The 115,343-nt window shown below is 42.4% G+C and carries 110 protein-coding genes, 1 pseudogene and 2 riboswitches (2 of these 113 cut by a window edge); of the genes and pseudogenes, 82 read left to right on the top strand and 29 right to left on the bottom strand.

The features are described from left to right. Together ACP7A0_RS14360 and ACP7A0_RS14355 are read left to right on the top strand one after the other, a co-directional pair. On the top strand, positions 1-884 hold the 3' portion of the coding sequence (locus ACP7A0_RS14360) for a glycoside hydrolase family 1 protein (protein ID WP_106030713.1). The gene continues 583 nt to the left of window position 1, outside the view; 884 of the gene's 1,467 nt are visible here — the last part of the coding sequence; its start codon lies off the left edge, out of view; it ends in the stop codon at positions 882-884. A gap of 30 nt (positions 885-914) precedes the next feature. Next, a complete protein-coding gene (locus ACP7A0_RS14355) occupies positions 915-1,763 on the top strand; it encodes a PRD domain-containing protein (protein WP_034660546.1) in 849 nt (282 codons plus the stop codon). A gap of 100 nt (positions 1,764-1,863) precedes the next feature. Here ACP7A0_RS14355 and ACP7A0_RS14350 read toward each other — a convergent pair whose 3' ends face one another. From ACP7A0_RS14350 to ACP7A0_RS14330, 5 genes are all read right to left on the bottom strand, one after another. Next, positions 1,864-3,042, bottom strand: coding sequence for a Rap family tetratricopeptide repeat protein (locus tag ACP7A0_RS14350; protein ID WP_095285588.1), 1,179 nt, complete (start codon positions 3,040-3,042; stop codon positions 1,864-1,866). Positions 3,043-3,701: 659 nt separating this feature from the next. Further along, positions 3,702-4,463, bottom strand: a complete 762-nt coding sequence (locus ACP7A0_RS14345) for an ABC transporter ATP-binding protein (protein ID WP_034660541.1) — start codon at positions 4,461-4,463, stop codon at positions 3,702-3,704. A gap of 13 nt (positions 4,464-4,476) precedes the next feature. Then, the gene (locus tag ACP7A0_RS14340; protein ID WP_426005564.1) at positions 4,477-6,804 is read right to left on the bottom strand and encodes an FtsX-like permease family protein; all 2,328 of its coding nucleotides are present in this window, start codon (positions 6,802-6,804) and stop codon (positions 4,477-4,479) included. Continuing rightward, positions 6,801-8,054, bottom strand: coding sequence for an MFS transporter (locus ACP7A0_RS14335; protein ID WP_426005562.1), 1,254 nt, complete (start codon positions 8,052-8,054; stop codon positions 6,801-6,803). Before ACP7A0_RS14335 ends, ACP7A0_RS14340 begins: the two co-directional genes overlap by 4 nt. 69 nt (positions 8,055-8,123) lie before the next feature. Beyond that, the gene (locus ACP7A0_RS14330; RefSeq protein ID WP_375567739.1) at positions 8,124-8,774 is read right to left on the bottom strand and encodes a TetR/AcrR family transcriptional regulator; all 651 of its coding nucleotides are present in this window, start codon (positions 8,772-8,774) and stop codon (positions 8,124-8,126) included. Positions 8,775-8,935: 161 nt separating this feature from the next. On the opposite strand from ACP7A0_RS14330, the gene ACP7A0_RS14325 reads away from it, so the two are divergent. From ACP7A0_RS14325 to ACP7A0_RS14295, 7 genes are all read left to right on the top strand, one after another. After that, positions 8,936-10,048 (top strand): CdaR family transcriptional regulator, encoded by a 1,113-nt coding sequence (locus ACP7A0_RS14325; RefSeq protein WP_375566637.1) that lies wholly within the window; start codon positions 8,936-8,938, stop codon positions 10,046-10,048. Positions 10,049-10,166: 118 nt separating this feature from the next. Next, positions 10,167-11,438, top strand: a complete 1,272-nt coding sequence (locus ACP7A0_RS14320) for a GntP family permease (RefSeq protein WP_034660535.1) — start codon at positions 10,167-10,169, stop codon at positions 11,436-11,438. Between the two features lie 31 nt (positions 11,439-11,469). Then, positions 11,470-12,609 carry a glycerate kinase gene (locus ACP7A0_RS14315; protein WP_106038890.1) on the top strand — a complete coding sequence of 380 codons (1,140 nt, stop codon included), beginning with the start codon at positions 11,470-11,472 and terminating at the stop codon, positions 12,607-12,609. A 93-nt stretch (positions 12,610-12,702) separates the two neighbouring features. Continuing rightward, entirely contained in the window at positions 12,703-13,041 is a 339-nt protein-coding gene (locus ACP7A0_RS14310) for a zinc ribbon domain-containing protein YjdM (protein ID WP_375566636.1), read from the top strand. 327 nt (positions 13,042-13,368) lie between these two features. Next, positions 13,369-14,298, top strand: coding sequence for an ABC transporter ATP-binding protein (locus ACP7A0_RS14305; protein WP_106038892.1), 930 nt, complete (start codon positions 13,369-13,371; stop codon positions 14,296-14,298). Beyond that, complete coding sequence (locus tag ACP7A0_RS14300) at positions 14,295-15,248, top strand: ABC transporter permease (protein ID WP_034660531.1); 954 nt, start codon at positions 14,295-14,297, stop codon at positions 15,246-15,248. The genes ACP7A0_RS14305 and ACP7A0_RS14300 overlap by 4 nt, the downstream gene beginning before the upstream one ends. A gap of 24 nt (positions 15,249-15,272) precedes the next feature. After that, complete coding sequence (locus tag ACP7A0_RS14295) at positions 15,273-15,701, top strand: DUF4064 domain-containing protein (protein WP_034660529.1); 429 nt, start codon at positions 15,273-15,275, stop codon at positions 15,699-15,701. A 45-nt stretch (positions 15,702-15,746) separates the two neighbouring features. Here ACP7A0_RS14295 and ACP7A0_RS14290 read toward each other — a convergent pair whose 3' ends face one another. From ACP7A0_RS14290 to ACP7A0_RS14260, 7 genes are all read right to left on the bottom strand, one after another. Then, the gene (locus tag ACP7A0_RS14290; protein ID WP_034660528.1) at positions 15,747-17,075 is read right to left on the bottom strand and encodes a CitMHS family transporter; all 1,329 of its coding nucleotides are present in this window, start codon (positions 17,073-17,075) and stop codon (positions 15,747-15,749) included. Between the two features lie 293 nt (positions 17,076-17,368). Further along, a complete protein-coding gene (locus ACP7A0_RS14285; RefSeq protein ID WP_426005557.1) occupies positions 17,369-19,435 on the bottom strand; it encodes a beta-galactosidase in 2,067 nt (688 codons plus the stop codon). A 23-nt stretch (positions 19,436-19,458) separates the two neighbouring features. Further along, positions 19,459-20,667 (bottom strand): glycoside hydrolase family 53 protein, encoded by a 1,209-nt coding sequence (locus ACP7A0_RS14280; protein WP_106071989.1) that lies wholly within the window; start codon positions 20,665-20,667, stop codon positions 19,459-19,461. 11 nt (positions 20,668-20,678) lie between these two features. Continuing rightward, complete coding sequence (locus tag ACP7A0_RS14275) at positions 20,679-21,521, bottom strand: sugar ABC transporter permease (RefSeq protein ID WP_012011808.1); 843 nt, start codon at positions 21,519-21,521, stop codon at positions 20,679-20,681. 1 nt (position 21,522) lies between these two features. After that, the gene (locus ACP7A0_RS14270) at positions 21,523-22,761 is read right to left on the bottom strand and encodes a carbohydrate ABC transporter permease (protein ID WP_003214698.1); all 1,239 of its coding nucleotides are present in this window, start codon (positions 22,759-22,761) and stop codon (positions 21,523-21,525) included. A 138-nt stretch (positions 22,762-22,899) separates the two neighbouring features. Continuing rightward, the gene (locus ACP7A0_RS14265; RefSeq protein ID WP_187704252.1) at positions 22,900-24,165 is read right to left on the bottom strand and encodes an extracellular solute-binding protein; all 1,266 of its coding nucleotides are present in this window, start codon (positions 24,163-24,165) and stop codon (positions 22,900-22,902) included. Positions 24,166-24,337: 172 nt separating this feature from the next. Next, positions 24,338-25,333 carry a LacI family DNA-binding transcriptional regulator gene (locus ACP7A0_RS14260; RefSeq protein WP_187704251.1) on the bottom strand — a complete coding sequence of 332 codons (996 nt, stop codon included), beginning with the start codon at positions 25,331-25,333 and terminating at the stop codon, positions 24,338-24,340. A 172-nt stretch (positions 25,334-25,505) separates the two neighbouring features. On the opposite strand from ACP7A0_RS14260, the gene ACP7A0_RS14255 reads away from it, so the two are divergent. Continuing rightward, a complete protein-coding gene (locus ACP7A0_RS14255) occupies positions 25,506-26,405 on the top strand; it encodes a LysR family transcriptional regulator (RefSeq protein ID WP_426005553.1) in 900 nt (299 codons plus the stop codon). 15 nt (positions 26,406-26,420) lie between these two features. On the opposite strand, the gene ACP7A0_RS14250 is transcribed toward ACP7A0_RS14255, so the two are convergent. Beyond that, a complete protein-coding gene (locus ACP7A0_RS14250) occupies positions 26,421-28,097 on the bottom strand; it encodes a hypothetical protein (protein ID WP_034660519.1) in 1,677 nt (558 codons plus the stop codon). 546 nt (positions 28,098-28,643) lie between these two features. Between ACP7A0_RS14250 and ACP7A0_RS14245 the strand changes: the two genes are divergently transcribed. From ACP7A0_RS14245 to ACP7A0_RS14225, 5 genes are all read left to right on the top strand, one after another. Then, positions 28,644-28,982, top strand: coding sequence for a DUF3969 family protein (locus ACP7A0_RS14245; RefSeq protein ID WP_045210169.1), 339 nt, complete (start codon positions 28,644-28,646; stop codon positions 28,980-28,982). A gap of 164 nt (positions 28,983-29,146) precedes the next feature. Next, the gene (locus tag ACP7A0_RS14240; RefSeq protein ID WP_060597627.1) at positions 29,147-30,004 is read left to right on the top strand and encodes a MurR/RpiR family transcriptional regulator; all 858 of its coding nucleotides are present in this window, start codon (positions 29,147-29,149) and stop codon (positions 30,002-30,004) included. Between the two features lie 185 nt (positions 30,005-30,189). Then, positions 30,190-31,734 (top strand): gluconokinase, encoded by a 1,545-nt coding sequence (gntK, locus tag ACP7A0_RS14235; RefSeq protein ID WP_060597626.1) that lies wholly within the window; start codon positions 30,190-30,192, stop codon positions 31,732-31,734. 24 nt (positions 31,735-31,758) lie between these two features. Then, entirely contained in the window at positions 31,759-33,087 is a 1,329-nt protein-coding gene (locus ACP7A0_RS14230; RefSeq protein WP_106030698.1) for a GntP family permease, read from the top strand. An 89-nt stretch (positions 33,088-33,176) separates the two neighbouring features. Beyond that, positions 33,177-34,283 (top strand): DNA alkylation repair protein, encoded by a 1,107-nt coding sequence (locus tag ACP7A0_RS14225; RefSeq protein ID WP_426005549.1) that lies wholly within the window; start codon positions 33,177-33,179, stop codon positions 34,281-34,283. 31 nt (positions 34,284-34,314) lie between these two features. Here ACP7A0_RS14225 and ACP7A0_RS14220 read toward each other — a convergent pair whose 3' ends face one another. Then, positions 34,315-35,652: an amino acid permease gene (locus tag ACP7A0_RS14220; RefSeq protein WP_034660513.1), complete on the bottom strand. Its 1,338-nt coding sequence runs from the start codon at positions 35,650-35,652 to the stop codon at positions 34,315-34,317. 319 nt (positions 35,653-35,971) lie between these two features. On the opposite strand from ACP7A0_RS14220, the gene ACP7A0_RS14215 reads away from it, so the two are divergent. Next, the gene (locus ACP7A0_RS14215) at positions 35,972-37,486 is read left to right on the top strand and encodes a methyl-accepting chemotaxis protein (RefSeq protein ID WP_095285597.1); all 1,515 of its coding nucleotides are present in this window, start codon (positions 35,972-35,974) and stop codon (positions 37,484-37,486) included. 42 nt (positions 37,487-37,528) lie between these two features. Here ACP7A0_RS14215 and ACP7A0_RS14210 read toward each other — a convergent pair whose 3' ends face one another. Both ACP7A0_RS14210 and ACP7A0_RS14205 read right to left on the bottom strand, forming a co-directional pair. Further along, positions 37,529-38,512, bottom strand: a complete 984-nt coding sequence (locus ACP7A0_RS14210) for a Gfo/Idh/MocA family protein (RefSeq protein ID WP_095285598.1) — start codon at positions 38,510-38,512, stop codon at positions 37,529-37,531. A gap of 144 nt (positions 38,513-38,656) precedes the next feature. Further along, entirely contained in the window at positions 38,657-39,016 is a 360-nt protein-coding gene (locus ACP7A0_RS14205) for a MerR family transcriptional regulator (protein ID WP_034660511.1), read from the bottom strand. A gap of 310 nt (positions 39,017-39,326) precedes the next feature. Between ACP7A0_RS14205 and yidA the strand changes: the two genes are divergently transcribed. Then, positions 39,327-40,139: a sugar-phosphatase gene (gene yidA, locus ACP7A0_RS14200; RefSeq protein WP_309415995.1), complete on the top strand. Its 813-nt coding sequence runs from the start codon at positions 39,327-39,329 to the stop codon at positions 40,137-40,139. Between the two features lie 36 nt (positions 40,140-40,175). Here yidA and ACP7A0_RS14195 read toward each other — a convergent pair whose 3' ends face one another. After that, a complete protein-coding gene (locus ACP7A0_RS14195) occupies positions 40,176-41,183 on the bottom strand; it encodes a helix-turn-helix transcriptional regulator (protein WP_034660509.1) in 1,008 nt (335 codons plus the stop codon). 129 nt (positions 41,184-41,312) lie between these two features. On the opposite strand from ACP7A0_RS14195, the gene ACP7A0_RS14190 reads away from it, so the two are divergent. Continuing rightward, complete coding sequence (locus ACP7A0_RS14190; protein ID WP_095285599.1) at positions 41,313-42,020, top strand: class I SAM-dependent methyltransferase; 708 nt, start codon at positions 41,313-41,315, stop codon at positions 42,018-42,020. Beyond that, positions 42,017-43,114, top strand: coding sequence for a saccharopine dehydrogenase family protein (locus ACP7A0_RS14185; RefSeq protein ID WP_426005544.1), 1,098 nt, complete (start codon positions 42,017-42,019; stop codon positions 43,112-43,114). Before ACP7A0_RS14190 ends, ACP7A0_RS14185 begins: the two co-directional genes overlap by 4 nt. Before the next feature lie 229 nt (positions 43,115-43,343). On the opposite strand, the gene ACP7A0_RS14180 is transcribed toward ACP7A0_RS14185, so the two are convergent. After that, positions 43,344-45,167 (bottom strand): acyltransferase family protein, encoded by a 1,824-nt coding sequence (locus ACP7A0_RS14180; RefSeq protein ID WP_375566620.1) that lies wholly within the window; start codon positions 45,165-45,167, stop codon positions 43,344-43,346. Positions 45,168-45,407: 240 nt separating this feature from the next. Between ACP7A0_RS14180 and ACP7A0_RS14175 the strand changes: the two genes are divergently transcribed. From ACP7A0_RS14175 to ACP7A0_RS14125, 11 genes are all read left to right on the top strand, one after another. Continuing rightward, positions 45,408-46,283 (top strand): aldose 1-epimerase family protein, encoded by an 876-nt coding sequence (locus ACP7A0_RS14175; protein WP_426005542.1) that lies wholly within the window; start codon positions 45,408-45,410, stop codon positions 46,281-46,283. Positions 46,284-46,343: 60 nt separating this feature from the next. Next, positions 46,344-47,288: a sugar-binding transcriptional regulator gene (locus tag ACP7A0_RS14170; RefSeq protein ID WP_212040790.1), complete on the top strand. Its 945-nt coding sequence runs from the start codon at positions 46,344-46,346 to the stop codon at positions 47,286-47,288. An 83-nt stretch (positions 47,289-47,371) separates the two neighbouring features. Next, positions 47,372-48,043, top strand: a complete 672-nt coding sequence (gene deoC / locus ACP7A0_RS14165) for a deoxyribose-phosphate aldolase (RefSeq protein ID WP_060597615.1) — start codon at positions 47,372-47,374, stop codon at positions 48,041-48,043. Positions 48,044-48,209: 166 nt separating this feature from the next. Beyond that, positions 48,210-49,391, top strand: coding sequence for a NupC/NupG family nucleoside CNT transporter (locus ACP7A0_RS14160; RefSeq protein ID WP_375566617.1), 1,182 nt, complete (start codon positions 48,210-48,212; stop codon positions 49,389-49,391). A 25-nt stretch (positions 49,392-49,416) separates the two neighbouring features. Beyond that, complete coding sequence (locus ACP7A0_RS14155; RefSeq protein WP_375566615.1) at positions 49,417-50,718, top strand: pyrimidine-nucleoside phosphorylase; 1,302 nt, start codon at positions 49,417-49,419, stop codon at positions 50,716-50,718. A gap of 181 nt (positions 50,719-50,899) precedes the next feature. Further along, on the top strand, positions 50,900-51,343 hold the full coding sequence (locus ACP7A0_RS14150; protein WP_008345718.1) for a MarR family transcriptional regulator: 444 nt from the start codon (positions 50,900-50,902) through the stop codon (positions 51,341-51,343). Positions 51,344-51,357: 14 nt separating this feature from the next. After that, entirely contained in the window at positions 51,358-51,996 is a 639-nt protein-coding gene (locus tag ACP7A0_RS14145) for a nitroreductase family protein (RefSeq protein WP_012011776.1), read from the top strand. A 25-nt stretch (positions 51,997-52,021) separates the two neighbouring features. Further along, the gene (locus tag ACP7A0_RS14140) at positions 52,022-52,315 is read left to right on the top strand and encodes a putative quinol monooxygenase (protein WP_106048024.1); all 294 of its coding nucleotides are present in this window, start codon (positions 52,022-52,024) and stop codon (positions 52,313-52,315) included. Between the two features lie 189 nt (positions 52,316-52,504). Continuing rightward, positions 52,505-54,886 carry an immune inhibitor A domain-containing protein gene (locus tag ACP7A0_RS14135; protein ID WP_106030689.1) on the top strand — a complete coding sequence of 794 codons (2,382 nt, stop codon included), beginning with the start codon at positions 52,505-52,507 and terminating at the stop codon, positions 54,884-54,886. A gap of 208 nt (positions 54,887-55,094) precedes the next feature. Then, the gene (locus ACP7A0_RS14130) at positions 55,095-55,349 is read left to right on the top strand and encodes an ORF6C domain-containing protein (protein WP_012011773.1); all 255 of its coding nucleotides are present in this window, start codon (positions 55,095-55,097) and stop codon (positions 55,347-55,349) included. Positions 55,350-55,354: 5 nt separating this feature from the next. Then, a complete protein-coding gene (locus ACP7A0_RS14125) occupies positions 55,355-55,726 on the top strand; it encodes a DUF1304 domain-containing protein (RefSeq protein WP_034660494.1) in 372 nt (123 codons plus the stop codon). A 33-nt stretch (positions 55,727-55,759) separates the two neighbouring features. Here ACP7A0_RS14125 and ACP7A0_RS14120 read toward each other — a convergent pair whose 3' ends face one another. Continuing rightward, positions 55,760-55,924: a hypothetical protein gene (locus tag ACP7A0_RS14120; protein ID WP_003214630.1), complete on the bottom strand. Its 165-nt coding sequence runs from the start codon at positions 55,922-55,924 to the stop codon at positions 55,760-55,762. Positions 55,925-56,178: 254 nt separating this feature from the next. On the opposite strand from ACP7A0_RS14120, the gene ACP7A0_RS14115 reads away from it, so the two are divergent. The 11 genes from ACP7A0_RS14115 to ACP7A0_RS14065 all read left to right on the top strand — a co-directional run bounded on the left by ACP7A0_RS14115 (position 56,179) and on the right by ACP7A0_RS14065 (position 68,602). Further along, complete coding sequence (locus ACP7A0_RS14115) at positions 56,179-56,835, top strand: type 1 glutamine amidotransferase domain-containing protein (protein ID WP_060597611.1); 657 nt, start codon at positions 56,179-56,181, stop codon at positions 56,833-56,835. Between the two features lie 142 nt (positions 56,836-56,977). Further along, on the top strand, positions 56,978-58,105 hold the full coding sequence (locus ACP7A0_RS14110; protein ID WP_066031531.1) for a hypothetical protein: 1,128 nt from the start codon (positions 56,978-56,980) through the stop codon (positions 58,103-58,105). 56 nt (positions 58,106-58,161) lie between these two features. Beyond that, positions 58,162-58,265: riboswitch (TPP riboswitch) on the top strand. 87 nt (positions 58,266-58,352) lie between these two features. Beyond that, positions 58,353-59,039: a thiaminase II gene (tenA, locus tag ACP7A0_RS14105; RefSeq protein WP_106061346.1), complete on the top strand. Its 687-nt coding sequence runs from the start codon at positions 58,353-58,355 to the stop codon at positions 59,037-59,039. Continuing rightward, positions 59,036-59,635: an ECF transporter S component gene (locus tag ACP7A0_RS14100; RefSeq protein ID WP_034660488.1), complete on the top strand. Its 600-nt coding sequence runs from the start codon at positions 59,036-59,038 to the stop codon at positions 59,633-59,635. Before tenA ends, ACP7A0_RS14100 begins: the two co-directional genes overlap by 4 nt. After that, positions 59,610-61,208, top strand: coding sequence for an ABC transporter ATP-binding protein (locus tag ACP7A0_RS14095; RefSeq protein WP_106061348.1), 1,599 nt, complete (start codon positions 59,610-59,612; stop codon positions 61,206-61,208). Before ACP7A0_RS14100 ends, ACP7A0_RS14095 begins: the two co-directional genes overlap by 26 nt. Continuing rightward, positions 61,198-61,932, top strand: coding sequence for an energy-coupling factor transporter transmembrane component T family protein (locus ACP7A0_RS14090; RefSeq protein ID WP_060597607.1), 735 nt, complete (start codon positions 61,198-61,200; stop codon positions 61,930-61,932). The genes ACP7A0_RS14095 and ACP7A0_RS14090 overlap by 11 nt, the downstream gene beginning before the upstream one ends. A 149-nt stretch (positions 61,933-62,081) precedes the next feature. Next, positions 62,082-62,921 carry a methyl-accepting chemotaxis protein gene (locus ACP7A0_RS14085; RefSeq protein WP_034660484.1) on the top strand — a complete coding sequence of 280 codons (840 nt, stop codon included), beginning with the start codon at positions 62,082-62,084 and terminating at the stop codon, positions 62,919-62,921. Between the two features lie 171 nt (positions 62,922-63,092). Further along, positions 63,093-63,908: a YwqG family protein gene (locus tag ACP7A0_RS14080; RefSeq protein ID WP_106061351.1), complete on the top strand. Its 816-nt coding sequence runs from the start codon at positions 63,093-63,095 to the stop codon at positions 63,906-63,908. Between the two features lie 235 nt (positions 63,909-64,143). Further along, on the top strand, positions 64,144-64,977 hold the full coding sequence (gene licT / locus ACP7A0_RS14075) for a BglG family transcription antiterminator LicT (RefSeq protein ID WP_034660482.1): 834 nt from the start codon (positions 64,144-64,146) through the stop codon (positions 64,975-64,977). Positions 64,978-65,304: 327 nt separating this feature from the next. Continuing rightward, positions 65,305-67,212 (top strand): beta-glucoside-specific PTS transporter subunit IIABC, encoded by a 1,908-nt coding sequence (locus ACP7A0_RS14070; protein WP_095285609.1) that lies wholly within the window; start codon positions 65,305-65,307, stop codon positions 67,210-67,212. Next, positions 67,184-68,602 (top strand): glycoside hydrolase family 1 protein, encoded by a 1,419-nt coding sequence (locus ACP7A0_RS14065; protein WP_282059719.1) that lies wholly within the window; start codon positions 67,184-67,186, stop codon positions 68,600-68,602. The genes ACP7A0_RS14070 and ACP7A0_RS14065 overlap by 29 nt, the downstream gene beginning before the upstream one ends. Positions 68,603-68,655: 53 nt before the next feature. Here the strand turns inward: ACP7A0_RS14065 and ACP7A0_RS14060 are convergent, their stop codons facing one another. Further along, complete coding sequence (locus tag ACP7A0_RS14060) at positions 68,656-69,780, bottom strand: 5-methyltetrahydropteroyltriglutamate--homocysteine S-methyltransferase (protein ID WP_060597603.1); 1,125 nt, start codon at positions 69,778-69,780, stop codon at positions 68,656-68,658. Between the two features lie 87 nt (positions 69,781-69,867). Further along, positions 69,868-69,980: riboswitch (SAM riboswitch) on the bottom strand. Between the two features lie 211 nt (positions 69,981-70,191). Here ACP7A0_RS14060 and ACP7A0_RS14055 point away from each other — a divergent pair. Further along, positions 70,192-70,869, top strand: coding sequence for a DUF3298 and DUF4163 domain-containing protein (locus ACP7A0_RS14055; RefSeq protein WP_426005532.1), 678 nt, complete (start codon positions 70,192-70,194; stop codon positions 70,867-70,869). 83 nt (positions 70,870-70,952) lie between these two features. Here the strand turns inward: ACP7A0_RS14055 and ACP7A0_RS14050 are convergent, their stop codons facing one another. After that, the gene (locus ACP7A0_RS14050) at positions 70,953-71,132 is read right to left on the bottom strand and encodes a hypothetical protein (protein WP_003215411.1); all 180 of its coding nucleotides are present in this window, start codon (positions 71,130-71,132) and stop codon (positions 70,953-70,955) included. A 287-nt stretch (positions 71,133-71,419) separates the two neighbouring features. Beyond that, the gene (gene pepT / locus ACP7A0_RS14045) at positions 71,420-72,652 is read right to left on the bottom strand and encodes a peptidase T (protein WP_034660475.1); all 1,233 of its coding nucleotides are present in this window, start codon (positions 72,650-72,652) and stop codon (positions 71,420-71,422) included. Between the two features lie 226 nt (positions 72,653-72,878). Here pepT and ACP7A0_RS14040 point away from each other — a divergent pair, with 226 nt between their 5' ends. The 5 genes from ACP7A0_RS14040 (at position 72,879) to ACP7A0_RS14020 (ending at position 76,289) form a co-directional block, all read left to right on the top strand. Further along, positions 72,879-73,202 carry a WXG100 family type VII secretion target gene (locus ACP7A0_RS14040; protein WP_034660474.1) on the top strand — a complete coding sequence of 108 codons (324 nt, stop codon included), beginning with the start codon at positions 72,879-72,881 and terminating at the stop codon, positions 73,200-73,202. A gap of 4 nt (positions 73,203-73,206) precedes the next feature. After that, positions 73,207-74,403 (top strand): DUF6861 domain-containing protein, encoded by a 1,197-nt coding sequence (locus ACP7A0_RS14035; protein WP_034660741.1) that lies wholly within the window; start codon positions 73,207-73,209, stop codon positions 74,401-74,403. Positions 74,404-74,415: 12 nt separating this feature from the next. Beyond that, positions 74,416-75,174 (top strand): hypothetical protein, encoded by a 759-nt coding sequence (locus ACP7A0_RS14030; RefSeq protein WP_095285611.1) that lies wholly within the window; start codon positions 74,416-74,418, stop codon positions 75,172-75,174. A gap of 21 nt (positions 75,175-75,195) precedes the next feature. Next, a complete protein-coding gene (locus ACP7A0_RS14025) occupies positions 75,196-75,723 on the top strand; it encodes a YfjD family protein (protein ID WP_034660472.1) in 528 nt (175 codons plus the stop codon). A 98-nt stretch (positions 75,724-75,821) separates the two neighbouring features. After that, entirely contained in the window at positions 75,822-76,289 is a 468-nt protein-coding gene (locus ACP7A0_RS14020; RefSeq protein ID WP_034660471.1) for a helix-turn-helix domain-containing protein, read from the top strand. A gap of 61 nt (positions 76,290-76,350) precedes the next feature. Here the strand turns inward: ACP7A0_RS14020 and ACP7A0_RS14015 are convergent, their stop codons facing one another. Beyond that, complete coding sequence (locus ACP7A0_RS14015) at positions 76,351-76,698, bottom strand: helix-turn-helix domain-containing protein (protein ID WP_003214932.1); 348 nt, start codon at positions 76,696-76,698, stop codon at positions 76,351-76,353. Between the two features lie 207 nt (positions 76,699-76,905). Between ACP7A0_RS14015 and ACP7A0_RS14010 the strand changes: the two genes are divergently transcribed. From ACP7A0_RS14010 to ACP7A0_RS13985, 6 genes are all read left to right on the top strand, one after another. Then, positions 76,906-77,895: an asparaginase gene (locus tag ACP7A0_RS14010; protein ID WP_003215391.1), complete on the top strand. Its 990-nt coding sequence runs from the start codon at positions 76,906-76,908 to the stop codon at positions 77,893-77,895. A 28-nt stretch (positions 77,896-77,923) separates the two neighbouring features. Further along, entirely contained in the window at positions 77,924-79,345 is a 1,422-nt protein-coding gene (gene aspA, locus ACP7A0_RS14005) for an aspartate ammonia-lyase (protein WP_034660470.1), read from the top strand. Positions 79,346-79,488: 143 nt separating this feature from the next. Further along, positions 79,489-80,895, top strand: coding sequence for a Na+/H+ antiporter NhaC (gene nhaC, locus ACP7A0_RS14000; RefSeq protein ID WP_375566596.1), 1,407 nt, complete (start codon positions 79,489-79,491; stop codon positions 80,893-80,895). 294 nt (positions 80,896-81,189) lie between these two features. Next, a complete protein-coding gene (locus tag ACP7A0_RS13995; RefSeq protein ID WP_060597597.1) occupies positions 81,190-81,615 on the top strand; it encodes a YwqH-like family protein in 426 nt (141 codons plus the stop codon). A gap of 38 nt (positions 81,616-81,653) precedes the next feature. Next, positions 81,654-81,917: a YwqI/YxiC family protein gene (locus tag ACP7A0_RS13990; RefSeq protein WP_426005527.1), complete on the top strand. Its 264-nt coding sequence runs from the start codon at positions 81,654-81,656 to the stop codon at positions 81,915-81,917. Between the two features lie 287 nt (positions 81,918-82,204). Next, entirely contained in the window at positions 82,205-82,630 is a 426-nt protein-coding gene (locus tag ACP7A0_RS13985; RefSeq protein WP_060597595.1) for a YwqH-like family protein, read from the top strand. Between the two features lie 48 nt (positions 82,631-82,678). On the opposite strand, the gene ACP7A0_RS13980 is transcribed toward ACP7A0_RS13985, so the two are convergent. After that, the gene (locus ACP7A0_RS13980; RefSeq protein WP_223250412.1) at positions 82,679-82,891 is read right to left on the bottom strand and encodes a hypothetical protein; all 213 of its coding nucleotides are present in this window, start codon (positions 82,889-82,891) and stop codon (positions 82,679-82,681) included. A 136-nt stretch (positions 82,892-83,027) separates the two neighbouring features. Here ACP7A0_RS13980 and ACP7A0_RS13975 point away from each other — a divergent pair, with 136 nt between their 5' ends. The 8 genes from ACP7A0_RS13975 to ACP7A0_RS13940 all read left to right on the top strand — a co-directional run bounded on the left by ACP7A0_RS13975 (position 83,028) and on the right by ACP7A0_RS13940 (position 89,797). Continuing rightward, complete coding sequence (locus tag ACP7A0_RS13975; RefSeq protein ID WP_426005525.1) at positions 83,028-84,986, top strand: BglG family transcription antiterminator; 1,959 nt, start codon at positions 83,028-83,030, stop codon at positions 84,984-84,986. A gap of 89 nt (positions 84,987-85,075) precedes the next feature. Next, on the top strand, positions 85,076-86,386 hold the full coding sequence (locus tag ACP7A0_RS13970) for a PTS sugar transporter subunit IIC (RefSeq protein ID WP_034660464.1): 1,311 nt from the start codon (positions 85,076-85,078) through the stop codon (positions 86,384-86,386). Positions 86,387-86,400: 14 nt separating this feature from the next. Next, positions 86,401-86,580: a hypothetical protein gene (locus ACP7A0_RS13965; protein ID WP_282067692.1), complete on the top strand. Its 180-nt coding sequence runs from the start codon at positions 86,401-86,403 to the stop codon at positions 86,578-86,580. After that, on the top strand, positions 86,502-86,759 hold the full coding sequence (locus ACP7A0_RS13960; RefSeq protein WP_223250427.1) for a mannonate dehydratase: 258 nt from the start codon (positions 86,502-86,504) through the stop codon (positions 86,757-86,759). The genes ACP7A0_RS13965 and ACP7A0_RS13960 overlap by 79 nt, the downstream gene beginning before the upstream one ends. Next, positions 86,756-88,189: a glycoside hydrolase family 1 protein gene (locus ACP7A0_RS13955; protein WP_426005522.1), complete on the top strand. Its 1,434-nt coding sequence runs from the start codon at positions 86,756-86,758 to the stop codon at positions 88,187-88,189. Before ACP7A0_RS13960 ends, ACP7A0_RS13955 begins: the two co-directional genes overlap by 4 nt. Positions 88,190-88,201: 12 nt before the next feature. Next, positions 88,202-88,525: a PTS sugar transporter subunit IIB gene (locus ACP7A0_RS13950; protein WP_060597591.1), complete on the top strand. Its 324-nt coding sequence runs from the start codon at positions 88,202-88,204 to the stop codon at positions 88,523-88,525. Between the two features lie 19 nt (positions 88,526-88,544). After that, positions 88,545-88,874: a PTS lactose/cellobiose transporter subunit IIA gene (locus ACP7A0_RS13945; protein ID WP_060597590.1), complete on the top strand. Its 330-nt coding sequence runs from the start codon at positions 88,545-88,547 to the stop codon at positions 88,872-88,874. A 65-nt stretch (positions 88,875-88,939) separates the two neighbouring features. Continuing rightward, positions 88,940-89,797 carry a polysaccharide deacetylase family protein gene (locus ACP7A0_RS13940; protein WP_426005519.1) on the top strand — a complete coding sequence of 286 codons (858 nt, stop codon included), beginning with the start codon at positions 88,940-88,942 and terminating at the stop codon, positions 89,795-89,797. Positions 89,798-89,926: 129 nt separating this feature from the next. On the opposite strand, the gene fosM is transcribed toward ACP7A0_RS13940, so the two are convergent. From fosM to ACP7A0_RS13920, 4 genes are read right to left on the bottom strand one after another with little or no spacing between them, the layout of a single operon-like run. After that, positions 89,927-90,352 carry a FosM family fosfomycin resistance protein gene (gene fosM, locus ACP7A0_RS13935; RefSeq protein WP_060597588.1) on the bottom strand — a complete coding sequence of 142 codons (426 nt, stop codon included), beginning with the start codon at positions 90,350-90,352 and terminating at the stop codon, positions 89,927-89,929. Between the two features lie 58 nt (positions 90,353-90,410). After that, positions 90,411-91,502, bottom strand: a complete 1,092-nt coding sequence (gene ribD / locus ACP7A0_RS13930; protein WP_106030675.1) for a bifunctional diaminohydroxyphosphoribosylaminopyrimidine deaminase/5-amino-6-(5-phosphoribosylamino)uracil reductase RibD — start codon at positions 91,500-91,502, stop codon at positions 90,411-90,413. Continuing rightward, a complete protein-coding gene (locus tag ACP7A0_RS13925) occupies positions 91,489-92,250 on the bottom strand; it encodes a GTP cyclohydrolase II (protein ID WP_060597586.1) in 762 nt (253 codons plus the stop codon). Before ACP7A0_RS13925 ends, ribD begins: the two co-directional genes overlap by 14 nt. After that, positions 92,228-93,121 carry a VOC family protein gene (locus ACP7A0_RS13920; protein WP_060597585.1) on the bottom strand — a complete coding sequence of 298 codons (894 nt, stop codon included), beginning with the start codon at positions 93,119-93,121 and terminating at the stop codon, positions 92,228-92,230. Before ACP7A0_RS13920 ends, ACP7A0_RS13925 begins: the two co-directional genes overlap by 23 nt. A gap of 176 nt (positions 93,122-93,297) precedes the next feature. Between ACP7A0_RS13920 and ACP7A0_RS13915 the strand changes: the two genes are divergently transcribed. The 15 genes from ACP7A0_RS13915 to cydC all read left to right on the top strand — a co-directional run bounded on the left by ACP7A0_RS13915 (position 93,298) and on the right by cydC (position 109,767). Then, entirely contained in the window at positions 93,298-93,630 is a 333-nt protein-coding gene (locus ACP7A0_RS13915) for a winged helix-turn-helix transcriptional regulator (RefSeq protein WP_106036390.1), read from the top strand. A gap of 370 nt (positions 93,631-94,000) precedes the next feature. Next, entirely contained in the window at positions 94,001-94,459 is a 459-nt protein-coding gene (locus ACP7A0_RS13910) for an NEAT domain-containing protein (RefSeq protein ID WP_375566589.1), read from the top strand. A 20-nt stretch (positions 94,460-94,479) separates the two neighbouring features. Beyond that, on the top strand, positions 94,480-95,133 hold the full coding sequence (gene isdC / locus ACP7A0_RS13905) for a heme uptake protein IsdC (RefSeq protein WP_060597745.1): 654 nt from the start codon (positions 94,480-94,482) through the stop codon (positions 95,131-95,133). A gap of 18 nt (positions 95,134-95,151) precedes the next feature. Next, positions 95,152-96,960, top strand: a complete 1,809-nt coding sequence (locus ACP7A0_RS13900; RefSeq protein ID WP_426005514.1) for an NEAT domain-containing protein — start codon at positions 95,152-95,154, stop codon at positions 96,958-96,960. A gap of 75 nt (positions 96,961-97,035) precedes the next feature. After that, positions 97,036-97,923, top strand: a complete 888-nt coding sequence (gene isdE / locus ACP7A0_RS13895) for a heme ABC transporter substrate-binding protein IsdE (protein ID WP_034660451.1) — start codon at positions 97,036-97,038, stop codon at positions 97,921-97,923. 33 nt (positions 97,924-97,956) lie between these two features. After that, the gene (locus ACP7A0_RS13890; protein WP_060597581.1) at positions 97,957-98,943 is read left to right on the top strand and encodes a FecCD family ABC transporter permease; all 987 of its coding nucleotides are present in this window, start codon (positions 97,957-97,959) and stop codon (positions 98,941-98,943) included. Beyond that, positions 98,930-99,700 (top strand): ABC transporter ATP-binding protein, encoded by a 771-nt coding sequence (locus tag ACP7A0_RS13885; RefSeq protein ID WP_034660447.1) that lies wholly within the window; start codon positions 98,930-98,932, stop codon positions 99,698-99,700. Before ACP7A0_RS13890 ends, ACP7A0_RS13885 begins: the two co-directional genes overlap by 14 nt. 16 nt (positions 99,701-99,716) lie before the next feature. Further along, positions 99,717-100,469 carry a class B sortase gene (srtB, locus tag ACP7A0_RS13880; protein ID WP_066031545.1) on the top strand — a complete coding sequence of 251 codons (753 nt, stop codon included), beginning with the start codon at positions 99,717-99,719 and terminating at the stop codon, positions 100,467-100,469. Positions 100,470-100,487: 18 nt separating this feature from the next. Further along, on the top strand, positions 100,488-101,426 hold the full coding sequence (locus tag ACP7A0_RS13875) for an ABC transporter substrate-binding protein (protein WP_375566584.1): 939 nt from the start codon (positions 100,488-100,490) through the stop codon (positions 101,424-101,426). Further along, on the top strand, positions 101,423-102,436 hold the full coding sequence (locus tag ACP7A0_RS13870) for a FecCD family ABC transporter permease (protein WP_375566582.1): 1,014 nt from the start codon (positions 101,423-101,425) through the stop codon (positions 102,434-102,436). The genes ACP7A0_RS13875 and ACP7A0_RS13870 overlap by 4 nt, the downstream gene beginning before the upstream one ends. Before the next feature lies 1 nt (position 102,437). Further along, the gene (gene isdG / locus ACP7A0_RS13865; protein WP_375566581.1) at positions 102,438-103,559 is read left to right on the top strand and encodes a heme oxygenase; all 1,122 of its coding nucleotides are present in this window, start codon (positions 102,438-102,440) and stop codon (positions 103,557-103,559) included. Positions 103,560-103,889: 330 nt separating this feature from the next. Beyond that, positions 103,890-105,305 carry a cytochrome ubiquinol oxidase subunit I gene (locus ACP7A0_RS13860; protein WP_375566579.1) on the top strand — a complete coding sequence of 472 codons (1,416 nt, stop codon included), beginning with the start codon at positions 103,890-103,892 and terminating at the stop codon, positions 105,303-105,305. Then, positions 105,292-106,308 carry a cytochrome d ubiquinol oxidase subunit II gene (cydB, locus tag ACP7A0_RS13855; RefSeq protein WP_012011719.1) on the top strand — a complete coding sequence of 339 codons (1,017 nt, stop codon included), beginning with the start codon at positions 105,292-105,294 and terminating at the stop codon, positions 106,306-106,308. Before ACP7A0_RS13860 ends, cydB begins: the two co-directional genes overlap by 14 nt. Beyond that, positions 106,308-108,044 carry a thiol reductant ABC exporter subunit CydD gene (gene cydD, locus ACP7A0_RS13850; RefSeq protein WP_375566578.1) on the top strand — a complete coding sequence of 579 codons (1,737 nt, stop codon included), beginning with the start codon at positions 106,308-106,310 and terminating at the stop codon, positions 108,042-108,044. The genes cydB and cydD overlap by 1 nt, the downstream gene beginning before the upstream one ends. Beyond that, a complete protein-coding gene (gene cydC, locus ACP7A0_RS13845; protein ID WP_060597573.1) occupies positions 108,034-109,767 on the top strand; it encodes a thiol reductant ABC exporter subunit CydC in 1,734 nt (577 codons plus the stop codon). The genes cydD and cydC overlap by 11 nt, the downstream gene beginning before the upstream one ends. Before the next feature lie 57 nt (positions 109,768-109,824). On the opposite strand, the gene ACP7A0_RS13840 is transcribed toward cydC, so the two are convergent. After that, positions 109,825-110,862 (bottom strand): pectate lyase family protein, encoded by a 1,038-nt coding sequence (locus ACP7A0_RS13840; protein ID WP_060597744.1) that lies wholly within the window; start codon positions 110,860-110,862, stop codon positions 109,825-109,827. 483 nt (positions 110,863-111,345) lie between these two features. On the opposite strand from ACP7A0_RS13840, the gene sigY reads away from it, so the two are divergent. The 6 genes and pseudogenes from sigY to ACP7A0_RS13810 form a co-directional block, all read left to right on the top strand. Beyond that, on the top strand, positions 111,346-111,879 hold the full coding sequence (gene sigY / locus ACP7A0_RS13835) for an RNA polymerase sigma factor SigY (protein WP_106036395.1): 534 nt from the start codon (positions 111,346-111,348) through the stop codon (positions 111,877-111,879). Next, positions 111,876-112,187: a YxlC family protein gene (locus ACP7A0_RS13830; RefSeq protein ID WP_375566577.1), complete on the top strand. Its 312-nt coding sequence runs from the start codon at positions 111,876-111,878 to the stop codon at positions 112,185-112,187. The genes sigY and ACP7A0_RS13830 overlap by 4 nt, the downstream gene beginning before the upstream one ends. Further along, positions 112,184-112,396: a hypothetical protein gene (locus ACP7A0_RS13825; RefSeq protein WP_060597571.1), complete on the top strand. Its 213-nt coding sequence runs from the start codon at positions 112,184-112,186 to the stop codon at positions 112,394-112,396. Before ACP7A0_RS13830 ends, ACP7A0_RS13825 begins: the two co-directional genes overlap by 4 nt. 314 nt (positions 112,397-112,710) lie before the next feature. Further along, positions 112,711-114,081, top strand: a complete 1,371-nt coding sequence (gene gdhA / locus ACP7A0_RS13820; protein ID WP_106071308.1) for an NADP-specific glutamate dehydrogenase — start codon at positions 112,711-112,713, stop codon at positions 114,079-114,081. Between the two features lie 83 nt (positions 114,082-114,164). Further along, positions 114,165-114,278: a hypothetical protein gene (locus ACP7A0_RS13815; protein ID WP_223250414.1), complete on the top strand. Its 114-nt coding sequence runs from the start codon at positions 114,165-114,167 to the stop codon at positions 114,276-114,278. Between the two features lie 124 nt (positions 114,279-114,402). Next, positions 114,403-115,343, top strand: a pseudogene (locus tag ACP7A0_RS13810) (copper amine oxidase); it runs 444 nt beyond the window's last position.

Raw genomic sequence — 115,343 nt, 5'->3', positions numbered from 1 at the left:
GTATACACCGCCACTCATTCATTACTGCAGGAATTATTCCTGATCGTTGCCCAGAAGGAAAAGTAGAAGAGACGGTGTATCAAGCGCTTCATCATCAATTTGTCGCATCTGCTCTTGTAACAGCAGATTGCCATCGTATTATCCCAGGCAGCGAGGTTGGGTGTATGCTGACAAAATTGACAACGTATCCGCATACATGTCATCCGAATGATGTGGAACAAGCCTTGAAACAAAACTTAGAAAACTACTTCTATGCAGATGTTCAGGTGTTTGGCGAATATCCGCCACTGATTACACGTATGCTTGAGAGAAAAAATATTCATATTCATATGGAAGCAGATGATCTAACCATTCTAAAAGAAAACACAGTAGATTTTATCTCATTTAGCTACTATATGTCTTTAACTGAATCAGCCCAAGAAGGATTAGAACAGACAGAAGGGAATACGATTCGTGGAGTCAAAAACCCTTATCTTCCTTCAACTGACTGGGGCTGGCAAATTGATCCGGTTGGTCTGAAAATTTCTTTAATCGAATTGTATGATCGCTATCAAAAACCTCTTATCATTGTCGAGAACGGAATGGGTGCAAAGGATGTAGTTGAAAGTGATGGCTCTATCCATGACGACTATCGTATTAACTATTTTAAAGAGCATTTCCGTCAGATGAGAGAAGCGATTGAAGAAGGCGTCGATCTCTTTGGATATACGAGCTGGGGCTCAATTGATATTATTAGTGCAGGTACATCACAAATGTCAAAACGCTATGGCTTCATTCACGTAGATCAAGATGATGATGGCAACGGAACCTTAAAACGATCTCGAAAAGACTCATTTTATTGGTACCAAAAAGTCATTGAGACAAATGGTGAATCGCTTGATTGAACACCACAATCATGAAAACAGGTGATGACGATGTTTAAAATCAAAAAAGTTTTAAACTCGAGTGTGGTCCTGGCTGAAGATCAGAACCAACAGGAGATGGTTTTGTTTGGCCGAGGGATTGGCTATGGACAGAAACCGGGTCAAATGATAGAAGAGAAAAAAGCGGACCAAGTCTTTATGTCAGTCGATAACATGAGAGCAAAAGAATTTCTTCAACTGTTAGATTCAATGCCTCAAGAGTTTATCGATTTAACTCAGCACATCGTCCAATATGCAGAAAAACGGTTAAATTCAAATCTAAATTCAGGTGTTTATTTTACCTTAATGGATCATTTGAATTTTGCTGTCGAACGACATAAAAAGAATATTAATATTACGAATCGCGTGTACTGGGAAATCAAAAATTACTATACTGAAGAATTTGAAGTAGGGAAGTACGCACTTGAGTTAGTCAATGATACATTGGGCATACAATTACCAAAAGAAGAAGCCGCCAATATCGCCTTTCACTTAATTAATGCATTAGGTGAAGAATCTGATTCGAAAGATGGCATGAAATATGCCAAAATGATCGGGAGTATTGTCAATCTTGTGCGCTATACATTGAATATGAAGATGGACCAAGAGAATATTCATTACAGTCGGTTCATTACACATGTGAAGTTCTTTGTAGAAAGATTTTATGCAAATAAATTACTCTCAGATCAAGAAAATGAGTTGTTTGAACAAATTGCACACTTGTATCCTCAAGCGATGGATGTTGCTTTTAAAATCAAAGATTATATTAAACAGGTGCATAGTATCGTCATTCCTAATGATGAGCTTACTTATCTTGCGGTACATATACACCGCCTCATATCTTATCAGCAATTAAAATAATGGTGGGACCACTTGCCTTGTGATCAGGCAAGTGGTTCTTTGCTATGACCAATTTTTATATTAAGTTCCGATAGGTCGTTCTGTTGTACCAGCATTCGTCTCATTTAACGAATTGAAAGACGCTGTTTGTCCGAAAACAACGATGGTTAAAGCGATGATCAATAAACTCATTTTTTTCATTAGAATTCCTCCAGTCAAGTATAGGATGGTTCCCGTGATAGGCTTCCTTTAAAAAGAGATAGGCTTGATGAATGTCACCCAATTCCTCAAAGTGTTTTGCAGCTAGAGCACTTAATTCACAGGCACCTTCAGCATCCTTTAATTCTTTTAGAATGCTGATTTCATCGAAACAGGCTTGAGCTTTTTGAGCCATATCTTCAGTAAAATATAGATGGTAAAGCAAATTCATTTTTGCTGTATAGATGGGGCATTTCTCTGATTCATGTTTTTGGTTGACCAATTCGAAGTAATAGAGAGCTTGTGTTCTTTCATCAATAGAGAGCAGCTCTTTGATTAACATAAACATGGAGTGATGGAAATAGCACGATGAGAGGTAGTTTTCATCACTTAGAGCCTTTTCTAGGGCATCGATACATTTTTTCGATTCTCCAGCTTCGGCATACAGAATACTGATATTATGAAAAAGCTGTGAAGTTAGAAAATGATCATTTAGACTGTCAGCGATGTGTATTGCTTTTTTGTAGTAGTTTTCTGCTCTTATGAAGTCGCCAATGTCCATATAATTAGCAGCGGCGATGACAAAGGCTGTCGCTAGTCTTCTTTCATATCCTTCATGACTTTTGAAAATATCTATAGCATTCTGAATATAGTGAAGAGAAATTAGGCTTTGACGAAGTAGCATATATAAGTTTGCGATTTTCGTATGAAATTCTGCTACTTCTATTTCATCCGGAATGTTTTGCAGTTTTTTCTCGGCAATTTTAAACAGTCCAATGGCTGATGCATAGTCCCTGTTATATGAAGCGTAAAGGGCTTTGTATAGGTAAAAATAGTATTCAATTAAATCGTTTGTTTTAGAGGGGCAATCTAGCTCTGTCTGTTCATTCAGTTTTTTACCTCTCCGTTCATATAACATGAGTTTATACTTGCCTTCTAGCAATGAATAATAAGTCAAGACCTCCTGATTCTCTTCCATTTCTTGAAGTAATTGCTTTAATTCTGTGTACATTGCGTTAGCACTGTGTACATCATGCTTGCGAATCGCAATTCGCCAATCATTTAAACGGTTCCCCACCTGTTCAGCAGAAATGATAGCCATGAAATTTCACCTCTTTAAGATCCTTTCACCTGTTTCACTAAAAAACGATATCACAATTTTTGGAAGAATATAATCATTTCTGCGAGGTGATTGCCAAGAGGTAATAAAAAGGACCTAAGGTCATGTGATGTACGAAATTGTAATGGTGATTGAATGTTTTTACAAATGATTAAAATCTTTTTTTAGTCGTCTAAAAAAGGGATATATACATTGGGTTTTATGATTATGTTCGAAAATATCACTGGTATATTACAAATAAAGTGATTTTAGGTAAACGACGGGTCGGTTGGAAGGTCGATCTATTAAAGAAAATCAGTTATGATGATGCTAGATCAAATTTGGAATAGAAACTGATAGAAGCAGACAAAAATAAATGCCAATCACAAACACTAGTCTATTAGAAAGGACGTTGATATGAAAAAAAGATTTCAAATCTTAAACTGGCAAATCACAGTGATCATGACGACGCTGTTACTCGTTTTAGTGACTCTGTATATGTCAAAGAGATACTTTTATAGCAAAGAAATAGAGTTGCTGACAGAATCTTGTCAACAAGTAGGCGGCAAAATCATATTAGAAACAACTCGTTTTTCGATGGATTATTCGTTTGAGTGCCAGAAAAAATAGAACAGGCAGCTTTCTGCCTGTTTTTACTCCAATTAAAAACCTAAATTTTGCAGCCATTGATTTAATCTAAATTCTCGATTCTCGGCAGTTGAGCCATCATATCTCCCTAAATGTAAGCTGGCTGTTATTTCTCCGTCATTCATAAACATGATTCTTTCAGAACGAAGAGCAACCTTTGGGTCATGTGTGACAAGCAGTAGTGTTGCTCCTTCAGAATGGATTTCCGAAAATATATTCATCACTTCCTTCGTTGCATTAGAGTTAAGAGCACCTGTTGGTTCATCAGCGAAAAGAATGTCTGGTTCATTCATAAGCGCTCGACAGATAGAGGCTCTCTGAAGCTGACCTCCTGATACTTCTGACAAATATCGATCTGCTAAATGATCAATATCAAGTTTTTCCATTAAATATTTAGCTCGTTCATTCATTTCTTTTCTCGGCTTTTTCTTTGTTAAGTAAGCGGCAGCAATGATGTTGTCAAATAGATTAAGATTTTTTAGTAAGTGGCTGTGTTGAAAGACAAATCCCATATCTGTTAAGCGCAGAGCAGTTAACTGTTTGTCTGTCATTTCTGATAGTAAACGGCCTTTATATTTGATCTCTCCTGTTGAGGCTGTCTCTATCCCGCTAAGCTGATAAAGCAAGGAAGTTTTCCCGCATCCGGAAGGCCCCATAATGGTCACAAATTCCCCAGGCTTTATCGATAAATGGATATCTTTAAGAATGATTTGTTTCTGTCCTTTTAAAGAATCGATTTGCAAAGACAATCGCGTTGTTTCAATCAAGTGTTCCATGTGAAACATCTCCTTATGAAAGTGTATGACGTGTAGTTTGATTAGTAAAAAACGTCTTCAATAACGAAGCGGTTAAAGCTAAGCTGACAATCAACAGTGTGATTGGGTACACAACTGACACCCATTGTGGTGCCAGCCACTGCAGGCTTGATGCCCCTAAGGATGCTCCACCTACACTCATCAAAGCTGGTCCAATCGTATGGGCAGCGATCGTACCAATAAAGGTGCCCAAAGAGATAACGACGATAAAACTTGTGATATATTGTGCTGTTACATCTTTTTTAGAAAATCCAATCATTCTTAACATGTGGTTTCGACTTGAATCTTTCGTTTTTAACATGTGCAGAAACATGAATAGCATCAAACTGGCGGTTCCAAAAGCAGCTAATGTAGACAAAAATGCAACGATTTTTACTAAAGAGGCTGTGCTGCCGATTGTTTGATGAACGTATTCTTTCATATCTGTCACTTTTGCAGGAGATATCCCTTTTTCAAATACTGTCTTTTTCTCCGCAATTTCTACTCCTTGTTTTAGTTGGATTTGAATGGTTTTCCAAAGGGCTGATTGAGAAAATGGCTGTGATATTGCTTTTGCTGTTTTGCCGCCGTTGGTGACATCCTGATAAATGCCAGTCACTGTTTTTTGAATTTCATGCCCGTTTGTTACGAGAGTGATTTTTTCTCCTACCTTTTTCTGGAGTGAATCTGAACTTAGCACTGATAAGGCAATTTCTTTATTCTTTAAAGGCTGTCGCCCTTGTAAATAGGTGAGAGGAAATGCTGAGAGATCACCTGTTTCTAAATAGAGTGTTTCTAATGTATTATCCTTTGATTTTGCCTGAAGAGAAGTTGTTTCATATATAGCTGATGTATGAATGTCCGGATCTTCACGAATCATTGATTCTATTTCATTTGTATTTTCCTCTAGATGATTTCCTTGTCGTATATCAATTCGAAGGTCACTTTGACCAGAGCCAAGATATGTGATGAAATCCGGCGATTGTAAGGTGTGCCATAGCTGAATAGGCAGCAGCATCAAAAATGTACAAAGCGCGATAATACAAGTAATCGTTGTGTACAACTTCTTTCGTGATAACAGATCTTTTAAACCAAGCCAAATATTGACCGGTATGAACCTGTTTTTCTTGAGATGTAGGGGTATTTGTTTTTTATCATTCGTTGAAATGGCGCCGCCTTGAAGTGCTTGAGCGGCTGATACTCGGCCAAACTTTCTTAGGACAGCATTGGTGCAAGAAATGACGATCATTGCTATCACTATAGAAACACAAAGCGGGATGAACCAAGAAGTAAAAGAAGGCTGATTCCCCATGTATCGCTGAATATTGGCCGTAAACATATCACCAAATATAAGCGTTAACCCATATCCTGCTATACACCCTACACAAGCAAGCACGGCATACTTTCCAATGTATAATTGCTTGATTCTTGTTAAAGGAATCCCAAGCACCTTCAGTATTCCAATTTCACGTTCGTCCTCTTCTATAGAAGCCGTCATAGCAAGATGGAGAGAGAGAAGGGCTATACCGATGAGCAGCATGCAAACAAGCAGGAGAATGGCAATCACCATTCCATCTGTCAATGCATTCAGCATACGCAGCAAAGGTAATGTGACAGCTGGACCTTGTTGTGGAAGCTGTGATGACTGGTAGTTTGCTTGAAAGGCATCTGCCTTCACGGCATCATGCAGTAAAAATTCAATTAAATATTCCTTTTTATGAAACACTTGATTCATTGCGTCCCAATCCTTGTGATGAAGAAGGAATCTTTTCGAACTAACAAGACTGGGGTTCATTTGTGCATCTCGCAAGAACGCTTTGATGCGGAAAGAGAATTGATTAGACCCTTTCCCAATCAGTAACGTTTGTCCTATCTTGAGATGATACTTTTGTTGAAAATAGATAGGGATAGCCACTTCACCTTTATTGACAGTGAGCTTTTCATTTTGTTCATTTAAAAGAAAATCAAAATGACGATTTTGTTTTACAAATAAATGATCCATCACACCTGCTTTGGCGGGTTTGTTTCCGAACTTGATGTTTGCATGTTCAATTGGAATCATTGGAACGATTTGATGTGCTTTTACCATGGACTGCTTGTTTGAAAATGCTTCAATGTCTTTTTCATTTAGGCTGCCGTCATGCATTTGGACAAAATCTGGTGCCTTGGCTGAATGGAGCAGATTAGAAATGGAACCATTCAGCTGTACTGTCATTTGAGCGGCGTTTGTTGCGAGAAATGATGTCAACATAATACAAATGGTTAAACCGATGGAAATGAGACGGTGGCGGGTTAAGTCTTTCTTTATAAACGTCAGTCTCATGAGGCTGATTCTCCTTCATGTTGAAGCATATTTTTTGTTAAGTAGGCAAGGGCAAACATGAAAGTGCTGACTATTAGCACCGTCACATACATGTTGGCTGAAAACGTATTGAACAAGAATCCATACATCATTTGACCAAGCGGGGCAGCACATTGAGAAACCATTGTCAGGTTTGCCATCACTTTTCCTAATTGACTATTTGGCGTTTTCTTTTGAACATGTGAAATTACAACGATTGAGATCATTGTAAGCAGCATAGCAATTGGAAGACATCCTGCTAGAAAGAGAAAATAAGCTGGATAAGTGCCAAATTGAAGAGCTGTGTTGGATGTTGAGAATGCGACAGGTAGCAAGATGATCGCGATGAAGATCAGCCAGCGATATAAAGTAGGTATCTGCCAATGCTTTGCTACAAGTCCAACTAGCAGAGCCCCTGCGATCACAGCGAACTCAATCAAGCCCATGCCTATTCCATACATGATGTCACTGCTTTTCATTGTGACCCTTAAAATGATTGGACCACCCACGATAAAAAATGGCGTGAGGATGAAATTTAACATTGCAGCAAGCAGCATGGCTCTTTTTAAAAATGGCTGACTGCCAATATAGGAAAATCCCTGTTTCATATCTATTATGAGCACTTTGCCCATAGTTTCCGTTAGCGGGCTAGGTGAGAAGGATATGTTTAACCGTAAAAGCATGCATGCTGATAGAAAAAACACGATAGCACTGGCACCTATGATGGATTGACTTCCAATCAGTCCGTACAGAACCCCGCCGATAATAGGAGCGAGAACACCTGAAAGTGCCTGCACGCCATTGACGATTCCGTTTGCTTGTTCTAATTGTTCCTGTTTTACTAACTGTGGAATGCTGGACATCACAGCAGGAGCATAGAACGTACTCATCACACCAAGAAGCACCATGACCGCTCCGCTCATATAGAGTGAATCATTTCCTGAGAATAACCAAAAATAAAAAGCCAGAATCATGATGCCGGTGAGAACATCAAATAAAATCATCAAGTTCCTTCTGTTAAACCGGTCAGCGATTGCGCCTGCTAAGGGAGAAAGAAGGAGTGGGACATTGGATAAAGCGAATAGTAAGGCATATAAGTCAACACGCTGGGTCATATCCAGCACGTGTAAAGATAGAACAAACCGAATTAAGGAAGAACCAAAAACGGAAATAATTTGTCCGAGAACGAGGTACATAAAGTGGGATGAACCTCTTTTGGATAACAAAGACATGAGTATCACTCTCCTTTTAGACCGACCGTCAGTCTATAACGTATGCAGGATTGGTATTGAAGTGACCAATCACTGATTCTTTTCATCCAGCTCTCCAGTTAATCGCTTTAGAAGAAAGCAGAAGCTTCCCTTTTCTGCATGTAATGAGGATTCGAGGATATCGATAAAAGCTAAAGCGCGTCGTATACTTTCTTCGGCTGTCCATTGAAAAAGGCCCTCATCAAATATGACCTGTGCAGAAGCAAGAAGGAATTCAACCGTTTCTTGCGGGAACTTTGTTTTGAATGTTCCTTCTTCCACCCCTTGCTGAATGACGTCTGCCAATACGGGTGATAGTTCTTTAATCGCTTTGATTAAGCTTTTTTGGTGCATCTCTGCATTAGAAGGCTGATGGAATTGTTCAATCATCCCCTGTTTATTGCTTCCTTGCTGAGGCGATTGTGCCATGATGATACGAAATAGTTTGTCGACGACTGGAAGGTCTGGCTCAGCCGCAATACGCTTTGCCACGATGATATCTGCTTTGATGATCCTGTCAATAATGGCATCCATCACTTCTTCTTTGGATGAAAAGTAATAATAAAAAGTGCCTTTTGCAATGCCAACAGCTTTCAGAATGTCGATAATCGTTGTTTGCTGATAGCCTTTGGTAGAAAAAAGCTCTTCGGCTGCGTTTAAGATGTCATTTTTACGTTCTTCAGGATGTTTAACGGTTCTCATAAAGCCATCCTTTCTTTTGACTAGACTGTCGGTCGATCCTTTGATTTGATTAAACACTTTTCAATGTCCCTTTGTCAATGCCTCATTTTTGAACACTTTGCATTTATTGTGCAATGACACTATGATACATTGAATGAAAACAGCCTCAGGAGAGATGCCTCATGCAATTTTTAACTGCTGAATTGGCGCAAGAAATGGTTGAACGTACGATGCGTATTTTAGATAAAAACATCAATGTGATGAATGCGGATGGTGTCATAATTGGTTCTGGTGAACGAAACAGGATTGGTCAGAAACATGATGGTGCACGACTTGTGCTGACAAGCGGAAACAGTATGGAAATTGACCATGAGGCGTCCTTACGCTTAGAAGGAGTGAGACCTGGAATCAATTTGCCTATTTGCTTTCGTGAACAAGTAGTTGGTGTGATTGGAATTACTGGTGAGCCAGAGGACATTCGGCATCATGCCGAGCTGGTGAAAATGGCAGCTGAGCTTGTGTTAGAGCAGTCTTTTCTGCTTGAACGAATTCAGTGGCGGCAAAGAATAGAGAGTGAAATTGTCAATCAGTTAATTTCTGATTCGGACGTTGGTGATCATCAGCTAAAGAACCGAGCTGCATGGCTGGGAATGGATTTAGATAAGCGCCGAATGGTCATCGTTTTTCAGCCAGTTCCATCCTCGGAAGACGCTGTGCATAAAATGATGCATGCGATTCAATACGATAAGAATGCGGATGATTTGCTTGGCATGACCTTTCGTCATGAATTGGTTCTTTTAAGGCAGCCAATCCCTGATCATCGTTTAAAGCATGTGGCAGGGCAGCTGCAAAGAACAATGGAAAAAGCAGTAGGAGGTCAGGTGCTAGTGGGGATAGGGACTGTCGCCGACGACATAAGCCGACTGCCATTGTCTTTTGAGCACGCAAGAGATGCCTTGAGGTTGGGGAAAACTCTTGATCCCGAGGAGAGTATTTATTTTTTTAAATCTTATCAGTTGGAAAGGCTATTCCTCACTGCAGGAGCTGTTGAAGAGGAGATTAGATGGACTGACTTTTACAAGCCATTAACACAGGAAGCGGAGCTCGCCCAAACTTTAAGGATTTACATTGAAGAGGGCGGTGATTTACAAAGAATTGTTGATCGTTTATTTATTCACCGGAATACTTTGCGATATCGTTTAGATAAAATTCAAGCATTGACCGGAAAAAATCCCCGTCATGTGAAACAGTTGATGGAGCTTTATATGGCGCAGTTGATGAGTCAACTATCTTGATTGTGCATATGCACAATGGAATGAAGGGATAAATTAAAAAAATTCATCTAGATTCACAACCCGATCCCCACTAGTAAACGCTTACAATTGGAGAAAGACATTTTGGGGGAGATCGAGGATGAGTGGAGATGTGACAGTAAGTACACTGGGAGCCGTGACGGCGCTTGTGATAGCGATTGTTCTTATTCTAAAAAAAGTATCACCTGCATATGGCATGCTGGCAGGTGCCTTCATAGGCGGCTTGGTAGGCGGTGTAGATATTGTTCAGACCGTCAACGTCATGATGGAAGGCGCTAAGGATATGATTCCGGCTGTCCTCAGAATTATGGCGGCAGGTGTACTAGCTGGCGTTTTGATTGAGTCGGGTGCAGCTTTAACTATCGCCGAGGCTATCGTGAAAAAGCTTGGAGAGGCGAGGGCGTTATTAGCACTCGCACTGGCAACCATGATTTTAACAACAGTGGGCGTTTTTGTAGATGTAGCTGTTATCACGGTAGCGCCCATTGCACTTGCCATTGCCAAACGGGCAAAGCTGTCGAAAACGGGGATTCTACTTGCCATGATTGGAGGCGGGAAGGCAGGGAATATCATGTCACCGAATCCGAATGCCATTGCCGCTTCTGATGCTTTTGGTGTACCGCTTACTTCAATGATGGCTGCGGGTGTCATCCCGGCTGTGTTTGGATTGGCTGTTACATATGTGTTAGCCAAAAAGCTTGCAAAAAAAGGGACACCTGTTCTTGAAGAGGAAACTGCGCAAAGCAAAGTTCAAGTGCCAGCTTTTTTTCAAGCACTTGCGGGTCCGCTTGTCACCATTTTATTGTTGGCTTTAAGACCGCTTTTTCAAATCAATATAGACCCAATGATCGCCTTACCGATCGGAGGCATTGTAGGCGCTCTTTTCATGAAAAAAGGGAAGTTTCTCAATGATTATGCGATGTCGGGGCTTCATAAAATGTCGGGTGTAGCAATTATGTTATTAGGGACAGGCACACTAGCAGGAATTGTATCGAATTCTTCCTTAAAAGATGTGTTTATTCAAGCACTCGATGCATCGGGATTACCTCCGTATTTACTTGCACCAGCTTCGGGGATATTTATGTCAGCCGCCACCGCTTCGACAACAGCAGGAACGGCGGTAGCGAGTGGCGTATTTAGCGGTACATTAATTGGCCTTGGCGTATCTGCTCTTTCAGGAGCAGCCATGATTCATGCTGGGGCAACAGTGCTAGATCATATGCCGCACGGGAGCTTTTTCCATGCCACAGCAGGAAGTGTTCAAATGGACATCAAAGAGCGGTTGAAACTCATGCCTTTTGAATCGTTAATTGGTTTGACATTAACCGTCGTATCGACCATTATATTCGGCGTTTTCCAGTTGTTTGGCTGATGACATTTGATAAGAAACGAGGGGCTTTAGGATGAAAATTGTGATTGCACCAGATTCATTTAAAGAAAGTTTATCTGCATATGAGACAGCATGTGCCATTGAACGAGGATTTCATGCGATTTTGCCAAACGCTGAATATATCAAACTTCCAATGGCAGATGGAGGAGAGGGAACTGTTCAATCGCTAGTTGATGCGACGGGCGGGCACATTGTCAATCAAGTGGTCACAGGCCCGCTTGGGGAGCCTGTTGATGCCTTTTTTGGCATGTTAGGGGACGGTCAGACTGCCGTCATAGAGATGGCCGCAGCCTCTGGGTTACACCTTGTTCCGCAAGAAAAACGCAATCCCTTATTCACGACATCGAGAGGAACAGGGGAATTAATGCTTGCGGCACTGGATCAAGGAGCGAAGCATGTCATCATTGGGCTTGGCGGAAGTGCAACAAATGATGGCGGCGTTGGGATGATGCAAGGATTAGGTGCGGCTTTTCTTGATAATGCAGGACAGGATCTGTCGCCAGGCGGTGGAGCCCTTCATCAATTAGCTTCTATTGATCTATCTGGACTTGACCCAAGACTGCAATCCGTTCGGCTGGAGGCAGCTTGTGATGTGGACAATCCTTTAACGGGTGAAAGAGGAGCATCTGCTGTATTTGGTCCTCAAAAGGGTGCTGATAAAGAAACGGTTCAAGTGTTAGATAAAAACTTAGCTCATTTTGCACAAGTAGCAGAAAAACAGTTCAATGTATTTTTTGAAGGTGTAGCAGGGGCAGGAGCGGCAGGAGGACTTGGTGCGAGTTTATTAGGCTTTTTACACGCCGATTTGCAAAGAGGAATTGATATTGTGCTGAAGGCAGTTCATTTTGATGATGTCATCAAGGAGGCAGACCTTGTCATTACTGGGGAAGGCCGGATTGACCAGCAGACCATTTATGGAAAAACGCCAATTGGTGTAGCCAAAGCAGCAAAGCAGTATCACCTGCCTGTGATTGGTATTGCGGGCTCCCTCTCAAAAGACAGTGCAGTTGTACATGAGCATGGAATTGATGCACTTTTTAGTATCGTTCCAGGTGTAACTTCTCTTTCTGAGGCGATGAGAGATGGGGCTCTTCATGTAGAGAGAACCGCTCGGAATATTGCGGCTGCTATATCAATTGGAAGAAATAAGTAAACGTTGAAAAATGTTTCCTTTTCTATCACATTCCTTTCTATAGAAATGTGGTAAAATTGTATGAAATAAAATAGAAAGTTGGAGGAAACACAAATGTCTAATCTACCGAATTGTCCTTCATGCAGTTCACCTTATACTTACGAGGATGGCAGTCTGCTGGTTTGTCCTGAATGTGCGCATGAATGGTCACTTGAACAAGAACAAGCGACAGAGGACCAGCTTGTTGTCAAAGATGCGAATGGAAATCTGTTAAGAGACGGGGATACGGTCTCTGTCATCAAAGATTTAAAAGTAAAAGGTTCTTCTTCCGTTTTAAAAATAGGGACGAAGGTCAAAGGCATTCGTTTAGTTGAAGGCGATCATAACATTGATTGTAAAATTCCTAGCTTTGGCGCAATGAAGTTAAAATCAGAGTTTGTGAAAAAGGTATAATAACGAAAGGAGGCTGTCAGTAAGAGGCCTCTTTTTATTTCTTTATTTATAGGTGAAAGGAATAATCTTAAACAGAATTCCATACATATATACCTGTTGAAAAAGGTTCATTTTTTAAAAAAATCAAGCCTCTTTTCACATAAAAAATTGCTGTTTTCTTAACCCTACCTTAAAAAAGGCAGATGATTCGCTAAATTTTGCCTAATCCCCTTCACAACTTTTGGGCATTGCTGTACCATATGGAAGTGTTCTTCTATTTTTAACGGATCATGGTGTTTATCAGGAAATAGATGATAGATAATACTTAGACAAAGAAGGAGAGGTAACGTGACGAACGTTTTAGAACTGCATAATGTATCTAGGCATATTCACGGGAAAAAGATCGTTCAAGACTTGAGCTTTTCTGTCCAAGCAGGCGAAGTCTTTGGCTTCTTAGGACCAAACGGTGCAGGGAAAACAACAACCATTCGTATGATGGTCGGTCTTTCTCCTATTACATCTGGCGACATTCTGATTAATGGTCATAGTATTCAATCCTCATATCAGCATGCCATCCAAGATGTTGGTGCCATTATTGAAAACCCAGAAATGTATAATCACTTAACAGCCAGACAAAATCTTGTTCACTTTGCCAGAATGAATGGGAAAGTGGATGAAGGGCGAATTGATGAGCTGCTAGAGCTGGTCAGCTTACAGCACGTGAAACATAAGCGTGTCCGTACGTTTTCATTAGGAATGAAGCAGCGTTTAGGCATTGCGCAAGCACTCATACATAGACCGAAACTGCTTATATTAGATGAGCCGACCAATGGACTTGATCCAGAGGGAATTCGCATGATACGAGATTACTTGAGAAGGCTTGCAAAGGAAGAAGGGCTAGCTGTCATTGTTTCAAGTCACCTCATGTCAGAAATGGAATTGATGTGTGATCGTTTTGCGATTATCCAAAAAGGAAAGCTGATTGCGATTGAGGATCAGCGTACAGAGACGAATCAAGACGAATTGGTCAATTATCGAATGAAGGTCGCATCCGGTGAGCTGGAAGAAGCGCAGAAGCTCATTGGTGTATTTGAGGAAGGTACGACTGTAAAAGAAGAGGAGCAGTATTTATTCTTCTCCTTGCCAGAAGAGAAAATGCCGGAATTGATTCGTCATTTGAGTGACGCGTCCATTCATTTGTACGAAATCAAAATAGAAAAACAAACCTTAGAAGATAAGTTCTTAAGCTTAACAGGTAAAAAGGAGGCAGACGTATGATTCGCCTCATTCAAAACGAGTGGATGAAGATCAGTTATCGTGTTGGAACTTGGATTATGGTTGGACTTCTTGTTTTAGGTATGATTGCCACACTGATCTTTGCACTTAAAACAAATGACGAAGATCAATCATCCGGAGCTTGGAAAGACCAACTAGAAATGATGAATACTGAGAACAAGAAGGAACTCAAAGAAACAGAAAATGGTTTCTTTAAAAGAAGCCTTGAAAAAGAGATCGCTATTAATGATTATCGAATCAAGCATAACTTACCGCCAGCTAATCAGTTTAGTGACAGTGTATGGGATTATGTGAAAACAAACGCCAATTTACTTCAGCTTGTAGGTGTGTTTGTGATCATTATTGCTTCCACCATTGTCTCGGCTGAATACAAGCATGGTACAATTAAATTATTATTGATTCGCCCACCATCAAGGCTAAAGATCTTAATATCTAAATATATTACGGTGCAGCTATATGCTCTTTTACTTGTTGTGGTACTGTTTATCTTGTCATTTATATTGGGTGCCATTTTCTTCGGCCTCAACACTGATTATGTGAATTTGGTCTATCAAAATGGTGAAGTGATTGAACGTTCGCAGTTTGCAAATATGGTCTTTTATTATCTTGCTCATTGTGCAATGTTTGTCGTACTGGGAACACTTTCGTTCGCCATTTCTACAGTATTTAGAAGTGAAGCTATCTCCATCGCTATTAGTGTGTTAGCTTATATTGTGGGTGGATCAATTACAGGTATTTTAATGCTCTTCTTTGATTGGGCAAAATATTTGTTATTTGCAAATGATCCATCTCAATATTTTATGGAAGAGGTTACTCTTATCGAAGGTATGTCTCTAGGATTCTCATTAACAGTCCTAGTGATCTATTGGGCTATTTTCTTGGCGATTGCCTTAATTGTCTTCCAAAAGCGAGAAGTGAAAACAGGTAGTTAATTTAACTTTTTAGGAGGTTTACACATGATTAGACGGAAAGGTGAAAAAATTATGGGGATTATTAGTATTGTCCTCAATGCCATTGGTGTTGGATTTGGAGCATTAATTCTCTCCTTAGGTCCATCATTTTATGATCAAATCAATGAAGTGTTACAAGAGGAAGGAGAAACATTGCCGATTGAAACGCTTCAGGCTTCGGTTAATGCATTTGGTACTCAGTTCATGGTCGTTTCCGCAATTGCGGCTGTGCTATCGATTGTCGGTGTGATTTTCTTGAAAACAGACCGCCGTGCCGTGCTTTCAGGTATTCTTTTCTTGGTGTCTGCTGTGACTCTTTTGATTGGAACAGTCGGCCTTGCATTTGCTCCAATGGTTCTATTGTTTATCATTGGATTGATGTCTCTTATTAGAAAGCCGAAAACAGACATTCACACGAGTGAATATCCTTCATAAATACAAAGAAAAAGACATGCGTCGTTGTACGCATGTCTTTCTTTTTTAAATGATACCGATCAGCATCGCCACGAACAGAAGGATAATACTGAATCCCCACATCCAAAAGAAGGAGTAGCGGATATGTTTCCCCATATCGACTCCCGCAAGACCTATCGCAAGCCAAACGGCTGGAGCGAGTGGACTGACAAAGGTTCCGATGATGTTTCCAATCATCATGGCATACGCAGCGGAAGTGCCCGACACGCCAACCTCAGATGTAATCGATTCGACAATTGGAAGTAGAGCATAATAATAGGCGTCTGTGCTTGTCAGCATATCCAGCGGTACCCCAAACATCCCAACAATGATATGTAAAAATGGAAGCAGGAAAGCAGGTAGAATCTGAATGCTGTCCACAGCAATAGCTTTTAGCATGCCCGTTCCTTCGAGAATTCCTAAAAATGAACCTGCGGAGAAAATAACGGCAGCCATCATGAGTGCACTAGGTGCATGCGCCTTGATTCTCTCCATTTGTACATCCACTTTCGGATAGTTAATTAATAGTGCGAGAGAAAGACCAATCATAAACATATAACTAGCCGGAATCACGTTGAGCACAAGAAGGACAACAACGGCTACAAACAGAATGAAATTCACCCAAATCAAGTGATAACGTTTTAAAGCGGCATCACCTGTCTCGCTAATGGATTGAATAGCTCGGTCCCAATCTGCGCCTTCTAATTGAACAGCAGCGATTTCATTTGCGGCGATTTTGACCCGAATGCGTTTTTCTTCTCTTTTTCCTAAAATAAATGCCATTCCTAATACGAGAACGACCCCAATGAGCTGAATGGGAATGAGCGGCACCCAAAGTTCAGATGGGTCCATATTAAGGACACTCGCTGCCCGTCCTGTGGGGCCAGCCCACGGCACCATATTCGTTAAGCCGGCACTTGTCCCGATCAATAACAGCAATAAGTACGGACTCATATGTAATTTTTTATAAAGTGGAAGCAGTGCAGGTACAGTTAATAAAAATGTAGTCGCTCCTGCTCCGTCTAAATGAGCGATGACTCCTATTAGAGCTGTTCCCATCGCAACCGTGACAACATTTCCCTTTGTCAGTTTAATCAGTGTTTTTATTACAGGTTCAAAGAACCCTGTATCTTGTAAAATACCAAAAAATAAAATGGCGAAGATGAACATGGTCGCCACTGGCAGTACTTTGATAATCCCCTCTTCAAAGAAAGATTGAATGTCATTGATTCCAAATCCTGCGATGAATGCCCCGATTAAAGGCACCATGACCATGGCAACAATTGGACTTGCTTTCCCCCAAATCAGCAATACAACAATCGTTAAAATAATCAATAATCCAACAAACGTTAACATAAGTCCCTCCCCCTACAATAAACCGTTTACATTTTCTTGCTCTTTTTATGACAATGCAGTCCCATATCTGCATTGAAAAAAAGGGTATCAAAAATATGAGTATTAGGCAACCGCTTTCATACCTATACAATGGTAAAAAAGGATGGTGAATCCATTCACGGCGCGGTATCAAACATGTCAAAAAATTTAGATAAAATATAACGATTCAAGGGCATTTCTGCAAATATATTTATATAGGTATTTGGAATCGTTAAAATAAAAGAAGCGTCCAATGAATGAACGCTTCTTTCAAATTATTTTTTCAAGATGACGTACTCGTAAGGGTCAAGCTGAAGCTGGTCTGGCACCTGCTCTTCAGACAGCATATTTTCATAGCTTTCCGCTGAATCTAGTGATATGTTCTGCTGCTCTTCTGTAAAATTCATCATAAATACATAGTCTTGCGTGCCATCTGTTCGTTTTTGTACACTAACTCCCTCTGGAATCACAGATGATAGGACGGGCTGTATACCCATTCCTGCGATGAGATCCTCGTAGAACACATCATAAAAAATCTGCTCATTTTCGGAAGCCATATAGTATGCTTTTCCATCTCCAAAAGGATGGACAGTAAGGGCTGGCTGTCCTTCGTAGCAGCCATTCTCAAAATGCCCTAACACAGAGGCCGTTTCAGGATGAATGGATTCGCAATATTGCCCGACATGGTAGGTGCGTCCATTCCCTGTGGTTATTAACACATGTTCATCTGGCATCAATGTGTTGATTTCCTCAGCCCATATGCCAAGTACATGACGGAGAGGGCCGGGGAAACCACCGAGGAAACATAGGTCATTTTCGTCGACCATGCCGCTCCAATATGTCGCGATAAAAATACCGCCCTTTTTGACAAAGGCTTCGATTTTTTCTGCGACGCCTGGTTTGATCATGTAGAGCATTGGAGCAACCAGCACACGATAGGATGAGAAATCCTTTTCCATGCCGACAATGTCAACAGGGATGCCTTTTTTCCAAAAGCTTCGATAGTGAGTTTGACAAGCCTCTACATAGCGTTTGTTTGTATTATTTAAGCCTTGTGCATCATCAATGGCCCAGTGGTTTTCCCAATCGTATATGATGGCGACTTCTGGTTGTACGGACGTGCCCGCAATGGGCTGCAGCTGCTCCAATTGTTTCCCTAGATCAGCGACTTCTTGAAACACCCGCGTATGTTCATGTCCGGAATGATCGACTACGGCGCCATGGAATTTCTCGGAGGCACCTCGGCCTTGGCGCCACTGGAAGTAAAGCACGGAGTCTGATCCGTGGGCAATCGCCTGTATGGCAGAAAGGTGTGCCATTCCTTTGTGTTTGACCTTATTCACTTCATGCCAGTTCACAAGGCTCGGTGTACTCTCCATAACGAGAAATGGCTGACCGTCCTTTAATGAACGATATAAATCGTGAACGAAGGCGACGTTTGACGCTAATTCGGAGGTTGTTTCCCTGCCGCTATGCCATGCTGGATAGCTATCCCATGAAATCACGTCGACCTCTTTTGCAAATTGATGATAATCCAGCCCAAGGAATGGGCGCATATGCGGGTAGTCGCCCATAAAGTTGGTGGTCACTGGGATATGAGGCGTCAATTCCCGCAGCGGTTCAATTTCATTTTGATAAAAATTGATCGTTTGCGCTGTGACAAAGCGCTTCCAGTCTAGGTTCATCCCGTGAATCATGTGCTCCCCGTGCGGTGCAGGTGATTCGATTTGTGACCAGTCACTATACGTGTGGCTCCAAAAACCCGTCCACCATGCTTGATTCAAAGCTTCAAGGTCATGATTGTATTTGTCTTTCAAATAGTCCCGAAATGCTTCCTGGCAAAGATCACAATGACATTCGCCGCCGTACTCATTCGAAATGTGCCACATAATCAGTGCCGGATGATCCTTGTAGCGTTCAGCCAGCAGCCGGTTGAGTGTATTCGTTTTTTCTCGATAAACCGGTGAGGTGAAGCAATGATTATGGCGCAGTCCATGTAAATTACGCTGACGGTTCGCTTCGACGCGCAATACCTCTGGATATGCTTGTGACAGCCAAGCAGGTCTTGCCCCGCTTGGCGTTGCGAGAATGGCGTGAGCCCCCTGAGCTGCCAAGCGGTCCATGATGTCATCCAGCCATGCAAAATCATACTGCCCTTCTTTTGGCTCTAGCTTACTCCATGCGAAAATGTTGATGGAGAATGTTTGACAGTGTGCAAGCTTCATTAATCGAAAATCTTCGTCAATGATCTCCGGCATATGGAGCCATTGATCTGGATTATAATCGCCACCATGCAAAAAGCCTTTCACATTTGGGTGAACGAGTGGGTAACGCTTTCCCATTTTGTCACGTCCTATCCTTTTAATTACGGTGTCATTTGTTTAAATACATCAAGAGAAGGCAGTGCTTTTCCGTTGAAATCAAACATCGCTTGATTTTCCCAAGCATTTCCGACTGTACCGGTTGTTTGGATATAAGCCAGCCCGTATTGACTAGACCACGGAGCGCCTTTCGCTGGAATCCAAAGCGGCTCCCAATAAAAGAACCCTTTTCCGCGATTGTTTTTCACTTGTGAAATGTTCTCTGATAGATCTCGTATAAAAGATGCCTGGCCTTGAGGTGAAGCCGGGTAGCCGGCTGTTTTGACAGAGTCTTGATTAAATGAATTCTCTAGGTTGTCGCCATTTGCTGTCGTAAACCCATAGGCGGTTTCCACAACAATCACGTCTTTGTGATAGCGGGCACTAATATCATTCATATTAGACGTCAGACCATTAAATCCACCGTCCCAATACGGGTAATAAGATAGACCGATCGTATCGAATGAGACGCCTCGTTTTGTGATTTCATCAAACCACCAGCGGGACGCACCATTGTCCCCTCCGTGTGCAAGGTGAAGCATGATTTTGATGTTAGAATCGACAGAGCGGACAGCATTTGTGCCAGCCTTTAGCAAAGCGGCGAGCCGGTCAAATTCCCCGCCGCCTTCACCCCAGCTCTTTCCATTTGGCCACAGCATGCCTGAGTTCAGTTCATTCCCAACCTGAACCATGTTCGGAAGGGCATTTTGTGCTCTCATCGCTTTGAGTACATCCCCTGTGTAAGTGCCGACCGCTTTTTCTAAATCGCTTTGTGAAAGAGATGCCCAAGCTTTCGGTTTGAATTGTTTACCAGGATCAGTCCAGAAATCACTGTAGTGAAAATCAAGCAGCACTTTCATATTTTGTGCTTTTGCACGTTTCGATAGAGCGATGGCTGTGTTTAAATCATTTGTCCCACCGTTATAGGCACGGCCTTGGTTGTCGTATGGATGGTTCCACAGTCTAATGCGCACATAGTTGACGCCTTTTTCCTTTAATAGCTTGAGCGGGTCCACCTGTTTTCCGTTCTGGTCGAAGTATCTGCCCCCGCTTCTCTCTACTTCTGCAAGCATAGAGATATCGGCTCCTTTGACGAAATCACCCTGCAGTCCATTGATCGGCTGAACAAAAATCGTATCGGCTTTTGCTTCAGGCAAAATACCTAACCCCATAAAAAAGAAAACGACAACCGTGACGAGCATCCATTTTTTCATCAAATCTCCCCTTATCCTTTTGTCCCGCCTTGTGTGAGGCCGGATACAAATTGTTTTTGTAAAACAAGAAACAATAAAGCGACTGGAATCGCAATGAGTAAAGCCCCGGCTGCAAAGGTCGTGTAGCTGGCCCCCATTTTGTCTGACACAAGATTGTACAGACCGATCGGGAGCGTATACATTTCGGGTGAGCGGACAATGACACTGGAGATGATGAAATCACCCAGTGGTCCTGTAAAAGAGTTGATGGCAACAACCGCCAAAATCGGCTTAGCAAGCGGCATAATAATTTGGATGAAAATCCGGAAATGCCCTGCGCCGTCCATTCTGGCTGATTCATCGAGATCCTTCGGAATCGCATCAAGATAGCCTTTCATTAAATACGTATTCATCGGAATTTGCCCGCCTGCATAAATCAAAATTAGTGCAAGGTGGCTGTTAATCAGTCCAAGCATTTGAGCCAAAACAAAAATCGCAATCAGCGCTGAAAATTGCGGAATCATTTGCAACAGCAAAAAGAGCATCAGCCCATTTTTCCGTCCTTTGAAACGGAATCTGGAAAAGGCATAGCCTGTAAAACTGACAAGAATTAACGTTAAGAGCATAGTCGCAATACTGATCTTCATTGAATTCCAATACCATTTTGCATAAAGTGCTCCCTGACCGAAAAAGAGCTCGGTAAAGTGGCTGAACGTTGGATTCTTCGGAAACATACTTGTACTCATGAGGCTGTTTCCAGGATTAAAGGAAGCACCGATTGTCCAAAGCAGTGGATATAGAATACAAATGGAGGCAATGAAAAGGATAAAATAAGTAATGCTCAGGCGAATGAGCTTGTTTTGTTTTGATCCCATATCACATCATGTCCTCCTCTTTGAATGAATTCGTTCTCTTAAACTGCCAGAGTGCAATGGCGATGACAAAGATTGAAAGTAAAATCGTGACAGCCGCAGCGAGTGCATATTGAGAGGACTGCATCGTAAGTTTATAAATCCAAGAAACCAAGATGTCCGTTCCTCCAGCGGTTGACCCCGCAACAGGCGGTCCCCCGCCATTAAATAAGTAGATAATATTAAAGTTGTTAAAGTTAAACGTATATTGTGTGATAAGGATGGGTGCAATGGAATAGAGAACAAGCGGTAACGTGATGGACCGGAATTTCTGAAAAAAATTGGCTCCATCGATGGTCGCAGCCTCATATAAATCCTCGGGAATCGCCTGCAAAACGCCTGTTGTCATAATGAAAACAAAAGGAAATCCAAGCCAAGTCTGCATCGCAATAAGGGCAATTTTGCTCCAAAATGGATCTGTCAGCCATGGTTTTGGATCAATCCCTATCGATGCAAAAAGTGTATTGTTAATGGCACCAAAGGTATCATTGAACAGTCCAGCAAACACCAAAATGGTCACAAAGCCCGGAACAGCCCAAGGGAGAATCAAAATGGTTCTAAAAAACCGTTTTCCCTTTAAATCCTTCTGATTGAGCAGAACCGCTAAAAAGATGCCGAGGGCACATTGAAGGGTCGACGCAGCCAAAGTCCATACGACGGTCCAGCCAAGTACATCAATGAAGGTGTCTCTCCAAATATCAATGGAAAAGATATTTTGAAAGTTCTTGATTCCTACCCAGTCGATCAGATTGGCAGGAGGCGAGTGGTATAAATCATAGTTCGTAAAGGCAAGCGCAAAGCTGAACATAATAGGAAAGACAACAGAAAATAGAAGTAAAAAGAAAGCAGGAGTGCTCATTAAGTAAGGGAAGCCTTGATCGATGAGCTGATGATATTGAGCACGGATGGAATGAAGTGGTACCCCTTGATCCCGTTTCTTTCCATTCATAAAAGCATCACGCATCATGAGTACATAAAAGCCGATACCAAAACCAGCTGTTAACAGCGCAATAATCCCCTTTGCTAAAAGAAAAACAGAGTTGTCACGAGGCAGCATCGTCCCCAGTGTGAACAGTCCCCAAAAGCCAATATTGAATAAATCATAAAATACAATCAAAAAAGAGACGCCAAACAGGAAAAAGAGTGCCCCTTTGCCGTATTGTTTGTTGTATATCTGCCCCATCCCGGGTATAAAGGAGAACATTAGCGCCCGTCTCCGGTGTGTCTTTGATTCCACTGTGTGTGTGCGGTCTAGTTCAAGGTTACCCGTCAAGTCTAACACCTACTTCATATGAAATTAGATCAACTACGGGCAGCTTGATAGACTACCCGCATTTGATGGTTATTTGGAGTGATTTGCTTTAATTTGAGAGTCGATTTGATTGACCGCATCATCAAATGCCTTTTTCACATCTGTACGCCCAGTTGCAATCAGCCCTAATGCGCTGTCAATCGGCTTCCATACCTCTGCCATTTCAGGATTGTTCGGTGTCAGCGTGGCATATTTCGTTTGTTTTGAAACAGCATCCGCATTAGCGTTTTCCGTAATGATTGGATCTTTCATCAGTTTTTTCACTGGTGGAATTTCCTCTGTCAATTCAAAGCGCTTCTTCGAATTTTTTTCGTTCGTGATAAACTCAACAAATTTCTCAGCAAGTTCTTTATTTTTAGAATAAGAGGAGACGTTGTAGCTCTTTACACCTAAGAATGAGCTCATATGTTTTCCGTTAGGGAGTGTTGGCAGCTCGGCCACGCCATAGTCAATACCCGCCTCTTTATATGGACCAAATGACCATGGACCAGAAATGACAGCTGCCGCCTTTTTCTCTGTGAATAAGGAGTTGAGGACATTGATTCCTTGTTCACCAATGATGCCTTTCGGGAAAAGCCCTTCGCTAAAGAATTTTTGAATGTATTCTCCGCCTTGGATGGCGCCATCGTTGTTCAGACCAATATCATTGACATCATAAGAGCCGTCGCTTTTCTGCTTGAAAATATAGCCCCCTGATCCGCCTAACACACTTTGTGCATAGTAAATTTCATCCCATTTCGCAACAAAACCGTATTTCCCGTCTTTTGTCAGCTTTTTCGAAAGATCATACCAGCCATCAAGTGTCGTTGGTGCCTTTTTGACAAGATCTTTGTTATAGAAAAGCACCGTCGTTTCAACGGATTTAGGAAGGCCATACAGCTTGCCGTTTACCGTTTGTGATTGAATCGATTCGTCTGTGAAGGAGTCAATCACTTTTTGATCTGGCTTGATTTCCTGTAATAGCCCCTCAGTGACAGCTGATCCAATTTGATCGTGAGGCATCGTGATGACGTCTGGACCTGTCCCGGCTGCACCATCTAGACGGAGAGCTTCAACTTGGTCGGCATAAGCTTTTTCGACCACTTTGATTTTCACATCATTTTGTTTTTCGAATTCTTTTACAGCGTCTTGAAGCCCATCAGACTTTTTGACATCCTCCCACACTAGCAAGGTCTTTGTACCTGTAGATGCCGGCTGTGTACCGCTTGAATTGTCATCTCCCGGTCCGCAAGCTGAAAGCAGAAGCACAGCAGTACCAACGACTGCTAATAATGTCGCCCATTTTCCCTTTTTCATTGGTAATCCCCTCTCGTTCTATTTTCACAGATAATAAGAAAACGCTTTCTTAATGTGAGAATATCAACTTAAGTAAAAAAAGTAAACATATTTCATTAAATTTATTAAGTAAAATTTTTTACTCATATAGAGAGAAAAGAAGCCCTCCACATTGGACGGGGCTTCTAGTTGTTTATATCGTACTTTTTCGAAAGACAGGTTCTGAAGCAATCAGAACAGTTTTAGGTAATGTTCTGCCGTCCACAAGTCTTTCTAACAGTAAATCGACAGCTGTTTCACAAAGTAAAGACGTGTGGATATGATACGTGGTGAGCGGTGGTGACACATATTGAGACACATGAATATCGTTGATACTAAAGACGCTCACGCGGTTCGGCAGAGAAAATCCGCGCTCGTTTAATGCTTGTAAGCAGCCGATGGCAAGAGGATCACTAGCGACACAAAAAGCGGTGGGCAGGTCATCACCAAGCTCATCAATCGCCTTCATCATCAGCGAATAGCCTTCATCTACTGAGAAATGGTGACCGACATAGACCAATCGCTCATCAAGGACATTGTGAGCCATCAGATATTCACGGAAAGTCGTTTCGCGAATATCTGGAATATGTACATTCGTATTCAGATCAAGGTCTGTGCCGCCAATGAATCCAATAGATGTGTGCTCTTTTTCAATAAAAGAATCGATGATCTTTTCAACAATTCGTTTCAGGTTTGGCTTTACAGAATCAAAACGGTCTTCATCCGGTGACGTATCAATAAAAACGATATGCTGGGTGATTGCATATAATTGATCAAGCTCTGACGTTTTAAATCGGCCGATGGCGATGATCCCTTCTGTAGAAGGATCAATGGAATGAAGCCCATCAGATGGATTGTAAGCGGTGACATTTAAACTCCGAGTATTGGTCAGTTCCTCAATGCCCAGTCGAATGGATTTAAAATAAATATCTTCAAGCTCTTCCTTTTCGGTCATCCAATAGAGAAAGGCGATTTTTTTTAATGAATGTTTGAATGTTTTCTTTTGATAGGACAAAGCTTCTGCGGCGGCGTATACTTTTTCGCGTGTTTGATCCGTGACAGATAGGTTGGGATCTTGGTTTAGTACACGAGATACAGTCGCAATGGATAATCCAGCTTTTTCAGCAATGTCCTTTATTTTAGCTGCCAAATCAGCACCTCCTATAGAAAATATCTCCTCCTAGTATAGAGTCTTTAAAAAAATTAGTAAATATTTTTATTAAATTGTTTTCAGTTAAGCGCTTCTTTACGCACTGGGAAGGAATTAGTAAGATATATATATGAAAGGTTTTGGATTAAGATTTCTGATAGGAGAGGGACCGATGTATTACGATGCACTGAAGACATTTGTGACAGTTGTGGAAGAGAAAAACTTTACAAAAGCAGCCCAAAAGCTGCGGATTTCTCAGCCGAGTGTCAGTCTTCATATTAAGAACTTGGAGCAGGAATTCCAGACCGTTCTGCTGAATCGTTCGCCAAAGCAATTAACGGTTACACCAACTGGGGATATGCTGTACCATCGATCAAAACAAATCATTCGTTTATATGAACAGGCGAAGCAGGATATTTATGAGCATCATCATCTGGCAAGAGGGAAGCTGACAATCGGGGCGAGTTTCACCATTGGAGAGTACGTGCTGCCGCAAATATTGGCAGAGTTTCATCAGCTCTATCCGCATGTTGATATTGAGGTGGTCATTGATAACACAGAGGCGATCGCCAGACATGTCCGCTTATTCCATGTCGACATCGGTTTGATCGAAGGACAGACCAATGACAAAGAACTAACTGTCGAAACTTTTCTAGAAGACGAGCTCTATATCGTGGCGCCATTAGATCACCCCTTTGCTAAGAAAAAGGATGTCACGATTGATCAATTGCAAAACGAAACATGGATCACAAGAGAAGAGGGATCAGGTACCGGAGAATACTTACAGCACGTCCTGAAATCAAATGGACTGAAAGCACGGACATTTGTGACATTTAGCAGCAATCAAGCGATTAAAGAAGCTGTGATCCACGGAATGGGGCTTTCCGTTTTATCTAAATATGTCCTCCAGCGAGGCAGCATTGGCGGTGAATTGGCTGTCATTTCTGTGAGAGGAATGGATTTCAAACGAAAATTCTCCTATGTCGAGTCACCAATGACAGGGGGAAATAAAAATAAAGAATTGCTCGTTGAATTGTTAAGGAAAGAGAGAAAAGACGTTTCTCCTCAGTAGGAGAAACGTCTTTTTTTATAATCCTTTGATTTTGATTTCATCAACTGGAAGGAAGATTTCACCTGTATCTGTGTATTTCATGGTGACCTGATCGCCTTCTTTTAAATAAATGACAAGAGGTTCTTTTTCAGATGACATGGTGTAGCTTTTCCCATCGTCTAGCAGGAAGGTGACGGTTGTATAATCACCGGTCTTTTCTTTATAGACTCGTTTGACTTTTCCTGTAGCTTCTTTCTTTTCCTGCTTAGATGAACTGTTGACGGTGCCGCCGCCTTTTTGAAGAGCTGTCTTATAGGCTCTCAATGCTTCGTTTGGTGTTGAAGCGTACGCAGCGATTTCAGGATTGGCTGCAGAAACGATAAAGTAGTTTTGCAGGAATCCATTTGAATCGAGAACCGGTGTGAGCCAGCTGGCTTCTCCATAGAAATTATAGAGAATGGGCATGCGCCCTTTCCATTTCTTCTCGATGAATCGTTTTTCAATAATTTGCAGAGCACCTTGAGAATCCATGTAGGACTCTTCAAGATTACCGGTATAGTAAGTCGCTTTTCCTGTCCGGGCATTTGTCAGGGCATACCCAAGCATCGAATCAACGCCCTCTTTCGGACTTGTGAAATCTGTGAAGTAATACATATCTCCTTTTGAATCAAACACTGGACTTACATTGGCTTCTGTTCCTTCATCTGAAGGCAGCTTCACATCTGATTTTCCAAACATACTGTTCCAGAACCCGTGAATATAGTTTCCGAAATAACTGTTTTGCAGACTGACCGATTCTGGTGAAACAGCACCATCAATAAAAGCAGGTACTTGATCTAGAGCATATTTCTTCGTTGCGCCTGTTTTGGCATCAACAACGACTACGCCTGAAGCTTTAAAGCCGTTTCGGGCAGAGATAAAATCGCCATACGTGCGAATGTAATAAGGCTTACCATCATCATTGATTTCCAGCTGGGTGTTGCCGTAGAAAATCAAATCAGGGTACTGAAGCCGGATATGCCGCTCAATTTCTTTGTTGAAATAAGAGGAAGGCGTATAAACCATCTCTGTTTTTACAAACTTTGGATTAGCAGATGAGTCGGTCGCACTTAATGTAAAGTAACCCGGCGTACTGCCCGAACGAATCCATTTAAAGAAGTCCGAGAATTCCACTGGGGCGATGTACACATACTCACCGTTGACCTTCTGGATTTGCAGGCTGCCAAGCTCATAGTAGCTTGTGTTCGGAACCTGTCCAAACGATTTCTTCATTTTGTTCCGAGCGAATTGAGGCGGTACACTTGCAGGTGTTTCCGTCTCATCAAACGCTTTGATTTCCACTTTTTGTTCCATTTTGGAGACATCAAATTTCTCATTCGCATTGAATAGAAAAGCTGTCGCCATATAAACACCGAGCAGTAATAGAATAAGAAACAGCACGCCTTTGATCTTACGCTCCAATCCAACTGACAAAAAGGCACCTGCTGCTGTCACAACAAGTCCAATCAACCATAGGGATGAAGGGTTGCGATCTAAATTGGAGATGTAATAGAAAACAAAAATACCGACCATGAACAGCAAAGCAAGGCCTGCAATCCACATAAGCGGAACCTGCTGTTCTGTTCCTTTCTTTCTAACGATCAATCTGAGCGGTGTGAGCAAAAGGGTCAAGACAAGACCGATCACAACCGAAAATAACAAAATATATCCCACAAACAGATCTCCTTTCAAATCAATCACTCTTTTAGTATATACGAGTGAGACGGGGAAAAGATTCAGAAGAATCATACCAATTCGATTTTATGAAAAAATGAGTTGAAAAGGGCCTTTTAATATTTCGGTAGGTTAAATGATATTGTCCTTGCGCTAGATGATTAAATTATAGTGAATATTTTGTTATGTCATTCAAATATATCATTTTCCTTTTCTAATTATTTTTACTTTAATTGTATCGTTATTCTCACCGTCTGTAACATTCCATATTAATCGAGAGGCTTCTTCAAAAGACAAAAGTGTACAAATTGGTTATAAAGGAGCCGATGCTGTATGGGGTCTTGTCATCCGTACTATTTTTGTAGACTAAAAAAGTTACAGTAAATAATAAAAAATTGTTATCGGAGTTAAAACAGATTGAAGGAGGGACTTGGAAAAAAGTATATAAAGATGGATATAAAGACGGAAAAAAGGTTTCTGTGCATTATTTTCAAAGTAAATCTGGTTTGGTGTATGATGTGAAAAGGTTGGAGTGTGAAATGATTTATGAATAAAATAGAACTAAGATATTCTTCACATGAAGATTTAGATAGGATTATTGTTATAAATATCATTGGTATAATCATATCGCTAAAAGAAGGTTTAATCACTATAGAAGAAGCGGAAAAGCTCATGTTCAGTCCACGAACAATCGATGTTTTAAAAAAGAAAGGGATAAATGAAGAACTGATAAATATACTTCATTTGGGAACAGAACTTGAAGATGTAGAAAGTTTAATACCACATGAATTAAGTGATAGTTTAGAAGAAATAAGGGTAAAATGCTTAAGATTTTTGGAAAGAAATATAGAAAATGAAGTTGAAAATAATGTGGTAGATTGTTGAGCTAAAAGTGTATATTATAAAATTTTGAGTAAATCTTTTTTGATTTATTGATTAAAACGATGAATTCATAAAAAGAGAAGTCTGTGCAAACAGGCTTCTTTTTTATAAGATGGGAAGATGAGGAAATGTATGCGCTCACATAAATAAGGGAGGAGTGAAGTAAATTGGCTTCTGTCAGTTTAAGTAGTATTGAAAAAATACGCGCAGCAAGCAGGGGATTGCCGCCAAAGCTGAAAGGAATTGCAGAACATATTACGAGTGAGCCCCGCGACATCATCCATTTGTCTATTGTAGAACTTGCGAAAAAGACAGCGAGCTCAGAGGCAACGATTTTTCGTCTTTGTAAAAGGCTTGGCTTTGAGGGCTTTCAAGATTTGAAGATTGCTATTGCCCAGGAAATAGACCAAACAAAGCCTAATTATGTAGATGAAGAAATGAGTCTTGATGATGATACAGCGATTTTTATGCAAAAGGTTTTTCAGGCGAATATATCCGCTTTAAAGGATAGCTTTCAATTGTTGAATCCAGAGGATGTAGAAAAGGCCATACAAATCATACATGAAGCGAAACGCTTAGAGTTTTATGGGAGTGGTGGGTCTGGACTCATTGCAACAGACGCTTTTCATAAATTTATGAGGACAGGTATCAACTGTATTGTTCACACAGATTCTCACTTTCAAGCGATGTCTGCTGGTCTCCTTGACCAGCACAGTACAGTGATCGGTATATCTCATTCTGGACGTAATAAAGATTTACTCGATGCGATGAAAACAGCAAAGGGAAAAGGAGCCAAAACCATCGGCATTACAAGCTATCAGCGCTCTCCATTGAGTCAGCTTGCAGATGTCACGTTGTATACAGCGACGCAAGAAACGGCTTTTCGAACAGAAGCGATGTCTGCAAGACTTGCTCAGCTGACTGTCATTGACGTTCTATATTTTGCACTTGCTCACTTAAGGCAGCAGGAAACAATAACAAATTTAAAGCAAATGCGAGAAACCATATCACAAAAAAGGGTGTAATGATTCCAAAAATAAATTTTTCTGATGATGAAAAATGCTGCTATGGTAACGATTGTGAGCTTTTGGATGAAAATAATTTTCTTTTCGGTCGTTGAATGTCGAAAAAATTATTTTTATAATGGGATTTAACAGGTATATCAAAAACTTCATATCTGATTTCAAATCAATGATTGGGCGTGATACAGATGAAGGGAAACCAGGCGGTAATTGGTTTGGATATTGGAACAACAAGTACAAAGGCGGTTCTGTTTGGACCACAGGGGAAAGTAATAACGAAGCATTCAGTACCTTATGATCTCATTCAGCCCCAGCCAGCATGGGTTGAGCAGGACCCTGAAAAGATATTAGAAGCCGTCATTGCGAGTGTAAGAGGTGCATTGACGACAGCAGCATTTGATGTAGCAAATCTCATCGGCATCGGGATTAGTACTGCGATGCATTCCTTAATTGTGATGGATGAGGATGGCAAGGCGTTAACGAACAGTATCATTTGGGCAGATAACAGAAGTGCAGAACAAGCGAAACGAATCTTATCAGATATGGATGGCTTCCACATTTATAAAAGGACAGGTACACCGATCCATCCAATGTCACCGCTTTCAAAAATACGTTGGATCAAGGAAATGGCACCTGATCTCTTCAAGAAGGCAGCGAAATTTATTTCTATCAAAGAATATATTCTATATCATTTCTTCGGTCAGTATGTCGTCGATTATTCAATCGCTTCAGCAACAGGTCTGTTCCATTTGGAAACGCTTCAATGGGATGAACAGGCGCTTCGTATTGCTGGAATTGAAGCCAGTCAACTGTCTGAACTTGTCCCAACGACGTATCAGCTGAGAGGACTTCAGCCTGAGATTGCACTGCGCATGGGCATTAAAGAAGATACACCATTTGTGATTGGTGCGAATGATGGCGTTCTAGCGAATTTAGGTGTTGGCGCGATTGGAAAAGGAGAGGTGGCTGTTACGATTGGGACAAGCGGTGCGGTCCGTACGGTTGTAGACAAACCAATCACAGATGAGCAATCAAGAACGTTCTGCTATGCGCTGACAGATAAACATTGGGTTGTGGGAGGACCGACCAATAATGGCGGGATCATGCTGAGATGGCTGAAGGATGAATTTGGATCTTCAGAGGTGGAGGTAGCAAAGCGCCTTGGTGTGGACCCTTACGATTTAATGATGGATATTGCGGAAAAGATTCCAGCAGGCTCAGAGGGACTGCTGTTTCTGCCATTTTTATCGGGTGAGCGTGCACCTTATTGGAATCCAAATGCGAGAGGCACCTTCTTTGGGATCGGTCTTCAGCATAAGCGGGAGCATTTTATTAGAGCTGTGTTAGAAGGCGTCATTATGAGTGTTTTCTCGATTGGTGTTGCCTTAAGAGATTTAACCGGTTCTGCAAAGGATGTCAGAGCTTCGGGCGGATTTGCACGATCTCCGTTGTGGCGGCAAATTTTAGCGGATACGATGGGCAGAGAAGTACTTGTTCCAGAAAGTTATGAAGCGTCAGCACTTGGGGCGGCTGTCCTCGCACTTCATAGTTTAGGTCATATGGAAGAGATAGAAGAGGTTCAAGAGTGGATTCGAATCTCTGCCCGTCATGAACCTAATATGAAGAACAATGAAACTTACATAGAGCTATTTTATTTATATGAGCGTCTCTACGATAAACTGAAGGATGAATTTGATGTCATTAGTGCGCTGCAATTAAAACAAAATCGTTAAACATCAGGGAAAAGGTGGGAGAACATGCTTTTATTCATCGTGATTGCGGCGATTGTCCTTTTACTCATTCTCATTACAATCGCTAAGTTGAATCCATTTGTGAGTTTAATTATTACTTCGATGCTAGTGGGCTTTGCTACTGGAATGGATTTGCAGGAAATCATTCAATCGATTAAAACGGGATTAGGCAATACGTTATCATTGCTGGCAATTGTTCTAGCGCTTGGTACAATGCTTGGGAAAATGATGGCTGAATCAGGGGGAGCAGAGCGGATAGCTCAAACTTTAATCGGCCGGTTTGGGACGAAAAATGTGCATTGGGCAATGATGTTTGTTGCCTTTATCGTGGGGATACCTGTCTTTTTCCAGGTCGGTTTCGTTCTTCTCATTCCTTTACTTTTTACAATTGCTATTGAAACAGGCATCTCGCTCGTGACAATTGGGCTCTCATTAATTGCTGGCTTGTCTGTCGTGCATGGACTAGTGCCGCCTCATCCAGCGGCAATGGCAGCCGTTGGCATCTATCATGCCAACGTGGGGAAAACCATTTTCTTTTCTATAATTGTCGGATTGCCGACAGCGATTATTGCTGGACCGCTGTATGGTAAGTGGATTGGAAAACGGATACATAAACCAGTTCCGGAGATGCTGAGAAAGCAATTCACTGAACGAAATGAAGATCGAAGGCTCCCCGGCTTTGCGAATACGATGTTTACCATATTGGTGCCGGTGATTCTGATGCTTCTTGCCACATTGGCGGACATTATCTTACCAGAGGACAATATGTGGTTTCAGGTATTCAAGTACATCGGGGATCCAATTACAGCACTGCTGATTGCAACGGTGTATTCTTTCTTCAGTCTTGGCTTTATGCAAGGAATGAGCCGTGACCGAGTGCTTTCATTTAGCAACGAGTGCTTAGGACCAATCGCTTCCATTTTGCTTGTCATTGGAGCAGGCGGGGCTTTTAATAATGTGCTCATTGATTCGGGCGTTGGTGATTATATTGCGGATTTAGCCAAACACTCGCCGATTTCACCGATTTTGCTAAGCTGGCTAATTGCTGCGGTGATTCGTGTAGCAACAGGATCTGCGACGGTCTCTATGATGACGGCAGCAGGTATTGTAGCCCCAATTGCTGCAACTATGCCGGATGTGAGCAGAGAGCTGCTTGTGTTAGCAACAGGAGCGGGTTCGTTAATTTTATCTCACGTCAATGACTCTGGTTTCTGGCTGATCAAAGAGTATTTTGGTATGACCATTAAAGAGACGTTTTTGACATGGACGGCTATGGAGACGATCATTTCCGTTAGTGCTATTGCATTTATTATGATCATTAATATGTTTATATAGCGAACAACAGCCTGGTTCTTTGGAATTGGGCTGTTTTTGCTTGTTGTGATACCACTTTCTTCAGATTGGGGTAAAATAATGATATTGAGATGTGGGAGGCGGACACGATCGAACCATTAAAACATGTGTACCATGAATTATTTATTCAAGAATTAGCGGAGAAACTTGTACAGGCTTCGACTGTATTTGATGCTGAGCAATTCCAGCGGCTCGTGCTTCAAGAGGATTGGCAGCAGCTTGAGTTAAAAGGACGGATGAGAAGAGTCACTGAATCGATGCATGCCTGTCTGCCTGAGGATTATAAGCAGGCAATTGAGGTACTGCGTCAGGCAGCGCCGCATTTTTCAGGGCTTAGTGCGCTCGTATTTCCAGACTATGTCGAGACATATGGCCTTGCACATTGGGATCTCTCGATCAAGGCGCTCGAATTCTTCACGCCTTTTTCCACTTCTGAATTTGCCGTTCGGCCATTTCTGATTCAAGATCAAGACAAAATGCTGGCGCAAATGCTCGTATGGTCTCAGGATCAAAATGAGCATATACGGAGGCTTGCTAGTGAAGGCTGCAGACCGCGTCTGCCATGGGGCTTATCTGTTCCTTCGCTTAAAAAAAATCCTTCGGTCACACTGCCGATTTTGGAAAATTTGAAGTCTGACTCGGCGCGGTATGTGCAAAAAAGTGTAGCGAACCATCTAAATGATATCTCAGCAATTCAGCCTGATCTGATGAAGCAGACAGTTCAAAACTGGTATGGAACCAACAAACATACGAACTGGATTGTCAAACATGCATCCCGTACTTTACTCAAAAAAGGAGACCCAGATATCATGGCTTTGTTTGGCTATGAAGACGATCCATCCGTTCAGGTAACGGATTTGAAGATAGTACAAGACCCTATTCGGATCGGTGAGAAAATGACTTTTCATTTTACACTTCAGGCCGATAAGCCGCTAAAGCTGCGTGTAGAGTATGCCATAGACTACGTCAAAGCTCGGGGGACCCGCAATCAGAAGGTATTTAAAATTACAGAGTTTGAAACAGGCTCAGCATTACATAGAGAATTCGTCAGGTCACAGTCTTTTCAAAATATGACGACGAGAAAACATTATGAGGGAACCCATACTTTATCGATTATCATCAACGGTATCCCAAAAGCGTCGGTTGATTTTGAAGTAACAGAAGCCAGCAGCTCATGAAAAAAACCCGCCATTAGGCGGGTTTTGGCGTTTAAGCCTTCTTTTTCATTAAGAATGAAGCAATGATGGCTGCGACTAAGAAACCGATGCTGATAATCGAGCTAGGCAAGTTTTCTGGTCTGAATAGAAACATCACAAAACTCACACTTAGTACAAGACCTGCAAATAAAGTCAAATACGGAAACAGCCACACCTTAAAATACGGCTCCTGTGGATATTTCGGGCGAAGTTTCAGATGTGCCATGCAAATGCTAATCCAAATGAGTGAAACAGCAAAACCAGGAATAGCCAGCATATAGCTGAAAATTTGCTCTGGATATAAGTAAGCAAAGAATGTTCCGATGAGAAGAAACAGAACGGTCACCCATAAACTCAAAATGGGTACGCCTCTTTTATTGACCTGTGCCAGCTTTTTCGGACCGCCATCTGATTTAGAGAGAGAATGCATCATTCTCGTCGTTCCATAAATGCCAGAATTGGCCGCAGATAAAACGGCTGTAATTAATACAAAATTAATGAAGTGAGAGGCGCCTTGCATACCGGCTGCTGAAAAGACTTGAACAAATGGGCTGTTATTTGGATCAATTTGATTCCAAGGAATGAGTCCGCAGATGATCAAAATCGGCAAAGTGTAAAATAAGATAATACGCCACATCATACTTTTAACAACACCAGGCAAGACCTTCTCGGCATCCTTTGTTTCTGTAATGGTCAGCCCGATCAATTCAGAGCCCCCGTAAGAGAAGATAACGACTAATAAAGATGCAAAGATCGCACCCCATCCGTTCGGGACGAAGTTTTGATAGTTGGTGAGTGCAGGTGTGCTTTGTTCGTTCGGAATGATCCCAAATAATAGGGCTGCACCAAGAATAATAAACACAATAATAACGAAAATCTTCATTCCAGCGAACCAAAACTCAATTTCACCAAAGTATTTTACATTATTTAAGTTAATTCCGATGACTAAGAGTGAGCAGAGTAAACATAGTGACCATAGCGGCACGTTCGGCATCCAGTATTGAAGCAAACTGCCTGCCGCGATAATCTCAATGACACACACAGTGAGCCACATGAAACAGTAAACCCAGCCGACGACAAATGAAAAACGTTGACCAAGCGCAATCTGTATCAGGTCGCGAAGGTTATTTCCCGGATAGACAATCGCCATTTCAGCTAAGGCTGCCATCACGATGAGCAATAATAATCCGGCAAATACATAGGAAAAGATGACCCCTGGACCTGCTAAACCGATTGTATCGGCACTTCCTTTAAAAATTCCTGTACCAATGACCCCGCCCAATGCAATCATGCGAATGTGACGCGGTGATAAAAGCTTTTTTAATTCTTGTTGTTCCTGATTCGCGCTCATGACGTTCTCCTTTTTTAAAAATGCTTATGTTCCATTTTCTTTTTTCGGGACGTCAGTGTCAATATAAAAAAAGAGATTTTTCAGACAAAAAAGGCGGTTGTTTCTTTCAAATGAGCCGTTTTTTTCCATAAATCCTTTCCATCATCCATCACCAAAATCTGAAACTTCGTGAAAAAATGAACATTTGCCTTAATTATGACATAAACAATTTTCAGTTTTTGTCGATATATCTTTTGTAATACTAAAGTCCTAATAAAGAATTGTTTATAACTGTAAAATATTTCAAAAATGTATGAAGAAGTGAAAGGAGTTATGAAAGATGTTTATGAGAAAAGCGAATGATTCATCGTCGGGAACCCTTTTAAATGAAAGCAGTCAATTAGTAGAACGAATTGAGAAGGGAGACCTTTCAGCAAGAATAGATACTGCTGCATTCTCTTCAAGTCAAACGATTGAAGCAGTAGCCCAAATAAATGAAGCTTTGCAAAAGATGCAGGAAGTAAATGAAGATATTCAAATGCGGATGAATTTAGTGACAAAAGCAATTCAAGTTGGTTTATGGGATATGATCGTTGTCGCTGGAGATCCGGTCAATCCAAAAAATGAGTTCACATGGACGGATGATTTCCGCAAAATGATCGGCTTTCAAAATGAGCACGATTTTCCAAATGTTTTAGACAGCTGGGCATCTCGAATCCATCCGGATGAACAAGAATATACCTTAAATGCATTCTCTTCGCATTTATTGGATCATTCGGGACGTACACCATATGATATCGAATATCGCTTGAAGTTGAAAAACGGAGATTATCGCTGGTTCAAAGCAACTGGCACGACCATTCGTGATCGAAATGGTGTCCCTCTTCGTGTAGCGGGAGCTCTTTTTGATATTCATGATCAGAAATTGAAAGAAGAAGAGCTGCAAGCATTCGTGACGAGATATGACTTGATCAACCGTGCGCTTGTGGAAGCTCCTTGGGACATGGTCGTAGAGGCCGGCGATCCAGTCAATCCGAATAACGAGTTCTGGTGGTCCCCGCAGTTCAGAAAAACGCTTGGTTTTACGGATGAAAAGGATTTCCCGAACGTGTTAAGCAGCTGGAGCGATCGCCTGCATCCTGAGGATCAAGAAAAGGCTCTCCAAGCTTTTGCAGATCATTTAAATGATCACTCTGGACGCACACCATTTGACATTGATTACAGATTGCAGAGCAAAAATGGCGAGTATCGCTGGTATCATGCAGGTGGTGAAACCATTCGTGATGAAAAAGGTGTTCCTCTTCGTGTGGCTGGAACCATTCGTGACATCACGTTAGAGAAAAACAAAGAGAAAACAGCGAATGAAATGGCTTCACAAGTAGAACAGCTTTCAAGTTCGATCAGCGAGATGGTATCAGGCATCAGCTCTGTGACAAACCAAGCGCAAGAGCTTGCTGTCGCACAAGAGCAGTCAACATCTGCTGCCAATCTAGCAAAAAATAGTGCAGATGAGACGAAAAATATTTCTGACTTGATCAAAGAAGTAGCGAACCAAACGAACCTGCTTGGTTTAAATGCTGCGATCGAGGCAGCGAGAGCTGGTGAGCAAGGAAGAGGATTCTCAGTCGTTGCAGATGAAGTGCGTAAGCTGGCGCTTCATAGTGCCAATGCAACGGAGAATATCGAATCTAGTTTAACGGAAATGAAAACGCAAATTGATGAAATTCTTGAAAATATTTCGAACATGACAGCTCTTACGCAAACACAGGCTGCTTTAACAGAGCAAGTAAATGCTTCAGTCGATGAAGTGAACCACATGTCTCAGCGCCTTGTGGCCTATTCAAAGAGTATTTAATCATCAAAAACCGCCCTCTCGCATAGAAGGCGGTTTTTTTGATTAAAATTGATCTGCTGGGAAAACAATACCTGCATCTTTTCTTGCAGCTTCAAGGACTTTCATTACGGAGAGACTTTCATCAAGCCATGCATAGCACTGTTCATAATTTTTTGTTTCAATGATGTGCTGAAAAGCTTCTGTTTCATAAAACAGGCGGTTTGAATTTGTTTGTGCATTGAGTGAGGTCACCTGATCATTCACATGAAGTAACACTTCCTCGCAGCCATTCGCCCCATTTTTCACATGAATGAAGCCTTTTTCTCCTTGAATCAATGCAAAATTCATGCTGCTTGTATCCTTACTGCCGACACTTGTCGCAATGAAATCATTGTAGGTGAAAGTCAAAACACCAGATGTATCGATGCCATTTGGGTGACGGTTTGCCTGGTAGCGGACCTGTTCTGGTGATCCGAAGAGGTTCATGATGAAATGGACATTATAGATATTAATATCCATCAACGCTCCTCCGGAGAATTCAGGGTTAAAGACATTTGGCGTTTCGCCGGCTAGCAGCTGATTATATTTGCTTGAATATTGACTATAGTTGCATTGAACCAGTTTGATTTTACCTAATTGATGAAGGTGCTTTTTAATCAAATGATAGTTTGGCATATGAACGGTCGTAATGGCTTCAAATAAGAGAAGCTGCTTTTCCTTTGCGAGTGCGATTAAGGCTTCCAGCTCTTTGACATTAGAGGTGAAAGGCTTTTCGCAAATCACATGTTTTCCGTGTTCCAATGCAGCTGCGGCATGCTCGCTATGTAAACGATTCGGTGATGCAATATAAACGGCTTCAATGTTCGGATCTTCTAGCATAGCCGTTAAGTCCGTATAAGTTGTTTTCACACCAAATTGGTCTGCGAGCTTCTTTGCCGTTGCTTCCTTTCTTGAATAGACGGCATGACAAGAAGCGCCTTCAAGCTGTTCAATCGCTTGCAAGAAGCTTTCCACAATCACACCTGTTCCAATGGTTGCAATGTTCATTCTACTCAAAACCCCTTCCACTCGTTTGATATCAAGTAAAGCTGTCTCTAGTATAACTGATGTTTGAATTACACGTGCACTTGAGGCCTGGGCGGAGAGGGGTGCCAGTGGCAAACACCGGCACATTTTTGGCAGCCCTTACAATTAGCTGATGTCCGCTAATGTTTGTTTTGTTAACAATTGAATGGCAGCCTTCCTCTTCTTTAACTCTTGAATGGAGTGTTGAATATCCTCAACTTTTTGTTCGAGCAGCTGTTCAGCTTCTGTTTTTGATTGTTTTTCAAATAGTGATTTGATAATTTCGCGAATTTCTTTGAGTGAGAAATCTAGCTTTCTTGCTTCTGTGATAAAGGAAAGCATGAGTACATATTTTTTATCATATAAACGATAGCCGTTATGTGCTCTCTTTGGTTCGGGGAGCACACCCTCATTTTCGTAAAAACGAATGGTTTCAATATGCACACCAGACAGTTTTGACAATTTACCTCTAGTAAACGTAATCATTCCCTGCACCTCCTTTCTTTGCTATCCATCATACAATTAGATTTGCTAGTTTCAAAATGTTCAGTCGTGAACATTTGTTTTCATTTTCCCATTGGAAAAGGGCACAAACTCTGTTTAAAGCAGGATGAATAGAATACGATATAATAGAGTAGGCAGATGACAATTTTGTTACAGGTGAGAACAAGTAGACAGCGTGATGAAAAAACGATAGGCTAAAATAGGTAAATAGTAATGATATAGCCTGTCATCATATAGATGATGGCTCAAAATAGTGACAGCACGTTTTTTGCTGAGAAAAGGGGACCAGTGAATGTATAAATTAGTTGCAATTGATATGGATGGTACGTTATTAAATGATCAACATATGGTGACAGCTGAGGTGTTTGAGGCCATTCAACAGGCGAAGGCAGAGGGAGTTAAGATTGTATTATGTACAGGACGACCTATTGGTGGAGTGAATCGCTATCTAGATGATCTTCAGCTCAATCAAGAAGGAGACTATGTGATTGCCTACAATGGGGCGCTTGTCCAAAACAGCCATACAAATGAAGTGGTGTCAGAACTGACATTATCCTATGATGATTTGACTTCTTTATATGAGCTGAGCCGTGAGCTCGATACACCGATGCATTATTTCGATTCCGCTCATTTGTACACACCGAATCGTGATATTAGTGAATACACAGTACTTGAATCTTATTTAACAAAGCTGCCGCTTAAATATTTACCTGTTGAAGAGGCAGATCCTTCAATGAGACTTCCGAAGATGATGTATATTGATCAGCCAGAACGGTTGGAAAAGACGATACAAGCCATTCCATCTGAAGTAAAAGACAAGTACATGATGGTGAAAAGCACAGATTTCTTCCTTGAAATACTGCATCCTGAAGTCAGCAAAGGAAACGCCGTGAAGCTTCTAGCGAAAGAGCTGGGAATTGCTCGTGAAGAGGTCATGGCCATTGGTGACAATGGGAACGACGTATCGATGCTGGAATTTGCGGGCTGCGGCGTTGCCATGGGAAATGCCATTGATGATGTCAAAGCAGTAGCGGATGTTGTGACAAAATCCAATAATGAAGCCGGAGTAGCACATGTCCTGCATGAGTTAGTTATAGGAAAATAAACAAAAAAGCGGTCTACCAGTGAGGTAGCCGCTTTTTTATATGTGAGAGAAAAAGTAAACAAGCATCCGTCTGCTGCTCAAATTTGTCTTTTGCAGCATCGCCTTCACATGATCATGGACGGTATGGGTTGAAATAAATAAAGTACTGGCGATTTCCTTTGTAGACTGTCCCTTTAATAAGCAGTCGAGGACGTTCATCTCTCTTTCTGTCAGCCGGTACGTTTTTGCCGCATAAGGAAGAATATCATTTGTTTGGGCTCTCTTGATGTGAATCATGACAGCCTCTTCCTGCCCGGCTGCCTGCGCTAATCGAAATGCTTGAAGAGAGAGAAACAGCCCCGTAGGCATTCTCGTCATGCTTGCCGCTGTTTGGTCGATACCTCCGTATAAAAGTTTAGCCCCTAATGCTCTGAACGGGCGCGGCATGGTCGCCTTGTCATGGATTTGTTCAAAGGCTTGAAATGTATGAAGCCAATGAAGCCCTGTCTCATTTCCATAAAGAAGATTGTAATCGTGTGAGAGAATGAGGAAACCTTGTTGCTCCGCTGCGTCATCCTCTTCAGTATCTCTTTTCTTGAAAAGTTCATCTCTTAGCTTGGCTGCGAGTCTGGGCGTTTGTTCGAAGACCGCTCGGATATCTTGTTCTTGAAAAGGTTCCTTGTCCTTTAGACGATATAGGCTGGCAATACCCCAGCATTCTCCTTGAATCACAAGGGCTGCCCGCAATTCATCAGACCATCCTTTAGGCAACAAAATGTCTCTGTAGCGATCACTGTTGAGATATTCCCCGCTTTGGACTAAGCTCGCAGCATGAATAGGGCCTTTGGCTAGAGACTCATGTTGATGCACGTCCTTTTTTAAGAACTCATTTTGAAACAGCTGATCATGAATTTCTTCAATCGGTTCATCTGTGAAGGAACCTGTCGAGAGGAGAGTGGCTGGATCAATGGTCGTGATACAGGCGGCATCAAAATCAAGGACGGCAGCAAGCTCGTCCCGAATGTGTTGTCTCAGCTGCTGAAAATGAGTGGCTGGATTGGTCACATGATCTCCTCCTCAAAAATCCCCACTTTTAGGGATCGTGTTTTTTGATGTCTCTTTTTACAATAAAGATGTCATACCGTTAGTGTACAGGAAACGATGTAAAGCGGAAAGGAACTGGAGGAGAAGGACATGAAAGGAAACCAGCATTGGCACGATCCCGTAGCTGAATCATACGCAGCCACGATTGCTCATAAAGTACCCGGCTATCAGCTATTGCATGAGTTGACAATAGACGTATTAGAAACTGAAGTAAAGGGAGCGGCTTCTCGCATTTTGACTGTTGGAGCGGGCGGGGGCGAAGAGATCATCAACATGCTTCAAAGAAAAGAAGACTGGCTTATCACAGGAATCGATCCGTCACCTTCTATGCTGGATATGGCGAAACAGCGAGTTGGACAGCTTCAGATGGAGGCGCGTGTTACATGGCATGAGACCGTATTAGATAAGGTTTCTGCTGAACCTGTTTACGATGCAGCGATGAGTTTGCTTGTGATTCATTTTATAGAAAAGCGCCAGCCCTTTTTAAAGGAGATTGCCCGCAGGCTTCAACCAGATGCACCGCTTGTGTTGGCATTTATACAGGGAGAGATGAAGTCCCATACATTTCAACAGGAGCTTTTCATGCTTTCTCTTTTCATGCAGCGGCAGGGTCTAGAAAAAGAAGTGTTTACATCCTTTAAAAACAGGCTGGGACACGCGACACACCCTGTTCCTGAGGAAGAGATAAGAGAGCATTTAATCAAAGCGGGATTTGAAGACATCAGACCTTATTTTCAGGCAGGAATGATCAAAGGGCTTGTTTGCAAGCGAGGTCGAAGAGAGGCGGATGAGAAATGAGATCACAGGTGATGGTGATTGGCGGCTATGGACATGTTGGACAGCAAATATGTCTACAGTTAAGCGAAGTGTATCCCGGGCAAATTGTTGCGGCAGGCAGAAGCTATGAGAAGGCAGAGAAATTTTCACGCCACACAAAAGGGAAGGTTCGTCCTTATCAACTAGATGTCAGTGAGCCGTTATTTTCGGACTGGATGGATAAAACAAAGCTGGTGATCATGTGCCTTGATCAAGAAGAACCGTCATTTGCTGAAGCAGTTCTGCGGTCAGGCATTGATTATATAGATATCTCCGCAAAGGGAACGTACATGGAACAGGTGGCAAAGCTGGATCAGCGGCACATCGGTGCAACGGCTTTGCTCAGTGTCGGGCTTGCGCCTGGCCTTACGAATTTATTGGCAGCGAAAGCAGCATCTATGCTCTCATCAGTGAATCAAATAGATATAGGGATTATGCTTGGGTTGGGTGATCAGCATGGAAAAGCCGCTATTGAATGGACGCTTGATCATGTCCATACTGACTATGTGCTTACTAAGCATCATCAGCGTAAAAGAGTCAAAAGCTTTACTGGAGGTAAACGGATAGACTTTGGTGGAAGTCTTGGAAAGCGGCATGCCTATCAGTTCCCCTTCTCTGATCAGCAGACATTGCCTTCGACGCTCCGCGTGCCTTCTGTGACGACAAGGCTCTGTTTTGATTCCCGCGCGGCAACGCGTGCATTTGCCTTCACAAGGAGTCTCGGAATGACGTCCCTTCTCACTGTGCCGAAAATCAAGAAACGAGCCATTTCCATGATTCAATCTGCTCAAATGGGAACAGATCAATATGCAGTGAAAGTGGAGGCTACAGGAATGGATGGGAACAAGATTCATCAAGCAGCGCTTGGAATAAAAGGACGCGATGAGTCTCAAGCAACAGCTCAAGTCGCCATTGCAGCGGCTCTGCATTTATTGAACAGGCGGTTTCAGACAGGTGTTTTTCATATCAAAGAAGTATTTTCTCTAGCGTATGAGAACGGTGATTTTGCTTTGGTGGATCAAACAACGAAGGAAAAGCGGGTGTTAGCGGTTAGAGCCATCCTTTTGACGGAATAAAAGAAGACTAGCAGAATGCTAGTCTTCTCAGCGTGTAGACAAACCCTCGCATTCGGTGTCAGTCCTGCGTGCCGGTGCTCACGAATGTTAAATTCGCTCCGCTCCGGTACTCGTCCTTCCTAGACTGCAAAGGTTTTCTATCACGCTGAAAAGAAGACAAAAGGCTAAAATGAAGATCATTTTAGCCCTTTGTCAACAATCTGAGAAGACTAGCAGGATGCTAGTCTTTTTATGATGAAGATGACACATCTCCTTTTTTCTTGATGCTCGCTGTAATGAGCTGTGTCAATGTGTCAGAGCCTTTTGTTGAAAGGTGAACACCATCCGGCTGAAAATAAGAGGGCTGTCCAGTAGCGGCTGAATGCCAATCGACAAGGGTCACATTGGAATATTGATCGGCCACTCGCTGAATGACTGCATTCACATCATTTTCCCAAGACCTTGGGACTCTTGTGTTCACAAGGAAAATGTGCGCCTTTGAAAATTGTTGAATGAATGCTGTCAATGTGCCCTCAGTAAAATAGCCATTCGTGCCAAGCTCAATAATAACAGCGGCATCAGATTGATTAAATGAAGCATATTGAGGAGCGATGCTGACGGCTTCGTTCATTTGTCTGCCAACCTTTGCATCGATGGTGATTTGTGCATATGCTTTTTCAAGATTCGGCGCAATGTCCAGCATGACGGAATCACCAATAGCAAGAATTTGGTGAAACTGTTTCTGATCTGCTGCTTTCTTCTCGTGTTTTTCTTTCTTTTTCTTAGCTTTTGGTTCCGCAGAGTCTCCTGCTTTTTTCGGTGCCGTCTTAATTTGTGTCACTTCCTTGGCATGTGGGGACGTATGGGACGAACTGGACATGCCAATGGTAAATAAGATCAAAAGAGCTGCTGCGATTCCAAGGAACACTTTATGAGACGTAGACCATTGTTTGAATCCCTTTTTCCAAATAGACCAAGAGGCAAAATATTGTCTGAAGCCATTCCGGCGAATCGGTTGTTCGATGAAGCGGTAAGAGGCCTCTGCAATGAGTAAAATGGCCATGATCTGCAATGCGACACGCCCCATAGAAGGCTGTCCAATTTCAATGACAGGGGTGGTCAGCACGATGATGGGATAATGCCACAGATAAATACTATAAGAACGCTTTCCGAGCCAGACGAGCGGCTGATAGGAGAGCCATTTTCCCAAAAGACTTGCAGGGTGGCAGATGCACGCAATTAAAATCGCTGCATTAAGACAGAATAAAAGCATGCCTCCCTGATAGAGGAAGCCGTCAAATTCGTCCACTGCATAAACACATAGAAGAAAAACCGCAAACGAACCAAAACCAGCGATATGTAAAATACGTCTGCCAACAGGAAGTAACTTTTTGCTGGACAGTCTTTGCATGGGCCATACAAAAGCCAGGCTGCACCCGATCAGAAGCGCAAATGCACGAGTATCTGTTCCGTAATAAACTCTGCTTGGATCGGTATCTGGTGAATAAAGAATCGCCATCCATAAGGCGGAGACAAGTGCAAGGCCAAAGGTGATCATTGGCAGATGGGATCTATTTTTCACCCATTTTAGCCCTGCAATCAATAGAATCGGCCAAATGATATAAAATTGCTCTTCTATCGCCAAAGACCACAAATTTTTCAGTGGAGATACAGCGTTGAAGCTATCAAAATAAGACAGCTGATGGAAGATGTACCACCAGTTACTGACATAAAAAAAGGACGATAAGGCATCGCCACGAATGGACAATAGTGCATTCGAACCCGCAATCGCACACCAGCTGACGGTTAAAAAAATCATCACGTAAGCAGCTGGAAGAAGCCTTCTGATCCGGCCCATCCAAAATGGTAAAAGCTCTTGATAGCCCAGATCCTGCTTATGTAACAAGATCGTCGTAATCAAGTATCCAGAAATCACAAAAAACAAATCAACGCCAAGAAACCCGCCGCTTGCAGGTCCGATATGTAAGTGATAAGCAATGACTGCCAATACAGCAACAGCCCTCAGCCCATCTAATCCTAATATATAACGTAAACGATTTTCCTTGCTGTTCATGAAAATGAATCCCCCATTTATGTCAAAACGCTTCTTTTTTGTTGTCATTCCAAAAGAACAACGATTCTTTTATTTTATATAAGATTAGACGGATCAGCATCACATTTTGTTGGCGAATTTCTGTCTTTTTTTAAAATTTTTATATAAAGAAAGAATTGATGGCCTGGAAGGCTGCCTTATTTTTATACTCAAAACCAAAATCCCTGTCATAATAAAAGAGAAGGAAAGGGGATGTGTGGAATGAGAACGATTGAAAATGATCAGTTATTGATTCAGGTCAATGAGAGAGGTGCCGAGGTCACAGAGGTGCTTCACAAGGAAAGCGGACGTCACTATATGTGGTCTGGCGATCCTGCTTATTGGGGCAGGGTGTCGCCAGTCTTATTTCCAATTGTCGGACGATTAAAGAATGACCAATACAAGATAGGTGATCAAACCTATGAGCTTGCGCAGCATGGATTCTTGCGGGATGTTGATTTTGATTTATATGAAGAAACGAAACATACGGTGACCTTTCAATATGAATCAAAAGGCCGCCACATCGAGCAGTATCCTTATGAATTTACAGCCCGTATTCGATACGAGCTGTCGGAAAATGGTCTGACGATTTCCTGGGAAATTGATCATGACGGAGATGACACGATGTATTTCTCCATTGGAGGGCACCCCGCATTTCATGTCCCGCTTGTTGAAGGTGAGCGCACAGCAGATTACTACCTGACATTGACCCCTTCCACTGAGTATCTTCCTGTCCAATATGAACTAAAAAATTCACTTGTCAGGGAGAAAGAAAAAGGCATTCAACTTGAACCGATTCAGCTTCGACCAGAGCTTTTTCAGCATGATGCGATGATCTATAGTCATATCAATCGAGTGTCATTGATTTCTCAGGCAGGTCACGGGGTTGAGGTTGATCTCACTGGTTTTCCGTTTGTTGGTATTTGGTCACCTTATAATAAAGAAAAAGGCACAATGGCTCCATTTGTATGTATTGAGCCTTGGTACGGTATTGCCGATGTTGAAGGGGCGAATGGGCAGTACAAGGAAAAGTTCGGTATTCAAACTTTAGAGAAGAATGAAACCTTCCAAGCCGCCTATACGATTTTCTTCAAATGAACATTTGTGCATGATAAGATGAACATTTTGTTATGATAGAAGAAAAAAGGAGGCGTACGAATGGATCGGGAGAAACAACAACTGAGTATTGAAGCGGCAAGGCTTTATTATTTATCGGATTACAGCCAGCAGGAAATTGCCAAACAACTCGACCTGTCGAGACCAACTGTGTCTCGGCTGCTTCAATATGCGAAGGAGAAGGGGTACGTCCAGATAACGGTAATGGACCCATTTGAAGACTTAAATGAGCTATCTTCATTGCTTAAGGAAAAATATGACCTGCTCGAAGCTCATGTGGTGTTTTCGCCCAAAGATGATTATCCAACTATTACCGAATACTTGAGCCAATTTGGTGCCGAGTACTTGCAAGACACAGTGAAAGACGGTGATATCGTTGGTGTGAGCTGGGGAACCACCATGTATCAAATTGCCCAAAAGATGCAACCTAAACAGGTCAAAGGTGTGGAGGTTGTCCAGCTGAAGGGTGGGATCAGCCACTCCCATGTGAATACATATTCTGCGGAAACCATCCAGCTGTTTGCTGAGGCCTTTCAAACAGCACCGCGCTATTTGCCGCTTCCTGTCGTATTTGACAGTGCTGCCGTCAAGGAGATGGTTGAGCAGGACAGACATATTCAGCGCATCATTGAAATGGGGAAACAGGCGAATATTGCTGTGTTTACTGTTGGAACGGTAAGAGATGAAGCACTTTTGTTTAGACTTGGTTATTTCCGTGAAGAAGAAAAAGCGCTGCTCAAAGCATCCAGCGTCGGAGACATCTGTTCGCGCTTTTATGATCAGGGAGGGCGCATTTGCAGTGAAGCGATTAACAACCGCACTATTGGTGTGGAGCTTGATGATTTAAGGACAAAAGAACGCTCCATTCTTGTCGCTGGTGGACATCGCAAGGTTGCTTCTATCCACGGGGCACTAAGAGGAAAATATGCGAACGTATTGATTATTGATCAGCATACAGCAAAGGCTCTTTTAAATGTCACAAAATAGATGAACAAAATTTCATAACTATGTTTACAAATGTTCATCGGTCATATATGATGAAAGTATCATAATTAAAAGGAAGTGTAAGCATGACGATAGCAAAGCTCATTGATCATACAGCACTAAAACCAGATACATCTAGAGCTGCCATTATGCAGTTACTTGAAGAAGCAAAAACTCATCAATTTGCATCCGTTTGTGTGAATCCAACTTGGGTATCTCTTGCAGCGAAGGAACTAGCAGGAACAGGCGTTGATGTATGTACAGTCATCGGTTTCCCGTTAGGTGCAAACACAACAGCAGTGAAAGCATTCGAAACAAATGATGCAATTGAAAACGGTGCAACTGAAGTGGACATGGTCATCAATATCGCGGCATTGAAAGACGGCGAATATGATGCAGTTGAACAAGATATTCGTGCAGTTGTAGACGCAGCAAAAGGCAAAGCCTTAGTGAAAGTCATCATTGAAACTTGTTTATTAACAGATGAAGAAAAAGTCAAAGCTTGTGAGCTTTCAGTAAAAGCTGGCGCTGATTTTGTGAAAACATCGACTGGATTTAGTACAGGCGGTGCAACAGCTGAGGATATCGCATTAATGCGTAAAACAGTTGGACCTGACATTGGTGTGAAAGCATCAGGCGGCGTGAGAACAAAAGAGGACGTTGAAGCGATGACAGCTGCAGGCGCTACCCGCATTGGTGCGAGTGCAGGCGTTTCTATTATCAAAGGGGACCAATCAGCTCCTTCGAAAGACTATTAATTCATACGATCCTATGGTAGGATAACATTCGTGACTCATAAATGATGAAAAAGTCATATGCGGAAGGATCTCACTTCTGGGAATTTCTTCCGCACTTTGTTTACTAAATAGGGTTTGTTCCATACAAGCGCATTAATGTAAACGAATTCATTCGAGGAGGAAAAACATGAAATACGTGATTGGTATCATCGGTTTGCTGGTGATTCTCGCCATTGCATGGCTGGCTAGTAACGGGAAAAAACGAGTAAAATTCCGTCCAGTATTTGTCATGATTGTACTGCAATTTATTTTAGGTTATATTCTGCTCAATACAGGTGTTGGAAACTTCCTAGTCGGCGGCTTTGCAAAAGGATTCCAAATGCTTCTAGGCTATGCCGGCGAAGGAATCAACTTCGTATTTGGCGGGTTAATGAATGATAATGCGTCAACTTTCTTCATCAACGTCTTACTGCCGATCGTCTTTATTTCGGCATTGATCGGTATTTTGCAGCATTGGCGTATCCTTCCGCTTATCGTACGCGGAATCGGTTATTTGCTTAGCAAAGTAAACGGTATGGGGAAACTAGAATCTTACAACGCAGTAGCGTCTGCGATTTTAGGACAATCAGAAGTGTTTATTTCTATTAAGAAGCAGCTTGGATTGTTACCTCAGCAGCGTCTTTATACATTATGTGCATCTGCGATGTCGACAGTATCGATGTCTATTGTCGGTGCGTACATGCAAATGATTAAACCAGAGTACGTGGTCACAGCACTTGTGCTGAACCTATTTGGTGGATTTATTATTGCGTCTATTATCAATCCATATGAAGTAGCTAAGGACGAAGACATGCTCGAAGTCGTTGAAGAAGAAAAGCAATCCTTCTTTGAAATGCTTGGCGAATATATTATGGATGGTTTCAAAGTAGCGATTGTTGTCGCTGCGATGTTGATTGGATTCGTTGCATTAATTGCGATGATTAATGGAATCTTTACAGCTGTCATCGGTGTTTCTTTCCAAGATGTACTTGGATATGTGTTTGCTCCATTTGCTTTCCTTATCGGTGTACCTTGGAGCGAAGCCGTACAAGCAGGAAGCATTATGGCAACGAAAATGGTATCTAACGAATTTGTGGCAATGCTTGCTCTAAATGGAGATAGTGTGCATTTCAGTGCTCGTACAGAAGCGATCATTTCTGTATTCCTTGTGTCATTTGCGAACTTCTCTTCTATCGGTATCATTGCTGGAGCAGTCAAAGGCTTAAACGAAAAACAAGGGAACGTTGTCGCACGCTTTGGATTAAAGCTGTTATTCGGTGCAACACTTGTCAGCTTCTTAACAGCAGGCGTTGTCGGTTTGATTTACTAATTTAAAAAAAGGAATGGTGAAAACAATGAGAATGGTAGATATCATTGCGAAAAAACGTGACGGAAAAGAATTATCTTCAGAGGAAATTTCTTTCTTTGTCAAAGAATATACAGACGGAACAATTCCCGACTACCAAGCAAGTGCCTTGGCTATGGCGATTTTCTTCCAAGATATGACGGATCAAGAACGTGCAGACTTAACGCTCGCTATGGCGAACTCAGGAGACACGATTGACCTGTCTGCCATTGAGGGTATTAAAGTAGACAAGCACTCAACAGGCGGTGTAGGCGATACAACAACGCTTGTACTTGCTCCTCTTGTGGCTGCACTTGATGTACCTGTTGCGAAAATGTCTGGCCGCGGCCTTGGACATACAGGCGGTACAGTGGACAAGCTTGAAGCGGTAAAAGGCTTCCACGTAGAAATTACAAAAGACGAATTCATCGAGCTTGTAAACCGTCATAAAGTAGCGGTCATTGGTCAATCAGGCAACCTGACACCAGCGGATAAAAAGCTTTATGCCCTTCGTGATGTGACAGGAACCGTTAACTCCATCCCGCTTATTGCAAGCTCTATTATGAGTAAGAAGATTGCTGCTGGTGCAGATGCAATCGTACTAGATGTGAAAACGGGCGCAGGTGCTTTCATGAAAACACCTGAAGACTCTGAGAAGCTTGCAAAAGCAATGGTTCGCATTGGAAACAACGTAGGCAGACAAACGATGGCTGTCATCTCTGATATGTCTCAGCCGCTAGGATTAGCGATTGGAAATTCCCTTGAAGTGAAAGAAGCGATTGACACGCTTAGAGGCGAAGGCCCTGAAGACTTAAACGAGCTTGTGCTCACATTAGGAAGTCAAATGGTTGTTCTTGCGAAAAAAGCAGAGACACTTGATGAAGCAAGAGAAAAGCTAATTGAAGTCATGAAAAACGGCAAAGCACTTGAGAAATTCAAGGAATTCTTAGAAAATCAAGGTGGAGACGGCTCGATTGTGGATCAGCCGGAAAAACTGCCGCAAGCCCCTTACCAAATCGACGTTCCTGCAAAAGAATCAGGTGTGGTTGCTGAAATCGTCGCAGACGAAATCGGTGTTGCAGCGATGATTCTTGGAGCAGGACGTGCAACAAAAGAGGACGAGATCGACCTATCTGTCGGCATCATGCTGAACAAAAAAGTCGGCGATCGTGTTGAAAAAGGAGATTCACTCGTGACACTTCATGCAAATCGTAAAGATGTTGCGAATGTCATGGAAAAAATTTATGACAACATCCGCATCGCAGATCATGCTGATGCACCAACTCTCATTCACACTGTGATCACAGAATAAAGGAAAAAGGACAAAAGTGCTTCGTCGCTTTTGTCCTTTTTTTGTTCATTTCTTTTTCTATTGAGATAAAAAATTTCACTTTATGAAACAAACCTCTTGCAATCATCAAATAATGGGTGTATATTAGTTGACGAGTCAATGATTGATATATCAACTAATTGATCTGAATAGAAAAGAGGGGATGGCATTGACTGCATTTTGCTCTGAAGAAGCAGAGGTATTATACCGTTTGCAGTGCGTGAACCGTATGATGGGTGTGAAGTTCGAAGCATGCACGGGCATCAGCCAATCAAGACTAGAGTTGCTATCACTGTTATTCCAAGCCGACGAAATCAGCCAGTCAGATTTGCAGAAAAAAGTAAATATTGACAGTGCGGCTGTGACGCGTCACTTAAAACAGTTAGAAACAAAAGGAATGGTTACGCGCAGAAGAAAGCCAGAAGATAATCGAGTCACACTTGTTCGTCTGACAGAAGAAGGCAGAACGAGAATCGAAGCTTCTAAAAAAGAAAAAGAACGATTTATCTCAGAAATGCTTGAAAACGTAAGTGACGAAGAACGAAAGCTTCTCACTGATGTGCTCATCCGTATACAACAAAACATCGAAAAGATTCAAACAACCTAAAGGAGTGTTGCAACATGGCTACAACATTAAAAACAAACGATTTTATGGAAATTATGAAAGGGCGCCGCTCTATTCGTAACTATGACCCAGCTGTGAAAATCAGCAAAGAAGAAATGGCAGAGATTTTAGAAGAAGCAACAACGGCACCATCATCAGTGAATGCACAGCCTTGGCGCTTTATGGTCATTGACAGCCCAGAAGGAAAAGAAAAGCTTGCACCACTTGCAAAATTCAACCAAACTCAAGTGTCAACATCAGCAGCTGTCATTGCAGTATTTGCAGATATGAAAAGCAATGAATACTTAGATGAAATTTATTCAAAAGCAGTAGAGCATGGCTACATGCCGCAAGAAGTGAAAGAAAGACAAATTGCTGCACTAACTGCACACTTTGAGGTTCTTCCAGAGCAAGTCAATCGCGAAACAATCTTAATTGACGGTGGAATTGTGTCTATGCAGCTTATGCTTGCAGCACGTGCACACGGCTATGATACAAATCCAATTGGCGGATTTGATAAAGAAGTCATCGCTGAAACATTTGGCTGGGATAAAGAACGTTATGTACCAGTGATGCTGTTATCAATTGGGAAAGCTGCTGACGAAGGTTATGCATCTTACCGCTTACCGATTGAACGCATTACAGAGTGGAAATAATATCTTTTAAAAAGGAGACGATCATATGATTATTATTCATGCAGGGATGACCATTCATTCAGAAAAAGAAAACGTATTTCTAGAAGAAATCAATGCATTAATGAAAGCTTCACAAGCTGAAGAAGGCAATGTATCCTACAAGCTGTTCAAGGATACAGAAAAGGAAAATACCTTTTTAATGGTAGAAGTGTGGAAAGATGACGCTGCGGTTCAGAGCCATAATGCAAGTGCACATTTCCAAGCTTTCGTAGCGAAGGCAAAAGAATTCTTAGCCGCTCCACTTGACGTTGTTGCATTTCAAGGCCAGCAGCTTTCATAGTAAAACAACAAACACCCTAGGCGGTTATCGTCTAGGGTTCTTTTATTTTCGACACCTTGTTCCACCCATTTCAATCCCGTATTGTGCATTTTCCACAAAGTTTCTGAAAATAAAATGTTTTTCGACTTAAGTATATTGGAATATGCTAGAATGAGATATTATTTATTACCAAATTAGGGAGGAACTAATATGAAAAAAGGGAAATGGACGAGCATTGCACTAACAGCTGTCCTCAGTTTAGGCACATTGGCAGCTTTCAGCACCCCTCTATCTGCCCACACCACAGAGAAATCAACATCCTCAGATGGCGGTCATTATTCAGGTATTCCATTTGACGCAAGTGTCGTGAATGAAGACCGTCTCATCAAAGCCTTGAAAAAACAAGGAAAGATCAAAAAAAATGCCAATGAGGCAGAAACCCAAAAAGCATTAAAGAAATATCTAAAGAAAAAAGAAGAATCTGCCATGAAACAAAGTGCAAGCACCTTAACAGAAGAGCCTGAATTTCTGAAAGAATACAAACAAGAGGTACATAACAAATTAGCCAAAAAGAAAAAGTTAAAGAAGCATAAAGGAAAAGAAGGGAATCATGTAAAACCGGTCAAAAAGGAAAAGTATAAAGGCGATGTTCGCAATGATAAGGTATTGGTTTTATTAGTAGATTTTAAAGATTATAAGCATAATAGTATTAAAAAAGAAGAGACTGATATGTACTATGACAAGTACAATCAACAGCACTATCAAGATATGCTTTTCGGAAAAAATGGCTACATCGGTCCAGATGGTAAACGTAAAGTATCCATGAAGCAATATTATGAAAAGCAGTCCGGCGGTAGTTACACAATCAGTGGAACAGTTGCAGGATGGTATACAGCTAAGCATGAAGCAGCCTATTACGGTGGAAACGTACCAGACGAATCAGGCAGTGACGGCAAACCGCGTGAATTGGTGAAAGAAGTACTCGAAGCAGCAGCAAAAGACCCGAACATTGATCTCGGTGAATATGATCAATGGGACCGCTATGATATGGATGGAGACGGCGTTTATAACGAACCAGACGGCATCATTGACCATCTGATGGTCGTTCATGCTGGCGTAGGTGAAGAAGCTGGCGGCGGACAACTTGGCTCTAATGCGATTTGGTCGCACCGCTGGTCACTTGGTGATGTATTTGAAATTCCAAACACTGAATCTGAAGTCGGGCAAGGCGGAAAATTAGGTGCGTTAGATTACACTATCGAACCTGAAGATGGCGCGGCAGGCGTGTTCACACATGAATTTGGACATGATCTTGGTCTTCCTGATGAGTACGATACACAGTACACAGGCGGAGGCGAGCCTGTTTCATACTGGTCGATCATGTCAAGCGGAAGCTGGGCAGGTAAAGTCCCTGGAACGGAACCAACAGGCTTTAGTCCATATGCGAAAGAAATGCTTCAAAACTTGCATGGTGGTAACTGGCTTACTGGACAAACCATTGATGGTAAAACATTAAAGAAAAGCAAAACAGTGCTGATTGATGAAGCAGCAACAAAAGGAACGAATCATGATGCGGTTCGAGTGGATTTACCAGATAAAGAGATTGTGGTCACAAAACCTGCTCAAGGACAATATTCGTACTTCAGCGGAACGGGTGACAATTTGAATGCGACCATGACAACAACAGGTATCGATTTGTCGAAGGGGAGCAAAGCAAAGCTTACATTTAAAGCATGGTACGATATCGAAGAAGATTATGATTATGCGTATGTAGAAGTACGTGAAACAGGAACTGATCAGTGGAAGACCATTGCTGGTAACATCACGAATGATCGAAATGAAGCAGGTGCGAACGAAGGCAATGGAATTGACGGAAAATCGGACGGATGGGTAGATGCAGCCTTTGATCTTTCTGCTTATGCAGGGAAGAAAATCGACCTGCAATTCCGCTATACAACCGATGCAGGCTATTCACTGCCAGGGTTATTTGTAGATGATTTAAACATCACAGCAGATGGGACGAAAGTGTGGTCAGATGATGCCGAGGGCACGTCTACTTTCACCTTTAACGGATTCTCAAAATCTAATGGAAAACAATATGCACCCCAATATTATTTGTTAGAGTGGCGCTCTTATGCTGACGTTGATAAAGGCTTAAAGCATATCAAACGTGGGGCAAGCCTCATGAGCTATAATAACGGTTTGGTCGTGTGGTATGTCGATCAATCCTATAGTGATAACTGGGTAGGAAATCACCCAGGGAACGGTTTCCTTGGGGTAGTAGATGCTGATCAGCAAGTATTGAAGTGGAGTGACGGCTCCATTGCTGCCACAGGCTTCCAAGTACATGATGCAGCATTTTCTTTGAATCCAAGTACGAAGCTCAATATTGATTATACAGCGACAACGGGCTTAACGTTGGTAGATCGCTATATTCGTCCGACTCGTACATTTAGTGATAAAAAGAATTATGTGAATCCAAATAATCCAGATGCAGGGCGTGATGTACCAACATACGGTCTATCCTTTAAAGTCGTTGGACAAAGTAAGGATCGTTCTGTTGGAAAGGTATTAATTTCTAAAAGTAACTAAACAGAAAGCCGGATTCTACCATTGAATCCGGCTTTTTGATATGGTAATAAAATGTTTTTGATGAAAAGGGCGGCTTTTTGGTCGAATGTCTGTTCTTTTTTATTTTGATATCCGAATGAAATCATTATATAATAGAGACTGGAAGGTTTTTCTTTCATACATGGTTCTTTTTTAGCTGTTAAAACAAAGGAAAGGATGAGCGTTACCAATGAGTTGTGTCACTGCTAAGCAATTGAAGGTGATTAGAGGGACGATGCAGACTTTTTGCAGCCATTTGGAGTATGATGGTCACGGTAAGCTTCATATCAATACCATCATGGCTTTTATTAAAAAGGAATTCGGTGTGAGAAAAATGAAAGACATTCCACAAAGCCGGTTTACTGAAGCGCTTGAATTAATACAAGACTTTGATTTATACACGGATAAAATAGAGATTCGTGATCGTCTATCAGAAAGGAATTAACTAAATTGAATATTTTAGCAATGATATTAGTAGGAATTGTCGCATTAGAACACATTGTCATTATGTTATTAGAAATGTTTTTTATGGAATCAAAGATGGCAAAGAGATCCTTTAAGCTGCCAGAACACTTGCAAAAGGATCCAAATGTAAAAGTGATGTTTGCCAATCAGGGGCTTTATAACGGGTTTTTAGCTGCAGGACTCATTTGGGGGCTCATTCTCGGATCGAATACTGTTGGATATATGATTCAGCTATTTTTCATTCTTTGTGTGATCATCGCTGCGGTATTTGGCGGTGTGACCTCTAATAAATCAATCATCATCAAGCAAGGAGTACCAGCGCTTCTTGCATTAATTGCGCTTATCCTGGCAATTTAACCATAAATAAAGCCGCCCTAGTGAGGGCGGCTTTTATCTTTTTCGAAGACCCATCAGACGAATAATGGATGTCAGACAAAGAGCAACGGCAACAGCCAAAATAATTTTTCCATACATGACCCCTGTTAGGTTCATCAAAAAGACGGCCAATATGATACAGAGCGTGATGATGATCATCACAATCGAATAGGTTTTCATCTCTTTTCCACTCCTTTTAAAGTCCCCTCACATCCGAGAGGTCTATCCATCTTACCTCATATGATATCACTCAATGACAATTTTACATGAAATTCCCTACCAATAGAATGTGACATATTGATTAGATTTGATGTCATGCCATATTTTTTAGAAAATCGGGTATACCATAAAGAGCTGCATTGAAGTTTAATTGCTTGATATTTAATTGTGCAAAATATAAAATAACCATATGATATATCGAAAGGATGATCAAGATGAGTAAGAAAGTGTTATTAGTATCGACAAGCAGTTCGGAAATGAACGGACATCCAACAGGCTTATGGCTAGAAGAATTGGCAGAGCCATTTCATATTTTTAAAGAAAATGAACTAGATGTCCAAATTGTCTCTATTCAAGGAGGCACTGTCCCTATTGATAAAAATTCCATTCCAGAAGGTGTTCCAGCGCAATATCAAGATGTATATGAATTACTTGAAGACACAAAGGCGCTTACAGATGTGAACCCAGCTGATTATGATGGCATCTTCTTTGCGGGAGGACACGGCCCAATGATCGACTTTGCATCTAATCAATTGGTAGCCGATGCAATCTTAGCCATTTCAGACAAAAATGGTGCAGTCGGAGCTGTTTGTCACGGTGTTTCAGCATTCGTTGATGTGAAGGATCAAGATGGCAAATCATTTATCGAAGGCAAAAAAATCACAGGCTTCACAAACGAAGAAGAGGAAGCTGTTCAGCTGACATCAAAGGTTCCATTTTTATTGGAAACAAAACTTCGTGAGCAAGGGGCAGCGTTTGAAAAAGGAGATGCCTTTGCACCATTCGCTGTAGTTGACGGGCAAATCATTACTGGACAAAACCCAGGTTCCAGTGCAGAAACAGCACGCCTGTTTGTTAAAACCATTTCATAAAATGATCAAAAACCAGTCGTAATATATGCGGCTGGTTTTTTTTGTCATAAAGATGTCCTAAAAAAGACCAAAACAATGAATAGAATAATGGTAAAATATTAACAGGGCAAAAAACCCAATTAAGGAAAAAGGGGATGTTCCTGTGAGAGCATTTTATGTGAAAATCACTGCAGCTTTATTGTCTATTTTACTCGTCACAACAGGTTTATTTTCACCAGCATTAAAAGCAGAAGAAGCACCGAAATCAGATGGGAAATTGTCACCACTGACGGAAAAAGCCATTCAGCAAGTGCAAGAGTCGTTTTTGAAGCAGGATGAAGGAACCGCTATCCAACAGAAGCAACTGAAAAAATCTTTTAAAGTAGATAAGAAAAATGGAATCAGTATCAAAAGAAAAGCCGCTAAAGACGGCAAGATGCGTACATCTGCCGTTCGCTCCATTGATGGACTAGCAATCAACCAATCGGTTGTCTTATCAGAGGACGACCCAGTTGATTTATGGTTTTTAAGCACGTCTTCACCTCAGGCACTCATCAGCCGGATTACCTCTTCAAATCCCGACTATTTCGTTCAATTATTTGTTGTTGATTATGAAACAGGACAAGCGTACCCGACAGACCTGATTCAGCCCGCAGGCAGTCTCCTTGGTTTGACCAACTTACCAGCGGGTGACTACGCATTCGGTATCACAAGCGGTGGAGATTTCGGAGACTCTTACACGTTACAAGTGAATGCAAAAAACCCGCCCAATTTCACAGGGGCTGTGTCCCTATCGTCAACCTTACAATACTTTGTAGCTGAGTATGCAAATGGGGATGTATTTGCAAATGGCGCAAAAGTATACAACAAGCAATCGAAGACAGCAGATTATGAATGGGAGCGTGTATTTTATTTCTCTTATGATGGTAAATACGAACAAAGAACCCACTCAATTTCAAGTGTAAAAGTGAAAAGCATTTCCGCTCCAGTGTCGTACTCAGCGCCTTATGCAAGCTCCTCAGAGGCCATTCTCGTCTACTTAGATGTTGAGACATTGTTTATGTACCATCAATCTTCATATGCAAGCGGTCAATATTACCACGATACCTTTGTAGATACACTTGGCAAGAAAACGCCAAGGTATTTAGATATTGATGATATGACAAATTACGGTGATCATATTTTAGCTGTTGATTTGAAAACAGGAAAGCCAATTGATTTCTTCAGTGTCCTTAATTTTTACTATGCCGCAGGGATCGAGAAGCTGCCAACGATCAAAACATTGAATTAAGAAAGGTGGTTGACATCAAATCACCACATGTGTAGAGTAAAGATAATTAAATGACAAAAGTCCACTAGGGGAGTCATGTATGACTGAGACAAGAAGAAATCTTGGACCCTTTGAACCTGATCTAGTTCGTACTAGCGGAGGGAAGTGGAGCTGGACCTTGTCTTATTCATGATTGAATCGATAAGAAGGCCGCTCCATTTGGGGTGGCTTTTTCATTTATTCAACTGAAGAAGAGGAGGCTTTTTTTATGACGTTTTCAGCGCAATTAAGAAAAGAAGCAGAACCATTATTTGAAGCCATTTATCAGCATCCGTTTGTCAAAGGCCTGGCAGCAGGAAAGCTGGAAAAGGAACAGATCATTCATTACGTCAAACAAGATGCAGAATACTTACATGCATTTATTAAAATTTATGCAGCGGCTCTAAGCAGATGTACAGACAAAGAAGATATTGCCTTTTTCCATCAGCAGATTGCGTTTGTACTAGATAGTGAGACGCACCCTCATCAAAATCTTTGCCGAGTGGCAGGTGTATCATATGATGAGCTCCAAGGTGCTTCATTGGCTCCGAGTGCTCATCACTATATTCATCACATGCTGCAAGTCGCCCAGGAAGGCACGCTTGGGGAAATCATTGCTGTCCTGCTTCCATGTCCTTGGACATATTGGGAAATTGGAAAACGAATGCTCTCAGACGTGCAGCCTGACCCGTCACATCCGTTTTATGAGTGGATCACGTTTTATGGAGGGTTAACCGTCTCTATTACAGTGGAGCTTTGCAAGCGGCTCGATCAGCTGGCGGAAGGAGCAAGTGAGAAGGAAAAGGAAAAAATGAAACAGCACTTTATCTTAAGCTGTCAGCTTGAGTACAAGTTTTGGGACATGGCGTTTACGGTGGAAGAGTGGCCAGTTCCATTGGAGGTGCATTCATCATGACATGGAAGATGAAAGAAGTCGTCCTTGCTGTCATTTTATCCGTTGCGTGCGGTGTCATCTATTTAGGGTGGTCCACACTTTACTTACCAATTACAGCACTTGTTGGCCCAGCAGGAGGCAACATCATGTTTGGCATTTGGGTGATTGCCAGTCCAATCGTCGCGTATATCATCCAAAAGCCGGGAGCTGCCCTGATTGCAGAAACAGCCGCTGCCGCTGTGGAATTACTGACAGGCAGCCACTTTGGTCTTTCAGCCCTGCTGATTGGTGTATGCCAAGGGCTTGGGGCAGAAATCGCCTTTGCTCTTTTTGGTTATAAACGATATCGCATGTGGACACTGATGCTGTCAGGTGCCTTTGCAGCTGTTGGAGCAATGGCATATAGCCTCGTTGCAAATGGCTTTGGTTATTACACGCCTCAAGTTTTACTCATCACACTGATGACTCAAATCATCAGCGGGATGATACTGGGCGGATGCTTAGCGAAAGTTGTGGTCGACGCATTATCCAAAACCGGTGTACTGAATCAATATGCCATCATGAAAGAAAAACGAAACAAAGGTGAACAGCATGGATTCATTTCTCGCGTGCAATAATCTCACTGTCCGTTTTTATGAACAGCCTCAGCCTGTTTTGCATCAAATCTCTCTTTCCATTCAAAAAGGAGAAAAGGTGCTTATTTTAGGACCAAGCGGGAGCGGTAAATCCACACTCATTTCAGTTCTGGCTGGGATTATTCCAGAACATATGGAAGCTGACATGCAGGGCGAAGTGATATTGCAAAGACATACAGGCGTCATGTTTCAAGATCCTGACTCCCAGTTTTGTATGCACCGCGTCAATGAAGAAATTGCCTTTAGCTTAGAGAACCGTTCCGTCCCTCGTGAAGAGATGGATGACATCATTCAGCAGCTCATGCAAAAAGTCCAACTCGATGTCGATCCGAATACAGACATTCATACATTATCTGGCGGCATGAAGCAGCGATTGGCACTTGCTTGTTTACTAGCGTTAGAGCCAGATGTGCTGTTCTTTGATGAACCGACCGCACAGCTTGATCCAGCAGGCAGAATGGAGATATTTCAGCTTCTACAGCAGCTTGCAGGTGATCAGCGACAAACCATGATTTTTGTAGAGCATGTGCTAGATGGTGTCATCGAATGGGTGGACCGGGTGATTTTATTAGACGATCAAGGCAGCATTTTAGCAGAGGGGCCTCCAAAAGATGTGCTCGCGACATATGAAGAAGAAATGAAAGAGGCAGGGATTTGGCGGCCAAAATTATTTCCCGAGAAATGGTCCACAATTATTCAAGACCCATTTCATCCAATGAGTCAAACGCTTATGCAAACCTTTGAAGCAAGAAAAGAGCAGCGTAAAAAAGTGCCGTCGACTGAGCGAGAGACCATCATTCGCACAGAAGATCTTCAATTAAGTTATGAAAAAAAAAGGATTATGAGTGACCTTCAGCTGGATATCAAAGCAGGGGATTGGGTGGCGATAATTGGGGAAAATGGAAGCGGGAAAAGCACATGTCTCAAACATTTAGTCCGTTTAGAGCCAATGAAAAAAGGCAGCATTTTCTTAAAAGAGACACCCCTCAAAAAGTGGTCTGACCGACGACTATATGAAAAAACAGGCTTTGTGTTTCAAAATCCGGAGCTTCAATTCATACAAGACACAGTCTACGATGAAATCGCATTTGGTGGAAGACAGCGAAATTGGCCAGAATCCGTTGTGCAAGAAAAAACAGTTCAGCTATTGGAAGAGTTCGGTTTAGAGAAGCATGCAAAAGCGCATCCTTTCACCTTAAGCTTAGGTCAAAAAAGAAGATTGAGTGTGGCCACAATGCTCCTTTTTGATCAGGATGTACTATTGTTAGACGAACCGACTTTCGGGCAGGATGAAAGAACGGCGAAGGAATTAATGAGGCGTTTGAAAGAGCGTCAATGCCAAGGCACCACCATTTTGATGGTCACTCATGATATGGACCTCGTCGATAAGTGTGCCGATCAAGTGCTTCTTTTTCACCAAGGAAAGCATGTGTATGATGGCACGCCTTATGATTTATTTTCAAATCAGGAACTTGTCGATGCTTATCAGCTGAGAGCCCCTTTGCATTATCGCTATGTGGCTGAAAGAAAGGACGTGCTGACGATTGCAAAGTAATCACTCCTTTCTTTCCAATGTGAATCCAGTCATCAAATTACTCGCTCATCTGCTTGCGATGTGTTGTCTCATGGCGATATCTGACCCTAAAACAACCTTCATCATCTGGCTGTTTGCACTTGGTATTGGACTTGTCTTAGGCGGATGGAATATGAAGTATCTTTTCACAAGACTTGTCCCTTATCTGCTCTTTTTTATTCTCGTATTTTGGATGATGGCGGCCTTTGGCAAGGGGGATCATACTGTTTGGAAGTGGGCATGGTTTCATATCACAGAGGAGAGTTTGAAAAATGGCCTTACCATTTCTTTCAGAATGCTTGGCTTTGTGACATTCGGTCTCCTTTTTACGTCCACAACAGATTTGACGGCCTTTATGATGAGCTTAATACATCAATGCCGAATGTCCCCAAAATGGGCATATGGGATGCTTGCCGGCTTCCGGTTTATCCCGTTATTTCAAAGTGAATTAAAGCAAATGAAGGCAGCACATAAAATCAGAGGCTATAAGCAAAAAAACAGCTGGAAAGCCTTTATGCGTTATGCACTTCCTCTTTTTACGCAGGGCGTACGAAAATCAGAGCGCTTAGCGATTGCGATGGAAGCACGAGGTTTCACGGGGGCTAGGGAGCGGACGTATTATCATGTCATCAGCACTTCGTGGATCGACTATATGTATCTTTTGCTCATCGGTATCAGTGTCTTGATGTGCATGTCCTTTTTTTAAAAATACCCACATTCTATTGATAGAATGTGGGCTTTTTATATGTCTTAGGTCATTTGATTGATATTAGTGCACATTACAGGCTGTAATAGACCTTATAACGAACCGATAAAGAGGATGTACTGAGAAAAAGAGAGGATGAACGTGAGCGAATGTCACAGAGAATTGATAACATAATAGACGCTTTACCAATCATTGGACTAGCTATGAGAGAGCAACTAACCTTTTCTGTTTTAGGGAAAGAGAAGGTTCTTTATTATCAGCAACATGGGAACATTGACTTAGGGTTTAAAGCTGGGGACATAGTAGCTCCAGGGTTCGAAAACTTTTCTATGTTGAAAAATGGGAGAGAGCCATCGTTTATCCAAATTCCGAAAGAGGTATACGGGATTCCAATGGATATTGTAGCCGTTCCAATTAAAGATGAGACGGGTCAAGTAGTCGCTGCTTTCTGCGTGGCCTATGACCAGACCAATCAACAACGATTAGATCACATCATGACGGAGAGCAACCAAGCTTCCGAAAAACTAGTCGCAATGGTTCAGCAAGTTGCCGCACATTCAGAGGAACTACAAGCGACAAGTGAACAAATTCTACAAAACACGAAAACCACTGTCGAAAATTCCTCTAAAATCAATCAAGTGTCCAATCTTATAAAAGGTATCTCTGATCAAACGAACTTACTTGGACTCAACGCATCAATTGAAGCTGCAAGAGTAGGTGAAGCAGGAGCAGGCTTCGGAGTGGTCGCAACGGAAGTGAGAAAGCTGTCAACTCACGCCAAACAAGCGACGACGGATATTGAAACAGCGCTAAAAGATGTGCAGGGATCGATTAAAGGAATGGAAGAAGAAATAGCACAAATTGTCGCTTCCTCTGAGCATCAAGCAGAGCTTGTAGGCACGTTCACAAAAATTATTGAAGGTCTTCATGAAACAAATGAAACGATGAAATCACTGGCAGAAGACTTAGTGAACTATCAAGTGAAATAAAAAATACCGACCAAAACCTCCAGATGAATCGGAGGTTTTTTTACGTTTTAAGGTGGGCAAGTTGTTCGGATAATGACCGATTTATCGCTGACAGGCAGGGTACACTTCTGTATGATAGAAAAAGAGATACTAGTCTGGTCAGTAGACCTATTCATAAGGAGGAAGACCATCGTGACACAATCAGCGAAGCTGCAAGAAATAATAGCACCTTACCGTACAATGTTAGATCAAACTGAACAACCAATGATTCAATTACAGATGAAACAAGGAAAAACAGGATCATACGACAGCAAAATTGCAGGCGATCCTTACTTCCCAAAAAACGACGAATATCCAGTTGATGGTGAAGGGCACCCTATGAAGCTTTTGGCACAAATGAATTTTGGACAGCTGCCGAAGCTGAAGGATTATCCAGAAACAGGGCTTCTGCAAATTTTTATTTCTGTGCATGATGATCTTTATGGGATGAATATTGACCATAAAACAGAGCAAAAAAATTTTCGGATCAAATTTATTGAGGAACCTTTCTTGGCAGAAGAAGAGTTGTTGACTGATTTTTCTTTTGTGAAAATTCCTGATGATTTTTATTTTCCTGTGACAAAGGAAGGCGTCATTACAGGTGAACGATCAAGTGAAACGATTAGTGTAGAAGATTTCCGCTTTGAGAAAATCACAGGTAAGCGCAGCTGGGACCTATTCGAAGATGTAAAAGGCATTGATGGAGATGAAGCGGATGCCTTGCTAGATGAATTTCATGATGCAGCGAGTGGCTTTGGTCACAAATTGGGCGGATATCCAGGCTTTACACAAGAGGACCCGCGTACCTATGAAGACCAGGAACATACCGTTCTGTTATTACAAATCGACTCAGATGATGAAGTAGATCTGTTGTGGGGAGATTGCGGAATCGCCAACTTTTTTATCAAACCAGAAGACCTCAAACGAAAAAATTTCGAGAATGTCGTCTATAATTGGGATTGCTCCTAATTTTGTAAAAAACACTCTTTAAGCACTCTTTTTAGAGTGTTTTTGTGTATGTTTTTAGACTTTTTTGCCCCTATTTCGTCATTTTTGAGAGGTAATATGTCATTCTTTCTAGTTGACCGTATCAAAAAAAAATGTAAAATCATCTTAAAGTCCTCTTTTTTGAAGATAATAATAAAATGACATATCAATCTACAATGAGATGCTCGAAAAAGTGGAATGTACTGGGGGATATCAATTGATCATTTCGAAAGTAATCAATAATAATGTGGTCAGTGCGTATGATGACGAGCAGCATGAGCTGGTCATTATGGGCAGAGGGATCGCTTTTCAAAAGAAAAGTGGAGATCCGATTGACGAAGAACGTATTGAAAAAGTATTTTCCATTCAAAATAAAGATATATCAGAAAAATTCAAAACCCTGCTTTATGATATTCCAATCGAGTATATGCAAGTGTGTGAGGCGATTATTGATCATGCGAGAACAACCCTTAATAAAAATTTGAATGACAGCATCTATGTGACGCTCACGGATCATATCACCTTTGCTATTGAACGTCATCAAAAAGGAATGGACATCAAAAATGCTTTGCTCTGGGAAATCAAGCGGTTGTACAAAGAAGAGTTCATGTGTGGTGTAGAAGCGATCCGGATTATTCAGGACAAGCTTAACATTCATCTTCCTGAGGATGAAGCCGGTTTTATTGCCATGCATATTGTCAATGCAGAGCTCAATGAAGAAATGCCAAACGTGATTCAAATTACCAAACTCATTCAAGATATTTTAAATATCGTCAAGTATCACTTTCAAATTGATTTAGACGAGGAATCATTAAATTATTTCCGTTTTGTCACGCATTTGAAGTTTTTTGGACAGCGTCTGTTTAACGAAACACAAATGGAAAATCAAAATGAATTCCTGTATGAAGTAGTAAAAGAAAAAAACACCGCAGCTTTTCAATGCGCTGAAAAAATTAACGATTATGTTCAAAAAGAATACAACCGAAGTCTCATAGAAGATGAGATGCTATATTTAACTTTGCATATCGACAGAGTGGTAAAAAGAAAATAAATTCAAAAAGAAAGCGTTGACATCATAAAATTAACATGATAATTTATAACTATAAACGAAATAACCCACAATCTTTTAGGATTGTTACTGGTCAAGCAGGCAAAACCTAAATCATTGTCCCTATCTTTGATAAGGCGTGATTTAGGTTTTTTTATATCTAAAGACTTATAAAAATTAAATAACGATCAATCGCTATGAAGGATTGTTACTGGTTAAGCAGGCAAAACCTAAATATCGATTAATGTCTGAATTGCTATTTCTCGGACATTAATGGATGTTTAGGTTTTTTCTATATCATGATTTAATCAACGATTGGAGGGTAATACAATGAACCACAAACAAACAGCAAAAGAAGTTCTAGAGCTTGTCGGCGGTGAAAAGAACGTCAAGCACGTCACGCATTGTATGACAAGACTTCGCTTCAACTTATACGATGAAGGCAAAGCGGATAAAGAGAAGCTGCAATCAACAGACGGCGTCATGGGTGTGAATCAAAGCGGAGGCCAATATCATGTCATTATCGGCAATGATGTTTCAAATGTCTATCAAGCGATGATTGCTGACTCAGGACTGTCAACAGATGTAAAGTCAGGCGGTACAGAAGAAGCATCAAAACAAAATGTGATATCAAAACTTTTCGATTTTATCTCTGGTGTCTTCACGCCGATTCTTCCAGCCATCGCTGGAGCCGGTATGATCAAAGGAATATTGGCACTCATGCTTACGTTCCAGTGGATATCAGATAAAAGCAGTACGTATGCAATTTTAACAGCCATCGGAGACGGAGCCTTTTACTTCTTACCGATTCTACTAGCTGTAAGCGTAGCCAAAAAACTTGGCACAAATCAGTATATTGCCGCTGCCATTGCAGCAGCCGCACTGCACCCGCAGTTAACTGCTTTACTGGGCGCGGGAAATACAGAATTTCTAGGCTTGCCAGTGGTTTCTGTTGTGTACTCTTCATCGGTGATTCCAATTCTACTCACCATCTGGCTCGGTTCATATGTTGAAAGATTTGCAGAAAAATATAGTCCGAAATCATTAAAGATCATCCTTGTTCCAACGGTCACACTTCTTGTCGTTGTACCAATTATGCTCATCGCTGTTGGACCGCTTGGTGGGATTATCGGAAATGGTCTTTCAGGTGGAATTGATTTATTGTTTAAACATGCAGGTATTTTGGCCGGACTCTTGATCGGCGGCTTCATGTCACCATTGATCATTACGGGTATGCACTATGCACTACTTCCAATCATGATCAACAACATTACGTTAAACGGTTTTGACTACATTCTCCCAATGATGTTTGTAGCGAATATGGCCCAAGCAGGCGCAGCATTCGGTGTCTTCTTGAGATCAAAAAACAAAACTTTCAAATCATTGGCGATGTCTACAAGTATCACAGCATTAATGGGTATTACTGAACCTGCTATGTATGGTGTGAACATGCGATTGAAAAAACCGTTCTTTGCAGCCCTCATTGGTGCAGCAGCAGGCGGCGTGTTCATGTCGATCTTTAAAGTAAAATCATATGTTGTGTCGGGATCAGCAGGTATTCCAGGTATCCCAACATTCGTTGGCCCAACATTTGTCTACTCAATCATCGGTTTAGTGATCGGCTTTGTCGTAGCAACCATCATGACACTTGTTCTAGGGTTCAAAGATGTACCAGTGAAAGATGATACAAAGGCAGACAAACCAGAAGAAAAGAAAGATACAGCAGCACTTCAAAATGAAGTGGTACAAAGCCCGCTTGAAGGTCAACTAAAGCCGCTAAATCAAGTGAATGATGCAACATTCTCTAATGAAATCATGGGTAAAGGTGCAGCCATTGTCCCAACAGTTGGACGTGTTGTAGCACCGTTCAACGGTAAGGTTGAAACCATTTTTCAAACGAAACATGCCATTGGCTTAAAGAGTGACCAAGGCACAGAGCTTCTCATCCATGTTGGAATTGATACAGTGAAGCTTGGCGGAAAGCATTTCACAAGTCATGTGCAGTCAGGTGATCTTGTTCAAGCAGGAGATGTGCTCGTTGAATTTGATATCGAGGGCATTCAGCAAGAAGGCTATGATGTCACGACACCAATTATCGTCACCAATACAAATGATTTCGCACAGGTTGATGCGAAAACAGATGGCACGATTACAGTGAAAGAGACACTGCTCACAGTCAGTGTAGAAGAAAACGAGGAGGGCATTCAACATGAACAAGTTAGAAAAAACATTTCCTAAAGGTTTCTTATGGGGCGGCGCTGTTGCGGGCAACCAAATTGAAGGTGCTTATAATAAAGATGGAAAAGGCTTATCGACAGCTGATGTATCACCGCACGGTATTATGCATCCATTCGATGAATCAATGAAAGATTTGAACTTATATCATGATGCGATTGACTTCTACCATCGCTATAAAGAAGATATTGCACTCTTTGCAGAAATGGGATTCAAATGCTTCAGACTATCCATTTCTTGGCCGCGTATTTTCCCAAATGGCGACGATGCTGAACCAAATGAAGCAGGCCTTGCTTTTTATGACAGAGTATTTGATGAACTGCATAAGCATGGAATTGAACCAGTTGTCACGATTTCTCATTATGAAATGCCGCTTGCACTTGTGAAAAACTACGGCGGTTGGAGAAACCGTAAGCTTGTCGATCTTTATGAAACATACGCGAAAACGTTGTTTACTCGCTATAAAGACAAAGTGAAATATTGGATGACCTTTAATGAAATCAACGTCGTGTTACATGCGCCTTTCACTGGCGGCGGACTTGTATTTGAAGAGGGTGAAGACGAGAAAAGCATTCAATATCAAGCAGCGCATCACCAATTTGTTGCAAGTGCTTTAGCTGTCAAAGCAGGACACGAAATCATTCCTGATGCGAAAATCGGCTGTATGATTGCAGCGATGACAACTTATCCGTACAGCTCAAGACCAGAAGATATGTTTGCTGCAATGGATCAGGATCGTAAAACATTGTTCTTCTCAGATGTACAGGCAAGAGGCTACTACCCAGGTTACATGAAACGATACTTCCGCGAAAATGGAATTCATATTGAGTTCCAAGATGGTGATGAAGACATCCTAAGAAACCATACAGTGGACTATATTGGCTTCAGCTATTATATGAGTTTTGTGACAAGTACAGATCCAGAGGTTCTTGGACAAGTTACTGGTGGTAACCTATTTGAAGGCGTGAAAAACCCTTATCTAGAAGCAAGTGATTGGGGCTGGCAAATTGATCCAAAAGGACTTCGTACAACACTAAACCAGCTATATGACCGCTACCAAAAACCATTGTTTATTGTAGAAAATGGATTGGGAGCTGTCGATCAAGTAGAAGAAGACGGATCCATTCAAGACGATTACCGAATTGATTACCTCAGAAGTCATTTGCTAGAGGCGAGAGAAGCCATTGCAGATGGAGTAGACTTGATGGGTTATACAAGCTGGGGCCCAATTGACCTTGTCAGCGCATCAACAGCTGAAATGAAAAAGCGCTACGGCTTCATATATGTTGACCGTGATAACGAAGGAAAAGGTACATTAGATAGAAAGAAAAAGAAAAGCTTCGATTGGTATAAACAAGTGATTGCGACAAATGGTGATCATTTAGATGCATAAAAGAAAAAGACAAACCGTTCATACTGCGGTTTGTCTTTTTTTCGTCAAGGGGACTATGAAGTCCACACTTGATCTGCAATCTCAATCACATGACGCAGCTTTTCCCATTGCTGCTCTTCTGTTAACAGATTGCCTTCCTCCGTTGAGGCGAACCCGCATTGCGGACTCAAGCAAATCTGGTTAATGTCGACATATTGAGCCGCTTCCTCGATCCGTTTTTTAATCTGTTCAGCCGGCTCAAGCTCACCATATTTTGAAGTGACAAGCCCTAGTACGATTTGGAGGTTTGGGTTCTTCACATAGCGTAGGGGTTCAAAACCGCCAGAACGATCGTCGTCGAATTCTAAAAAGAGACCATCCAGATCTAAGCCGGCGAAAATTGTTTCTGCCGCTGCTTCATAACCGCCTTCAGCTGCCCACGTCGATTTAAAGTTACCACGACAAATGTGCATAGTGATCACCAAATCCTCTGGACGATCGGCAACCGCTTCATTGATTGTTTTCGCAAATGACTCACGCAGTTCATCTTCTTCTCGGCCAAAGGCTTCGATTTGTTCATGACCTTTTTCAGAAAAGAACACCGCCCATGCTGTATCATCGAGCTGTAGGTAACGGCAGCCTGCATCATAAAAAGCACGGATGGCTTTCTTATACGCCTGTGCCACATCATGGTGGAATGCCTCTAGGCTGTCGTATACTCCTTCTTCAAGCTTTCCACGGAAAAAGAGCATATTCGGACTTGGAATCGTCATTTTAGCCGTATGATCACCAGCGATGCTTTGAAGGAAACGGTAATCCTCTAGCATTGGATGATCTGTAAAGTCAATCTTGTCCGTTACCTTGATGCCACGCGCTTTTGTTGTCGTATTGTGGAATTGAATACCTTGATCCGCTTCAAATCCTTCGACCCCATCTAATCCCTCAAGAAAGTCAAAATGCCACCATGCACGTCTGAATTCTCCATCTGTGACAACCTCTAATCCAATTTCTTTTTGCTTCTCCACAATGCGTGTAATTTCTTCATTTTCAATTTGTCGGAGCTGCTCTGCTGTCAGCGTACCGTCTGCCTTTTGCTTGCGTGCTTCCTTGATACGTTCTGAACGAAGTAAGCTGCCTACTTGATCTGCGCGAAATGGCGGTTTCGTTGTTTTCTTTCCAATGGTTTGTACTTGTGTCATGCTGAATCCCTTCTTTCTACAGGTTAAAAATCAAATAAAAAAGCTCTTCCTTGGATAAGGAAGAGCATCATATACTGAGAGAACTCTGCCTTATCTTCAAACAAGCATCTGCTTGCTTAAGGAATTAGCACCATTCTGTTCCGAGGAACAGCGGTTGCCGGGTTTCACAGGGCCAGTCCCTCCACCACTCTTAATAAGGTTACCTTTTGATTCAATTTTCTTAATAAACATAATTATCCAACTTTTTCGAGAGAAAGTCAATGGTTTTTACTGTTTAATTTTCTACATAAACAAATAATGGTAAACAAACCCGAAGTGGAAAAAGGAAGAATAATATGGAAAAAATGCTTCTTTTGGTTCTTTTGTCATGGTATACTCAATTGGTAATAGACAAAAATGGGGGTTTTTACTATGACAATGAAAAAAGGCCTAATGATCAGCCTGCTCATTTTTTCGCTGATTGTTTCGTTGTTTGCGCCAGTTGGATCTGCGGATGCCAAACAAGCAAAAAAAGCAAAAGTAAGCACACACTATTATAAAAAGAAAAAAACGTTCAAATATGCACAGGTGAAAAACCTAAGCAAGGCGCATATGAAAACCATCAATCGTGATTTGAAAGAAGATATTTCCTTCTCCTATTCTACGTACTTGTTCTTAAAGGACGAAGCGAAAAAGGAAGGCTTTGGGAAGATCACGTACGAAAGATCGTTTAAAACGAAATTTAACAATGGGAAGAAGCTCAGTATCTTAAACTATGACTACATGAATGATGGTGGAATGCATGGAGATACGATGGTTTCCAGCATGAACTATGTGTTAACAAAGAAAAAGACAAAGCAGCTGTTCTTGACAGACGTTGTGAAAACAAAGAAAAAACGTACGAAAGTAAGAGATTATGTCTATAACTACACAAAGAAACATAAAAGCAAATTCTATGCGAACCTGAAAAAAAGTGACATTGAAATCAACTACAACACGCAGTATTACTTCACGAAAAAGGGAATTGCTGTTGTCTTCCAGCCATATGAAATTTCACCTTATTATGTAGGAATTCCTATGATTCAAGTTCCTGCGAAGGTATATAAATAAAAAGAAAAACGGCCAATGAATCTGGTCGTTTTTTGTTATTTACTCAAACAAAAAGAGCCCCTCATGAGGCTCTCTCTTTAGATTTATACTTGTTTAGGTGCATCATTTAGTGGATGACGGCGTTTTCCGTTGTAGTGGCGGCGCATACGAAAGATTTCAAACTCCGAAAGCTCTGCGCTTTTTCGTTTTGGTGTGCGGTTATCTTTTTTGAAAGAGAATAGTAAGTAGCAGCAAAGTGAAGCGATAATCAATAAAATCATCATATGACATTCCTCCAATTCATCCTATTCTTTAGTGTAGACAGGGTGAGTGATGTTTATAACTGAAAATAAGCAGCAGAATCGGTTTAGTTCTTAAGGTTTAGTCGATCTGCTAATTTAGGTCTAAAATACTGGTTGTTTTTAACTATTATATTTCCAGTTATTGCACTCGTCAAGAAGAATTTTTCTGGTGTTGTCTCTATTAGTACGAAAAAGTGTCATAAAAGTTTCAGAAAATTGTAAACTTTTATTAAAAAACCGTTCCCGAACAGGAACGGTTGTAAACATATCTATGCTTTTTCTTCAAATAAACGTGCGATTTCAACGATGACTTCTGTTGCTTTCACCATGTTCTCGACAGAAATAAATTCATATTTACCGTGGAAGTTTTCCCCGCCAGTAAAGATGTTTGGCGTTGGAAGACCTTTATATGAAAGCTGGGAGCCATCTGTACCGCCGCGGATCGGTTCGATCACAGGTGTCACTGAGCGGTTTTCCATTGCTTCATGGGCAATATCCACAATATGTTTCACCGGCTCAATTTTTTCTCTCATATTATAATATTGATCTTGAATGCTGAGATTTATGCTGTTTTCTCCGTAGATGGCTTTTAAGTCATTTGCTATTTTTTCAAATAGTGCTTTGCGATCGTTAAATTTGTCTTTATCAAAATCACGAATAATATATTGCAGCTCTGCTTCTTCGACTTCTCCTACAAACTTCGTGAGATGGAAAAATCCTTCGTAGCCTTCTGTATATTCCGGAGATTCATCAGAAGGAAGCTTGTTGTGGAAGAGCATCCCAATCTTCGCAGCGCTGACCATTTTGTCTTTTGCTGTCCCTGGGTGGACGTTGTTTCCTTTAATTGATACTTTCGCACCTGCTGCGTTGAAGCTTTCATATTGCAGCTCCCCGAGCGGTCCTCCGTCAATTGTATAAGCATAGGAAGCGCCAAAGGCATCAACATCAAATTTGTGCGGCCCTCTGCCAATTTCTTCATCTGGTGTAAAGGCGACGCGAATTTTCCCATGCTTGATTTCTGGATGCTCAATCAAGTAATGCATAGCGGTCATAATTTCTGCGATACCTGCTTTGTTATCTGCACCAAGCAGGGTCGTGCCATCTGTTGTGATCAGCGTATGTCCTTGATATTTTTGTAAATTTGGAAACTGTGCTGGAGATAAAACGATATGTAGATTTTCATTTAAGGTGATGTCGCCGCCTTGATAGTTTTCATGAAGCTGCGGTTTCACATTCTTGCCGGTGAAGTCAGTGGCTGTGTCGATATGAGCCAGGAAGCCAATGGTCGGCACGTCTTTGTCAGTGTTAGACGGGATCGTTCCCATGACATAGCCGTTTTCATCCATTGTCACTTCTTGAATCCCGATGGACTTCATCTCTTCAACTAGCTGTCTCGCTAGGTTCAACTGTCCTTCAGTAGATGGGCAGCTTTCCTTTTCTGCATCTGACTGCGTATCTACCTTCACATAATTTGTGAAACGCTGAATCATTTCCTTTTTCATCTATACGTCACTCCTTTTGTAGAATACGTCCATTTTATCACGTCTTGAATGCGCTTCATAACAAGAAAGGTTTTCTCTGGCAATTAGAGAGTAAAAAGACCTACTTTCATTAGGTGGTGTGTTGAATGGTTCTTTAGGGTGATTTTTTTGGGTGTCTTTTTATTTATAATGAGGACATATAAAATCATCCATTTGTACGTTAAATTGGGAGAAAGGGGTGCGAAAGTTGGATTCTAGTCAAACGCTGGCACTCGCTCAAAAGTTTCAGGAAGCAGCTGATGAGATTCGGCAGTCAAAGCAGCTGCTGGAGAATCGGCTGAAGGCAGTAGGATCAGGCTGGCAGGGAGAAGCAAGGAATAAATTTGATCAAAGCTTTGAGGAAACAACGTCACGCTATGATCAATTTGAAAAGGACTTGCTTGAAACAAGTCAGGAACTGCGCGACGCAGCGGTCAAAATCGAGGAACGGAAAGCTGAAATTGCCAGAATGGAAGAGCTTGAGCGAAAGAGAAGAGAAGAACGGAGAGAAAGAAATCGAGAAGGGAGATGATGTGATGGCACGTGACATTGTGGTTGATCCAGATCAGCTGACAGGACTGGCGAATGATGTTGTAGGCGAACTGTCTGTCATTGAAACAAAGCACCGCGATTTACATAGTGAACTGGATGGTCTCATTTTAGGCTGTGATCCTCGGTATAGAAGCTGTTTTTCAGGTGTCGGGGATGCATGGGGAGCAGGACAAGCATTGATCAGTAAATTGAGCAGTGATGATATTGCGATTCGTCATGCAAAAGATAAAATGGTCGAAGCAGACGATATTTTACGGAAAATGTACAGCATCTATGATCAATATGGTACACTCACGAGCTTAGCTGGAATTGTGATGATGCAGGCGAAATACTATGGGCTTGGGATGACGACCTTCATTAAAGACAATGGCCGGTATGCAGCGCAGCATTCAAAGCTGCTGCTTGATCTGACCAGCCGGGTAGAAGGAACGAGATTTGACCGGCTAGCAAGGATTTGGCTGAGTAAAAAAGAATTATTAAAACGATCAAACTGGTCGATGGCTGACTTGGTCCATAAGAAATTCACAAAATTTTATCCTGACGATACGGTTGCCTTTACGAATAGCGTTCGTGATTTTACAAAAGGAAGTATCAATTGGAAGGACACGGCTGCTATCAAGTCTGTTCTGAAAAATGGATCAAGATTCGCGAAAGGAAATGCCATCATTGCAACGGTTGTCACTGGTGCAACGGAAACGGTCGGCTGTGGATTGAAAATTGCCGAGAACTATGCAGAATTCGGTGATCAGCCAGAAGTCCTTAAGCGTGAAAATGCGAAGGCTGTTGGAAATGCAGTGAACAATACGGTCTTTATCGCTGGCGGATCTGTCGCAGGTGCCGTTGTCGGAGGAGCTCTAGGAAGCTTTGCAGGACCGATTGGAACCGTTGTCGGAGGAGCCATTGGTTCAGCAGTCGGTGGATTTATAGGAGAAAAAGTCGCCAAGCTGACATCAGGCTTTGCTGAACAGGTTGCAGTGAAATTAAAGGACCCTATTCATGCGGTCGTCGATAAAGGGAAACAAGCATTTGAGCTGGCGGGTCAAGGTGTGAAAGCAGTCAATGACACCATTGATCAGGCAAATCAGGTGATACATAAAGGGATAGAAAAAACAAAAGAAACCGCTGATTCGCTCATAAAAGGTGCAGGCGATTTCTTTAAGGGTGCATTTTCTTTTGGATAAGGAGAGATCAAGTTGGATCAGCTAAGTCTAAGTATTGAGGAACTCATCTTTAGTTTTTACAGTGAAGGCTATTTTGAACAGGGCATGTCCTTAAAGGAAGCCTATTATCCTGATGTAGAGGACGAACGCCTTGGGTTTTTATTTGAAATTGCGTGCCGCTCTTTGCTCGCAAAAGGTGTACTTGAATTTCGAAACAGACAATACCGTTATAAAGGGGAATACCGTCATTTCATCCAGGCGATGAATGATGCATCTCACACCGTCAAAGCGTCTCGATTTGGGGATGTAGATGAAGAAGTCAGTACCTCCTTTCATACGACACAGACGGGCGTATATGCGCACCACACGCTTTATGATCAACAAGTCCATCAGATTCAAAAACTGAAAGACGATCAGCAGGCAGAGGAACAAGTGACTGCCTTTTTCAACATACAGATGAGTGATCACCCTGCACCTGTCATCACCTTGCAAGCAGAGGAATTTGAAATGCTATTAGAGCAAGCAAGTGAGGCGAAGAATGAGTGGCCTTCCTTCCTTCATCGAGCAGAGAACGAAGAACTCGTGCAGGCATTTGTTTCTGATGTAAAGACGAGAAAAGGAAAGATGGACTCCCTGATGAAGGTCGTCTACGACAAAAACAATACGCCTGATGTGGAGTCCATGTTATTTGTCATTCCAGGTGAGGAACAGTCGTGGCTTGTGTCTGGAATAAAAGAAAATGAATTTCGCATTGAGACGGCTCATAGAGACGGATTACGTTCTATATTCTAATGGAGAAAAGGAGAATGACGCTTGAATCCAAGTGAAGTAATAGAAGTGAGGAGCAGGACCTTTTTAAGGGTATGGGCATTCTTAGCAACAGGCGGCTTCGGTATCATCGGTATTTGGTTGTTTTCAGAAGCTCTTACATTTGAATCGAATTATACATTGTTTTTATTTTTAGGCGGACTACTAGGCATTGTTTATGGCTGGATCTCTTTCTTGATGATTTTACCGGCTTTTACGAAGAGAGGAAATGTGATTTTTCGCATTCAGCGCGGGAAGAATGGCGCAGTTTTACATCGCGGGCAAGCGATCCCTTTTCAAGACATTCAATCCATCGATATGCGCAGGCATCGGTACAGTGTACGGGGTTTTCTCTTCATGGATGTGTTGATTCGGAAAATAGACGGGAAATTGATCAAGATTCCAGCGTACAGTATTTTAGATGAAGAAGTATTCGAGCAAGCCGTCAAACAAGAGATCTACCCATATTTAAATCAGTCAGCCCAAGAGAACTGGAGACAGCAGCATGGTCAGGTCGAAGAGCAGATCGACTAGGATGTATTTTCCATGATTCCGAAGGATGAGGTGCCACTTTTTCGAAGAAATCGTGTATGATGTCAGTAAAGACTGAACACTCGGAGAGGTGATGAGAGATGGATAAAGAGATGGTAATCGACCTCGTCACAGAACAAATGGCACGGATTCGAAAAGAAAAGAATTATACGCAGGACCGCATGGCTGAGGTACTTGGTCTATCGAAACGGCATTTGCAGCAGGTTGAAAAAAATAGGCTGCGCCTCAACTGGACGCAAACTGCGGCCGTATGTGCATTATTCAGGGATAGTGACATTTTAAAAGGGACACTTGGGGATGATCCGCTTGAGATTCTGGAAGTCGTGGCACATGATGAATTGCATCTATCGGTGGAACGTACGATTGGCGGAAAGGTTTGGTGGCGGACGTCTATCAAAAAAGGCACATTTCGTCTTCAGCAAAATGTGCTTAGTCAGCATTACCGCATCTTAGATGATGAGAATTATCGCTATTATAGTTCGTTTAATAAAGATGAAGCGAAGCGGCGGTTAGAGGAATTAAGTCAGCTGTCTTCTCCTTATTCATAAGCAGCTGATAGGAAAAAGGAAAGAGAGGCACCCGATTGATAGGGGCCTCTCTTTTCTGTGTTTATACTTTTAGAGTGTTTTTCGCCCGAATAAAGGCAACAAGCTGTTTGATTTCTTCATCATTTAGGGGAACGCCGTCGACAAGGATGGTTCCTTCTTTTGCTTCCGTCAGTTCAATTTTGATATCAGAGATTTTGCGTTGTATCTCTGGCTCGTCCGTTCTACCAAGTAAAAAATCAATGGACGTATCATACAAATCAGCCAGCCGCTTCACTGCTTCAAGCGAAGGTCGTCGGTACCCAGATTCGTAACCGGCATAGGTGCTTTTGGCGATACCTAGGCGATCTGCCGTATGCTGGAGAGACCATTTTTTCTTTTTTCTAAGGGTGGTTAAACGATCGAGTATCATTACATGAACGCTCCTTTATATACAACAACAGTATATCATATTTTGACATGGAATGTACGCGTTATGCGTAATAATTTCTTGATTAATTCGCGTTATGTGACTATAATGGCAATGAAGGTACGCGTAAAGCGTATATTATAGAATAGCACAAGCTAGCTTATAATATGTGTGACAAACGAAGTAATTTTATTGAAAGAGGTGGACCTGTTGAAGAAATTATTGCTTTTAACCACTGGTGGGACGATTGCATCTGTAGAGAGTGAAAACGGTTTGGCTCCAGGTGTTAAAGCTGAGGACCTTTTAAGCTATTTAAACGAAATTAATGCAGAGTATACAATGGACACAAAGTCCCTAATGAGTATAGATAGTACAAATATGCAGCCTGAATACTGGGTGGATATTGCAACAGCCATTTATGAAAATTATGATCAATATGACGGTTTTGTTGTCACGCATGGTACAGACACGATGGCCTATACATCAGCAGCTCTTTCTTATATGCTGCAAAATCCGGATAAGCCAATTGTCATTACAGGCTCACAAATCCCGATTACGTTTAAGAAAACAGATGCGAAGAAAAACATCACCGATGCGATTCGCTTTGCATGTGACGGCGTAGGCGGCGTGTATGTTGTCTTTGATGGCAGAGTCATTCAAGGAACACGCGCAATCAAACTAAGAACGAAAAGCTACGATGCATTTGAAAGTATTAACTACCCATATATTGCATCGATTGAAAACCATCAAATTGAATACAATAGCAAAGTAAAAAGATCGTCAATGAAACCGCTTAAATTAGATGCATCCTTAAACACCGACGTTTGTCTCTTGAAATTGCACCCAGGTCTAAAGCCTGAGTTCTTAGATGCAATCAAAGGTGTGTACAAAGGAGTCGTGATCGAAAGCTACGGCAGCGGCGGTATTCCTTTCGAAGGAAGAAACCTTTTAGAGAAAATCAACGAATTGCTCGAAGAAGGCATTTCTGTTGTCATCACAACTCAGTGTCTTGAAGAAGGAGAAGACATGAGCGTGTATGAAGTAGGACGCAAAATCAATCAAGAACTGGTGGCACGTTCACGAAACATGAACACAGAGGCTATCGTGCCGAAACTCATGTGGGCACTAGGTAAAACAACAGACCCAAGAGAAGTGAAAAAGATTATGGAAACGCCAATCGCAGAAGATTTAGTGATTTAACTATTCTATAGAAAGCAGGTCATATCAGATGGTTCAAGCAACTTATCGCTATGAGAAGGATTTTCTTGGTGAAAAAGAAATTCCGGCAGACGTGTATTATGGGGTTCAAACCCTTCGTGCAAAAGAAAATTTTCCAATTACAGGATATCGCATGCATGAGGAACTGATCAGAGCCTTTGCCATCGTGAAAAAAGCAGCAGCTCAAGCCAATATGGAAGTTGGACGTTTATATGAAGGAATTGGCAATGCCATCGTACAAGCCTCTGATGAAGTTATTGAAGGCAAGCTGCATGAGTACTTTATTGTAGACCCAATCCAAGGCGGCGCAGGAACGTCGATGAATATGAATGCCAATGAAGTGATTGGAAACAGAGCGCTAGAAATCATGGGACATCAAAAGGGTGAATACATCCATTTAAGCCCAAACACACATGTAAACATGTCACAATCAACGAATGACTCGTTTCCAACAGCTATCCATATTGCTGTATTGAAGCAGTTAGACATTCTGCTTGAGACAATGCAAACGATGCAGGACGTATTCCAAAAGAAAGCGAAAGAATTTGATCATGTGATCAAAATGGGACGTACGCACCTGCAGGATGCTGTTCCAATTCGTTTAGGACAGGAATTTGAGGCATACAGCCGCGTGCTCAGCCGTGACATTAAACGGATCAACCAATCAAAGCAGCATTTATATGAAGTGAATATGGGTGCAACAGCTGTTGGGACAGGCCTAAACGCAGATCCTCGTTATATTGAAATCGTGGTGAAGAAGCTAGCAGATATTTCTGGTCTTCCGCTTGTAGGCGCAGAGCATCTCGTTGATGCTACGCAAAATACAGATGCTTACACAGAAGTGTCCGCCGCATTAAAAGTATGCATGATGAACATGTCTAAGATTGCCAATGACCTTCGCCTAATGGCTTCTGGTCCGCGTGCAGGTCTTGCTGAAATTGCATTGCCAGCTCGTCAGCCGGGTTCATCCATTATGCCAGGGAAAGTCAATCCAGTCATGGCAGAGCTCATTAACCAAATCGCATTCCAGGTCATTGGGAATGACCACACCATCTGTCTTGCCTCTGAAGCAGGTCAGCTTGAGTTAAATGTGATGGAGCCTGTTTTGGTCTTTAACTTACTTCAATCTATTAGTATAATGAATAACGGATTCCGTTCATTCACAGATCATTGCTTAGTGGACATTGAAGCAAATGAAAAACGTTTGAAAGAATATGTGGAAAAAAGTGCAGGCGTCATTACTGCGGTAAACCCTCACTTAGGCTATGAAGCCGCGGCTAGAATCGCAAGGGAAGCCATTTTGACAGGACAATCGATCAGAGATCTTTGCTTGCAAAATGATGTGTTAACAGAAGAAGAACTTGATATTATTTTGAATCCATATGAGATGACAAAGCCTGGTATTGCGGGTGCAGAGCTCCTAGAGCGATAATTATATCAAAAATTTTATTTTATTAATATGTAGAATTGCCTGTGAAATAGAGAAAAACAGGCAATTCACTTTCTTTCGAATTGACACACTTTTTTCACAATATTTTGAAAACGCTTAACGCGTACACAAAGGGAGGAAACACAATGAAATCACCACGTCTGCCGTCTATGTTAGAAGTCGTGTCTGTACTTGGCTTGTTTTTAGCAATTGTTTTATCTTTTACTCTTTATTTCAAATTGGATATTCAACTAGCATTGTTTATCTCATGGTTTATGGTTATCGCATTAGGTATTCGATTGGGGCACTCCTATAAGGATCTTCAAAATGCGATCACAAAAGGGATATCGAATGGTTTAGAAGCCATTTTAATCTTAATTGCAGTAGGTGCACTTGTTGGTACATGGATTGCAGGTGGGGTTGTACCTACGTTAATCTATTATGGTTTAGAGTTTATTCATCCTAATATCTTCTTATTAGCTACACTTGTCATCTGTGCACTCATGTCCATTGCAACAGGAACCTCTTGGGGGACGGTTGGAACGGCAGGGATTGCGATGATCGCAATTGGTGAAGGGCTAGGTATTCCACTTCCGATCGTGGCAGGTGCCGTCTTATCTGGTGCTTATTTTGGAGATAAATTATCCCCATTATCAGATAGTACAGTGCTCGCTTCCTCTCTTTCAAAAGTGGACGTGCTGGCACATGTTCGAGCGATGATGGTTTTATCCATACCAGCCTTTGTCATTACGGCCATTATGTTTACGGTTACAGGCTTTATGTATGGTGGACGCAACATTGATCAAAATAAGGTAGAATTTTTGAAAAATGCCCTGCATGATACATTTACCATTAACATTTGGATGGTCATCCCAGCAGTAGTGGTTGTATTACTGCTCGTATTTAAGAAACCTTCAATGCCTGTTATTGCCATTGGTGCTCTTTTAGGATCTATTTGGGCGATGGCTTTCCAAGGAATGAATCCGGCAGATGCGATTGGTTCAGCATACAATGGCTTCTCTATTAATTCAGATGTAGATTTCTTAAATACGCTGTTAAATCGTGGTGGTATTGTGAATATGCTTGGATCTTTAGTGGTCATTATTCTCGGGCTTGGGTTTGGTGGCGTGCTTGAATATCTAGGCGTTCTAAAAGTGATTGTCGCTACTTTCGAGAAGAAATTATATAATGCAGGAAATGTAACCCTATCTACACTTGTTGTAGCATTCTTTGCAAATATTTTTGGATGTGCAATGTACGTTTCATTAATTCTTACACCGAAAATTATGGAAAAAAGCTACGATAAATTGAAAATAGACAGACGCGTTCTATCTAGAAACGCTGAGGTCGGTGGAACAATGACGTCTGGTATGGTTCCGTGGTCAGATAACGGAATTTACATGGCTGGAATTCTAGGCGTCTCGACATTCTCATATTTACCATTTATGTGGTTGAGCTTTGTTGCCATTGCTCTTGCCATTATCTACGGATATACAGGGAAATTCATTTGGTACGTCAAAAATCAACAAGACTCAGAAGAATCGGCTTCATAAGCCGTTTACAAAAGCCGCCTCAATTAGGCGGCTTTTGCTTGTCCTAGGACCGAGAGACTACATATGATATAAAGAAGATGATCGGGAGTTTAGACCCTTTATAAAAGAGGTCTAAAGGGGTAATGTGAAGCAGAACGAAAGCATATTTATCCCATAAAAAGGGTACAAATCCCTATTCAAACATGAGTCTTTGAACCTTATAATAACAATATTGGAAAAAGTGCTATTCCCTTACGCTCGTTTAGAGGAACTCTAAGCAGCGTTTTTATTTTTTGACAGGAGGAGGAACCCATAATGAGCTTGTCGGATATGCTGTCTGCCCTAAACGGTGGCATTACAAGTAAAAAAGCAGAAATTGAAGAGAAAATCGCTCGACTTAAAAAGGCGAAAAGTAAGGTCGAACGAGAACAAGATGCGGCAGAAACAGACCTGAAGCAAATCAAGCAGCCAAAGCTTGGGGCCTCTTGGAAAGGTGAGCGAAGCAAGGATTTCAAATCAGAGCGGAATGAAGCACATGATGCGCTGCAAACGATTGTGAACGACAAATACCCACGCTACGTGAGCCGCATCGAATTCAAAATCAGTACATTAGAAGCTGAACAAACTGCGTTATCCTTTGCCAGTTCCTTAGCTGGAGACGCCGCACGTCTTGCTGAAAAAGGAGAAGACGCAGTAGAGGACGCCAAACGCTTGATCTCAAAAGCATGGAACAGTTTTTAAAGCTGCTTTCATGCTGAACAAATCTGGAGGATATCACGATGGGACAAATTAAGTTAAACTACCAAACAGTTATGAATCAACTAGATGAAGTCTTCCAAGCAGTCGAAGCTTTAACGATGAAAAAAGCAGCAGATAAAGCGGGTGAAAACAGCCTTGAATTTGTGACCAAATGGACGGCACGTGAGGCAGAGGTGAACGAAATGGTCTCAAACTTTAAAGAAGCCTTAATCAAAAATGTCCAGGACACGCGCTCGAATGTGAAAACCTTAAAAGAACAGGACGAAGCGATTGCTGCAAAATAATCAGCACAATCGCTTTTATTTATGGATTACATTTGCATGATAAGAAATATAGTTCAATGGAATCATATAAAATTCAGGATGTACGACCTTGTATTATTCCGTTTTTCTTCCAAACACGTCACTAAAAGGACACCTTTTCCCTATTTAAGACTGAGGCTTTTCACCTTATACTATACTTAATGAAAGCGAAACGATAGAAATGTCAGGATTGGAAAAATCAAGTGAGTCGATAGCTTCCAAGGCTCTGACGCTGTGCTTTCGTATGAGGTCCGATAGAGGTGGATGACATGAGTTTATCCGAGATGCTACACCATCTGCATATGGGAATTGAAAACAGACGTGCAGAATTTGATGAAATGATCTCTCGGTTAAAGACAGCCAAAAGCAATATTCGAACAGAACAAGATCTTGCGCAGTCAGACATAAAGGAAATTAAGAAGCCTGCTCTAGATTCGTCATGGAAAGGTGAGAGAGGAACCGACTTTCATCGCCACCGAAAAGACGCCTACCATGTAATGCACGACATCGTGAACAATGAGTATGAAAAATATATAACCGAGATTGATCAAAAAATCTTGCACTTTGAATTAAAAAAAATGGAGCTGGCTGTTGCCAGTAATTTTGCCGGAAGAGCCCAGGACGTGATGGAAAAGGGCGAGGATTTTGCAAAGGATGTTAAACATTTGATTGAACGGGGCTGGAAAGCTCTTTAAAATAAAATATAAAACAGCCGTCTCATAAGCGAGCGGCTGTTTTTTTGTTTAGTCACATCCACCACCGCTATCGCCTGAATCTCCCCCGCAGGAGGCATCAGAAGCGTGATGAGTATATGAATCAGTATAGGTACTTGTCGTTGAACTGTGATGTGAAGAACGCTTAGCAGATGTACGTTTATCCTTTGATGTGAACAGGTGGGCAATGATTGCTCCTAAAGAAGCCAATATGATCATAACAACAAACATAAAAGAACCCATAATGCATCCCTCCTCTTGTTTCATCATCATACGATTGAGCCATATTGAGGTTCCCGATTTGTAAGAAAAACTGGGCAAAGAGTTCTATTTTCGTTTATGATGATAGGCAAAAGTAAATGCCAAGGGAGGAGAGCCCATGCTATCTTTACGTCAGGAGGAGCTCCTGAAACGCTTGATGCAAGCGGAGCAGGAACTGACAAGTGAAGAAATTGCCCGCGTGATTGGCGTCACATCACGAACCATCCGAACAGATATGAAAGCGCTTAAATCTATAATAGATGAACAAGGAGCCGCACTACATATCAAACGCGGGGCAGGGTATACATTGACCGTCGAGGATTATGGGGCATTTCGTACATTTTTGAAAAAGTCGCTGAGAGAAAGAAACGAAAAAAAGGAACAGGTCATTCCCAATCAGCCTAAAGACCGTGTGGCGTATCTATTGAAAAGGCTGCTCCTGTCTGAAGACTATATCAAATTAGATGGGTTGGCAGAGGAACTATTTGTGAGTGAATCGACAGTGAAGAATGATTTGAAAGCGGTCAGACATTTGTTTTCATTACATGGACTTTCTGTAGCACATCGCCCTAAATATGGATTGCGGCTGACAGGGGATGAAATGAAATTAAGATATTGTATGGCTGAGCATGTGTTTCAGCAAGAGCATGCGAACTCTGCGCTGTTACCTGAAGAAACGTATCAATTGGTTCAGGACATTGTGCGTTCACGTACAAAAGCAAGCGGACTTCATCTGTCAGAGATCGGTTTAAGTAATTTAGTCACCCACATCGCCATTGCATGCAAACGAATTGAAGAGAAAAAACTAGTCATGATGCCAGAAGCGGAATTGAAAGACATTCAGGTGCAGCCTGTTTTTCAAGTGGCTCAACAAATGGCAGAAGATATTCGGCATGTATTAGCTATTGATTTTCCGTTATCTGAAATGGCGTACATTGCGATTCACTTGATGGGTGCCAAGATGATGGCATATGGAGATGACGGCCATACGCTATTTCACCTTCTAGACGAAGATCACTTTCGCTTCACTCACCAATTACTTGCTTATGTAGAGGAGCACATGTCACTTGATATTCAATTTGATAAGGAGTTGATCGTTGGATTAAGTCTTCATTTGCGTTCCGCCATTCATCGTTTTAAGTACGATATGAACATTCGTAACCCCTATTTACCGGACATTAAAAGGCATTATCCCATTGCATTTGAAGCGGGTGTCTATATGGGGAGATGGCTGAAGGAAAAAGAGGGGGTCGAGATCCATGAGGATGAGATTGGGTATTTGGCGCTCCATATCGGTGCTGCAATCGAGCGGACAAAATCACAGCATGTGAGAAAGAGATGCCTTATTGTGTGTGCAACGGGTGTCGCCAGCAGTCAGCTCCTTCTTCATAAGCTGACGGCGGCTTTTAGCGGAAGGCTGGAGATCGCTGGAACTGCAAGTGTTGGGGATCTTCCTTCGTATGATTTGAGAAGCATTGATTTTATTATTAGTACCATTCCGCTTCAGAACACATTGCCGGTGCCAGTGATTGATGTACATACGATTTTAAGTGACGATGATATTGTACGGCTGAAACGTTTTGTGCAGGATCCACAGGATACAGGGGTTTTGCGGTATGTCAGTCCGGCGCTGGCATTTTATCAGCAAGACCTTAAATCAAGAGAAGAGGTTCTTCAATTTTTTGTGAACGTGCTAAAGGAACAACATCGCATCCCGGACGAGTTTGAACAATTATTGCTGGAAAGAGAGCAAGTGTCCCCAACATCGTTCGGTCATTTGGTCGCGATTCCTCATCCGATGAAGCCGGCAACAGATGACACGTTTTGTGCGATCTGCACATTGAAAAAACCGGTGCTGTGGGGTGAAGATCGAGTACAAGTCGTTTGTTTGTTGAGTATCCAGAAGACTTATCAAAAAGAATTACAGTCGCTTTATCAATTTCTTGTGCGGCTGACAGAGCGGAAGGAAGTGGTGGAACAACTCATCAAGGCCGCTTCATTTGAGGAACTGACGGCGGCGCTTCAAGTATTGGAGCATCCGAATGAAAAAAAGGGACACCCATTTCCGCATCTGTGAGGAAAAAGTTTAGATGTTAATGAAAGCGCTTTTAAAATAACATCAAAAAGGAGGGTGATCACGAGTTTTTGCAAAGGGGGAGACGGATCATGAGCTTCAAGGAGAAAGCGGCAGACGTCATGGGGAATGTGGCTTATCGCATCACGAATCAGAAATATATTATGGCGATTAAACAGGCATTTGTCACATTGATGCCAATCATCATTACAGGGGCTTTTGCTGTATTGGTGGCAAATATGATCATGAGCCCGGAAACAGGGCTTGCTCATTTTGAGATATTCAGATTTTTAGCGGAGCTTCAGCCAATTATGAAGGCAATCAATTATGCCACGCTAAACTTTTTAACGATTGGGGCTGTGTTCCTCATCGGGATAGAGCTTGGGAAAATCAACGGGCACAAGTCCCTGTTCCCAGGGCTGATGGCATTGATTTCATTTATATCTGTTATTCCAACGACACTTCTTCTTGAAGTTGATGGATCGATGCGTGAGGTTGTAGATGTACTGGCAAGGCAATTTTCTGATCCAAAAAGCTTATTTTTAGGGATGATCATTGCGATCATATCTGTGGAAATCTTTTGTAAGCTGACCGAGGTGAAATGGCTTCAAATCAAGATGCCAGATTCTGTTCCATCGAATGTTGCGACATCTTTTTCGTCACTTTTTCCTTCGATCATTACGATTACGATCATTAGTTCATTCGGCTTTGCATTTCACCGTTTGACAGGCATTTATTTGCATGAAGCAGTGTATAACGTGGTGCAGCGCCCGCTAGAAAGTGTTGTACAGGGTCTGCCGGGGATTTTAACGTTGATGTTTGTGGCGCAATTTTTCTGGGTGATCGGCATCCATGGCAACCAGATGATCAAACCGATCCGGGAGCCGCTCTTATTAGGGTCGATTGCAGTGAATATGACAGCATTTCAAGAGGGAAAAGAGATTCCGAATATCATCACGATGCCATTTTGGGATGTGTATATGAGTATCGGTGGTTCAGGTGTGACCATTGGGCTTTTGATTGCGATTTTTATTGCTGGAAGAAGGGAAGAGATGCGAAGCATTGCCAAGCTCTCATCTGGGCCGGGCCTCTTCAACATCAATGAACCCGTTATTTTTGGCTTGCCCGTCATGTTAAACCCTGTGATGGCAATCCCATTTATCGTCACACCGCTTGTAACAGGGACGATTGGTTATATTGCGACGGCTACAGGATTTGCTGGAAAAGCAGTCGTGATGGTGCCTTGGACGACACCGCCGATTGTGAATGCATGGCTGTCAACCGCTGGCAGCATGGGAGCTGTCATTACACAGCTCATCTGTATTGTAGTAGCAGTCTTCATCTATTTGCCATTTGTTCTCTTGTCTAACCGCAAACCAGAAGCGGCACCAGATTCAGAATAAAAGGAGGGGCATGAATGAACATGCAATGTAGGTGGTATGGAGAGGATGATCCCGTTTCACTTGCGCGTAAATATCCGAAAAATGGCGCATCCACTTTGCTCATTGACGAAATGTCATCGTTCATGAAAATGGTGATTTTGAAGAGTCAGCGCACCTTTCGTCAGCAGGAAGTCTTGATATGGGGGCAATTGTGAAGGCTTTGTTTGAAGAGGGCTCTAATGGCTATGTCCGGTCGGATCATGGACGTATGATCTTTGGCGAGACAGGCAGACCTGGCTACGGTTTATATGATCGAGCACTTGGGGCTGTGTATTTGCAAGGAATTTGGGAGGGGCTTCACGTTCAAACGAGGAAAGGGAAGGTAGCGATATGAACAGAATCGAGATTCCAAGTGATTTTATCCTAGGTGCCGCGGCTTCTGCTTGGCAAACAGAGGGATGGAAGGGAAAGCAGGTGCATCAGGATTCGTACATTGATTCATGGTATAAGGAAGGATATCACGTGTGGCACGAAGGATATGGTCCGGCTGGTGCGACGAACTTTTACGAGCGCTATCCTGAAGATGTGGCCTTAATGAGAGAGATTGGACTGACACATTATAGGACATCGATCAATTGGTCGAGGTTTCTCATAGATTACGAGAAGGGGATTGTGGATGAGACCTATGCCCGTTACATTGATGACTTGATCAATGGATTAATTGCAGCAGGTGTAGAGCCAATGTTTTGCTTAGAGCATTATGAGCTTCCTGCCGTTTTGCTTGAGAAGTATGGCGGATGGTCATCAAAGCATGTCGTCGAGCTGTTTGTTCTCTATACGGAAAAAGTGTTTGAGCGCTACGGGGACAGGGTCAAACATTGGTTTAGCTTTAATGAACCAATTGTTGTCCAAACACGTGTTTATCTAGATGCCATCCGTTATCCCTTTGAGCAAAATACGAAAAAATGGATGCAGTGGAACTATCATAAAGCGCTGGCAACAGCAAAAGTGGTGAAGTTGTTTCGGGAGATGGGATTGAAGGAATCGACAGGTGCAAAAATCGGGGTGATTCTCAATCCAGAAGTGACGTATGCAAGATCCTCTGCCCCGCATGATCAAGAAGCGGCACGGATGTATGATTTGTTTTTCAATCGAATGTTCTTAGATCCCTCCATCAAAGGGGAGTATCCAGAGGAATTGCTCGATGTGTTGAAAAAGCATGATATTCTTTTTGATGCGACAGAGGAAGAGCTTCAGGTCATCAAGAATCATACGGTCGATGTCGTCGGGCTCAACTTATACTATCCGCATCGTGTCAAGGCGACGAGTAAGGCGTGGAACGAAGGGACGCCATTTCATCCGTCTTATTATTACGATATGTTTGAGCTTCCAGGGAGAAAAATGAATCCATTCAGAGGCTGGGAAATCTACCCAAACATTGTCTATGATATGGGGATGAGAATAAAAGAAGAATACGGAAATATCGAGTGGTTTGTAGCCGAAAACGGGATGGGTGTAGAAAAGGAAGAACGGTTTAAAAATGAAGACGGTATCATTGATGATCAGTATCGCATTTCATTTATCAGCCAGCATTTGAAGCGGGCACTTCAAGCGAAAGCAGAAGGATCAAATTGCACGGGCTATATGCTGTGGGCTTTTACGGATAATGTCTCACCGATGAATGCCTTTAAAAACCGCTACGGATTAGTCGAAATCCAGCTGGAAAATGAACGGAATCGCCAGTTGAAAGCATCAGCGTATTGGTACCAGACATTAATCAAAACAAGGGAACTGAAGGTTGAAACAGAAGTCATCTATCGATAGGAGTGATGGAATATGAAACGAATCATTCTCGCTTGTGCCGCAGGAATGTCGACGTCCATTGTAGTGTCCAAAATGAAGGCTGCTGCAGAAGCTAAAGAGCTGGATTATGATATCTACGCCATACCTGAAGGGGCCATTGCGGATGAATTAGAAGAGCATGGAGGAGATGTTCAGGTGATTTTACTTGGACCGCAAGTAAGCTTTATGAAAAAGGCAGCAGAAAAAACCGCTGCACCTTATCAAATACCTGTCGATGTCATCAATGTGAGATTATACGGAACAGCGAACGGGGAAAAAATACTAGAGCATGCTCTGAAACTAGCAAATGAATCTTAAGTAATTGGAGGAGAAGCAGATGACGGTATTAGAGGAAATGCAGGGAGCAGCCTTTCAAATCATTGCTCATGCAGGCGAGGCAAGAAGTCATTATGTCGAAGCGATTCGTCTAGCAAGAGCAGATGATTTTGAAAAAGCACAGCAGTTGATTGAAAAAGGGGAGGAAGCGTTTCGAAGCATCCACAATCTGCACTTGCCGCTGATCCAAAAAGAGGCGGCAGGTGAGCAGCTTCCCTTTTCTTTACTGCTGATACACGCAGAAGATCAAATGCTCACAACAGAGACCATTCATCTGCTCGCCATCGAAATGATCGAAATGTGTAAAAAAATGAACGCCCTGTCAAAATAGATATGAGCTATTAACCAATTTCTGTTATAATCATTCGGTAGATAGAGAGAAAGCAGGATTGGTGAATGAAAAAAACATGTATGTTGATTGCGGTTGGTCTTTTGGTGCTGCTCATTTCGGGCTGTATGGGAACGAAGGAGCAAACGATAGGAAACCAGCAAGTAGTCAAAGAGGAAAAGGGTCCATTACGATTAAAAGAAACAGAAGAGATTCAGCAGACAGAAGCAGCAGAGATTGATACACAAAGTTGGATTGAGCAAAAGGAGCCGGTAGAGCTTCCGATTTTGATGTATCACAGCATCTCCAGCGGCAACTCGCTTCGTGTACCAAAGAGCGAGTTTGCGGCTCATATGAAATGGCTGAAGGACAACGACTATGTCACGCTGTCGCCAGAAGAAGCTTACCGCGTCTTCACAACAAATACGAAGCCAAGTGAAAAGTGTGTCCTCATTACATTCGATGATGGATATACCGATAACTATACAAAGGCATTCCCGATTTTAAAGCAGTATAGAATGAAGGCAACGATTTTCATGATTGCGCAATCCATTGGGCGCCCGAACCACTTAACGGATGAACAAATGGATGAAATGATTGCAAATGGGCTTTCGATTGAGAGTCATACAATTCATCATTTAGAGCTCAATCGTTTATCAAAGGAGCAGCAGAAAGAGGAATTAAAAGGATCAAAGGCATTCTTTGATCAACGATTTTCTCAGCATACGAGAATGGTCAGTTATCCTGTTGGGAGCTATAACGAAGACACGCTGAAGCTAGCGAAGGAAGCCAGTTATCAAATGGCTGTCACCACTGAACCAGGACATGCGAAGAAGGAACAGGGCATGATGTCCTTGCACCGTGTTCGCGTGTCACCGGGACTTTCACCCGAAAGCTTTGGCAGATTGGTAGAGGGGAATCGATAGAGATCAAATCACAAATGTTTCACATGAAACATTTTACGACAAGTTTCACGGTGATGATTGGTGAATCGACATTTGGGTGGTTCAAAGGCGAAACAGAACTTTCATGAAGATGGAAGTTCTGTTTTTTTATCATTCATCAAAAAATTCCATATGAGCTTTTTCTTGCTTGTAATAATCGATTCGATCTTTCATGGTCCCGGTATGAAACTCAAATTTATGTCCATCAGGGTCCGTAAAGTAGATCGACTGATGATCTTTTTCATCTCTTGGACGGCCTGGCAAGATGTTGACGTTCAAATGTTTTAGCTTGTTGTACATGTGATCTACATCCTCTTCATCAATTGAAAAAGCGATGTGCGTGTAAGCGTGCTGAATGTCTTGACGAGGAATGTCTTTTTCCACATTCAGGGCAAGCCATAGCCCGTTCAAATCAAAGTAAGCTGTCTTTTTTCCTTTTACTAATAAAGTGGCGTCAAATACGTTTGTGTAAAAATCAATAGAGGTTTCTAAATCAGAAACAGAAAATAACAAATGATTGATTCCTTTTATCGACATCACATTCACCTCAAAACATATTTGAAAAAAAGCCTGTAGATGGGGTCTACAAGCTTGTTTATTGATAAACAGGATAGCCCGTTATTTTGATATCTTTCCCTAGTGGTTCTACTGAGAGTTGATCCAATTCGATGGCATCACTCATGAGGCGTATGCCTTCGCCTCCAAAAAAGGAAGGGGACAGCCGACCGCCAATGAGTTTAGGTGCCATATAGATGACCAATTTATCTACAAGCTGCTGTTCTAAAAATGAGGCATTGACCTGGCCGCCGCCTTCAATCATGAGGGAGGAGACATTTCTTTCTCCCAGCACTTGAAGCACTTCTTGCAGGGGCACCCGCGTGTCGCTATCTGTTATAAAGACACTGACGCCAGCTGCTTCTAAAGCGGCTCGTTTTCCCTCATTGGCTTGCTTTGTCGTAAAGATCCATGTAGGTGCCGTCTGATCAGTGACGATCTTTGCTGTCAGCGGTGTTGACAGCTTAGAGTCTAAGACAATTCGAATCGGATGATGCCCATTTGGAATCCGTGCAGTTAGTGAAGGATCGTCATGAATAACGGTTTGAGCACCGACCAAAATCGCATCATTGATACTGCGGATATGATGAGCATCATAACGAGATGTTTCAGATGTAATCCATTTACTGTCAGACGTAGCAGACGCAATTTTTCCGTCTAAGGTAATACCTGCCTTGAGCGTCACGAAAGGTGTTTTTTTCGTAATAAAATGATTAAATACTTCATTCATGAGAATGGATTCCTGTTCCAGTACGCCTGTAATCACTTGGATGCCAGCATCTTGTAAGATGGCAATCCCGCGGCCTGCGACAAGCGGGTTCGGGTCAAGCGCTGCCACGACAACGGTTTCGACGCCTGCTTTCACAAGTGCTTCCGCGCAAGGGCCTGTGCGGCCGTGATGGGAACAAGGCTCGAGGGTCACATAAATGGTGGCTCCTTTTGCCTTGTCTCCAGCCATTTTAAGTGCATGAATTTCAGCATGCGGTTCACCGGCTTTCATGTGAGCACCGACACCAACAATTTCATTCTCTCGCACAATCACAGCCCCGACGAGCGGGTTTGGAGAGGTCTGACCTTTCATTGCCTGTGCATTTTCAAGGGCTAGATTCATATATCGCTCATGATGTGGCAATCGTACGCACCTCTTGCTCCGCCTTCATGTGACCTGAGCGGTTGATTTTTGTCTGTAAGTATTTTTCATTAAACTCCGAGACATCACCCCAAAGCGGAATGCGTCCAGAAAGAGATAGACCTGCATGGCTGATGGCATCTGTCTTTTTCGGATTATTGGTAATGAGTCTGACTGGCTTTGTACGAAGTGTTTGAAGAACCGCGATGGCTTCTTCATATTGACGCGTGTCATCTTCAAAGCCGAGTGCTTCGTTCGCTTCTACTGTATCGTAGCCGTTTTCTTGAAGAATATAAGCCATGGCTTTACTGAAAAGTCCAATACCGCGGCCTTCATGATTGGCTAAATAGAACAGTGCACCTGCACCATTGTCTTCAATCATCCGCATGGACTGCTTCAATTGGAACCCGCAGTCGCAGCGCTTGCTTCCGAAAATATCACCAGTGTGGCAAATGGAATGCATGCGGATAAGGGCTTCGTCAGCGTGCTCGAACTCCCCATACACTAGAACGCTTGACTGCTGTTGATCGGCAAGCTGGCGGGACGAGAGGCTTTCAATTAAAGCGTCATCTGACAATGGCTCTTTTCCATCGTCTTTTAACCATGAATACCAGTTGAACATCACGGTTCTGCCGTCTAAATTCACTGGCAATTTAATGGGTCCAGTGATATATATATACCCGTCTTCTTGCTGTACTCGTTTGATTTTATCTTTTAAAATGGCTGTTTTAAGATCTGTGTGTTTGTCCATATTCTGCACCTTCTTTTTTGTCTGTTTCTTCAATCTGTAAACGAACGAGAACGCCAAATGGATCAACAAATTCGTTACTTTTCCCTGTTGTTTTCACTTGAGTGCCTGCTTTTGTCAGACACTCGACGACGGACTGTCTGTCTGCTTCTTGTGGGAATACCAGTGTATAGCTTCTAATTCCTGAAAAACGTGGATCAATGGCTCCTTTTCGTCCCCGTCCCCATGCATTAAAGGCAAGGTGATGGTGGTACACACCAGCGGCGATAAACAGGCTTGCTGGTGGAGCCATTCTGATGTGAAAACCGAGCGTATTGACATAAAAGGAATCAGCTTCTTCTGGGTTAAGATGGAAATGTAAGTGTCCCATCACTGTACCAGCGGGAAGTCCTTCCCAAGTTGTATCAGCGGCTTCTTGCAGGAGACCATCTCCATCAAGAGGTGCATTTCCGCCACCTTTCAGTTCTCCATGCTCACCTACCCAAACGTCCTCAGGGCGATCAGCATATATTTCTACGCCAATGCCGTCAGGGTCACTTAAATAAATGGCTTCACTGAAAAAGTGATCGCTTGCTCCAATTAAAGGATAGCCTTTTTTGATCACATGTGCCAGCCATGTGCCCAGGTTTTTTCTGGTAGGTAATAAAACAGCAAAATGATAAAGTCCTGGCTCATGATCAGGCTTCTCCTTGAGCTGTGCATCCTCTTTTAACAAAAGAATGGGTTCCTTTGCATTGCTTCCAAGAGTGACGGTGGATTCCGTCTGTTCTACTATTGTAAATCCTAAAATGTCTGTATAAAAAGGTAAAGAACGCTCAAAGCTGGACACATGTAACTCTGTTACACCCAATCTTAGCTCCTCAATTGTCTTCAAGCTCGGTCAGCTCCTTCATGATATATGCATCGGCATGTTCAAATGTTTTTGAAAATCTATAAAAATGAATACCTTGTTACTTAAAGTAACTAAAATATATAATAGTTAGTGACTTATTTCAAGTAATTAATTGTGCTATAATGAAAAAAAGAGAGAAAAGCGGGAGGGAGTAAGGTATGGCTCAAGTAGATGGCTGTCCAATCACAGATGCCATGGAGATTCTAGGCAAGAAGTGGGTCATTCTCATCATCAATCAGCTTCTGACAGGCCCTAAGCGTTTCTGTCAGCTTGAAAATGAAATGGACATCAGCGGACGATTATTATCAGAAAGGCTGAAGGATTTAGAGGCTGAAGGACTCGTTGAGAAAAACGTATACCCTGACATTCCAGTACGGATTGAATACGAATTAACAGCGCAAGGGAAGAAAATTGAGCCGATTATTCGTGAAATGTATGCTTGGTCTTTAGAACGTAATAACAGCAAAAAAGGGGAACAAGTCTCTTCCTAAACGATTTCGATCAGTCTGTCTGATCGAAATTTTTTTGTGCGATTTTCCAGAAATCTAAGTCAATAGTATGAAAAATGATGTTGACAATAAATTCATTCATCATATAATATCAAGGAGAAGAGGGTTCTTTTCCCTGTAATGGAATGGAGGTTATGCCATGGTATCATGAATGGGACAGATTACCTAAAACACGTTTCAAACCATCATTTAGAAACAGACATCTTTGGCTTTTAGGAAGCAAAGATTTATTTTTTCAACTCAATTGATAATGATTATCATAATCATCTATAAGTGTGATCCAGCGCTTATGAAGGTTATTTTTTTTATTATCTATTGAGAATAATTATCAATATCATTTAGGAGGGTTCACATGAAAGTCATTCGTTCAACATCACACGTATTATTGTTCTTTAGTTTTGTTCTATTATTTACTCTAGCTCCGGTTAGCTCAGCCTCAGCAGCAGGCTTAGCAGATGGTCAATATTCAGCACAATATGTGGTATGGAAGGCAGATAGCGATTCGACTTCAACAGCGAATACGTATTTTGAAAAACCAGCCAAGCTTGTCGTGAAGAATGGAAAAATCAAAGCACAAGTCACGTTAACGAATAGCTCTTGGATCACAAGCTTTAAAACACTTGATCAAGGTGTCTACAAAGATGCGAAGGTGATCAGTACAAATACAGCTGCAAATAAGAGAACGGTTGAATTCAACGTGAACAGCCTGACAGAAGTCGTATCAGCAAAAGTGAGCGTGACTGTACCGGTCATCGGATATACAGGCAATTACGACATCCGCCTCAAGTTTGATGCAGCATCTGTTCAATAGAAAGGGAGGAAATTCGCTTGATGAAAAAAATGATGAGGCTATCAGTCTTCATGACCGCTTTATTATTGGCACTTATGCTGCCTTTTTCAAACGCACAGGCTGCCACGTTAAAGGATGGTACATACTCCGTCAACTATACTGTGCTGAAGGCTGAAGGAAATGCGGTTTCCATGGCAAATGATTACTGGCTGAAGCCAGCAAAAGTGATTGCAAAAAATGGGAAGCTGACTGTACAAATGACCATTAAAAATAGCAGCTGGGTGACGGAATTTAAAGTGCCGGGAAATGGCGGCTATGTCGACACAACGGTTCTCTCAACTAATAAAAAAGCCAACACAAGGCTTGTTCAGTTCCAAGCTCAGAGCTTGTCTAAGCCAATCAAGTCAAAAATTCATGTCACTGTTAAATCTGCTGATTATGATCATGATTATACCATTCAGCTGAAATTCGATGAGAGCAGCATGAAATCGCTTTCGTCTAACAGCACAAACAAATCAGCGGGTGCAGCAGAAGATCAGCAGCCATCAAAAGAATCAACGAAAACATCTGATTCATCCACGACAAAACAAGAAGAGAATCCTCAAACTGGTGATACAAACCAGACAGGGTGGCTCCTTGTGCTTGCTCTATGCTCAGGCGGGTTTTTAGCAAGAAAGTGGATCATCAAGCATTAAGGAAGGAAGTGTCACCATTTGAAACGTCTTTTTCATCTAAAGGCAGCTATTCTGCTCGTTTTATTCAGTTTATTGACTGCGTTTCAGATTCCTCAAGGAACGGCTCAAGCGGCATCATTTGTTGATGGTGAATACACGGCCGGATTCACCATTTTAAAGAATGGCAGCACAGAGGCGTCCATGATGGATACCTATACAGAAAAGCCAGCTAAGCTGATTGTGGAAAATGGCAAGACAACAGCCTATGTCACGCTGAAGCAAAGCAAAGAGATTACAGATTTCAAAGTTGAACAAAATGGTGCTCTTGTCACCACTGAAACCGTCAGTGAGGATGAAACAGCCAATACACGTGTGATCAAATTTGATGTAGCCGACTTATCAGCCAAATTAAACGGCTGGGTGAAAATTTACTGGGATTTAGGCGGCTTTATTTATGACGAAGCGTATGACGTACAGCTTGCATTCGATCAAAGCAGCCTAACACTCGTTACACCTGCAAAGCCAGACGATAACGAAACAAAACCAGATGACCAAAATGGCACAAAGCCAGACGATAACGAAACAAAACCGGATGACCAAAATGGCGCAAAGCCAGACGATAATGAAACAAAGCCGGATAATCAAAATGGGACAAAACCAGACGATCATCAGGCAACACCTGGCAATAACAATGGCACAAAACCAGATGATTCTGCGCAAAATCACTTAAAAGATGGCGAGTACCGCATCAATTACAGTGTGCTGAAAGGGGATGAGAACGAGGCATCTCGGATGAACCAATACTTCTCACATCCTGCATCCTTAACCATCAAAAATGGAAAACAAACCATTTCCTTTACGGTGAAGGATCATACGTCTGTCGCTTCCTTGAAAACAGAGAAAAACGGATCTTATCAAGAAGTGAAGACGGTCAGCACAGATAAAGCAAAGAACACAAGAGTGGTGTCATTTGATGTCGCTGATCTGAAAAAAGCGGTCAAAGGAAAAGTACACATCGTGGTAGCAGCTGCTCACTATGACCAAACCTACGATATTCGTTTTCAATTCGATGTAAAGAGTATCGCTCCACTTAAGGACGGGCAGGTAGAGGAAGAAACACCGGCTGCACCAGAAACACCAAAACCAAACACACCATCACCAGAAACAAATAACGGCGGAGCTGCTCAAGAGACGGCTAAGCTTAAAGATGGTGTATACAAGCTTCCTTTCTCAATGAAGAAAGCAGACAAGGATGAGCCTTCTCGTATGAACGATTACGTCGTGAGCCCTGCGACATTGGTCGTAAAAAATGGCCGCCATTTCGTTTCATATACAGTGAAGAACAGCTCAGCCATCACATCCTTCCAAGTAGGGACAGGCGGGAAATATGAAGAGACTCTTGTCGCAAAAACAGATCAAAAAGCAGACACACGAGTGATTCAATATGAAGCCAAAAGTTTAAGCACAGCTCAAGCAGCACGCGTAAAAATTGATATTCCGGCTGCGAATTATCATGAGCAGTACGATGTCAAACTTGTCTATGACACAAAAGGAATCACTCTTGGTGAAGGAAGCGGCATTGCTACGGTAATCGGAGACGATGAGAGTATCGGCTTTGTCAAAAATCCAAATGATCGCGATTCTCAAACAAATCAGCTTGAAAATCTAGCGCCAGAGGAAACAGGCGCAGAGCAGATGACATTTACTCCATCAGATGACCAAACCAAGTCTGAGACTGGACAGTTGAATCCGAAAACAGGAGATACCTCTCTTTTTTGGGTGTATATTCTTTTATTCGGCGGGTCATTATTCGTACTCGTAAGAAAGTATCAAACAAGAACAAGATAGATGGATTAGTTTAAGTGAGATGCGCAATTTCTCTCGGCGCATCCACTCTCTTTTTTCGAAAGGAGGCTTCTGTTTTTGAAGCATCGAATGTTATGTACCCTGATCGCTGCTCTTAGTGTGTGCGTGATCTTATCGGGCTGCTCACAGTCAGCCGAAAGTTCAGCGAAAGGCAAAAAAAGCGCAGAATCAAGTGCGCGCATTGTGGCAACGACTGTAGCTGCTGTGGAGATTATGGATGCTTTAGAGGTGGATCTTGTCGGGGTGCCAACAAGTCAAAAATCCTTGCCAGCTCGTTATAAAGGACTGCCGGAAGTCGGTAATCCAATGAGCCCGGACATGGAAATCATCCAATCACTTCAACCGACAGATGTCCTGTCTGTCACAACCCTTCAATATGATTTAGAGACACCCTTTCAGCAAGCAGGTGTCCCTGCCACATACTTAAATCTCGAGAGCCTTGGTAGCATGGAGAAGGCGATCACGAAGCTTGGAGCTCAGTATGACAGAAAGAAACAAGCCGAGCGCATCGTGTCTGACTTTGAACAAAAAAAGAAAGACATACAAGAGAAGACGAAGGGAAAGCGCAAGCCGTCCGTTCTGATTTTGCTTGGTGTACCGGGCAGTTATTTGGTGGCAACAGAGAATTCATATATTGGTGATCTTGTACGTATCGCAGGCGGAAAGAACATTGTCAAAGGTGAGAAAATGGAGTATTTGGCATCTAATACGGAGTATTTACAAAAAGCCAATCCAGATATCATACTCCGGGCCGCACATGGGATGCCAGATGAAGTTGTCCGCATGTTTGATCAAGAATTTAAAACAAATGACATCTGGAAGCATTTTCATGCGGTCAAGCAAGACCGGGTGTACGACCTCGAAGAAAGCTTATTTGGGACAACGGGCAATTTAAAGGCAGCAGAAGCATTAGATGAACTAACGCGTATGCTCTATCCGTCATAAGCGGCGAATCTTAATGATAAAAGGACGTTCAAGATGAAAAAAACAGGGATTTTATTTCTGATAGTTAGTCTCTTACTGGTGTGCGTGTTTATTTATTCCGCCATTACTGGGAGTATTCATGTCACCCCGATTGAATTATTGGAAGGGCTCATCACCGGTCAACATGCACAGGTAGACATCATTAAAGATTTGAGAATTCCCCGCATGCTCATCGCAATGTTTACAGGGGCCGCCTTATCTGTCTCCGGTGTACTGCTGCAGTCGGTCATGAGAAATCCATTAGCTGATGCCGGCGTCATTGGAATTTCATCAGGAGCCAGCTTCTTTTCTTTAATGGCGATTACAGCGCTTCCTCAATTTTATTTCTACTCTCCTTTATTTTCGGTATTAGGCGGAGCCATTGCATGTTTCCTCGTGTACGTTCTGTCTTGGAAGGGCGGTTTAAGCCCAATCCGCATGATTTTGGTTGGGATCGCCATCAATGCCATGTTTACTGGAATGGCTGAAGCATTTGTGACCATTTGCAGCTATTTCAATATCACGATCAATCAGTCAGGACAGTCAAATCTCACGATGAAAACGTGGGGAGATGTCCGTTTAATCGGAGTCTATGGCGTCGTCGGCCTTGTCGTAGCACTTTTCTTCAGCAGATGGTGTAACCTCTTGGCTCTTCAGGACAAGACAGCGAAAAATTTAGGATTGCGTGTGACCAGAATGCGCCTTTTGATTTCCATCACAGCGGTATTACTCGCGGCGGTGACAGCTGCGGTAGCGGGCGTGATTGCCTTTGTCGGTTTGCTCATTCCGCACATTTCAAGAAGGCTTGTTGGCTCGGATCATCGGGTACTCATTCCATTTTCTGCGTTAAGCGGGGCTTTGCTGATTTTGACGGCTGATACGCTCGGCAGGACGCTTGTAGCGCCAAATGAGATTCCTGCTTCTACGATCATGGCCGTGATTGGCGGGCCGTTTCTGATCTTTTTGTTAAGAAGGGGGGACCGTCTCCATGGACATTCGTGAGGTGTCATTCTCATATGACCAGCAGAAGGACATCGTTCAATCGGTCACAACACAGATCGAAAAGGGGAAAATCACAACCATTATCGGTCCAAATGGCTCGGGGAAATCCACACTGCTTTCCTTGATGGCGAATAATCATTGTCCAAACAAAGGGCAGATTCACTTAGACGGACAAGCGCTGAATGCATTTAAGCCAAAGGAGCTGGCAAAAAAGCTGGCTGTCGTCCATCAGCAAAATGAAGCACCGCTTGATTTAACGATCGAACGGGTCGTGGCATTCGGTAGAACGCCGTACCAGACGATGCGCGGGGGTGACAAGGAAGAGGATGAGAGAGCGATAGAGTGGGCACTGTCCAGTACAAAACTAACGGAAAAACGAAAGGTGCCGCTCGCCTCACTGTCAGGTGGTGAGCGTCAGCGTGTATGGATTGCGATGGCACTTGCGCAAAAAACACCGATCCTTTTCTTAGATGAACCGACAACCTATTTGGATATCTACTATCAATTTGACATTCTTGAGCTGATCCGTGAGCTCAATGTCGTGCATGGACTCACGATTGTCATGGTGCTGCACGACATGAATCAGGCTGTCCGCTACAGTGACGTCATCATTGCGATGAAGGATGGACGAATTATCAGTGAAGGACAGCCAAACGATGTGTTAACAGAAGAGAATGTGCGGCACATTTATGATGTGTCCGTCACGATTAGACAGGATGCAGAAACAGGAATGTACATCGTGCCTGTTGGCATATAAAAGCAGGTGAGACAGTGTGAAAAGAGGAAAACGGGTCTGGCAGCGTATGCTGACGATCGTCTGTTTAGGAGTATTCATTTATAGCGGTACAGCCATTGGCTTAGAACTGTTCGGCTATTATCAAAATCGTCAGGTGCTTGCAAAGGCTCAGACGATGTATGGTCAAGAGCAAGGAATGACTGAAAGCCGGGAACCGGGAACCACCCGTACGTCATTTGATGAGCTGCGGAAGGTGAACAACGACATTGTCGGCTGGATCAATATGAAGGACACGATGATTCAGTACCCAATCGTTCAATCTCGTGATAATGCGTTCTACTTAACCCGCAATTATTTAAAAAACGACACCCGGGCAGGCAGTATCTTTATGGATTATCGCAATGACGTCTTGCACGAGAGCCCGAATACTGTGGTGTACGGGCATCGGATGAGAGACGGATCCATGTTCGCTGGACTCACAAACTATTTAAAAAAGGATTTCTTCCATGAGCACCGGACATTTCAGTACGATACGCTGTATCAAAGCTATGAGGCGGAGATTTTTGCCGTGTATGAAACAACGGTGGATTTCGATTATATTCAAACCGATTTTCAAGATCTAGGCGAATATGCGCACTACTTACAAGCTGTGCGGAAAAAATCAATCTACCAAACGAAGACAGACGTGTCCACAGATGACCTCATCCTCACCTTATCGACTTGTGATCATGTGCTTGCACCTAAAAATGGGCGTCTTGTCGTACAGGCAAAGCTAAAGAAAGTTTACTAGAAAAGGAGAGACAGACGGTTGAAATTTTCATATGTGATCTTCGCTGGACTCGTCTTGATGCTTCTCCTCGGCGGATGCAGGCAGGCAGCACCTGTAGAGAAAGGAAGCGGGCAAGGTGCGCTGAAGATAAAGGATTTTACTGGCAGAACGCTGTCGTTTGAAGAATCCCCTCAGCGTATCGTCGCATTATCGACTGGAGACATGAGCATCCTGTATGCCTTAGGCGGTGAGGTAGTTGGCCGTCCGGCCGCCGAATTACCAGACAGCTTACAAAAGGCAAAGTCTGTACAAACGATTGGCACAACGCATCAATTTGATGTAGAGCTCATCACAAGCTTAACGCCCGATGTTGTGCTTGGGAATGAACAATTAAACAGTAAGGACATCTCTACAATAGAAGGAATTGGTTCACAGCTTCTTTTGACAAGTGCCAATTCAGTGAAGGATATTCAGCGTCAAATAACGTTATTCGGGGATTTGCTCGGAAAGCAGCAAAAGGCCAAAGCCCTCAATGAGCAAATCGATCAGAGGAAAAAGCAGGTCAAGCAGCCTCAGAAAAAAGTGAAGACACTCGTTGTATACGGGGCACCTGGCACATATATGGCGGCACTTCCTCAATCCTTAAGCGGAGATTTACTGCACATCGCAGGAGGGACGAACATCGCTGAAAATGAACCAGCACTCGAGAAATTCCCTCAATACGCTCAAATCAATGCAGAAAAGGTCATCGAAGCCGATCCTGATCTTATTCTGCTTATGACTCACAGCAATCCTGAAGATGTGAAAGCGGGCTTTATGAGTGAAATGAAACAGAATGCCGCTTGGCACGATGTGTCAGCTGTGAAAAATGGACACGTCGAGATTCTGCCTAGTGATCTATTTGGAACGAACCCAGGCGCGGAAGTGATGAGAGCGATTGATGAGCTAGAGAAAAGATTGAAGCGATTGTCATCATGAAAATGAATGCAGAGTTAGATTTTCAAAAAAGACAGTCGAGGCGAAGATGGCTGCTACCCGGACTATTATTCTCGTTAGTTGTAGGTGCATGCCTAGGGCTTGCATTAGGTTCTGTTCAATTATCGCTGCCAGATTTGGTCGCTGCTTTGATGGGATCAGGCCAGCCTGTTCATGAGAAAATTGTGATGGATTTACGCCTGCCGCGCGTTCTCATCGGTTTCATCGTTGGGGCCTGTCTCGCAGCATCAGGGGCGATTTTACAAGGAGTCGTCCGAAATCCACTCGCTGACCCTGGCATCATCGGTGTGACTGCTGGCGGCGGATTGGCTGCTGTGCTCAGCATGATTGTGTTTCCGCAATTTACGTATTTGCTGCCAGCTGCTGCTTTCCTTGGCGCTTTATTAGCGGCACTCGTGGTGTATATGCTGTCATTTGATCAAGGGGTTTCCCCGCTGAAATTGATTTTGGCGGGAGTGGCAGTCAATGCCCTCCTTGGGGCGGTTATGAATGGGTTTATGGTGCTTTATAGTGAGCGTGTGCAGGCTGTTCTGCCTTTTTTATCCGGAGGATTAAATGGACGGAGCTGGCATCATCTAAGCTTCGTGTCGCCATATGCGCTTGCTGGGTTGTGCCTTTGTTTTTTTGCCATCAAGCCGGCAAACCTTCTTTTGCTTGGTGATGAATCGGCGCAGTTACTCGGCCTTAGAGTAGAGCGCACCCGGTTTTTCTTAATTGCGCTGGCGGCGCTTTTAGCTGGTGCAGCTGTAAGTGTGAGCGGCTTAATTGGATTTGTCGGGCTGGTCGTTCCTCATTTTATCCGTCTTTTAATTGGAGATGACTACCGGTACCTGCTGCCGATCTCAATGCTGGGCGGAGGCGTACTTGTGGTTTTTGCAGATACAGCGGCACGGGTATGGTTTACACCGGTTGAACTGCCTGTCGGTATCCTGCTTGCCTGCATCGGTGCACCTTTCTTCCTCTATTTATTAAAAAAGAAAGGGAGGGGTTAAGTTGAATGTGATAGCTATGGATGACGTGAGTCTCAGTCAAGGAGGCTTTCGGCTGTCGTCTATTTCAGCAGCTGTTCCTAAAGGAAGTGTGACAGGAATTATTGGACCAAATGGATCAGGGAAGTCGACTTTTATTAAAGCAGCCGCACGTCTTACATCGATCGAAAGCGGCATGATATACATTCACGATATACCGCAAAAAGAGATGACAGCTCAGGAGATTGCAAAGGAAATCGCCGTTCTCATGCAGACGAGAACAGCCATTCCATCTATGACCGTACGGGAGCTGGTCGCACTTGGACGCAGTCCGCATCGTTCGATCTGGAAAAAGAGCTCGAAGACAGATCAAGAAGCGATTGAGTGGGCGCTTGATGTGACCAATAGCCGCATCAATGAAAACAGAATGCTGCATACATTGTCAGGCGGAGAAAGACAAAAGGCGTATATTGCGATGGCGCTCGCTCAGAAGACAGAGACTTTGATTCTGGATGAGCCGACGACTTACCTAGATATTGCACATCAGCTTGATTTACTAGAGCTGCTCAAACAGCTGAATAAGACGCATGGAATCACCATTTTAATGGTTCTTCACGACCTGCAGCAGGCAGCAAAATATTGTGACCGCCTCATTGCGATGAAGGGTGGTCAGGTTTATCAAATAGGGACACCAAACGAAGTATTAACAGAAAACTTTTTCAAAGAAGTCTTTGGGATTCAGGCTAAGGTTCACTTAGACGGTGAGCATCCGCTCATTATCCCAATCGCTTCGATCCAACAACCAAAGGGAGATGAACAGAAAATGATCATTGTCAACAACCAGGTAAGAGTAGAAAAAGGCAGTGCTGACCACCTCGTCAAGCGTTTTAACAAGCAGGGACAAGTAGAATTCATGGAAGGATTTTTAGGCATGGAAGTATGGGTCACGCAGCAGACAACCGATTACGATGAAGTGACCATTCATACCCGCTGGAATCGAAAAGAAGACTTTGTGAACTGGACAAAATCTCAGGCATTTGGTGATGCGCACGCTCATGGGAAAGCGAAACCTGAAGGACTATTAAAAAACAAAATTACGTACTACGAAGTGCAAGTCACTAGACCAGCTTTACAGAAAAAAGCCTAAAAAAGAAACATAGCGCTGCGGTTCATGTGCAGCGCTATTTTTTTGCGTTTTTTACTTTCTGTCACATATCTTTGACAAAGTATTCAAACAACTGACACAATACCATCCAATTTTTAGGTAAAATTTACTTTATTTTTGAAGCGCATGGGTGTAAAGTACAGGTATAAATAACTAACCGAATGAAAAGCAAGAGTAAAATTTCACCGATTAAACCAATTCAAACAGGCTATTATTTGTGAATCATTGAACAAATAGTGAATATTTTGTGAAGTGATGAGCATAGTTGTTTCGAATCATTCGGCATGTGAAAGTAAGGGAGGATGTAAGGCTGTGAGTGAGCTGTTTTTAGCAAGATTTCAATTTGCTTCAACGACATTATTTCATTTTATTTTTGTTCCTATGTCAATAGGTTTGGTGTTTATCGTCGCCTTGATGCAGACCCTTTATGTCGTCAAGAAAAAAGAGATTTATAAAAAAATGGCGAAGTTTTGGGGTCATCTATTCTTACTCAATTTTGCAGTAGGTGTGGTGACAGGGATTTTGCAGGAATTCCAGTTTGGGATGAACTGGTCAGATTATTCAAGGTTTGTCGGTGATGTGTTTGGTGCACCGCTTGCCATTGAAGCACTGCTCGCCTTTTTCCTTGAATCTACATTTATTGGACTTTGGATATTCGGCTGGGATCGTCTGCCGAAGAAGATTCATTTATTGTGTATTTGGCTTGTTTCTCTTGGTACGATCTTTTCGGCGTTTTGGATTCTACTCGCCAACTCATTTATGCAAGAGCCAGTTGGATTTGTCATTAAAAATGGCCGCGCAGAAATGAATGATTTTGGCGCTCTTGTAACGAACCCGCAGCTTTGGGTTGAATTCCCGCACGTTCTGTTTGGTGCGCTGGCTACAGGTGCATTCTTTATTGCAGGAGTTAGTGCCTATAAAATGATCAAAAAACAAGAAATCGCCTTTTTCAAAAAATCATTCCAGATTGCCATGGTCCTCGCTTTAATCTCTGGCTTAGGTGTGGCGTTCTCTGGACATGATCAAGCGAAGCACTTAATGAAATCACAGCCGATGAAGATGGCAGCAAGTGAAGCCCTTTGGAAGGATAGTGGAGATCCAGCGGCTTGGACACTATTTGCCAATATTGACACAGGTAAAAAAGAAAACTCTACGGAGATCAATATTCCGTTTGCTTTAAGTTACTTGGCTTATCAGAAGTTCAGTGGAGATGTGCCAGGCATGCTGACACTTCAAAAAGAATATGAAGCAAAGTTTGGCCCTGGAGACTACATTCCGCCAGTGAAAACAACCTTCTGGAGCTTTAGAATCATGGTTGGTGCCGGAATGCTGATGATTTTTGCCAGTATGATTGGCTTGTACTTGAGCTTTAGAAAGAAACTCGAAACGAACAAATGGTTTTTACGCTTCATGGTAGGGATGATTGCGTTCCCGTTTATTGCGAACTCAGCTGGCTGGATCATGACTGAAATTGGGCGTCAGCCGTGGACTGTCTTTGGTATGATGACGACGGCTCAATCGATTTCGCCAAACGTATCGTATGGCATGCTGTTATTCTCAGTCATTAGCTTTACGACGATTTATCTGATTCTTGCCATCTTGCTTGCCTACCTATTCATTCGAGAAATTAAAAAAGGTGCACATTCGGAAGAGGATACAGATCAAAAGGATGAAACGGACCTGTCTACAGATCCATTTGATGGAGGCGCATATCATGGCATATCTTAACGAGATTTGGTTTATTCTTGTCGCAGTATTGTTTGTTGGATTTTTCTTCTTAGAGGGATTTGATTTTGGTGTTGGGATGTCCATGCAGCTGCTTGGAAAGGATGCGCACGAACGCCGCATTTTAATTAATACGATTGGTCCTTTCTGGGATGCGAATGAGGTCTGGCTGATTACAGCTGGGGGCGCTATTTTCGCTGCATTCCCTCACTGGTATGCCACGATGTTCAGTGGATACTATATACCATTTGCGGTTCTCCTCTTAGCGCTCATTGGGCGCGGAGTCGCCTTTGAATTCCGAGGGAAGGTGGAGAAAGCCTCTTGGATCAAAGCATGGGACTGGGTCATCTTCTTTGGCAGTCTGCTACCGCCGTTTTTACTCGGTGTGCTATTCACGAGTATTTTACGCGGGATGCCAATTGATCAAGACATGAATATGTATGCTGGTTTTACGGATTTTGTGAACCTTTATTCAGTGATTGGCGGGTTAGCTGTGACGGTTCTTTGCCTTCTGCACGGATTGATTTTCGTCACACTACGTACAGAGGGTGATTTAAGAGATCGTGCAAGAAAGCTTGGCAAGCGTGTCCTGCTTATTGCGCTGCCAGTTCTTGTCCTATTTGTCGGTGTATCTATCATGGAAACAGACATTTATACGGTACGCCCGATCATCACCATTCCGTTAACTGTCCTAATTGTGGTTTGTTACGTCGCGGCTCTATTCTTTATGAAAAAAGAACGTGATGGCTGGACATTCTTATTCACAGGTGCAGGCATCATGGTGACAGTGACGATGCTTTTCACTGCATTGTTCCCGCGCGTCATGATTAGCTCAATCAACCATACGTTTGATCTTACCATTCAAAACGCTGCATCCGGATCATATTCACTGACGGTGATGACGATTGTTGCCATTTCTTTGCTGCCCTTTGTGCTTGGGTATCAAATTTGGAGCTATTACGTCTTCCGTAAACGTGTAAGCGGTAAGGAGCCAATGACCTACTAATGGATAAACGTTTGCTTCAATTAAAAGGAATGAGGGGGCTTCTCGCCCTCTTAGGTATTGTGTCACTCATCCAAGGAGCAAGTATTATTTTCCAAGCACAGTGGCTGGCACATGCCATTACTACGATGTTTGACGGGAAAAGCCTTTCGCAGGCAACGCCTTATGTCCTGCTGTTTCTTGCTGCCTTTCTGGTGCGGCACGGTCTCACCTTGATTCGGGAGAAGGTCATGTTTACCTACTCTTCCCGAATTGGAGCAGACGTCAGAAAACAGCTGTTAGACCAACTCTTTCGTTTAGGTCCAGCTTTCACAAAGAAAAAAGGTACAGGAAAGCTTGTCACATTAGCGATGGAGGGGATTGCTCAATATCGTCAGTATTTACAGCTATTTTTACCGAAAATGGTGAACATGGCAGTGATACCGGCAATGGTCCTCATCTATGTTTGGACGTTAGACGAAACATCTGCTGTCATTTTAATCGTGACGCTGCCGATTTTAATTATTTTTATGATTTTGCTAGGCCTTGTCGCTCAGCGTAAAGCGGCCAAACAATGGAGATCGTATGAGAAATTATCCAATCATTTTACTGATTCTCTCCGCGGCCTTGAAACGCTTCGTTACTTAGGCATTAGCAAAAAACATTCCCGCAATATCGGGGAAGTGTCAAAGCGATATCGAAAGGCGACCATGAGTACGCTGAAGGTTGCATTTCTTTCATCATTTGCGCTTGATTTCTTTTCCATGCTGTCGATTGCAACTGTCGCTGTCTTTCTTGGCTTGCGATTAATTGAAGGAGAGCTTCTGTTATTGCCGGCTCTGACCGCGCTCATGCTGGCACCGGAATATTTCCTGCCAGTACGTGAAGTGGGAAATGATTATCATGCGACGCTAAATGGAAAAGAAGCGAATGAGGCGATGCAGGTCATTTTAGAAGAAAAGGGCTTCCGCGCGCAGGAGACACAATCAGTGCAACTAGATGAGTGGAATGAACAGTCTGCGCTCACCCTGCAAGATGTTAGTGTCCAGCATGACGAACATGCCCCTTATTCGATTCAGGATGTAGACCTCACTGTCAAAGGGAAGAAAAAAATCGGAATCATTGGTGCCAGTGGTTCAGGGAAATCGACGTTAACCGATGTGCTCGGCGGCTTTGTTGAACCGACCTCAGGTCAAATCACGCTAAACGGCAAGCCGCTTGTTCATTTACAGATGAAGGAATGGCAAAAGGAAGTCGTCTATATGCCGCAGCACCCTTATTTATTTCACATGACATTGAGAGAAAACATTCGTTTTTATGAATCGCATGCCACAGATGAAGAAGTGGAAAGAGCTGTCTGTGAAGCTGGCTTATCTCAGCTCGTAGCGCAGCTGCCAAATGGTCTCGATGAGGTCATTGGAGAACAGGGAAGAGGACTAAGCGGCGGACAGGCGCAAAGAATTGCGCTTGCGCGAACGGTGCTGGGCCAGCGGTCAATTATGCTGTTAGATGAACCAACGGCGCATCTCGATATTGAGACAGAGTATGAATTGAAGAAAACAATGCTTCCGCTGTTTGAAGATAAACTTGTGTTCTTAGCGACACATAGGCTTCATTGGATGCCAGACATGGATGAGATCATTGTCATGGATCATGGAACAATTGCAGAAATGGGTACACATGAATCATTGATGCAAAGAAAAGGCGTGTATTATCAATTGGTACAGGAGCAAATGGGGGCGGTCACACATGGTCAGTAAAGGCTGGTTTATACCTTATATCAAGGAGAATCAAAAGCTGTTTGCGCTGGTTTTGTTTCTAGGGGCAATTGCAGTATTCTCTGCTTCTATGCTGATGTTTACGTCAGGATTTCTCATTTCAAAAGCTGCCACAAGACCTGAGAATATACTCATGGTCTACGTCCCAATTGTAGCTGTACGGACCTTTGGTATTTCACGCTCAGCTGCCCGCTATGCAGAAAGACTGGCGAGCCACCAGCTCATTTTGACCATGATTGAAAAAATGCGTGTCCGTCTGTATGACATGGCTGAACGAAGTGCGAAACAGACAAAGCTGGGTACAGGTGAAATGCTTGGGCTCCTGTCAGATGATGTCGAGAGACTGCAGGACGCCTATTTAAAAACCATCTTTCCATCCATCGGGGCGCTGCTTTTATATGCCGCATCCATTGGGGCACTTGGTCTATTCTCGTGGCCTTTTGCTGGACTGATGCTGCTTTATATGGCACTTCTCGTATTTGTTTTCCCATACGTCACAGTGCTAGTGAACCGGGCGAGACAAATTCAAATGAAAAAAGGCAGAAATGAACTGTACAGCCATTTAACAGATGCAGTCATGGGCGTTAGTGACTGGCTGTTTAGCGGCAGGCAGAAAGATTTTGTTGATGAATATGAACAGAAAGAAGCGAAACTGTTAGCGCTTGAAGCAGCCAAGCACCGGTTTATCCGTCTGCGCCAGTTTTTTGCCCAGCTTATGATTGGAGGAGCTGTCGTGCTTGTCGTGTATTGGAGCGGTTCGGTCGTTCAGTCAGGCTCGATGTCACACACACTGATTGCAGCCTTTGTGCTTGTGCTATTTCCGTTAACAGAAGCCTTTCTTCCACTCTCAGATGCAGCAGGTGATATTCCAGTCTATCAGCATGCTGTCAGCAGATTAAATCATTATGAAAAGCTTTCGTATGAAGGAGAATCTGAGCGCAAGACAGTGGATCAGTCAACCATTTCTCACGATCAAGCTGTCTGTTTTGATCAAGTGTCCTTTGGGTATGATTCGCACCAACACGTGCTAAAGCATCTCTCATTTTCACTGAAGCAAGGTGAATCACTTGCTCTCTTAGGAAAAAGTGGTGCAGGAAAATCGACTATTTTGAAATTGTTAGAAGGAGCTGTCGTGCCAAATCAAGGAGCTGTCAGTATCCAGGGGAAACCGGTAGAAAGCATTCGAGAAACCGTGTCCACCTATGTGTCAGTGCTCAATCAACAGCCGTATTTATTCGATACCTCTGTTTTAAACAATATTCGCTTAGGCTCACCAGATGCGACAGAAGAGCAAGTAAAAGAAGCAGCGAGACAAGTGCAGCTGCACGATACCATCGAATCCTTGCCAGAAGGTTATCACACTGGTGTGCAGGAGACAGGGGTTCGTTTCTCAGGTGGAGAAAGACAACGGATGGCACTAGCCCGGATTTTGCTGCAAAACACCCCGATTGTTGTATTAGATGAGCCCACCGTCGGACTTGATCCGCGCACAGAGCGTGAGCTGCTTGAAACCATCTTCCGTGTGTTAAAAGGAAAAACGGTCATTTGGATTACCCATCATCTCACTGGATGTGAGGCATGTGACCGCATTATGTTTATTGAAGATGGACAAATTGAGATGCAGGGCGAGCATCAGGATTTACTGAGAGAAAACCTGCGCTATCAAAAATTGTATGAGATGGATCGTCCATTTTCTACAATATAAATAAACGAAATAACAAGAACGTTCGGACAGAGATCTCTGCCCGAACGTTTTGTGGTTTTAAGGGTTTACCTTTCCAACACCAGCATTTGATACCACTTCTGATTTGACATTGTTCACGTTAAGCAAAGAGTAGTGATAAGGAGGGTTGTACGTACCTGTTGAAGACGTTGGCAGACTGCCTGTGCTGTTAATAAATGAGTTGTTGATGACATGCCATGTACCGACTTGACGGCTGTCCCAGCTGCCGATCGCATTATTTGTATTTTCAAATACGTTGTGCTCAATTCTCATCTTCGCGCCCATACGAGAGTTGATCGCTGTGGTATGAATGCCTTTATAGTAGTTGTTATACACATGACCTTCCCCGTAGCGCATAGACGGTACACGAGAATTCAGGTTTTCAAAACGGTTGTTATGGAACGTAATTTTTCGGTTGTAGTTGTCGTTATCAGAGCTGCCCATGAGCATCGTTTTCCAGCTGTCATGTACATAGTTCCATGAGAAGGTAATATAGTCGGAGTCTTTTTTCACATCAAATAATCCATCATAATCATCTTTCCCAGAGTTTAATGTGTTGTACAGCTCATTATGATCGACCCATACGTTTTTAGAAGCGCCTTCGATTCCGATGGCATCCTTGTCACCGATGTTACTGTGATGAATTTTCAGGTTGCGGATAATGACGTTATTGGAACGCCATACTTTGATACCAATTCCATTAAATTCACCTTTCGTGCCTTTGCCGACGATCGAGACATTGTTTGTATCTTTCACATCGATTTTATTGGCAGATGTATTAGAAGGGTTAATCGTCCCGTCGACAACAATTTTTAATTTTTCGTTTGTTCCTTTACTTTTGAGGGCAGCCAATAGTTCATTTCCAGTTTTGACTGTGACGGTTTTACCGCCTTCACCGCCTGTTGTACCGCCATTTAATGTGGAGAATCCTTGTTGATTAAAATTGGCCATAATAGAAGGGCTTTCTGGATACTTGGCTGCCGCTTTTGCCTCCCCATTAGGTGCAAATAATGAAGTCACGAGACCAACCGCTAACACACCAGCTAACATTGGAACTTTTTTCTTCAAAGTCAACATCTCCATTCTATTTTGTTTTAATGTAAACGTTTCCAAAAATAAGCTGCAATTCAACTGCCCCCCCTTTCTTCGCCAGTATCGCCTTTTTCGGAATGTAGGAAGAGCATAGCACGCAAAAAGGTATCATCGGCTAAGAATTGGCGCTGTGTATTCCATGATTTTCTAGGAAACTAAGGCCATGATTATTTTATTTTCATCTAAATGAGACAAGGATCATTGACGATAGGTATTGGGATGACCTAGTGATTATGAGGGAGAGGCTCTTCGCTTGATAGAAAATCAAGATGATTACGAACGCACCATTTTGTTAGGGACGAAAGAATGTCATAATCATTACATAAGAAAAAATTGGATATAAAATGAATCAAATACTGGATCAACAGGGAGAAAAGGAGACAAGTTAAAAAAATTAAGTCTATTTTGAACGATGTCGTCATCCGTGTCGTCACATGAATAAGAGAAGAAAAGGAAGGAGGGGTGTGTTTGGAGCAGACAGAAGAGACATTATTGATTCAGCGGGCAAAACAGGGAGATGATGCTGCATTTACAGCCCTTTATCGTCATCATTATTCCTTTCTTTACCGTTATATAATGAAGCTCACCCTTCAACAAGAGCTGGCAGAAGAAATCATGCAAGAAACGATGCTGAAAGCGTACATGAAACTTTCTTCATTTAGAGGAGATTCCTTATTTTCAACATGGCTCATTTCCATTGCATCTAGACAATTTTTAGATCACCAGAAGAAAAGAAAACGTGAACAATTAAGAGAAGGGAAGGCGAATCAAGAGACCATACGCCGCTTCAAATGGGACATTCAGCAAAAGGGCCACACATGGCATGAGATGTGGGATGCTCTAAACGAATTGAAGGCACAGGAGAGAGCACCGATTATTTTGCACTATTATTATGGCTTTACTTATCCAGAGATTGCTTCAATGCTCGGTATGAGAGAAGGCACTGTGAAGTCGAGGGTTCATCATGGATTAAAGAAAATTCGAAAGGAGTGGTCTCAATGAAGGAAGATCAGTTCACCGAACGTTTAAAGGTAGAGTTACAGCAGCTAGATGAACAAATTGAAGTGAAAGAGCCAAGTGAGCAGGCTGTCATGATGATGCTGAAGCAGGCAAAGGAACAAGAGAAAAGGCGTTTTAAACAAGAAGTACTGGCGTACGTTCTCATCAGTCTGACCATTCTGGCACTATTTGTCGCTGCCATCACCCATTTGCCTATCATCTTCATTCTTCTTCAAGTAGTGAGTGTGCCGCTCTGCGTCGTTGTCGGCATCAAGGAATATCAACACATTAAAGGAGGGTCTTCCTTATGAGTCAGACGGAGATGATCATCTTATTGTGCGCATTGCCGTTATTGTTTGCGCAGGGGCTTCTTTTATTTATGGATGCAAAGAAAAGAGGGCGCTATAAGTGGTTTTGGGGCATTGTCGGTTTAATTAATTTCCCATCGTCTTCTATTTTATATTGGCTTTGTGTCGTGTACCCTGATCGAAAGAAAGATGAGAAGATCCGAAAAGATTGAGCGGACGGCCTATAAAACTTTAGGCCTTTTTTTCGGGTTGAAGATCAACTAGAAATCATTCATGATTCATCTATTTGTCAAAGAGTGCGGGATATATAACGTCTAAATCATCATTTCTAGCACAATAGTCATTCTGCAAGAGATACTTTCTAAAAACGATTGCTGCGGCTGCTCGATCCATCTCAAATCGGCATCATTTTCATCTGTTATCAGTATTGATCAGATTTTACAAATGGTGTTAAATTAATCTCAATATGCGTTAGAAAATCTAACAGATAAATGTGTGAAGATATCTACAAGGAGGCAGATGAGACATGTTGACCTTAGATCGAGCAGCACAAACAGCACAAAGCTACATCGACCGTGTGTTAGAGGAGGTGGAAAAACGAAATCCTGGTGAGGAGGAATTTCAGCAAGCCGTAAAAGAAATTCTAGAATCACTCGTTCCTGTTTTTGCAAAACACCCAGAGTATGAAAAACAGGGCATTTTAGAACGACTCATTGAGCCTGAGCGGCTTGTGGTATTTCGTGTACCTTGGGTAGATGATGAGGGGAAAGTACAAGTCAATCGGGGTTTCAGGGTTCAATTCAATAGTGCCATCGGTCCTTATAAAGGAGGCATTCGATTCCACCCATCTGTCAATGCAAGCATTATTAAGTTTTTAGGATTTGAACAAATCTTTAAAAACGCACTGACTGGTATGCCGATCGGCGGGGGAAAAGGTGGATCAGATTTTGACCCTAAAGGGAAATCTGATGGAGAAATCATGCGTTTCGTCCAAAGCTTTATGAGTGAACTCAGCCGATATATTGGACCTGATCAAGATGTACCAGCAGGTGATATTGGCGTAGGGGCACGCGAAATTGGCTATATGTTCGGACAGTACAAGAAAATGCGCGGTGCTTATGAGGCGGGTGTGCTCACAGGGAAAAGTCCTGGATTTGGAGGCAGCTTAGCGAGAAAAGAAGCGACAGGCTATGGACTGGTGTACTTTATGGAAGAAATGTTAAAAGCGCATGGACTGCAATTTGAAGGGCATTCAGTTGTTGTGTCTGGATCAGGAAATGTGTCTATTTATGCGATGGAAAAGGTCATGGAGCTAGGCGGTAAGGTCGTTGCTTGCAGTGATTCAAGCGGAGCGATTTATGATCCTCAAGGCATTTCACTTGAGACTGTGAAGCAGCTAAAGGAAGTGAGCAATCAACGGATTGGGGCATACATAGACATTCACCCGCATGCCGAATTGATTGAAGATTGTGAACAAATTTGGTCTGTTCCTTGTGATATTGCGCTTCCATGTGCAACGCAAAATGAAATATCTGAGATGCAAGCGCAGCAGCTCGTGGAAAATGGTGTCATTGCGGTAGGAGAAGGAGCGAATATGCCTTCTACTCTAAAGGCAGTCAAAGTTTTTGAACAGAATGATATTCTATTTGCGCCGGCAAAAGCGGCGAATGCTGGCGGGGTAGGTGTCTCAGCACTGGAAATGGCACAAAATAGTGCAAGAATGTCTTGGACATTTGAAGAAGTAGATGATCAGCTGAAACAAATGATGCAGACGATTTATCGTCAGTGTACAGAGACAGCAGACGAATATGGACACTCTGGAAACTTAATCGTAGGAGCAAATATTGCAGGATTTCGCAAAGTGGCAGATGCGATGATCGCACAAGGCGTGATTTAACTCCTGCTCTCCCGCACCTGTTTATTTCATGACAAGATGGGGAATCGTCCTTGTAAGAATGACAATAAGGAGGCGCGGGAGAAATGAAAAAATGGCTGAAACAAATTGTCAAATGGGCACCAGTGATTTATCCAGTGGTGAGGAAAATATATAAAGAGCGAAAAGCATCTAAACGTCGTAACGTATCAGCCGGATAATCCGGCTTTTTTTATGCAAGCATTACCGATTGAGCCCTGAACGAAAAAATAATAGATTTGAATGATCCATTTCATGCTTCTCTCCGTTAAGTACATAACAAACGGAAAGAGGAGGCAATAACAGATGAACATGAAAAAAGCGATTTTAACTATCCCGCTTAGCGCAGCATTACTATATTTCCGGCAGCTCATATCGCAAGTGCACGCGAAGGACATATGCATGGAGAGGAAAAGAAGACGTCTTCGTCACAAGAAGTGTCAAACAAAGCAACCGATCTTCGAGCAGCACTAGACCAGCTGTTTTCGGAGCATGCTTATTTAGCAGTGATCACGATGCAAAAGGGAATTGACGGCAGTAAAGATTTTGATCAAGCAGCGGCAGCGTTAAATGACAACACGAATGACTTATCAGATGCCATCGCCTCTGTGTACGGAAAAAAAGCAGGGAAACAATTCAAAGACATTTGGTCAAGCCATATCGGCTACTTTGTTGATTATGTACAAGCAACGGCAAAGAAAGATGAAGCAGGTAAAAAGAAAGCAGTCAAGCAGCTTGACCAATATCGTATGAAACAAGCCGATATGCTCGATCAAGCAACAGACGGGAGATTGAAAGCAAGTGAACTTGAAGAAGGCTTGAAGATGCATGTGAATGAACTGCTAAAAGCGTTTGACAGCTACACAGAAAAGGATTTTGATACGACCTATGAAACCGTTAGAAAGTCCATTCATCATATGTTTGAAGTAGGCAAAGGCGTATCGTGGGCGATCACAGATCAATTTCCTGGGAAATTTGATCATAAATCAGTCGATACACCAGCTGCAGATCTTCGTGAAGATTTAAACTACTTGTTCTCAGAGCATTTGGCACTTGCAGTCGTTGCCATGCAAAAAGGAAATGATGGCAGCAAGGACTTTGATCAAGCAGCCGCAGCTTTGAACGAAAACACGAATGATTTATCTGATGCGATTGCCTCTGTTTATGGCAAGGATGCAGGGAAACAATTTAAAGCCATTTGGTCAAGCCATATCGGTTACTTAGTTGATTATGTCAAAGCGGATGCA

The organism is Bacillus sp. DWP3-1, from assembly GCF_049896565.1.
Lineage (GTDB): Bacteria > Bacillota > Bacilli > Bacillales > Bacillaceae > Bacillus.
Note: the sequence above shows the minus strand (reverse complement) of the source record. Positions and strands in the feature narration are given on the sequence as shown.

Bases quoted from the DNA above. Each gene is read 5' to 3' on its own strand.
- ACP7A0_RS14355 (WP_034660546.1), top strand. From the start codon at position 915: ATGTTTAAAATCAAAAAAGTTTTAAACTCGAGTGTGGTCCTGGCTGAA.
- ACP7A0_RS14350 (WP_095285588.1), bottom strand. From the start codon at position 3,042: ATGGCTATCATTTCTGCTGAACAGGTGGGGAACCGTTTAAATGATTGG.
- ACP7A0_RS14345 (WP_034660541.1), bottom strand. From the start codon at position 4,463: ATGGAACACTTGATTGAAACAACGCGATTGTCTTTGCAAATCGATTCT.
- ACP7A0_RS14340 (WP_426005564.1), bottom strand. From the start codon at position 6,804: ATGAGACTGACGTTTATAAAGAAAGACTTAACCCGCCACCGTCTCATT.
- ACP7A0_RS14335 (WP_426005562.1), bottom strand. From the start codon at position 8,054: ATGTCTTTGTTATCCAAAAGAGGTTCATCCCACTTTATGTACCTCGTT.
- ACP7A0_RS14330 (WP_375567739.1), bottom strand. From the start codon at position 8,774: ATGAGAACCGTTAAACATCCTGAAGAACGTAAAAATGACATCTTAAAC.
- ACP7A0_RS14325 (WP_375566637.1), top strand. From the start codon at position 8,936: ATGCAATTTTTAACTGCTGAATTGGCGCAAGAAATGGTTGAACGTACG.
- ACP7A0_RS14320 (WP_034660535.1), top strand. From the start codon at position 10,167: ATGAGTGGAGATGTGACAGTAAGTACACTGGGAGCCGTGACGGCGCTT.
- ACP7A0_RS14315 (WP_106038890.1), top strand. From the start codon at position 11,470: ATGAAAATTGTGATTGCACCAGATTCATTTAAAGAAAGTTTATCTGCA.
- ACP7A0_RS14310 (WP_375566636.1), top strand. From the start codon at position 12,703: ATGTCTAATCTACCGAATTGTCCTTCATGCAGTTCACCTTATACTTAC.
- ACP7A0_RS14300 (WP_034660531.1), top strand. From the start codon at position 14,295: ATGATTCGCCTCATTCAAAACGAGTGGATGAAGATCAGTTATCGTGTT.
- ACP7A0_RS14295 (WP_034660529.1), top strand. From the start codon at position 15,273: ATGATTAGACGGAAAGGTGAAAAAATTATGGGGATTATTAGTATTGTC.
- ACP7A0_RS14290 (WP_034660528.1), bottom strand. From the start codon at position 17,075: ATGTTAACGTTTGTTGGATTATTGATTATTTTAACGATTGTTGTATTG.
- ACP7A0_RS14285 (WP_426005557.1), bottom strand. From the start codon at position 19,435: ATGGGAAAGCGTTACCCACTCGTTCACCCAAATGTGAAAGGCTTTTTG.
- ACP7A0_RS14280 (WP_106071989.1), bottom strand. From the start codon at position 20,667: ATGAAAAAATGGATGCTCGTCACGGTTGTCGTTTTCTTTTTTATGGGG.
- ACP7A0_RS14275 (WP_012011808.1), bottom strand. From the start codon at position 21,521: ATGGGATCAAAACAAAACAAGCTCATTCGCCTGAGCATTACTTATTTT.
- ACP7A0_RS14270 (WP_003214698.1), bottom strand. From the start codon at position 22,761: ATGTTCTCCTTTATACCCGGGATGGGGCAGATATACAACAAACAATAC.
- ACP7A0_RS14265 (WP_187704252.1), bottom strand. From the start codon at position 24,165: ATGAAAAAGGGAAAATGGGCGACATTATTAGCAGTCGTTGGTACTGCT.
- ACP7A0_RS14255 (WP_426005553.1), top strand. From the start codon at position 25,506: ATGTATTACGATGCACTGAAGACATTTGTGACAGTTGTGGAAGAGAAA.
- ACP7A0_RS14245 (WP_045210169.1), top strand. From the start codon at position 28,644: ATGAATAAAATAGAACTAAGATATTCTTCACATGAAGATTTAGATAGG.
- gntK (WP_060597626.1), top strand. From the start codon at position 30,190: ATGAAGGGAAACCAGGCGGTAATTGGTTTGGATATTGGAACAACAAGT.
- ACP7A0_RS14230 (WP_106030698.1), top strand. From the start codon at position 31,759: ATGCTTTTATTCATCGTGATTGCGGCGATTGTCCTTTTACTCATTCTC.
- ACP7A0_RS14225 (WP_426005549.1), top strand. From the start codon at position 33,177: ATGTGGGAGGCGGACACGATCGAACCATTAAAACATGTGTACCATGAA.
- ACP7A0_RS14220 (WP_034660513.1), bottom strand. From the start codon at position 35,652: ATGAGCGCGAATCAGGAACAACAAGAATTAAAAAAGCTTTTATCACCG.
- ACP7A0_RS14215 (WP_095285597.1), top strand. From the start codon at position 35,972: ATGTTTATGAGAAAAGCGAATGATTCATCGTCGGGAACCCTTTTAAAT.
- ACP7A0_RS14210 (WP_095285598.1), bottom strand. From the start codon at position 38,512: ATGAACATTGCAACCATTGGAACAGGTGTGATTGTGGAAAGCTTCTTG.
- ACP7A0_RS14205 (WP_034660511.1), bottom strand. From the start codon at position 39,016: ATGATTACGTTTACTAGAGGTAAATTGTCAAAACTGTCTGGTGTGCAT.
- yidA (WP_309415995.1), top strand. From the start codon at position 39,327: ATGTATAAATTAGTTGCAATTGATATGGATGGTACGTTATTAAATGAT.
- ACP7A0_RS14190 (WP_095285599.1), top strand. From the start codon at position 41,313: ATGAAAGGAAACCAGCATTGGCACGATCCCGTAGCTGAATCATACGCA.
- ACP7A0_RS14185 (WP_426005544.1), top strand. From the start codon at position 42,017: ATGAGATCACAGGTGATGGTGATTGGCGGCTATGGACATGTTGGACAG.
- ACP7A0_RS14180 (WP_375566620.1), bottom strand. From the start codon at position 45,167: ATGAACAGCAAGGAAAATCGTTTACGTTATATATTAGGATTAGATGGG.
- ACP7A0_RS14175 (WP_426005542.1), top strand. From the start codon at position 45,408: ATGAGAACGATTGAAAATGATCAGTTATTGATTCAGGTCAATGAGAGA.
- ACP7A0_RS14170 (WP_212040790.1), top strand. From the start codon at position 46,344: ATGGATCGGGAGAAACAACAACTGAGTATTGAAGCGGCAAGGCTTTAT.
- deoC (WP_060597615.1), top strand. From the start codon at position 47,372: ATGACGATAGCAAAGCTCATTGATCATACAGCACTAAAACCAGATACA.
- ACP7A0_RS14160 (WP_375566617.1), top strand. From the start codon at position 48,210: ATGAAATACGTGATTGGTATCATCGGTTTGCTGGTGATTCTCGCCATT.
- ACP7A0_RS14155 (WP_375566615.1), top strand. From the start codon at position 49,417: ATGAGAATGGTAGATATCATTGCGAAAAAACGTGACGGAAAAGAATTA.
- ACP7A0_RS14150 (WP_008345718.1), top strand. From the start codon at position 50,900: ATGGCATTGACTGCATTTTGCTCTGAAGAAGCAGAGGTATTATACCGT.
- ACP7A0_RS14145 (WP_012011776.1), top strand. From the start codon at position 51,358: ATGGCTACAACATTAAAAACAAACGATTTTATGGAAATTATGAAAGGG.
- ACP7A0_RS14140 (WP_106048024.1), top strand. From the start codon at position 52,022: ATGATTATTATTCATGCAGGGATGACCATTCATTCAGAAAAAGAAAAC.
- ACP7A0_RS14135 (WP_106030689.1), top strand. From the start codon at position 52,505: ATGAAAAAAGGGAAATGGACGAGCATTGCACTAACAGCTGTCCTCAGT.
- ACP7A0_RS14130 (WP_012011773.1), top strand. From the start codon at position 55,095: ATGAGTTGTGTCACTGCTAAGCAATTGAAGGTGATTAGAGGGACGATG.
- ACP7A0_RS14120 (WP_003214630.1), bottom strand. From the start codon at position 55,924: ATGAAAACCTATTCGATTGTGATGATCATCATCACGCTCTGTATCATA.
- ACP7A0_RS14115 (WP_060597611.1), top strand. From the start codon at position 56,179: ATGAGTAAGAAAGTGTTATTAGTATCGACAAGCAGTTCGGAAATGAAC.
- tenA (WP_106061346.1), top strand. From the start codon at position 58,353: ATGACGTTTTCAGCGCAATTAAGAAAAGAAGCAGAACCATTATTTGAA.
- ACP7A0_RS14100 (WP_034660488.1), top strand. From the start codon at position 59,036: ATGACATGGAAGATGAAAGAAGTCGTCCTTGCTGTCATTTTATCCGTT.
- ACP7A0_RS14095 (WP_106061348.1), top strand. From the start codon at position 59,610: ATGGATTCATTTCTCGCGTGCAATAATCTCACTGTCCGTTTTTATGAA.
- ACP7A0_RS14085 (WP_034660484.1), top strand. From the start codon at position 62,082: ATGTCACAGAGAATTGATAACATAATAGACGCTTTACCAATCATTGGA.
- ACP7A0_RS14070 (WP_095285609.1), top strand. From the start codon at position 65,305: ATGAACCACAAACAAACAGCAAAAGAAGTTCTAGAGCTTGTCGGCGGT.
- ACP7A0_RS14065 (WP_282059719.1), top strand. From the start codon at position 67,184: ATGAACAAGTTAGAAAAAACATTTCCTAAAGGTTTCTTATGGGGCGGC.
- ACP7A0_RS14060 (WP_060597603.1), bottom strand. From the start codon at position 69,780: ATGACACAAGTACAAACCATTGGAAAGAAAACAACGAAACCGCCATTT.
- ACP7A0_RS14055 (WP_426005532.1), top strand. From the start codon at position 70,192: ATGACAATGAAAAAAGGCCTAATGATCAGCCTGCTCATTTTTTCGCTG.
- ACP7A0_RS14050 (WP_003215411.1), bottom strand. From the start codon at position 71,132: ATGATGATTTTATTGATTATCGCTTCACTTTGCTGCTACTTACTATTC.
- pepT (WP_034660475.1), bottom strand. From the start codon at position 72,652: ATGAAAAAGGAAATGATTCAGCGTTTCACAAATTATGTGAAGGTAGAT.
- ACP7A0_RS14035 (WP_034660741.1), top strand. From the start codon at position 73,207: ATGGCACGTGACATTGTGGTTGATCCAGATCAGCTGACAGGACTGGCG.
- ACP7A0_RS14020 (WP_034660471.1), top strand. From the start codon at position 75,822: ATGGATAAAGAGATGGTAATCGACCTCGTCACAGAACAAATGGCACGG.
- ACP7A0_RS14015 (WP_003214932.1), bottom strand. From the start codon at position 76,698: ATGATACTCGATCGTTTAACCACCCTTAGAAAAAAGAAAAAATGGTCT.
- aspA (WP_034660470.1), top strand. From the start codon at position 77,924: ATGGTTCAAGCAACTTATCGCTATGAGAAGGATTTTCTTGGTGAAAAA.
- nhaC (WP_375566596.1), top strand. From the start codon at position 79,489: ATGAAATCACCACGTCTGCCGTCTATGTTAGAAGTCGTGTCTGTACTT.
- ACP7A0_RS13995 (WP_060597597.1), top strand. From the start codon at position 81,190: ATGAGCTTGTCGGATATGCTGTCTGCCCTAAACGGTGGCATTACAAGT.
- ACP7A0_RS13990 (WP_426005527.1), top strand. From the start codon at position 81,654: ATGGGACAAATTAAGTTAAACTACCAAACAGTTATGAATCAACTAGAT.
- ACP7A0_RS13985 (WP_060597595.1), top strand. From the start codon at position 82,205: ATGAGTTTATCCGAGATGCTACACCATCTGCATATGGGAATTGAAAAC.
- ACP7A0_RS13980 (WP_223250412.1), bottom strand. From the start codon at position 82,891: ATGGGTTCTTTTATGTTTGTTGTTATGATCATATTGGCTTCTTTAGGA.
- ACP7A0_RS13975 (WP_426005525.1), top strand. From the start codon at position 83,028: ATGCTATCTTTACGTCAGGAGGAGCTCCTGAAACGCTTGATGCAAGCG.
- ACP7A0_RS13970 (WP_034660464.1), top strand. From the start codon at position 85,076: ATGAGCTTCAAGGAGAAAGCGGCAGACGTCATGGGGAATGTGGCTTAT.
- ACP7A0_RS13965 (WP_282067692.1), top strand. From the start codon at position 86,401: ATGAACATGCAATGTAGGTGGTATGGAGAGGATGATCCCGTTTCACTT.
- ACP7A0_RS13955 (WP_426005522.1), top strand. From the start codon at position 86,756: ATGAACAGAATCGAGATTCCAAGTGATTTTATCCTAGGTGCCGCGGCT.
- ACP7A0_RS13950 (WP_060597591.1), top strand. From the start codon at position 88,202: ATGAAACGAATCATTCTCGCTTGTGCCGCAGGAATGTCGACGTCCATT.
- ACP7A0_RS13945 (WP_060597590.1), top strand. From the start codon at position 88,545: ATGACGGTATTAGAGGAAATGCAGGGAGCAGCCTTTCAAATCATTGCT.
- ACP7A0_RS13940 (WP_426005519.1), top strand. From the start codon at position 88,940: ATGAAAAAAACATGTATGTTGATTGCGGTTGGTCTTTTGGTGCTGCTC.
- fosM (WP_060597588.1), bottom strand. From the start codon at position 90,352: ATGTCGATAAAAGGAATCAATCATTTGTTATTTTCTGTTTCTGATTTA.
- ACP7A0_RS13925 (WP_060597586.1), bottom strand. From the start codon at position 92,250: ATGGACAAACACACAGATCTTAAAACAGCCATTTTAAAAGATAAAATC.
- ACP7A0_RS13915 (WP_106036390.1), top strand. From the start codon at position 93,298: ATGGCTCAAGTAGATGGCTGTCCAATCACAGATGCCATGGAGATTCTA.
- ACP7A0_RS13910 (WP_375566589.1), top strand. From the start codon at position 94,001: ATGAAAGTCATTCGTTCAACATCACACGTATTATTGTTCTTTAGTTTT.
- isdC (WP_060597745.1), top strand. From the start codon at position 94,480: ATGAAAAAAATGATGAGGCTATCAGTCTTCATGACCGCTTTATTATTG.
- ACP7A0_RS13890 (WP_060597581.1), top strand. From the start codon at position 97,957: ATGAAAAAAACAGGGATTTTATTTCTGATAGTTAGTCTCTTACTGGTG.
- ACP7A0_RS13885 (WP_034660447.1), top strand. From the start codon at position 98,930: ATGGACATTCGTGAGGTGTCATTCTCATATGACCAGCAGAAGGACATC.
- ACP7A0_RS13870 (WP_375566582.1), top strand. From the start codon at position 101,423: ATGAAAATGAATGCAGAGTTAGATTTTCAAAAAAGACAGTCGAGGCGA.
- cydB (WP_012011719.1), top strand. From the start codon at position 105,292: ATGGCATATCTTAACGAGATTTGGTTTATTCTTGTCGCAGTATTGTTT.
- cydD (WP_375566578.1), top strand. From the start codon at position 106,308: ATGGATAAACGTTTGCTTCAATTAAAAGGAATGAGGGGGCTTCTCGCC.
- cydC (WP_060597573.1), top strand. From the start codon at position 108,034: ATGGTCAGTAAAGGCTGGTTTATACCTTATATCAAGGAGAATCAAAAG.
- ACP7A0_RS13840 (WP_060597744.1), bottom strand. From the start codon at position 110,862: ATGTTGACTTTGAAGAAAAAAGTTCCAATGTTAGCTGGTGTGTTAGCG.
- ACP7A0_RS13830 (WP_375566577.1), top strand. From the start codon at position 111,876: ATGAAGGAAGATCAGTTCACCGAACGTTTAAAGGTAGAGTTACAGCAG.
- ACP7A0_RS13825 (WP_060597571.1), top strand. From the start codon at position 112,184: ATGAGTCAGACGGAGATGATCATCTTATTGTGCGCATTGCCGTTATTG.
- gdhA (WP_106071308.1), top strand. From the start codon at position 112,711: ATGTTGACCTTAGATCGAGCAGCACAAACAGCACAAAGCTACATCGAC.
- ACP7A0_RS13815 (WP_223250414.1), top strand. From the start codon at position 114,165: ATGAAAAAATGGCTGAAACAAATTGTCAAATGGGCACCAGTGATTTAT.